This window comes from Variovorax sp. FW301-JW7 (assembly GCF_058788795.1).
In genome coordinates this window covers 115902-226737 of sequence record NZ_JBYTBC010000008.1, presented here as the reverse complement: position 1 = coordinate 226737, position 110836 = coordinate 115902, and the positions used below count along the sequence as shown (strand labels likewise).

Sequence of the window (110836 nt, the reverse complement as noted above, 5' to 3'; positions counted from 1 at the left end):
AGCTCATCATGGGCCTGTGCGACCGCGTCACCGTGCTCGACTACGGCAAGCAGATTGCCGAGGGCAACCCGGTCGAGGTACAGAAGAACGAAAAGGTGATCGAGGCCTACCTCGGCACCGGAGGACATTGAGATGAGCACCGCAGAAGCAACGATGGCACCCACGACGGCAGCGGCCGCCGCCAAGGCAGCGGGCAAGAACCTGCTCAAGGTCCGTGGCCTGAAGGTGGGCTACGGCGGCATCCAGGCCGTGAAGGGCGTGGACTTCGACGTCTTCGAGGGCGAGCTGGTCTCGCTCATCGGCTCCAACGGCGCCGGCAAGACCACCACCATGAAGGCCATCACCGGCACGCTGCCGGCCGGCGCGGGCGACATCGAGTTCCTGGGCCGCAGCATCAAGGGCCGCGGCGCCTGGGACCTGGTGGGCGAGGGCCTCGTGATGGTGCCGGAGGGCCGCGGCGTGTTCACGCGCATGACGATCACCGAGAACCTGCAGATCGGCGCCTACATCCGCAACGACAAGGCCGAGATCGCCAGCGACATGGAGCGCGTGTTCGTGACCTTCCCGCGCCTGCGCGAGCGCAAGGACCAACTGGCCGGCACGATGTCGGGCGGTGAACAGCAGATGCTGGCCATGGGCCGCGCGCTGATGGCGCGTCCGAAGGTGCTGCTGCTCGACGAACCCACCATGGGCCTGTCGCCCATCATGTGCGACAAGATCTTCGAGGTGGTGCAGACCGTGGCCGCGCAAGGCGTCACGATCCTGCTGGTGGAGCAGAACGCCAACCGCGCGCTGCAGCTGGCCGACCGTGGCTACGTGATGGAGTCGGGCCTCATCACGATGAACGGCGACGCCAAGGAACTGCTGCGCGATCCGCGCGTGCGCGCCGCCTACCTCGGCGAGTAAGCACCCGCCAGCGCCGACCGGCCAGCACCGCAGAACGCGGTGGCTGGCCGTTTTTCCGTCTATCCCATCATCGCGGCGGCGGCCTTGATCGCCTCGCGGATGCGCCCGTAGGTGCCGCAGCGGCACACGTTCTCGATGGCGTCGATGTCGGCGTCCGTCGGCGTGCGCGTGCGGCGCAGCAGGTCGACCGCCGCCATGATCTGGCCCGGCTGGCAGAAGCCGCACTGCGGCACATCGAGGTTCATCCAGGCCTGCTGCACCGGGTGCAGCGTGTTGCCGTTGGCCAGGCCCTCGATGGTCGTCACCTGGCGCCCGCGCACGTCGGACACGCGCACCGAGCAGGTCGTCACGGCCTTGCCGTCGACGTGGCAGGTGCAGGCCTTGCACACGTTGATGCCGCAGCCGTACTTCGGGCCGGTGATGCCGAGCTTGTCACGCAGCACCCACAGCAGCGCCAGGTCGTCGGGCGCCTCGACGTCGACGTTCTGGCCGTTCACCTTGAAAGATTGCACAGGCATGGTGGGTCTCCTCCTCAGGCGGGGATCGGAACGTTGACGGGCGTGGGCAGCTTGCCCGGCGGGATCGGCGTGAAGTCGACCGGAAAGTTCAGTGGGAAGCTGCGCGGCTTGATGCCGGTGGCGCGCCCATAGGCGTTGGCGATGGCGCCCGAGCTCGCCGACAGACCCACCTCGCCCAGGCCGCCGATGGCCTCGCCGCTGGCCGGCATGATGATGATCTTCACGTCCTTCGGGTAGTGCTTCATGCGCGAGAAGTGGTACTGCGAGTAGCTGCCTTCCAGCGGCAGGCCGTTCTGGATGTGCAGCCCCGCCGACAGCACCAGCGCGATCGATTCGCACAGGCCGCCCTGCAGCTGCGCCTCGATGCCCGAGGGGTTGATCGGCGTGCCCACGTCGATGGCGATGGTCGCGCGCACCACGCGGGCCTGCGCCGGTACGCGCGCGTCGATCTCGACGATGCAGGCCGTGAACGACTTCGACTCCTGGTGCACGGCCACGCCCTGCGCAAAGCCCGCCGGCATCGCCTTGCCCCACTGCGCGGCCTCGGCCACGGCCTTCAGCACTGCGCGGGCGCGCGGCAGGCGCAGGTACTCGAGCCGGAAGGCGACCGGGTCCTTGCGCGCCGCGCGGGCCATCTCGTCGACCAGGATCTCTTCCACCAGCCGCGCGGGCTGGATGTGCACCGAGCGGTAGGAGCAGGTGTTCATGTCCATCGGCACCGGCGTCAGCAGCTTGGTGGTGACGCCGAAGTTGTAGGGCGAGGTGACCATGGTCTTGAACATGACCTGCTCGATCGCGAAGTTGCCCACCGTCTGCGGGAAGGCATTGGGCAGCGCGATGGCGGCGGCCTCGAGCATGTTGCCGAAGCCGTGGCGCGTGTCCAGGCGCACGCTGGCGATGCGTTGCTCGAAGGCGATCACCTGGCCCAGCAGCATCGTGGCGCGCGCCTTCTGGTAGATCGGCGGGCGGATGCGTGTGTGGCGCATGTCGTCGGTGCGGTGGTACATCAGGCGGCAGGGGCGCCCCAGCGCCTTCGACACCTGGATCGCCTGCAGCACCGGGTCCCAGAACAGGCGCCGCCCGAAGGAGCCGCCCGAGGGCACCGCATGCACGACGACCTTGTTCAGCGGCAGGCCCAGCTCGGCGGCCACCGCCTGCTGGGTGACGATGGGGCTCTGCAGCCCGGCCCAGATCTCGGCGCGATCCGCTCGCACATCGGCAATCGCGCATTCGACTTCCATCGGGCAGTGCGCGGCCGGCGCGAACTCGAACTCGGCCTCGACCGTCAGCGCGCCCAGCGGCGGCAGCGCAAAGGGCAGCAGCGACGACTTCAGCTTGCGCATGATGGTGGCGTTCGACTCGCCGTCGAGCGGGCCCGCGGCCCAGGTCACGTCGAGCGCGTTCACCGCGGCCCAGGCCTGGCCGAAGGTTTCGGCCATCACCGCCACGCCGGGCGGCGTCGGCGTGATGCCGTTGGTGGCGGGAATCGGCACCACGCCGATCACGCCCGGCATTGCCATCACCGTGTTCATGTTGTTGATGCCGACGAACTTGCCGTTGATGGTCGGCGGGCGCCGCACCATCGTCGGCTTGGCATTGGGCACCGCCTGGTCGAGCGTGAACTTCTTGCGCCCGGTGACGATGTCCAGCGCGTCGAGCCGCGTCACGCGCTGGCCGACCACCGAGGGCGTCGAGCCCGAGAGCAGGCCGCCGAGGCCGCCCAGCACCGGCATGCCGGCGTGCATCGAGCGCACGCTCGACGAGCCGCCGGTGAGCTGGTTCCAGATCAGCTCGGGGCTCGCGTCGGCCGAGGTGACTTCGATGGCGCTCAGCGGCAGGCGCAGCTTGTCGGCCAGCATCATGGCGCTGGCCGTGGCGATGCCCTGGCCCACTTCGAGGCGCGGCAGCGCCAGGCGCACGCGGCCGTCGCCGGTGTTCGTCACCTTCACGAGCGGCATGGTCGGCAGCGAGGTCAGCGTGACCGCATCGCCGATGTCGATCAGGTCGGTGGTGTCGGGCGGGGTCATCGGCAGCAGCGCGGCGACTGCCGAGGCGGGCGCCGTGAGGGCGCCGAGCCCCGCGATGCCGGCCGCGGCCGATGCCAGCGGCGCGGCCGTGGCGTAGCCCAGCACGTCGCGCCGGCGCAGGCCGTGCGCATCCCCGTCGTCCGGCCCGCGCGCGGGGCGCGGGTCCTTGTTCGAACGCTTCATCGTTGTCTCCTTGTTGTTTGGCGAACGCGGATGACTGTGGCACCATCGCCGCGCCGAAGATGTCGTTGCAACGACATTTCTTACGGTCCCCCGCCGACCGGCGCCTGCGACGGATCGGCCGATGCGATGTCACGAGGGACGACAGCAGGAGGCGCGATGTCGAACGCGTTGGAGAACATGCTTCGCGAGAGCCTGTGGGCGCGCGCGCTCACGGACGACGAACTCGACCGCGTCGTCCAGGAGTCGCACGAGCGCGTGGTGCCGGCCGGCGGCTTCGTCGTGCGGCGCGGCGAACCGGCCGATCACTGGATCGGCGTGATCGACGGCCTCATGAAGATGTCGGTGTCGCTGCCCGACGGGCGCGTGTCCACCTTCACCGGCGTGACCGCCGGTGGCTGGGGCGGCGAAGGTTCGCTGCTCACCCCCGGATGCTGGCGCTACGACGGCGTGGCGCTGCGGCCCACGCGCGTGGCCTGCGTGCCGCGACAGAGTTTCGAGCGGCTGATGTCCACCAGCATCGACTTCAATCGGTTTCTGTTGTTACACATCAATGCGCGACTGAGCCTGTTCATCGGCCTCATGGAATTCGATCGACTGCTCGGCCCCGACGCGCGCGTGGCGCGTTGCCTGGCCAGCCTGTTCGACCCCATCCTCTATCCGCGCGCCACCCGCTTCGTGCGGCTGAGCCAGGACGAGATCGGCCTCTTGTCGGCCGTGTCGCGCCAGCGTGCCAACCGCGCGCTGCATGCGCTGCAGCGCGACGGCCTGTTGCGCATCGAACATGGCGGCGTGGAAGTGCTCGACCTCGCGGGCCTGCGCACCTACCAGAGCGGGGCGGCCGAAGCGGCGGCGGCCGTGGCTGCGGCCACCGACACGCAGGCCGCAGCGCCCCTGGACGACCTCGTCAGTCCACCTTCGCCCCGGTGGCCTTGACCACCTGCTCGTACTTGGCGAGTTCGCTCTTCATGAAGCTGCCGAACTGCTCGGACGAGTTGCCGACCGGCTCGGCCAGCATCGAGGCGAAGCGGGTCTTCGTTTCCGGTGCGTTCAGCGCGGCGACGAAGGCCTGATTCAGCTTCGCGACCACCTCGGGCGGCGTGCCGGCCGGCGCGACCAGGCCCCACCAGGTGTCGATCGAGAAGCCCTTGAGCGTGTCGGCCACGGGCGGCACGTCGGGCAGGGCGCTGCTGCGCTTGAGCGTCGTGACCGCGATCGCCTTCAGCTTGCCCGAGCGGATGTTCGGCGCAGCCGTGGCGAGGTTGTCGAAGTTGAAGTCGACCTGGCCCGACAGCAGCGCGAGCTGCGCCGGGTTGCCGCCGTTGTACGGAATGTGCACCGCGAAGATGCCCGCTTCCTTCTTGAACAGCTCGCCCGCCAGGTGGCCGGCGCTGCCGTTGCCGCCGCTGGCGTAGTTGAGCTTGGCCGGGTTGGCCTTGGCGTAGCGGATCAGGTCGGCCAGCGTGCGGATGTTCAGGCGGTTGGCCGTGTCGGCGTTCATCACCAGCACGTTGGGCACGCGCACCATCTGCGTGATCGGCGCGAAGTCGGTCGCGGCGTTGAACGGCATCTTGCTGTACAGCCACGGGTTCACCGCGTTCGTGGCCGTGGCCGCGATGCCGATCGTGAGGCCGTCGGCCGGCGCCTTGGCGACGAAGTCGGCGCCGATGTTGCCGCCCGCGCCGGGCTTGTTGTCGATGATGACCGGGCCGCCCAGCGTGTCCTTCACCTGCTCGGCCAGGATGCGCGCCGTGTTGTCGATCGGGCCGCCGGCCGCGTAGGGTACGACGAGGCGGATCGGGCGGTGTTGCTGGGCTGCGGCATGGCCGGCGGTGAGCACGGCGGCGCCGGCGATCAGGGTCAGGAGGAAGTGTCTCGTCTTCATGTTGTTCTGCGTCACGTCTGCGGAAAGGAAAGGGGAGCGCGAAGGCTCAGGGCAAGGCTTTGTCGGCTTCGGTGGTGAAGGCGTCGGCGAAGAACTCTTCTTCGGGCAGGCCCGCGAGCGCCACGTAGTCGCGCTTGGCCGAGTCGACCACGATCGGCGCGCCGCAGGCATACACCTGGTGGCCCGACAGGTCCGTGAAGTCTTCCAGCACCGCCTGGTGGACGAAGCCGGTGCGGCCGGTCCAGTTGTCTTCCGGCGTGGCGTTCGACACCACGGGCACGTAGCGCAGGTTCGGCATCGCGGCCAGCTGCTCGCGCAGCCAGGCGTCCATGTACAGGTCTTCGGGGCGGCGTCCGCCCCAGTAGATCGCGGCGGGCCGCTCGATGCCCTTGAACTGCATGTGCTCCAGCAGCGCCTTGATGGGCGCGAAGCCCGTGCCCGAGGCCAGCAGGATCATCGGCTTGTCGGAGTCCTCGCGCAGGAAGAAGCTGCCGAACGGGCCTTCGATGCGCAGAATCTCTTTTTCCTTCATCGCGCCGAAGACGTGGTCGGTGAACTTGCCGCCCGGCAGGTGGCGCAGGTGCAGCTCCAGGCCCGTGCCCGGCACGGCCACCGTGTGCGGCGCGTTGGCCATCGAGTAGCTGCGGCGCGCGCCGTCGCGCAGGATGAATTCGACGTACTGGCCCGCATAGAACTGCAGCGGCTCGCCGGCCGGCAGCTGCAGGCGCAGCATCATCACGTCGTGCGACTGGCGCGTGAGCGCCATCACGCGCACCGGCATCTTGCGGATCGGCAGCGCGCCGGCCTCGGTGACCTGGCGCGACTCGAGCACCACGTCGCTGGTCGGGTGGGCGCAGCAGGTCAGCACGTAGCCGGCCAGCTGTTCTTCGGCGCTCAGCGCCTTGCTCTGGTGCGGGCCGAGCGTGACCTCGCCCGACAGCTTCTTGCACTTGCAGGAGCCGCAGGCGCCGTCCTTGCAGCCGTAGGGGAGGCCGATGCCCTGGCGGATGCCTGCCGCGAGGATGGTTTCGTCGCCCTGGACCACGAAGTGGCGCCCGCTGGGTTCGACGGTGATGGAAAAGCCCGCTTCGTGCGGCGCTGTAGCAGTCATCGGTATTCTTCGGGGGTGAACTTTCCCGGCTGCGTGCGGCCGGGACAACTGAATTGAGACAGGAAACCCGGATTTTGCCTTCAATCAATAGTCCCTCCGGCGCACTGCCGGCCCGCTTCCGGCGCGAGCGCCTGCTGATCGTCGGCTGCGGCGACGTCGGCCAGCGCGTGGCGCGCAACCTGCGCGGGCGCATGCAGCTGGTCGCGCTCACGTCCTCGGCCGACCGCGTCGCGGCGCTGCGTGCGGCCGGCATCCGGCCGCTGGTGGGCAACCTGGACGACCGCGCCACCCTGCGCCGCCTGGCGGGCATCGCCACCCGCGTGGTGCACCTGGCGCCGCCCGCGCGCGAGGGCGGCGCGGCCTGGTGGCGCGACCAGCGCACCGTGTCGCTGGCGCAGGCGCTGCGGCTGCGCTCGCTGCCCTCGGCGCTGGTCTACGGCTCGACCAGCGGCGTGTACGGCGACTGCGGCGGCGCGCGCGTGAGCGAAACGCGCGGCGTGCGGCCCGACACCCCGCGCTCCCACCGGCGCGTCGATGCCGAGCGCGCCGTGCGCTGGTTCGGCCGCAGCACCGGCGTGCGCACCAGCATCCTGCGCATCCCGGGCATCTACGCGCCCGACCGCGAGAACGGCACCCCGCGCGGTCGCCTGGAACGCGGCACGCCCGTGCTGCGGCGCGAGGACGACGTCTACACCAGCCACATCCACGCCGACGACCTCGCACGCGCCTGCGTGGCGGCGCTGTTTCGCGGCAAGCCCCAGCGCGTGGTGCACGCGTCGGACGACACCGAGCTGCGCATGGGCGACTACTTCGACCTGGCCGCCGACCTCTACGGCATGCCCCGCCCGCCGCGCGTGGCGCGTGGCGAGGCCGAGCGCCAGCTGCCGCTGCAACTGCTGAGCTTCATGGGTGAATCGCGCCGGCTCGACAACACGCGGCTCAAGCGCGAGCTGCGGGTGCGGCTCGCGCATCCGACGGTGCACACCGGCCTGCAGCCTGCGCAAGCCTGAAAGGACGCACCCGTGAGCAAACAGAGCGTCCGCATCCCCGACGGCCATCCGACCTTCGGCTCGACCGCCGTCTTCGACACCTTCAAGTACGCGCCGGGCGTCAAGGCCGGCGGCCTGCTGTTCGTGGCAGGGCAGGTCGGCCTGCGTGCCGACGGCAGCGTGCCCGAGAGCGCCGCGGAACAGGCCGACTGGGCCTTCCGGCGGCTGGGCGTGGTGCTCGACAGCGCGGGGCTCGGCTTCGCCGACCTGGTGGAGATCGTGAGCTACCACGTCGACGTCGAGCGCGAGCTGGCGAGCTTTCGCGAGGTGAAGGACCGCTACATCACCGGGGATTTCCCGGCGTGGACCATCCTCGGCGTGGCCGCGCTAGCGCGGCCGACGCTGCGGGTGGAGATTCGTGCGGTGGCGGCGTTGAAGACTGCGCAAGCGGGCTGACACCGAAGCGGAAGCCCAGGGGCCGGGCGTACCATGGCAGGACAGGTTCCAGATCGAACCGATCGAAGCGAAGCGGACGAAACGAATGCCCCAAACGATTGAAGCGTTGCTTGCCGATCAAGGCGCACAGGCGGTCCTCGCCTACCTGAACGCGCGCGTGCCGCATCGGTACACCGGGATCTACAAGATCCGCTCCGACCTGGTCACGAGCCTCTACCTGCACGACAAGCAAGGCGAGCTGATCCCCGAGAACATCGCCATCGTGCCCTTCGAGGCGAGCATCTGTCCCTTTGTCCTGCGCGACGGGTGGTTCCGCACCGACGACTCGAGCGTGGACGAGCGCTTTGCCACGCATCCCGGGCGGGACTACACCATCAGCTACCACGGCGTTCCGCTGTTGAACCCCTCGGGCGCGGTCGCCGGCACCTTGTGCCACTTCAACTTCACGGCCGTGCCGCTGCCGGACGACGAGTTCGAGCTGCTGCACCAGGCCGCCGTGTCGCTGCAGGTGAAGCTCGCCGACGTGCTTGGCTAAGGGGGCGCTGTCCGGCCTGAAAGGCCCCGAGGCAAAGAAAAACCCGCTGCGCCGATGAAGCGAGCGGGTTTCTTGATGTGGGGTGAGACGGCGTCGTCTCGTGGTGCCGGGGCCGGAATCGCAGATCGGGCTGCAGGCCGCATGAATGCTGGCTCTTTTTAATCCGATACGGTGAGGTGCCGACAAAAGTGCCGACAAATCTCGGAGTGTCCTGGGTTGTTGCGCGAGAGAGACGCTATACCCGTCCGCGAATCGGGGCGGTGCGGTGAGACCGCGAGCACAGAGCCCCCGACCTGCCGGCCGCCCCATATCGCGGATCGATCCGTAGCCTTCGTCCTCGCAGACGAGGCGAGATGTCCCTACATCTCGTTTCCAGTTCCTCGCCGTTGTCGGCTTGTCTTCCCCACACGCGCTGTAGCTCCACCACTAGAAAAATTCTCAGGAATCTAGCGCTTTTGGATTTTTGGTTATTTTCTCTATCAACATCTTCGCATCTTCGACATCGGCCGTGGCGCCAAGAAAATAAATCACCTTATCCTGTAGTGAAAGACGTTTCCCAGAAGTCGACAACTCCGAAATTAGATGAACATGCCAAGAAAAAAGCAACGAAAAATAGATTAGCAACGCTACCGTTGCTTGCCGCTCATTTTTATGAAACAAAAATGTCCGCTGCCTATCTATATCCCATGACGCACCCTCCAAGACGAACTTATCGAAGATTGCAATTTCATCCTTCATTGGGACTGTTGAGTTATCAATTTGCAACAGCGTCCAGTCGCCCGAGACAATCCAATTAGACAGTCGATATGCAATCACATATAGTTCCACCGCATCTGAGGAAGGAGAATACTTTTCATAAATTAGCGCCTTGCCATCTGAATTAAGAGGGCAGAGATTATTCCAATCTCCAATCCTTATATTCAAAGGATTTAGGAGTTGCGCTGCTTCCGAAGAGGAAAGTATTTTCATAAATTCGATCAATTAAATTTCGGCCCGTATTCGCCACCCGGCCCATTGGGGTAAATTACTCCACAAAGCGGGCAAATCGTCGCCGGAATTAAGCTTGGCGGAATGCGCGGAGTAGGAATTTTGTGCATATCTCCCGCCTCACCAGGATTTCCATTTAAATCATAGCGCTGCCACCCTTTTTGGCCTGGCTGATTTGTTTTCCAATAGCCTTTGCTGCCTGGCGGCCCACCATTCGCCTCGTCGGGAACAAACTGACATTGAGCACGACCTCCGCCACCTTCCGGTTTTGGCCCTAAAAATTGGCCGGGCTTATTAGCATTGTGCGGGGTCCACGGGCCTCCAGGGACAATTCCGTTTGGATTCGGAATCTCAATCAAACCTAAAGGGTCGATGCCTCCCAAAGGATTCGCATCGACATATCCGAATCGATTCCACCCGCCATCCAGACCAATCGGGTCCGGCTGGCTATACCTCCCTGTCCTCGCGTCATAGCTCCTGAAGTAGTTGTAAAACAACCCCGACTCCTCATCCGCATACTGCCCCGGATACCGCAGGTTGAACTTCACCTCCGACACGCCCGTGGTGCCCGGATTCGGCGTCACATCCAAGTCGGCGAACCGGTTCCTCGCCGTCGTTGGCTTGTCTTCCCCGAACGCGCTGTAGCCCCATTGCCAGACCGCTTGCCCGCTCACATCGGTGAGCTTGCGCGGCGTGTTCAGGTGGTCGCTGTGCACGGCGTAGGTGGCACCGTTGATCACCGCCGCGATCGGCATCGGGCCGTTCGCTGTCGGCAGGTAGATGTACTGCGCCTGCCCGCCGCTGTTCGTGCCGCCACTGCCCACTTCGGCGATCAGCGTGCCTTGCTCGTCGTAGACATACGTGTAGCCCTGCTGCTCGGCCTGACTGGTCGCGGGGCTCCACAGCCGGGTGAAGAACGCGATCAGGCTTTGCATGAAGCCCGGATCGGCCTCATCGCCCTGGCTCGGGGGATACAGCGGCTCGGTCTTGAACACGCGCTGGCCCAGCGCGTTGTGCGCGTAGCGCGTGGTCGGGCTGATGTCAGTGGCGCCGGTGGTGGCGGCGGCCAGCCGGCCCTCGGCATCGTAGGCGTAGCTGCGCAAGCCGTCGGTCACAAGGTCGCCGTTGGCGTTGTAGCCGTAGACGACGCTGGTGTTGCTCGCGCCGTTGATGCTCTGAGTGAAGCCCGTCAACCGGTTGCTTGCGGCGCCGACTGTGTAAGTGCGGCTGGTGTTCGCGCCATTGAGGGTCCGGGTGCTGCTGCTTCGGTTGCCGTTGGCGTCGTAGCCGAAGCTGGCAGTGTTGCCCGTGGCATCGAAGCCGGTGATGCGACCGACCGGGCTGTAGCCGACGCTCCAGGCGACGTTGCCGTTCGCGACGGTCGTGTGCGTCGGGTCGGCGTCGCCGGGGCGGTACAGGTTCTGCGTGAGGCTGGTGATGCGGCCTGCCGCGTCGTACACGTAGCTGCTGAACTCGGTGCCGGTGAGCCGGCCCGCGGTGTCGTACACGCGGCTGGCGGCAACGGACGCGGGTGGTGCGGCGGCAAAGGCCCATTGCCACGCGGTGGGCTGGCCGAGCGGGTTCCATGCGATGCTGGTGACGAGCGGGCTGCCATTCCAGTTCAGGCCAGCGAGGCGGCCGGTGGCGTCGTACAGGTGGGTGAGCGTGGCGCCGTTGGGGTAGCCGATGCTGGCCAGCGTGCCGTTGGCGTTGTAGCCGTAGCTCACCTGCTGCACACCACCGTTTGCGAGGGTCTGCTTCTTGAGCGTGACGCGCCCGAAGGCGTCGCGGGTGTACTCGGTGGTGCCGCTGCGGTCGATGACCTCCGAGAGGTAGCCCTTGCTGCTGGCAGTGAGGTCGTAGCGCAGCGTGGTCGTCTTGCCGTCGGCGAAGACGAGGCTGGTCGGCCGGCCGAGCAGGTCGCGCGCAATGGTGGTGGCCTGCCCCATTGCGTCGGTGATCTGGCTGGGCAGGCCGAGGCTGTCGTACTGGGTGCTGGCGCCGCCCGTGTCGGCGCTGGACTCGGTGGTGGCGTTGCCTTGGGCGTCGCGGGTGTAGGCGGTGGCTACGCCCTTGAAGTCCTTGGCTTCTGTGACGGCGTCGAGGGCGTTGTACTTCAGCGTGGCCGTGGCATTGGTCGCGTCGGTCACCGCCTTGACGCGGCGCAGGCTGTCGAGGCCGTACTGCGTGCTCTGGTTGAGGCCGTTGGTCTCACTCACGAGTTCGCCGTTGACGTCGTAGCCGAAGGAGCTCGTCTGGTTCGGCCCCTCGGTCATGGCCAAGACGCGGTTGAGGTAGTTGACGGTGCGCACGACATTCCAGGCCACTGCGCCGGAGCTGTCCTTGATCTGCTCGGCGGTGCGGTTGCCCATGCCGTCGAGCGTGACACTGCCGCTCTCGCCGCGGTTGTTGCTCCAGCCAATGAGACGATGGGCGGGGTCGTAGCTATAGGTCAGCACCAGGCCGGTGGGCAGCGAAATCGTCTCTACGCTCCCGTAGGGCTTGTAGGTCAGCGTGGTGGTCTGCTGGCCGCCAACGGTCTGGGTCAGCAGCCGGTCGCGGGCGTCATAGGTGTAGGTGGTGACGAGACCATTGGGTTCGGTCTGGCTTGTGACGCGGTTGGCCAGGTCGTAGGCGTAGCTGGTGCCGTGGCCCAGAGCGTTAGTGCTGACGAGAACATTGCCTCGGAGGTCGTAGGTGTAGCTGGTGACGGCGCCATTGGGCTCAGTCGCTGTAGCGACCAACTGCTGGGCGTTGTAGGTCCATTGCCAGAGTTGGACCTTGTTCGTCGCAGTGTCGGTGAGGGTCTTCGACAGCACGTTGCCGAAAGCATCGTAGGTGTAGGCGGTTTTTTTGCGGCCCGATTCGGTGACTATTGAAGGGAGACTGAAGGTAGGGTGCCACTGGATGCCGGTACCCCGGGCCTCGGGGCTGTCAGATGCTTGGCCAACATAGGTCGGGAGGCGGCGGGCGACGTCCCAGTACCTACTGGTTACCGTGCCTTTGAAATCGCTTTCGGAAGTGACAAGACCGTTGGCATCCTGGATCCGGTACGCGGCGTCGTTGCCGCCGTTGGCAGCGGGCCGAGACCCGCCCGTCACAACCAACTGTCCCTTCGTCGAGCCGTAGCTGTAGGTGCGGACCGCACCTAGCGGATCGAACACCGTCGCCGTCCCTCCCCCGGGGTAGATGACTTGGTAGCGATTGACGGTGCCGGCCAACTGGGTGTCGATGGCACGGCCTTGCGAGTCATAACCAAAGGTGGCGAAACGCGCGCCCGTTTCGTCCAAGATGCCCGTCAAGGCCTGTGGGTACGTCGCATTTTCGTAGAGGTAGGTACGGGCCTTGGCATCGGGATAGGTCACCACGGAAAGCCGACCTGCGGCGTCGTAAGCGTAGGCGACGCTGCGCAAGTCGGGGGTGACGACCGACACGAGCAAGCCCGCGGCGTCGTAGTTCAGTGCCAGCGTGCGCCCGAAGGCGTTGGTAATCGTGGCCAGCTGGCCTGCGGCGTTGTAGGTGTAGGAGGTGAGCTGCCCATTGCGCTGCGTAAGCGTCTGCAGGTTCCCGTCCGCTGCAAACACCAACGTGGCATCGTCCGCGACACGCCGGTATGCCCAGGTGCCATTGACCGCCTGCACCAAACTGTCCGCACTGTTCGAAGTAGTCCAAGCCGACGAGCCCGCAGCCTTGTTGAATGCGCGCAGAGTTCCGTCGGCGTTGTTGATGGCGACGGCGACAGGATCGACCGCCGGGGCGAACCTCAGCGAGGTCGTGTGGTTGTGCGCCCACGCCTTGCTCAACGAGCCTGCCGGTCGACTTGTATCCGCGCCCCAAGTGCTTCGATACGTCCTCAGGAACGACAGTGCTGCCGGGCCGCCATCGGCGTAGTCGAGGTCCGAACGGTACTTCTCCGCCGTGGCAGGCAGGATGGGCGCGCCGAAGATCGCACCATCGCTCGCTCCCACCGCGTTGGTGTCGTTGAGGCACTGCTCTGGAGTCGCGCGCTTGCCGGTAATCGGATCGACCAGCGACGGATCGACGGGCGGTTCCGTCGCCTCCACTGAGCGTGTATAGATCGTGAGGTAAACATCACTATACGTAGTCCCGTTAGCGATGCTGTATCTCTCACGCGCGTTGCACCGCAGCCAGTAGCTGTCCGGCACAGAGCTCACATACGAAATATAGGCGTGATCGATCAATACAGTCGCGCCGACCACCCCAGCGCACGCTGCCGCAGGAGTGGACTGCCATCCACTTCCCTTGCCGCCCAGCCACCCGTTCCCATACACCTCATACTCCGTCACCTTCGCCGCGTATGACCACGAGGCGGCAAGGCAACTTGCGGCGACGATCAAGCGGAGAAGATGAGTGATGCTGCCACCAAGATTGCGGTCTTGACGAACGGGCGCAAGTGATGGGCCTCTATGCAGACCTCGATGCGAGCCATTTGAAGAAACCGAAGCTGCCGCCGGTGCATCGCAGCCTCGAGCAAGCAACGGTCTGAAGAGGTGTAGCTGGAAAATTTGTTCTGCGTAATTCTTCCCATTGCGCAGGATGCTCTGCGCATCCGCTCGAAGTTTTCTCATTGCGTCTCCCCCTCATGCTTTTTCGTTTGCGTAGCTGAGCACTGCGGGCCTGTTCTTGCCAATCCGCAGCGATCAGTTTTTGCACGGCCAATCACCCCCTCCGGTGAGGCGCACCGCGACGCAGTGCGATTCGTACAAGTTGTTTCAGATTAGCCGAAAGGCCATACGCGGACAACGACAGTTCAGCGTCGAGCCCAGCTACTCTGAAAAAGTGAGCGCCAAAGTACCCATTGATTGAAAAGAGTCGTTGTGCGCAAACGACCCCGCGGCCAGGCACCTTGATGCTTTGAGCGAGAGGGCGGGTCAGCTCGCGGGCGATAGTCACGCAGTGGCCCTCCCGTAGATCAGCGCCAATCAGGCACGAAGGAGCCTTCGAATGCCAAGAGCCAAGGGCAACGAGATCGAGCTGTTCGCCGCGGCTCTGCTGCGCTCCGTCGAGGAGATGAAGCGCGGCGAGCATGCGGTGGTGCACACGCCCGAGAAGATCGCAGGTGGAAAAGCGGAAGCTCTCGGTACAAGCGAATCGGGCTACCGCTCGGTCAAGCTGAAGAAGCACTGCGAACCCACCGGCGACACGCCGAATGCCGTGCACGCCAGGCGCCGCAAAGCGGATCTGCACCGACGGCGTGTAGTTCACCACCGATCAGGCCGGTCATAGGCTGCAACAGGTCGCCAGGATTGCCGCCGGCCGCCTACCTGCTTGGCCGGAAACTATGCAGCTATCGGCTTGATGTCCAGCAATCCTCTCTGCAGCACCCGCGTGCGGCGAGGCCTCGCCCGTGCCCAAGCACGCGTCGGCTCGCTCCCTCGATAGGCCATTGACGCGCCCGCACTTGCCTGAGGGCAATCGCAGCGGGTAGAGGCCGGCCGATACCGCTTGCATACACCCTTTGTGTTTTGTCTTGGCAAGGTGTGCCAGCACCATGCGAGGGCAGAAACTGATACGGCCTGAGATTGATAGCACAAGGATTTGTGCGAATGACACCCCCTTAGTGTTCGCTTCGAAGAGTCGTCGTCAGCAGACTGAGTCGCGTCCACCAAAGGAACCACAATGCTTCGCCTTTCCACTCCTCCCAACCACGTCCCCGCCTTCAAGAAATCGTCGATTGCGAAGGGCTTGGTTGAGTCCAATGCTGACGCACGCGCTGCTGACGTCGCCGGGCCCCGGCCCAAGGTCTACCAGGAGAACATCAAGCCTCGCTTTGATGATCTCCCCGATAGCGCCTTTGCCCGTCTGTCTCAGCTCGTGCAGAGCCCGAAGCGTCCCAACGCGCATGCGCCGCTGCCGTTTAGTGCGCCAACGCTCTGGCGCAAAGTCAAAAACCATACGTTCGTGCAACCGGTCCGGCTGTCCAAAGGGGTGACGGCTTTCAACGTCGGGGCCGTTCGCGCATGGATCGAGGCACAGATGACTGGCCAGTCCGTCTCAGAGTGAGGCATCAAGCATGAAGCCCATCCAGAAGAAAGGGCCGACTGTTGACGCAGTCGGCCCTCTCAAGAAGCAGCATTCGAACCACCAGTTTACAGAGATGAACTCGTGCTTGGAACCCCCGCACCACGCGATGGGCGTGGACCGCGGAGTCGAAGAGGCGCTGGTCACGATGACCAGCCTCGAGATCGCGCATCTCCTTGAGGTGCGCCACGACAACGTGAAGGTCACCATCGAGCGCCTCACCGCCCGAGGGGTGATGACACTCCCTGCATTGGAGGAAGTGTCGAACGCCGGCCCCGGCCCGAAGACGATTGAGGTCTACCGCGTGGGCAAGCGGGACAGTTATGTGGTGGTCGCGCAGATCTCGCCCGAGTTCACGGCGCGGGTGGTCGATCGCTGGCAGGAACTGGAGGCCCAGCGGGGCGTGCTGTCGCGCATGGACATCCTGCACATGGCGATCGATTCCGAGCAGCGTGCGCTCGACGCTGAGAAGCTCTCGTCCGAGCGCGCGTTCCTGATCGAGCAGCAAAAGCCGGCCATCGCCTTCGTCGAGCAGTATGTGAACTGCACTGGGAACAAGGGCGTGCGCGAGACGGCGAAGCTGCTGCGCGCGAACGAGCGCCAATTTATCGCGTGGATGATTGGCCGCGACATCATGTACCGCCTCGCTGGCAAGCTGACCGCGCACGCGCCGCACCTGAACGCCGGCCGCTTCGCAGTGCAGACCGACAAGGCCGCACGCAACGAGCACGTCTACAACGAATGCAAGTTCACTCCAAAGGGCGTCGCGTGGATCGCGGGCAAGTGGGCTAAGCACCAAGCCCCAGGCGGTGCCACTTGAGCAAGCCGATCCCTTACCCGGTCGACGTGCGCGCGAAGGGTTGGCGCTTCGAGCTGGACCACGAAAAGATCGAGCAGTCGGCCACGTGGGCACTCGCGCCGCCTGAGCTCCGCCCTTGGCTCCTGATGCTGTGGATGACCGCCTGGAAGCAGACGCCGTGCGGCACGCTCGACGATGACGACGCACTCATCGCAGCTCGCATCGGTATGCCGCTGAAGATCTTCCAGAAGCACCGGGGGACCTTGCGGCGCGGGTGGTGGTGCGCCGAGGACGGCCGGCTCTATCACGACACGATCACCCAGTTCGTGATCGACATGATGACTCGCCGCCGCAAGGAGTCCGACCGCAAGGCGCTGTCACGTGCGAAGACTCCCTTGGGCGTCCCGCCGTTGTCCCGGGGGACAAAGGCGGGACTCCACCCTGAATCCGACACCGGAACCGGAACCGGAACCTTTATTGACGAAACAGCCCCACCTCCCAGTCCTACGACCGGGGCGGTGGGGGGTGATCAGCAAAGCCCAACGAAGGCAGGGGAGGTCTGCCGCGCTATCAAGATGAAGAAGGTCGCCGACGTGAACCCTTCGAGCCCCGAGCTTCTCGCCCTCATCGCCAAGGGCGTGCCCGTCGAGACGTTCGAGGCCGCGGCCGAAATCTGCGCCAAGGCTGCTCCTCCCAAGGGCTTCGCCTACCTGCTCGGCATCGTGAAGCGCCAGCTCGGCGAGGCCGCGGCCATCGCTTCCGGCGTCGGCATGCCCGAGAAACCCTGGGACGATTCCCGCTCGTCCATCGAGGCGAAGGGCGAGGAGTCCGGCCTGGGCCGTTGGGACGAGAACGACATGAGCGTCAACCACGAAACCTTTCTTCAGTACACGGCTCGCGTGCGCCGTGCTGTCGAAGGCGTGCACGCATGACGCGCAGAGGTCATCAATCGCCAGAGAACCCGGACAACCTCTACCGAGGCGAGGTCCATCAGATCCAGTGAACCAGAGCATCAAGCCCCACATCTTGTTTGCCAACTACAGAATTTTTTAAAGAGCATCACCCGATGACCAATGCACCCCAGCCTTCCCCTCTCCCAGGGGAGTCACCCATGACGTTTGAACTGCTTAAGCGCGCGGTCGAAGTCGGCGGCGAGGCCGCTCTCATCCTCTTGTTCCGCTCGGAAGCGTCTACTGGCAAGGCGTTTGAAGAACGCATCCCGTTCAAGCCGGCGATCGACACCTTGGAATGCGACTTCGATCTTCTGTATGGCCGCGCCGATTTCGTCATCAGCCACGCCGACCACAGCATCACGGTGATCGTTGCCCGTGACGGGGCTCGCGGTCACGAACACGTCGCTGCGGGGATTGGCATGGCGTCGTTTCTCGCAGATCAGCTCGCCCTGGTGCAGCCGAGCGCAGAGATTCGTAAGGCGTTGCTCTGGGCCTCGACCGGGAACCCATTGCTCGACGTTGTGCTCGACTCCTCGTGCACGGCGGCCAACGTCATCTCGCTGTCCCGGTCGACGATGTCGATACACCTTGCCGTCGCCGAGAACTCTGTCAACCAGTACCTCTCAGGCGCCGCACATCGCACCGATGTGCACACGAACGCGAAGGGAGTGCATTGATATGGGCCGCACCACGATCGAACCTACGAAGACCGGCATCGGCTGGTCGGCCATGGATACGGAGGCTGCGTAATGGCTCGTCGCACAGACATCGATTGGACGACGATCGAGCGCGCCTACCGTCTTGGCAACCAGTCGAACAAGCAACTCGCCGTGGTGTTCAAGGTCGACGCCGCGAGCATTGGCCGCAAGGCCAAGAAGGATGGTTGGGTTCAGGACAAGCGCAAGGACGTGCAGTCTGTCACCGAGAGCGTTCTCATCCAGGCAACGGCCAATGCAATCCCGGACGGGACCAAAGCAACCCCCAAAGTCAATCCGAACGCAACCCCCACGCCGCTCCAGATCAAAGCAGCCGGGTTCGCCGCGGCAGACAAGGTCATGGGACACCGCTCCGGCCTCAAACGCCTCGCCGACCTGTGGAACAAGTTGGTAGGCGAGATTGAGCTCATGACAGACCAGGCAGAGATCCTTAAGGCCTTCGTGGCTGCTATCGACGAGAGCGGCCCGACCGAGTCCGGAGGTTGGTACACAGACAAGAAGGCAGCCATGATGCAGGCCATCCTTGGCTCGCCCGACCGCATCGACAGCCTGAAGAAGCTGGCCGAGATCGACGCCCGAATCCGCCGGGGCGAGCGCGAGGCATTCGGCATCGAAGGCGCTGGCTCCAACGGCGATGATCCGCTGACCTCGCTGCTGGCCAAAATCGGCCGCAGCGCCATGCCAGTCGTTCACGAAATTCCGTGCGATGAAGATGAGGTGGCCGCACCATGAGCGAAGCTAAGCACCCGGCAACAGACTGGCCGGCCATCGAGGCAGCCTTTCGTGCCGGCATCCAGTCGCTGCGCACGATCGCGGGCGAGCACGGCGTAGCCGAGTCCACTATTCGCAAACGCGCGAATAAGGAAGACTGGGCGCGCGACTTGGGCGCAAAGATCCAAGCCAAGGCCGACGCACTGGTGCGCAATGCCGCGGTGCGCAGCGAGGTGCGCACCAAAACGCGCATCCCGGAACACGCGATCGTCGACGCGAACGCGGGCGCCGTCTTCCACGTTCACATGAGCCAGCGCTCCGACATCCAGCGCTCCTTGAGTCTCTGCCTTAAGCTGCTTGGAGAGATCGAAGCGCAGACTGACAACGCCGAGCTCTTCGCTAAGCTTGGTGAGTTGATGGACGAGTCCAGCACAGACGCCGAGACCGGGCGTCAGCGCCGCGACCTGCTCAATGAGGCTTACAAAAAAGCACTCAGCACGGCGGGCCGCGTCGACTCGGCCAAGAAGCTTGCCGAGATGCTGGAGAAGGGCGTGCGCATGCAGCGCGAGGCCTTCGGGATCAAGTTGGATGACGGCGGCGGGCTCCCGCCTGCGACCGTTCTGTCGGATGCCGAGCGCGCAGCCCGCTTGGCCGCATTGATCTTCAAGGCGCGCGCGAAAAAGGAGACTGATGACGCGTGAGCGCGACGAGCTGACCGCGCTATCTCTAGGCACCGCGTCGGCGCGCATCAAGCCCGTGGCCAAGTCGCTCGAGCGCCAGGTGCGCTACGCCACGCCGGCTAACGAACCGGTGTTCGCGCAGCCGAAGGAGGGAGTGATTGAGCACGAGGGCTACAAGCGCCTGGTGCCAGCTGCCATGTGCGCGCTGCGGCATCGAGGGCTACATCCAGTTCTGCCATGCTGATGTGGGGAAGGGCATGGGCATCAAGACCGATTGCCGGTGCGGCTGGCTGGGTTGCGGGCCCCATGGGGACTCCATGGGCTGCCACTTTCTACTTGGGTCGACAGGACTGATCGGTCGAAAAGAGCGCCGCTGGCTTGAAGAGATTTATGGTGCGCAAACTCGTGCGGCCATCATCTCGCAGGGTCTCTGGCCGGACACGTTGGCCGCGTTGGAGGCCGCAAGGTGACCTACTTCTGTTTGCGCTCTGGCTCGTGGAACGCGATCCCGATTCGCTGGAGCCAAAGGAGAAACAAGCGCCCCGAAGACGTGATCTGGTACCTGCCGCTCGGGCGTATTTGTGCCAGATCTGCCGTAGCCAAGAGATGCAGGGCGGCAGTTGCTTCCCAGCTTTCGAAGCGGCCCATGATTTTCCCGGATTCAGGAATCGAAGCTTCGCCCCCCGAACGCATTAGGTTCAAGAGCAGTAAGGCGATTTCGTCAAGGTCGATCGACATAATCTGTTTGGCGACGCGGGGAGGCAGCCCGCTACCGCTCATATCCCCCACGCGCCATGGCCAGAGGATTGAGCGATCCAGAAACGACACGCCGTAGCTGTTACTGAGCGAAGGTAGCGTCGCATCTGATCTGCGAATGTTTAGTCGACGAGCGAGTTGTTCTGCAGTCAGCGTTGTGGCGTCCACTTCGGACGCAATGCTGAATGGGTCAAGATCAGGCGGCGCTTTTCCTTGATCGACCGAAAAGTCTGGGAGGCGAACTTCTCCGCCATTTCTGGCCGGAGCGGCGACTGGCGAGGGCGGCGCTGAGGGCACTCCTTGCAAAGGTTCCGTCGGGTTGCGGAGATTTTCAACCTCTTTCTGCAACGCTGTGACGATCTCGCGAAGCTGGCTCTTTTCCTTCTCCCAGGCCTGCCCACGATTGAACATTTCGTCCTGTATTGCGACTCTGTCCTCATGCGAAATAGGCGACCTCCCAAGGACGGTTAATTCCTCGCGCTTCGTGATGTTGGCTTGCTCGGCGTGGTGAATGGCGATACGACGCAGTATTGCTGGCATGAGGAAGATCCAAACCAAGGCAACAACAAGAGGCATTGCAACGCCGTTGACAACCCCCCATTGCCACGTCCCCACCCCGAGCTTGGTGTCAAGGTACTTCAGCTTCGCCTCGTAGCCACCGCCCCCGAATATCACGAGCAGGAACCGATAGTTCCAGATCACCCACGCGATCGCGAAGGCGCTCAGGAGTGGATTTCCGAGCCGGTCGCGGACCGTCTTCAGTATTCCCGAGAGAAATTCCTTCGCCTCATCCATTCTTGTTCTCCTCTTCGCCGGGATTCTATGGGGCGGGTGCCGTGGCCCCCCTTGAGCCCCGGAGCGGACATAGGTTTAATGAGCACCTCGCGGTGTTGTTCAGCCAGGTAGAGCGTCGGGTTCATACCCCGAATGTCGTTGAATCGAAGCCAACCATCGCAACCGAATACCCCCTGAATGGCTTCAGGCGCGACCATGGGTCGTTGCGCAACACTGCGGTCGAATTAGGGTTGGTCGCAGGTCGGAAGCGTAGGGGTGTCGCTGACGATGCAAGGGCCGCTCCTGGGGCTCTTGTGGCTCGTTCAAGGGCGTGTGGCGCCACGCATCAGCCTTTCGGTGCGATCTCGGTGACTTGAATGACCGATCCCTCTTCCCATTCCCATGAAAACCCAGAAGCCAACGATGCCGTCATCGTCCCGGCAGGGGCCCGTGAATTTCCGGTTCGAATCCATTTATTCGGATCAGTCTCTGGACCGAAGCCAGACAGATTCACGATGGAGATGCCTGGGATTATCTTGAAGGTGACGAGGATCTATATCGACAATGGCTGGGGCGTTACTAGGTGGGGTGGAAATGGCACGCGCATCCTCACAGTGGATGTGTGGCCAAGCGGATACCCCGGAGACTCCTACGACAAGTATGGCAATGCAGTCGTGATTCTTGATCACTAGGCGTCGCAAGCGGTGTGCATTGACCCCTCCCTTGCTCCCCCATACTCGGTCTTGATGCAATGAGCGCGCGGACTGACCTCCGCTGCTTGTTGTCTCCGTGGTTAGTTCTGGGAAGTTCGAGCCGCTTTCACCCAACGGCTAGTCCCCGGCGGGCTTTCATTGCCTCAGAAGAGGCCATCGTCGATTTCAAACGCCAAGAAGTCCCCCGAAGGCCAAGGCAGTGCCGACCCCCAAAAAAACCAGCCAAGACCTCGCTGCATCTCGAATCGCTCCAGTTATTCTGACGATAGTCGGCGCTGCACTCGGTATTGCGGGTTGCGCGACCCACGTCATTAATTGACAGGTGCTTTCACGGTGGGCCCTCGAAAACAACGGTGGCCAGAGTGGCAGCTGTGCCTATGGCGGCCAAGCTGACCTTTTCGCGCTTGATGCTCAGGAGCGTGTGCAGCGGTCTCGCCAGCTCGTAGGTATGCGACTTTGCGGCCGGCATGGAGTAGGCGCCCCATGGGGTGCGAGCTGGACGGCCGGCGCGGCGCCGGTCGTCGTGTTGGTCTTCTCAACCATGGCATATCTCATCTTCTGCCGCGTCGCGAAACGCTTGAAGGTCTTCGATGTTCAGGCTCCAACGAGCAGCCATGCGGCCCAGTGCGACATCAGACGAGAAACGGCCGACGATCAGGTGCGTGGGGCCGTCGTGATCTTGTTCAGATCCGGCTTCCCCTTCGTTCCAAAAACTCGCGCACCGTGCATCGTTAGGGCGCACCAAGATCGCCCGGGCGTCGGCGAAGGCGGGCATTTTCAACGCGGGCAAATGCGTCTTCGGCTTATCCATGGCTCACCTCCCGCAGCAGCTCGAGGGCGTCCATGGCCTGGGCAACTTTGCGGCGAGCCGCCGGCAGGTCGCCGCGACCGAAGTACAGCATCGCCAGCGTGAGCGCGTTGTGTGCGGCGCAGTGATGCTGCGTTGGGGTTGCGCGACTGGCGCGCGGGGATGCCCCTCTAGAGGGGAGAATATGGGTAGCCATGGTGTGCGTGTCCTTTCATGGGTTGCACGGATATGGTTAGAGCGGCTGCAGGGCTCCTACCCCCTGCGGCCGTTCGCCTTTGTGCCTCGAATGGTCCGCCCTCAAATTGAGGTTGGACCCGCCCGAGGCGCGGCAGTCATTCCTTTAGCGTCGGCTCCTTCGCCTTGTCGATGCGATCACGTACCCAGGGCGCACCGCCGAGGCGGTTGAGCTTGTCGCGCTGCGCGGTGGTCATTCGAGTGACCACCGGCACGGTCTGCGACTCTTCGCTGAGAGGCTTTCTGCCACTCCCGGGGCGTGCGCCGCCTCGCTTGGTTTCGTCTGTCATATCGAAAATGTATTCTTTTTTCAATATTTTCGCAAGCATCTGATGCGGGCGCAATGGTGTCCGGTCGCACCGGCATGACCATGATGCTCCGCTACCTCTCGCTGCGCGGCGAGGATCTCTCCAACCGCTTCGCCTAACCGAAGTCCACCAGCGTCGGGACCGGTGTGCGGCGCGACTTCCGGCCGGTAGGCTTCACGATGGCCACCGGAAGCGGCGTGCGGTTCTTCTTTGCCGTCTCCATCGCTTCGTTGTGCAGCGACTCAAGTAGTGCGCTCAACGGGAAGATCCACGAGCGGCCGTACTTCACCCCGGGCAGCCGGCCAGCGCGTGCGGCCTCTTCGACCGTCTTGACCTCGCAGTCGAGGTAGTTGGCCACCTCTTCAGAGGACATCATCGTTCTCGCCGAGGCAGGGGGCGCCAATTTGGACGACACCCCCTCTGGGATGCCTGCATTGGCACGCGGCGCCGGCGCAGCGGCGGTGGGCGCTTGGGCAACGGGCGCAGGCGCAGGCGTAGGCGTAGGCGTAGGCGTAGGCGTAGGCGCAGTGTCATAGATGTCGTTGAAGGTGACGACGTGGCCTCGCTCGGCGGCGAAGTCGATGAGGCGCCGTGCGCTGTTGGGCGGCATGGACTGCCTGTGCTCGTAGTGCCCGACGTTCCCCGGCGTGCAGCCGATGCCGGCGGCCAGTTCCTGCTGCGTGACGCCGAGACGCGCACGTAGGCGGCGAATGGGGTTCGTGGGCATCTGCTGGGGCATTCAGTCCTCGCTTGTACGGGATGAGCGGGCGCCAAGGCGGAACCGCTACAAGGCGGCAGAGCAGCTGCGTCCATACCGTGGAATCGGTGGATCTAAACGAAAAATCCCCTGCGGCTCAGTGGGTTGACTCGACTGTCCGAGATGATGGTCTCGACCCGACTTCAATCCGCTCCGCAGGGGAAGGTAACACTCTAGCTGAAAACATTGGCCCAGTTCGGTGAGCGCTACGCCGACGCAGTGAAGTAGCGCAGGTCAGTAGCCATTCTGCGGGTTCGATGGGGTCACGTCACCCCAGACCCGCTCAAGCTTCTGACGGGTCGCATGGAATGTCATCTTCTTGCCATTGAGGTTCAGTGCATAACAGCCTGGCGGGACGGCGAGGTGGACCGGCACCATAAGTTCGATGCTGCCATGTGACTCGGGCGCCACCCATTCGCGTAATCCGCCCGTGGCGGCGGTATTCAACGGCGTGGGCTCGAGGAGACGGCATGCGTGCCACGTGTCGTCCACTCTGATCACTGATTTCGATTTCATGCTGTTCCTCCGGTTGTAGGAGCGCTCACACCCTTAGTGTTCGCCTGCGTGGCGGATACCAGTTTGAATGCCGAAGGCATTTTCAGACGACACCGCAAAGGCATGTATGGCAACTATTCTCCCTGAGGACCAGAAGAAGAAACCGAACTCGTTCGGTGACGCTGCCGCGGCAGCTGCAGCACCCGGCTTGGGAATCCAGCAGGTCGGCAATGCCGGCACAGCAGCACCAGCAGCGACCTCTGCGCCGCAGTCAAATTTCGTAGCACCGCAGCCCGTGGGCCTTGGTGCGGTCCGGAAAAAACCGAACTCGTTCGGTGACGCTGCCGAGGTAGCTGCAGCCCCCGGCTTGGGAGTCCAGCAGGTCGGCAATGCCGGCGCCGCAGCACCAGCAGCGACCTCCGCGCCGCAGTCAAATTTTGTAGCACCGCAGCCCGTAGGCCTTGGTGCGGTCCGGGAAAAACCCAACTCATTCGGTGATGCGGCTGCCGTGGCGGCTGAGCCGCGGCTTGGTATTCAGCAGGTCGGGGGCGCCAGCATCCCCCCTCCGCTTCCGATGCTGACCGCGTCCTTGCCGCCGAGTTCACAGGCAGTGCAGCTCGCAGCGAATGAAGCAGCTTCGCCTGCTGCTGGCGCTGTCCCCAAGCCGCCCGTCGCCCCCCTCGATGCGCAAGCCGCTTCCGATCGTCAACAGATCGGAGGCTTTATCGGCGGCGCAGTGCGCGCCAACGACATCGCCGGGGCTGCGATCTTGGACGCTGGGATGGTGGTTCCGCGCTCCGCGCTCAAGCTCTACGACAACACGGTGGTGCGTGGTGTGCGCGCTGCGGGCATGAACATGGCGCCCACGAGCCCGCTGCTCGCGGTGCCCGGCGCCAACCCGGACTCGATGACGCCGATGCTGGACCGCCAGTTTTCGAAGGCGCCCGGCGTGGCCGCTGCTGGCGCGCCTCGCGCGGTTCAGGCGGATGTGCGCCGCGTGGACAACGCGCTCGCATCTCCTGCCGTTGGTGCAGCGGCTTCGGCCGTACCTGTTTCGCCGGCCGACGCGTCTGCCGGCGGTGCGGCGGCTGCCGGTCCCGTGGGTGCACAGCCTGGCGCCGTGGGTATGGCGCCCAGCACCGTCCCGTCCGGTGCCGTGCGCCGCGTGGGCAACTCCTACTCCGGCACCAACGTCTCGGGCGATGTCTCGATAAACGGGCGCGAGGCGGGGGGCGGTTCGATCTCGATGCTCAGCGCGAATTTCGTTGGTGGCGCGCCCGGCGTGGCGCGCGCTACGGAGACCCCCCAAGCGGATGTCGTGATCGCGGCGGCGCAGCAGCAGAGCCTGAACCAAGGCGCGGGGGTCATCGACCCAGAGCCGCTCGGCGCTTCGGCAGACGGGCGGCAGAAGTTCTTCGATGAGGCGAACCTGCGCACCGTCGCCGCCAAGAGCAGTTGGTCGCCGCGCGGCGGCTATCAGCGTGACCCGCTCGCGGTACGGGCAGCGCTGACGCCGATCGAGAACCGCCAGCGCCTTGCCGAGGGTGCCATGCGCGAAGCCGGCGACACGGCGCGCACCACCATGCGCGATGCCGGTGAGACCGCGCGGCTCGGCGTGCGCGAAGCGGGTGACGACCGCCGCGCCGCGGCCACGAACGCGCGCCTCGGAGTTCGCGATGCGATCGACCGCGACGAGTTCGGCCTGAAGAGGACGGCTGCCGAGTTCGACAACCGCGGCCGAGCCCGCCTCGAGGCCGCACAGCTCGAGCTCCAGAACGCGACCACGCCCGAAGCCATCCGCACCGCCACCCAGAAGGTGCTGGCGCTGGGCGGGAAGGAGCCCAACGCCAACCGCTACACGGTCATCCCTGGTGGCCAGAGCGCTGACGCAAACGGCGTTGTCACTCGTGACCCATCGGCCGTGCTGGACAACCAGACTGGGCAAATCGTTCAAGCGGGCGGTGTCGCGGCAGCACAGGCAGCCCCACCAGCGGCTGCGATTGCCATGCTCAAGGCCAACCCAGCGCTCGCCGCCCAGTTCGATCAGAAATACGGCGCCGGCGCATCTGCCCGCGCGCTCGGCCAACAGAAGTAAGCACCTATGCCCAATCCCTTCGATTAGTTCGACGCCTAGCCTGCGGTCTGGGTCGCCGGACCTCTACGTTGACAGGTGCAGCGACGTCAATAGGCTCAATGCGGCAACCCTTCCAGGCTTTGTCTTTACCCCGTCAGGCGCAGGTGACATAGCCAGGGCCGTAAGTTAGGCCACACCTTCGAAAACCGCTACGCTGGCGAGGGCCTTCGAGGCCGCCTGGCCCAACCAGCGACCCCGGGGCTGGCCGTTTCGATACCCGGAGGGATGGGGCTCAGCGCCGATTCTCGCCATAACGGCGGCGGCCAGATCCGTCCTGCGCCTTGATCGATACTGCAGGTTGTAAGGGGGTCGTTCGATGCCCCTAATTTCCCGCTGCAACCGCGGCGCCGACAGATCGGTGTCGCCCAGAATTCGAGTGCATGAACGCTGTAGAGATCGAAGAGGCCTTGTCGACCCTGGCCCTAGAACCGTTTGATGGCGCGGAGTTTTCGTTCGCCTTCCTGACAGCCTTTGGCAACAAAGAAACGACTATCAAGCGGCTGCGCAAGGGTGACACCAACGCCTCGGACGTGCCGGGCGGTGTGCTTCAGCGAAACAACATCCACATCGCAACCTGCGCGCCGGGCGCCGTCTATGCCACGCTCCAGGCCCTGCGGGCTAGCCCGAAGACTGCCCAGGCCAAAGCCAAGTTCCTTTTGGCGACCGATGGTCAGACCCTTCAATCCGAAGACTTGGCCAGTGGTGAGGTCTTCGCGTCCGAGTTCCCGCAGTTTGCTGACCACTTTGGCTTCTTTCTTCCGCTGGCTGGCATTTCCACGATCAAGGAGATTAAGGACAACCCAGTCGATGTCCGCGCGACCGGGCGCCTGAACAAGCTCTACGTCGAACTGCTGCAAAACAACAAGATCTGGTCCACCGACGAACGCCGGGCGGACATGAACCATTTCATGGCCCGCTTAGTGTTTTGCTTCTTCGCCGAGGATACTGACATTTTCCAAGGCGCCAGCTTGTTCACCCGAACCCTGGAGCAGATGACTGAGCGCGACGGATCGAACACCCACGACGTGCTCGAAACAATCTTCCGCGCCATGAACATCCCTAGGGACGAGCGCGCCGCGGCCAAGCTGCCGCGTTGGGCAGAGCCCTTCCCCTATGTCAACGGCGGGTTGTTCTCAGGCAGCACCGATGTGCCTCGGTTCACTCGCACCGCCCGCTCCTATCTGCTGCGGGCCGGTGAGTTGAACTGGAAGGAGATCAACCCCGACATTTTCGGATCGATGATTCAGGCGGTGGCCGATGATGAAGAGCGCGGCGCCCTGGGCATGCACTACACGAGCGTGCCCAATATCCTCAAGGTGCTCAACCCCTTGTTCCTCGACGACCTGCGTGCCCAATTGGAAGCGGCCGGGGACAACAAGGTGAAGCTGTTGAATCTGCGCAGACGCATGTCGCGCATTCGCGTATTCGACCCGGCATGCGGCAGCGGTAACTTCCTCGTCATCGCCTACAAGCAGATGCGCGCGATCGAGGCGGAGGTCAACAAGCGCCGAGGCGACGCCGATCTGCGAACCGAGATCCCGCTGACCAACTTCCGCGGCATTGAATTGCGCGATTTTCCCGCGGAGATCGCTCGGTTGGCGCTCATCATTGCGGAGTTTCAGTGCGACGTGCTTTACCGCGGCCAGAAGGAAGCGTTGGCGGAAGTCCTACCTCTGGATTCGCAAAACTGGATTACCTGCGACAACGCGCTGCGCTTGGACTGGTTGGCCATCTGTCCGCCTACCGGAACTGCTGTCAAGCTGGTCGGAGATGACCTGTTTAACACGCCGATTGATCAGGCTGAAATCGCCTTCGAGAACGAAGGTGGTGAAACCTACATCTGTGGAAATCCACCTTATGTGGGCGATAAGTTTCAGACCGATGAACAAAAGGCTGATCTGAAAGCCGTTCTTGGCCCCAAGAGTAAACACAAGGCAATGGACTACGTTGCTGGGTGGTTTTGGAAGGCATCTCAGTATATTGAGAAAGGGGGCTGTTTCGCCTTCGTTTCTACGAACTCAGTTTGCCAAGGCGTCCAAGTTCCGATCATCTGGCCTCAGATCTTTGGGAGGGGGCAGGAGATTTTCTTCGCGCACAAGGATTTTTATTGGTCTAACAATGCCAGCAGCAACGCGAATGTAATTTGCATTGTGGTCGGTGTTGCCAGGAAGTGGGCGGGACCAAGATATATCTACCGTGACTCACATCGACAGGCCGTAGAGAACATCAACGCCTATCTTGTGAATGGTCCGAACATCATTATTGAGAAGCACCCGGATTCGATCTCTGGACTTCCGGCCATGGTGGCCGGGAACATCCCGCGTGACCTTGGAAACTTCATGCTGACCATCGAGGAGAGGGCTTCATTGCTGCGTTCTTATCCAGAGGCGAAAGTCCTGGTGAAAAAAATTCTCGGATCCATGGAGTTCATCAACGGGATTGAGCGTTACTGTCTTTGGATTGAAGACAGGCATGTGGCTCTGGCGCAGTCGATCCCGTTCATTAAGAAGCGGCTAGATGCCGTTGTTGCCTACCGCGAGAGCGGAAGCGAACGCGGGAAGTTGGGGGTAACTACACCCCATAGATTTGAGAGAACCTTAACGGCCAATCAGACGGCGATCATCGTCCCTCGGGTGTCCTCTGAGCGACGGCTTTATATCCCCGTCGGCGTGCTGACGAGTGACATCATCATTTCGGATGCTGCGCAGGCCATCTATGACGCCCCGCTTTACGTCGTCTCGCTGATTTGCTCAAAGCTACATTTGGTGTGGGTTTCTTTGACGGCGGGTCGCATGAAATCCGATCTGAGATATTCGTCTGGGGTCTGCTACAACAGCTTTCCTGTGCCATTGTTGACAGAGCAGAACAAGGCTGATCTCACGAGGTGCGCGGAGGACATTCTTTTGGCCCGTGAAACGCACTACCCCAAGACAGTTGCAGATCTTTATGACCCTGAGAAGATGCCGGAGAACTTGTGCCGGGCGCACGACAGAAACGACGAAGTGCTGGAGAGAATTTTCATCGGCCGGCGCTTCCGGAACGATACCGAGCGGTTGGAAAAACTGTTCGACCTCTACACCAAAACGAAGGCCGACTTGGTCAATCCTATGAAGGTGAGTAAGGCGCGATGAGCATGGACAGCAACCCGACCAACCAGAACACCGTCCCGTCGGTTTCTATCGCCACGGCGCGCACAGGAGCGTCTAGCAAGGTCAACGCGTTGGGCATGCGCCCGATGCAAGAGCGTGCCTATGCCAAGCGCGGCGAGCAATACCTGCTCATCAAGTCGCCGCCGGCGTCGGGCAAGTCGCGGGCGCTGATGTTCATCGCCTTGGATAAAATTCGAAACCAGGGGTTGAAGCAGGCCATCATCGTCGTGCCCGAGCGCTCCATCGGCGGCAGCTTCGTCGACGAAAAGCTCATCGAGCACGGCTTCTGGGCCGACTGGACCGTGCGCCCCCAATGGAACCTGTGCAACGCGCCTGGTGACGACAACGGCAAAGTGGCGCCGTCCAAGGTGAAGGCCGTGGGCGCATTCCTGGCCAGCGACGACACGGTGCTGGTGTGCACGCACGCCACCTTCCGGTTCGCCGTGGACGAGTTTGGTATCGAGGCCTTCGACAGCCGGCTGATCGCCATCGACGAGTTCCACCACGTCAGCAGCAATCCAGACAACAAGCTGGGCAGCCAGTTGGGCCAGTTCATCGCCCGGAACCAGGGCCATGTCGTGGCCATGACTGGCTCTTACTTCCGCGGCGACGCTGTAGCGGTGTTGGTGCCAGAGGATGAAGCGCGGTTCGAGACGGTGTCCTACACCTACTACGAACAGCTCAATGGCTACACCTACTTGAAGTGGTTGGACATCGGCTACTTCTTCTACACGGGCCGGTATCTGGACGCCATCATGAAGGTGCTGGACCCATCTCAAAAAACCATTGTTCACATCCCGAACGTCAACGCCCGCGAAAGCTTGAAAGACAAGCACAAGGAAGTTGACGAGATTTTGGAAGCCTTGGGTGAGTGGAAAGGCCGAGATGAGACCACCGGTTTTCACCTGATCGAACTTAAGGACGGGCGGACCATCAAGGTGGCCGACTTGGTCGACGACAGCGACGCGTCCCGCCGCTCCAAGGTGCTGTCCGCATTGAAGGACCCCGCGCAGAAGAACAGTCGGGGAAACGTCGACATCATCATTGCCTTAGGGATGGCCAAAGAAGGGTTCGACTGGATCTGGTGCGAGCACGCCCTGACCATCGGCTACCGCAGTAGCCTAACCGAGATCGTGCAGATCATCGGTCGGGCCACCCGTGACGCGCCAGGCAAAGAGCGCTCGCGCTTCACCAACCTCATCGCCGAGCCGGCCGCTGACGAGGCGGTGGTGGTGGACGCGGTGAACGACACCTTGAAGGCGATTGCCGCCAGCCTGCTGATGGAGCAGGTGTTAGCGCCACGTTTTGAGTTCACGCCGAAGAATCAAGGCCCGAGGGATGGGTTCGACTACGGCGAAGGCGGCTACCAGGAGGATAGGTCCAACGTGGGCGTGAACGCCAAGACCGGCGAGGTCCACGTGGAGATCAACGGACTAGTCGTGCCCAAGTCCGCTGAAGCGGCGCGTATCTGCCGCGAGGACTTGAACGAGGTCATCACCGGGTTCATCCAGGACAAGACCGCCCTGGAGCGCGGTCTGTTCGACAAGGACAACACACTACCCGAAGAATTGACCCAGGTGCAGTTGGGCAAGATCGTGCGCGATCGTTATCCGAACTTAAGCGACGAAGATCAGGAGGCGGTGCGCCAGCACGCTATCGCCGTGCTCAACGTCACCCAGCAGGCCAAGCAGAAGTTGGCCGAAGCGGACGTCAAGGGTGAGCATGGCAACACCTCGCTCATCGACGGCGTGCGCAAGTTCGTCAATGTTCGGGATCTCGACATCGACCTCATCGACCGGATCAACCCATTCGACGCCGCCTACGCCGTGTTGGCTAAGGCGATGGACGAGAAGGTGCTTCGCCAGGTCCAAGCCAGTATCGCAGCCAAGCGCGTGGCCATTCCCCTCGACGAGGCCCGCGATTTGGCCAAGCGGGCGCTGCTGTTCAAGAACGAGCGGGGCCGGGCGCCAGACATCAATTCGGCCGACGCCTGGGAGCGCAAGATGGCGGAGGGCGTGGCCGCACTGGCGCGTCACTTGGCTCAACAGAAGGCCGCAGAGGCGCGGAGGGGCACGAATGGCTGACATGGAAGACGAAGACCTGCTGGCCGCATTGGGCGTCGAGGTCACGCCCCTCAAGACGGGCAGCCACACGCCCCAGGAAGAACGCCTCATCGCCGGATTTGAAGACATCCTGCGCTTCGTCGAGACCAATGGCCGGGCCCCGGGGCACGGCGAAGACCGAGAAATTTTCGAACGCCTCTACGCGGTGCGGCTGGACCGCCTGCGCATCCTCGCGTCCGTGCATCCGCTGCTTGCGCCCCTGGACACGCATCGCTTGCTGGCCGCGGCGCCGAGCCGGGCCACGCCCGAGGCGACAGAAGGGCTGGACGACGAAGCCCTGTTGGCCGAGCTGGGCCTAGCCAGCGCCGCTGGCGGCGATGACATCACCCAATTGCGCCACGTCCGTTCCTTCGAAGAGCGCAAGGCCGCCGACGACATCGCCAACCGCACAAAGTGCGAAGACTTTGAGCGCTTCCAGCCGTTGTTCGAGCGGGTGGAGAACGACCTCAAATCAGGGGGACGAAGGACGCTGCGATTCGGACGCGACGCCAGCGTGGCAGAGGGCAATTTTTTCATCCTGGGCGGGCAGATGGTTTACGTCGCCGAGATGGGGGAGGCGTTCCGCACGCCCAACGGCGAGCCCGACGCTCGCCTGCGCGTGATCTTTTCCAATGGGACCGAAAGCAACCTGTTGCAGCGCTCCCTCCAGCGGGCGCTCTATAAGGACGATACGGGCCGCCGCATCACCGATGCGGACGCTGGGCCCTTATTCGGCGACACAATGGAGCCGGACGACATCGTCCATGGCACCATCTACGTCCTTCGCAGTCTGTCCGACCACCCGTTCGTGGCCGAGCACCGTGAGTTAATCCACAAGATTGGCATCACCGGCGGCAAGGTCGAGACTCGCATCGCCAACGCCGCCACAGATGCGACCTACCTGCTGGCCAAGGTTGAGATCGTGGCCACCTATGTGCTGTCGAACCTCAACCGCACCCGCTTGGAGAACCTGTTTCACCGCATCTTCCAGGAGGCGCGGCTGGACCTGACGATCGAGGACCGGTTCGGCAACCCGGTCCAGCCGCGTGAGTGGTTCTTGGTCCCGCTCCATGTCATCGATGAGGCGGTGCGGCGTATTCAGGATGGGTCGATTACCGACTACGTCTATGCTCCGTCGCAGGCGGCGCTGGTGCGCTGCTAACCCGGAGGGGGATGGTCGGTCGCGCAGCTCCGCATTGCGCGTGATGAAAATTTTACGCCCGCCTGAGGCCTGATCAGCGACCATGGTTAGTGAAGGCGCGCAAGTGACTTTCTCAGGCCTCAATGCGAGACCGACAGCCAAACCGTAACTTGAATTACGAATCCCACGCCACGCCACGCCACGCCACGCCGCGCCGCGCCGCGCCGCGCCGCGCTCGGCAGCTTACGCGCCTGCATTCGGATTGGCCGCACCCTCTTGAAAAGATGCGGTCGCGGCCGTGATGAGCGTTGCCCCATTCACGACCTCCTTGCCGCTGGCGATCGCGGCCGCACTAAACAAGTCCAACGGCGGTTGAGGCGGCTCACAGATAGCCAACGCCTTTCCGCTCTTCGTCTTGACCAAGCCGTTCAGGCAGAGCAGATTGACTTGGTCAAACGTATGCAATTCATCGACGTCGTGCCACACCGCACTTGCCAGATGGATGGCGTCTTGTGGCTTCTTGAGCGGTGTGTGCTGTCTGAGCAGCCGACGGGCTTGAATCCCGATTCGGTGATCGATCTGGACCTCAAACACGAAGTCCTGCGCGATGAAGTCTTCGAACTCGATGTCTTTCGCTTCGGGCAGGCCTGTGGCGTCGCCTCCACACTGCTTTCGGAACACTTCGGCAAGGGTGAGGCTGGACGTCCAAATCTCGATCTCGCCGGCCCTGGCCAGGTTTAGAACGTGCTCACACTGGGGGTACCGCGCCGGCTCCTGCTTGATAAGTGCAAACCAGATACAAGCGTCCCAATAGACCTTCTTTTTTTCAGTCAAGCTTCCCCTCCCTGAAGCGCTCGAGATACTCCGTCACGCTCAGATCGCCGGTAAACGTCGGATCGCGCAGGCTCTCATTCGAGACCCGTGCCGGCTGGACGACATGAAGTGTGTTCGCGAATACTCTGGCCAAGTCGCCGCTGCGGTCGTAGACCAGTGAACCTTCGACAAGCACGCGGCGACCAGCCCACACGTCCTCGAAAGTTGTTTCGCGAGCGACCTCTTGCTGGTGCGCTTCGGTAACCGTGCACCAGACCTCAGCGCGGGTCTTGCGCTCACGAAGCTTGATCGCGGGCTGGTTGTAGAACGTGCCGACCTCAATCAATTCGCCCTCGATCGATCCGAGCTGCTGCTTCGATCTCGGGGCGGCCTCGATCGCGGCAGCTTCAATAGCTTGGGTGACAACCGGGAGGTCCGCCGGCGTGACTTCCACAAAGCCTTCGAGGGCATCGACCTCTGTGTCAACCTCGATACGCATAGCTTTCGGTACGGCCGGGCTGAAGGCGCGGCTCATCCGCTTCACTTCACGTGGCCCGCGCCAGGCGTCGGGCACGCGGCCACGCTTCAGCTCCGCAACGTTCCTGGCGAAGCGCGTCTTCTGTGTTCTGGCCAACTGGTCGATGCTGAAGTTGGGGGCTGGACGTACAGCGATGGCCTCGGCCACGATCGTCAGCGGGCTATTCATCGAAACGCTGACGAGCTTCCAGGCGATCGCGGCATCCGTTTCCTCGCCACTGTGGCCCAAAAGGTCGAACAGATCCAAGACGTGACCGAACACGTCTTGAACCTTTGAGCTTTGCTCGATTGGACCGGGATCAACTCTGATCACCACACGCTCGGCCAAGTCGTCTCCTCTGTAAGCTGTCGTAACACCGCTCAGCGGACTCTCCCACATAGGACAGCTTGTTGCAAGCCGAACTGTAGTCACCCTCTGGCCTTGAGGTGTGGGCCCGGGCTAGGCGTTAGGCAGCGACATGCTCGGATCAGCCGCCGGCAGCGGCACTGACTAGCCTGCACGGCAGGCTAATGTGCTAGTGACTTCAACAGCAATTGTCCCGGCTAGGTGACCGCGGTAGTGACCGTAGGTGCTCAAGCCGAGTAGATCCTTGCCGCCTGTGCTTCGAGAGTGCCGTGCTTGATTGAATGATTCAAAAAAACTTCATTTTTTGAATCATTTTTGAATCGATCGATGTGGGATGAAGTCCTTCAATATCAAAGGATCGCTATGCCTGCTCTTGATGAGCTTATTCGCCAAGCCAACGAACGCACGAGAGAAGAGACCGTCGTTGTTACGGTCCGAATCCCTCTGAACGCCCATGGCGAGATCGAGGAGCTGTCGGAGAAGCTCCAAACGTCGAAACAGGTGACTCTGCTAGGCCTTATTCAGGAGGGTCTCGAACAGGCTCGCATCAAGCTGGATCGCCCCGTCGAGGAGCCTGCACCCAGCGAGAAAGCCGGCAAGTTCTATCTCCTGAACACGAATAGGGCTCATGGCAACCGCGATCACGACTGGATGCTCGCAGGCGGCCGCGCCGCCGCCTTCTACAAGCCCTGGACCGAGAACATCGATCGAATCCGCAAGGGCGATGTTGTGTTCCTGTATTCGAATCGCGTCGGTATCGTCGGCTATGGGTACGGCACGGGGAAGGTCGAGACTTTGGACCACGGGGGGCAGCGGGATGCCTGCCACTATCAGGTGCTCGACAAGTTCAAACGGCTGGAGAAACCGATCTCCGCGGCGGAGCTCAAGAAGATCATCGAAGCGGACCTGGTCTTTTTCCAGACGATGGCACCGTTGCCCCGGTCCGAGAAGTTGATCGAGGCGGCGGACAAGAGTAGCGCGCTGAGTACCCGGTAAGCTATACCTAGTCGCTGTTGGTGTGCAAGGCCGCCACGGCAGCTCGCGCTTTAGCCGAGCCAGCGCCCGTGTCGTCGCACGCGGCAGCAGCAACTCCGCTCTAATGCGGTTTTGATCGGCGCAGTGGGCCGTACTTGCCGGCGCCGTTTTCTCGTGTATTTGCGCGAGGAGGCGCTGATGAAGATGCGAGCCGGATACGTCGGTCGCGACGAACAACCGGACCAGCGGCTCTGGAAAAACCTTGGCTATGGCGGCAAAACCGACAGCCACGAAACATGGCGGTATTGGCCGCAAGCCGGCACCGGGCCTTGGACCATCGCAGCGCCACTGGGAGCTCCTGAGTACTCACAAGATGGGCTACGCCTCTTCTACATGGGTGAGTTGGTATACGAGGCTAAGGAGGGCGGAAAGCCACTGGGAAGTCATGTGGAAAGCCCGCGTGCACTTTTATGGCGTCCTCGCTCGCAAGCTAGCGCGTGAGGTGCCAATGAGCGCGAAGTCCAAATAAGGATCGTCATGGACAACTTTGACGTCATCTTGACGGAGGCGACCGCCGCAGTAGATCTGAACTACTTTACGCTTGACATTGCAGGTGGCGAAGCTGTGTTTCGTGAGCGCGTCTACTGCTACGAGCTCTACCACCAGATGCGGTGCCGGTGGCCGACGAAGGACGAATGCAGGTTCCTGCTTTCCGGCGAGGTGGACAAGTCGGGGCACATGGTGATGCAACAACTCGGTGCCGACGGGACTAAACCCGACCTGCTCGTACACCGGCCGGGCTGCATGGAGGACAACTTCGCGATCATTGAGGTAAAGCACTCGACCGCGCTTGAAGGTATGCGCAAGGATTTGAAGACCCTTGACCTATTCGTGCGCAAGGCCGAGTACAAGCGTGCGATCTACCTGATCTATGGAGGGCTTGCTACCGAGAAGGCCGCGACGAAGATTGCTGCCGAGGCGAAAGAGCTGGGAATAACAACCGCAATAGAAGTCTGGTTTCAACGCGAATGCGGCAAGCCGGCGACCCTGTTCTCAACGCTGGCGTGAGCCTTGAGAGCACGAGATGTGACGGCACTGCACACGGCGCATTTTCGATGCGCCGCTGCGACAAGTTGGACATCGCAGCCCAACTCAGATCGCGAATGTGCTGCACAAAGCCCGTTGCCGTCTCAATGCCCCCGGCAGCACCTCTTGGGAGAAGGAGGCGCTGCGGCTTCCCGGACTGGTGTTCCATGAGCATCCGATGCCAGACTGCTGGAAGAAGTCGAACGACCGTGCATAGCCGCCTGGCTCGAAGTGCAAGCCCACGCGCCGACGGGACGCTCCTCCTGCTCGGCCGTGATGTAGGCTGCTGCGATGCGACTCCCTTTGATAGGTCTATCCCTGCTGTGCGCATCTGCTGCGACGCTTGGCGACACGCGCGAGGACGTTATGCGCTCCAGGTACTTGCGTGCCCAGTTCTGCATCGAGCGCGCCGTGGGCCAGCGCTGGCACGATCGCTACGGCGTCCAGGTCGCGATCAACCGCTGGGGTGCGAGCGAACTGACGCTGCGAGGTCTAGCGGCGGCGCCCGTGGAACTGCGGCGCGCTGATCAGCGATGCCGCGCCGAGAACGACTTGGCGGATGAGTCTCGACTTGCGGGCTGGCATCAGCCTACGCTGCCTTGAACTGCAGAATCTCGGCGCCCGCGACAAGCTTGTCGAGGTAGTCGGCCCAACGCTGCATCATTTCGCGGCGCGCCGGCAAGTGGGCGGTGCGGTTGTATGCCCGGCCATTCGGATCCTTCACGGTGTGCGCCAACTGGTGCTCGATCAGGTCGGGCCGCTCGCCCAGCACCTCGTCCATGATCGTGCGCGCCATCGCTCGAAAGCCGTGGGCGGTCATCACGTCAGACCCATACCCCATGCCGCGCAACGCGGCGTTGATGGTGTTCTCACTCATGCAGCGTTCGCCTGTGCGGATGCTGGGGAACACGTAGCGGCCATGTGCGGTGAGCGGCTGGATGGCCTTGAAGACATCGATGGCCTGGCGCGACAGCGGCACCAGGTGCTCCACCTTCATCTTCATCTTGGAGCCCGGGATGCGCCACTCCGCGGCCTCGAGGTCGATCTCCGCCCATTCAGCCGCGCGCAGCTCGCCGGGGCGCAGAAACACCAGGGGCGAGAGCTTTAGCGCGGCAGAGGTCGCCGGGTGGCCGGTGTAGCCTCGGATCGCCCGCATGAGCTGGCCGGCTTCCTTGGGCTCAGTGATCGCTGCATAGTGGGCCTTCTCAACCGAAGCCAGCGCACCTCGCAGATCGGCCGTCACATCGCGTTCAGCAAGTCCCGTCGCCACAGCGAAGCGCAGCACCTGAGAACAGACCTGGACGACGCGGTGGGCGCTCTCGTGGATACCGCGCGCCTCCATGCGCCGGGCTACCTTGTCCAGCACATCCTTCGCCTTGAGGTCTGCCACGGGGTCGCGGCCGATGAAGGGGAAAACGTCCTTGGTGAGCCAAGTTTCGATCTTCTCGTGGGTGCTGAGGCCGCGCTTGCTCGCGGTTTTTGCCAGCCAGTCCCGGGCGACCACTTCGAAGGTGTTTCTAGCGGCGGCAATCTTGGCCGCCTTTTCCTCGCGCTTGGCCACGCTCGGGTTGATGCCGTCGGCGAGCTGTTCACGCGCCTTCTCGCGCCGCTGGCGAGCCTTGGCCAGGGAGACCTCGGGGTAGACGCCGAGTGCCAGGGTTTGGGGCTTGCCGTCGATCCGGAAATCCAGTCGCCAGTACTTGCCCGACGCTTTCACTCGGAGATACATCCCGCCGCCGTCGGCATACCGCTCGCCGACCGCCGAGCCCTTGTGTTTCACCTGCTTCACGAACGTGTCTGTCAGCGCCATTCCGGCCCCCTCGATGTGTCGGTACCTCGATTCCGGCATTTTTGTCGGTACCTACAGAAGTACCGACAAAGTGCCGACATGGGATGCTATGGGCTGAGACGGGTTGAGGCAAAGAAAAACCCGCTTCGCCTATGAAGTGAGCGGGTTTTGATGTTGGGTGAGACGGTGTGATGTTGTCTCGTGGTGCCCGGGGCCGGAATCGAACCGGCACACCTTTCGGTGGGGGATTTTGAGTCCCCTGCGTCTACCAATTTCACCACCCGGGCACATCCGGAAGGAAGCCCAAAATTATGGCACAGTGGCTGGCATGAATTATCCGACGATCGAAGACGCCATCGGCAAGACCCCCCTGGTTGCCCTGCAACGCATCCATGCCGCGGAAAACGCCAAGCGCGGCAACGTGATCCTGGGCAAGCTCGAAGGCAACAACCCGGCGGGCTCGGTCAAGGACCGGCCGGCGCTGTCGATGATCAAGCGGGCCGAGGAGCGCGGTGAAATCAAGCCCGGCGACACGCTGATCGAGGCCACCTCGGGCAACACCGGCATCGCACTGGCGATGGCCGCGGCCATCAAGGGCTACCGCATGGTGCTGATCATGCCGGAGGACCTCTCGGTGGAACGCGCCCAGACCATGAAGGCCTTCGGCGCCGAGCTGGTGCTCACGCCCAAGAGCGGCGGCATGGAATACGCGCGCGACCTGGCCGAGCAGATGGTCGCCCAGGGCAAGGGCCGCGTGCTCGACCAGTTCGCCAACCCCGACAACCCGCGCATCCACTACGAGACCACCGGCCCCGAGATCTGGACCGACACGCACGGCAAGATCACGCACTTCGTGAGCGCCATGGGCACCACGGGCACCATCACCGGCGTCTCGCGCTACCTGAAGGAAAAGAACCCGGCGGTGCGCATCGTCGGTGCGCAGCCGGCCGAAGGCTCGCGCATTCCGGGCATCCGCAAGTGGCCGGTCGAGTACCTGCCGAAGATCTACGACCCGAGCCGCGTCGACGAAGAAATCAGCGTGAGCCAGGACGATGCCGAGGAAATGTGCCGGCGCCTGGCGCGCGAAGAGGGCATCTTCGGCGGCATCTCGGCGGCCGGCGCGCTGTGGGCGGCCATCGAGGTGTCGAAGAAGGTCGAGAACGCCACCATCGTGTTCGTGGTCTGCGACCGCGGCGACCGCTACCTGTCGACGGGCGTCTTCCCCGCCTGATCCCTTCACACTGCGGCGGCGCCCACCGGGCGCCGCACGCCCGAGAAAAAGAACAGAGACTCCCCATGCCCCACCCCAAGTTCTGCCAGGCCTGCGCCACCCCGCTCGAATGGATCGCGTTGATGGAAGACGGCGGTCCCAAGGAGCGCCTGCGCTGCCCCAACTGCGGCCACACGCACTGGAACAACCCCACGCCCGTGCTGGCGGCCATCGTCGAGTACCGCGGCCAGGTGCTGCTGGCGCGCAATGCGGCCTGGCCGGGCAAGATGTTCGCGCTCATCACCGGCTTCATGGAGGCCGGCGAGACGCCCGAGGAGGGCATCGCGCGCGAGGTCAAGGAAGAGACCAACCTGGACGTCAGCGCCGCCAAGCTCGTCGGCGCCTACGACTTCCAGCGCATGAACCAGATCATCATCGCGTACCACGTGGTGGCCGACGGCGAGGTGAAGCTCTCGCCCGAGCTGGTGGACTACCGCCTCTACGACCTGCCCGACCTGCGGTGCTGGCCCGCCGGCACCGGCTATGCGCTGGCCGACTGGCTGCGCACGCGCGGCCACGAGCCGGTGTTCTTCACCGCGGCGGAAAACGAAGAGCGTCGCCGCGGCCTGAACCTGCCGCCGGAGCCTGGCAATGCAAGTTGACCGCGAAATCGACACACGCGGCCTCAACTGCCCGCTGCCGATCCTGAAGGCGAAGAAATCGCTCAACGACATGGCGAGCGGCCAGCTGCTGAAGGTGGTCTCGACCGACCCGGGCTCGGTGCGCGACTTCCAGGCCTTTGCGCGCCAGACCGGCAACGAACTGGTGGCGCAGGAGACCGTGGGCAGCGACTTCATCCACGTGCTGAAGCGACGCTGACGCCAGCGTCCGACAAAAGGAAAGGGGCCTCACGGCCCCTTTTCGTTGGTGCTTCCGAGCGCCCTCAGAGCTTCAGGCTCTTGAGGTACTCGCGGAACTGCGCGCCCACTTCGGGGTGCGCCAGCGCCAGCTCCACCGACGCCTGCAGGAAGCCTTCCTTGCTGCCGCAGTCGTAGCGGATGCCCTTGTACGAGTAGGCGTAGACCGATTCCTTCTTCATCAGCGCGGCGATGCCGTCGGTCAGCTGGATCTCGCCGCCCGCGCCCTTGGGCTGGTTGCGGATCTCGTCGAACACGCCGGGCGTGAGGATGTAGCGGCCGGCCACACCCAGGCGCGAGGGCGCGTCTTCGGGCTTGGGCTTCTCGACCATGCGGTTGACCTTCACGAGGCTGTCTTCCACGGTCTCGCCGGCCACGATGCCGTAGCGCTTGACGTGTTCCAGCGGCACTTCCTGCACGGCCAGCACCGAGGCACCCAGGCGTGCGAAGACTTCGGTCATCTGCGCCAGCACCGGCTGGCCATCGACGGGGCCGACCATCAGGTCGTCGGCCAGCAGCACGGCGAAGGGCTCGTTGCCCACCAGGTGCTCGGCGCACAGCACGGCGTGGCCCAGGCCCAGCATGCGCGGCTGGCGCACGTAGGAGCAGGTCATGTCGTCGGGCGACACCGAACGGGCGATTTCGAGCAGCGCATGCTTGCCGCTGGCTTCGAGCTGGCTTTCGAGCTCGTAGGCGGTGTCGTAGTGGTCCTCGATCGCGCGCTTGTTGCGCCCGGTCACAAAAATCATGTCGCGGATGCCCGCGGCATAGGCTTCTTCGACGGCGTACTGGATCAGCGGCTTGTCGACGACCGGCAGCATTTCCTTCGGCTGGGCCTTGGTGGCCGGCAGAAAGCGGGTGCCGAAGCCTGCAACAGGGAATACGGCCTTGCGGATGCGCGTCGGGGAAGAAGTGGACATGGGCAGTTCAGTGTCGTTTCAAAGAGGAAAGAAGAGGGTTGGGAGAGGATGCAGCGCAAAGCCTGCATTCGCATCCTAAGCCCCCACCCTGGCCTCGTCTGTCAGCCGAGGCGCACAAGCTGGCCGCGCAGGCGCTCCAGCGTGGCGGTGAAATCGGCCAGGCGCGTGCGCTCCTGTTCGATCACGGCGGGCGGCGCCTTGGCCACGAAGGCCTCGTTGCCGAGCTTGCCGTGCACCTTGGCGATCTCGCCCTCGATGCGTGCAATTTCCTTGCCGATGCGCAGCTTCTCGGCCGCCTTGTCGATCTCCATGTGCAGGCACAGGCGCGTCGTGCCCACCACCGCCACGGGCGCGGCTTCGGCGGCGGCCTGCCACGAGGCCTCGTCGTCGAATACCTTCACTTCCTTGAGTTTGGCCAGCGCCTGCAGCACCGGGGCCGCGTCGCGCAGGAAGGCCGCGCCTTCGGCGTCGTCGGCCACCGCGTACAGCGGCAGGCGCGTGGCGGGCGACACGTTCATCTCGCCGCGCAGCGTGCGGCAGGCGTCGACCAGTGCCTTCAGGCGCGCCACGTGCGCCTCGGCGGCCTCGTCGATCTTCTCCGGCTGGCTCTGCGGGTAGGCCGCGATCATGATCGACGCGCCTTCACGGCCCGCGACCTTCGACACCTTCTGCCACAGCTCTTCGGTGATGAACGGGATGATCGGGTGCGCCAGGCGCAGCAGCGCCTCGAGCACGCGGATCAGCGTGCGGCGCGTGGCGCGCTTTTGCGCGTCGCCGCCGGTCTGGATCTGCACCTTGGCGATCTCGAGGTACCAGTCGCAGAACTCGTCCCAGGCGAACTGGTAGATCGCGTTGGCCACGTTGTCCAGGCGGTATTCCTCGAAGCCCTTGGCCACTTCGGCCTCGACGCGCTGCAGCTGCGAGACGATCCAGAAATCGGCGCGGCTGAACTTCAGGTAGCCATGCGCCTTGCCGCCGACCTGGCAGTCTTCCTTGCTGTGCTCCAGCAGGCCGCAGTCCTGGCCTTCGCAGTTCATCAGCACGAAGCGCGTGGCGTTCCACAGCTTGTTGCAGAAGTTGCGATAGCCCTCGCAGCGCTTCGAGTCGAAGTTGATGCTGCGGCCCAGCGATGCCAGCGAAGCGAAGGTGAAGCGCAGCGCATCGGCGCCGAAGGCTGGAATGCCCTCCGGGAATTCCTTCTGCGTGTTCTTGCGCACCGCCGGTGCGGTCTCGGGCTTGCGCAGGCCTTGGGTGCGCTTGTCGAGCAGCGCGGGCAGCTCGATGCCGTCGATCAGGTCGACCGGGTCGAGCACGTTGCCTTCGGACTTGCTCATCTTCTTGCCCTGCGCGTCGCGCACCAGGCCGTGGATGTACACGTCCTTGAACGGCACCGTGCCCATGAAGTGCTTGGTCATCATGATCATCCGGGCGACCCAGAAGAAGATGATGTCGTAGCCCGTCACGAGCACGGTCGAGGGCAGGTACAGCGCCAGGTCCTGCGTCTTCTCGGGCCAGCCCAGCGAAGAGAAGGGCACCAGCGCCGACGAGTACCAGGTGTCGAGCACGTCTTCGTCGCGCGTGAGCGTCTTGCCCGGTGCCTTGGCCTGCGCCTCGGCTTCGGTCTCGGCCACGTACACCTTGCCGTCTTCGTCGTACCAGGCGGGAATCTGGTGGCCCCACCAGAGCTGGCGCGAAATGGTCCAGTCCTGGATGTTCTCCATCCAGTGGTTGTAGGTGTTGACCCAGTTCTCGGGCACGAAGCGCACTTCGCCCGACTTCACGACGTCGATGGCCTTCTGCGCGATCGACTGGCCGTCGGCGCCGGGGCGCGTCATGGCCACGTACCACTGGTCGGTGAGCATGGGCTCGACCACGGCGCCCGAGCGCGCGCAGCGCGGCACCATCAGGCGGTGCTTCTTCACCTCGACCAGCAGGCCCAGCGCCTCCAGGTCGGCCACGATGGCCTTGCGCGCCACGAAGCGGTCCAGGCCGCGGTACTTTTCGGGCGCGTTGTCGTTGATGGTCGCGTCCAGCGTCAGGATGCCGATCACCTCGAGCTTGTGGCGCTGGCCGACGGCGTAGTCGTTGTAGTCGTGCGCGGGCGTCACCTTGACCACGCCGGTGCCGAATTCCTTGTCGACGTAGTCGTCGGCAATGATCGGAATCAGCCGGTCCACCAGCGGCAGCTTCACGCGCTGGCCGATCAGGTGCTTGTAGCGCTCGTCTTCGGGGTGGACCATCACGGCCGTGTCGCCGAGCATGGTCTCGGGGCGCGTGGTGGCCACCGTGAGCGTGCCGCTGCCGTCTTCCAGCGGGTAGGCGATGTGCCAGAGCGAGCCGTCTTCTTCCTCGCTCTCGACTTCCAGGTCGCTCACCGAGGTCTTGAGCACCGGGTCCCAGTTGCCCAGGCGCTTGCCGCGGTAGATCAGGCCTTCTTCATACAGCTTCACGAAGGTGTGCGTGACCACCTTCGAGAGGTCGTCGTCCATCGTGAAGTACTCGCGGCTCCAGTCGACCGTGTCGCCCATGCGGCGCATCTGCTCGGTGATGGTGCTGCCCGACTTTTCCTTCCATTCCCACACGCGCGCCACGAAGTTCTTGCGGCCCAGGTCGTGGCGGCTGACCTTCTGCTCCTGCAGCTGGCGCTCCACCACGATCTGGGTGGCGATGCCCGCGTGGTCGGTGCCCGGCACCCACAGCGTGTTGGCGCCCTTCATGCGGTGGTAGCGCGTGAGGCTGTCCATGATCGTCTGGTTGAACGCATGGCCCATGTGCAGCGTGCCCGTCACGTTGGGCGGCGGCAGCTGGATCGCGAACGACTCGGCGCCTTCCTTGGGCTGCTGCGTGCCGCGGAAGCCCGCCTTGGCGTAGCCGCGCTGCTCCCATTCCGGGCCCCAGTGCGCCTCGATGGCGGCGGGTTCGAACGATTTGGACAGGCTCTCGAGGCCGGGCTGGGAGGTAGGTTCGCTCATGGGGAATGCAAAACGGCACCCTCGGGTGCCGTTGGTGACAGGGTGGGATTGCCCGGGATTTTACCGGGGCGGCTCGGGGAAACCCCAGCCCCACATAATCGACTGATGCTGTTCCTGCTTTCCCCCGCGAAGTCGCTCGACTACGACACCCCCGTCCCCTCCGAAACCCCCGCCACCCAGCCCCATTTCGAAGCCCCGCGCGGCCCCTCGGTCGAACTCATCAAGCTCTTGCGCGAGAAGTCGCCCCAGGACATCGCCGAGCTGATGCACCTGTCGGACAAGCTCTCGGCCCTCAACGTGGCCCGCTACGCCGCCTGGTCGTCCAAGAGCACCGACAAGAACGCCCGCCAGGCCGCCTTCGCCTTCGACGGCGACGTCTACGGCGGCTTCGACGCCCGCAGCCTCACGCCCGCCCAGCTCGCCTGGGCGCAGGACCACGTGGGCATCCTCAGCGGCCTGTACGGCCTGCTGCGCCCGCTGGACCGCCTGCAGCCCTATCGGCTCGAAATGGGCACCGCGCTGGCCAACCGCCACGGCAAGGACCTGTACGCCTTCTGGGGCTCGCGCATCGCCGAGCACCTGAACGAGCGCCTGGCGGCCGACCGCACGCCGGTCGTCGTCAACGTCGCCTCGCAGGAGTACTTCAAGTCGGTCGACCAGAAGGTGCTCAAGGCCCGCGTGGTCGAATGCGTGTTCCAGGAGTGGAAGGGCGACAAGTACAAGATCGTGAGCTTCTTCGCCAAGCGCGCCCGCGGCCTGCTGGCGCGCTGGGCCGTGCTGCATCAAGCGGCCACGCCCAAGGCGCTGGAAAAATTCGACCTCGAGGGTTATGGTTTCGACGCTCAAGCGTCGACAGCCGAAAGGCTGGTGTTCAGAAGAAAGCTAGCATGACCCCCAGGCTGCGCGCACTTCGTGTCGCTTCGCCAACCCCCTTCCAGGGGGCAACACCAGCGGCCCGGCAAAGCCGGTTCCGCGGTGTTTCTGGCGAAGAACTGCGTGGAGTCATGTGTTGCGGGTCTCATTGCAGAGTGGAGGAGCACTGACATGTCCCAAGCGATCAGTCCGGAATTGCGCGAATGGCTGGTGGCCCAGCTCGCGGCCGGCCATTCGGTGCCCGCGTTGCGCATGTCGATGCGGGCGGCCGGCTGGCAGGATGCCGCCACCGACCTGGCGCTGGCCCAGCTCGAGGCCGGCTTCCCCGATGTCGCGGCGGCCCTGGCGCCGGCCCGCACCGAGATGCCCGGCCCCGACCTGGACGGCGCGCCGCTGTACATCGAGGCCGGCGACCGCCGCGTGCAGGTGCTGCAGACCGTGCGGCATCCGCGCGTCGTGGTGTTCGGCAACCTGCTGTCGGTCGATGAATGCGAAGGCCTGATCGCCGCCGCGCGCGTGCGGCTGGCCCGCTCGCTCACCGTCGAGACCCGCACCGGCGGCGAGGTGCTCAACGTCGATCGCACCAGCGACGGCATGTTCTTCGAGCGCGGCGAGAACGAGATCGTCGCGCGCCTCGAGCAGCGCCTGGCCATGCTGCTGCGCTGGCCGCTCGAGTACGGCGAGGGCCTGCAGATCCTGCGCTACGCGCCCGGCGCGCAGTACCGCCCGCACTACGACTACTTCGACCCGCACGAGCCCGGCACGCCCACCATCCTCAAGCGCGGCGGCCAGCGCGTGGCCACGCTCGTGATGTACCTGCAGGAGCCTGAGCAGGGCGGCGCCACCACCTTCCCCGACATCGGGCTCGAAGTGGCCCCGGTGCGCGGCACCGGCGTGTTCTTCAGCTACGACCGGCCCGACCCCGCCACCCGCACGCTGCACGGCGGCGCGCCGGTGCTCGCGGGCGAGAAGTGGGTCGCCACCAAGTGGCTGCGCGAACGCGAGTTCAAGTAAAAAGAAAAACAAGGACCCGATGAAAGTCACCGCCAACGGCCTGCAGATCGAAGTCGACGACACCGGCGGCGAAGGGCGCCCCGTCATCCTGCTGATCATGGGGCTGGGCATGCAGCTGGTCGCTTGGCCCGACGCGTTCGTGCAGCAGCTGGTCGATGCGGGCTTTCGCGTGGTTCGCCACGACAACCGCGACATCGGCCTGAGCCAGGGCTTCGATCACCTGGGCACCGGCAACCTCGTGTGGGAAACCATCCGCCACCGCATCGGCCTGAAGGTGCGCAGCGCCTACACGCTGCAGGACATGGCGCTCGATTCGCTCGGCGTGCTCGACGCGCTGGGCATCAAGAAGGCCCACATCGTCGGCGCCTCGATGGGCGGCATGATCGCCCAGCGCATCGCCGCCACCGCGCCCGAACGCACCGCCAGCCTCGTGAGCATCATGAGCTCCAGCGGTGCGCGCGGCCTGCCGGGCCCGCGCCGCGAGGTCGGGGCCATGCTCATGCGGCGCCCGCGCAGCCACGACGAGGCCGCGCTGGTCGCGCACAGCATCAAGCTGCTGCGGCTCATCCAGAGCCCGGCCTACCCGCAAACCGACGAGCAACTGGCCGCGCGCCTTACCTTCAGCATGCGCCGCGCCTACCACCCGGCCGGCCTGATGCGCCAGATGCTCGCCATCGGCGCCGACGACGACCGCCCGCAGGTGCTGGCGCGCATCCAGCGCCCGACGCTGGTGCTGCACGGCGACGCCGACGCGCTCGTGCCCATCGCCTGCGGCCGCGATTCGGCGCAGCGCATTCCGGGTGCGACCTTCATCGCCGTGCCCGGCATGGGCCACGACCTGCCGCCCGAGGTCTGCACGATCCTCGCCCACCACATCGCTCCGTTCGCACACGCGGCGGATGCCGGAACCGCCCCATGAGCCACGACCCGACCAACCCCAACGCCAACACCCCCGAGCAGTCGCAGCTCGGCCGCGCCTCGGCCTACGCCGACAAGTACGACCCGAGCCTGCTGTTCCCCATCGCACGCACCACGCAGCGCGAAGCCATGGGCATCCAGGCCGGCGCCTTGCCCTTCTTCGGCGCCGACCTCTGGACCGCCTTCGAGCTCAGCTGGCTGAACCCGCGCGGCAAGCCGCAGGTGGCCATCGCGCACTTCACCATTCCCTGCGAAACGCCCAACATCATCGAGAGCAAGTCGTTCAAGCTGTACCTCAACAGCTTCAACAACAGCACCTTCGCCAGCATCGATGCGGTGCGCGAGCACCTGCGCACCGACCTCGCCGAAGCCGCATGGCGCGGCAGCGACCAGTCGGCCGGCATCGGCGTGAAACTGCTCACGCCCGACCTCTTCGACCGCGAACCGGTGCACGAGATCGACGGCCTGGACCTCGACCGCCTCGACATCGAATGCACGCACTACCAGCCCGCGCCCGAGCTGCTGAGCAGCGACACGACGCAGGTGCACGTGAACGAAACCCTCACCAGCCGGCTTCTGAAGAGCAACTGCCTCGTCACCGGCCAGCCCGACTGGGGCAGCGTGCAGATCCGCTACAGCGGCCCGCCCATCGACCAGGCCGGCCTGCTGGCGTACATCGTGAGCTTTCGCAACCACAACGAGTTCCACGAACCCTGCGCCGAGCGCATGTTCACGGACATCTGGCGCCAATGCCAGCCGACCAAGCTCGCGGTGTATGCGCGCTACACGCGGCGCGGCGGGCTGGACATCAACCCGTTTCGCACGAGCTGGCCGCAGACGCTGCCGGCGAACATCCGCACGGCGCGGCAGTAACGGCCACCCGCAGGCGGTCGCGCGCAGCCGCGGCTTAAGCCCCTCTTCGGAATTCCTGAACTCGCAGGCCGCCCCCTGTGGCATTCTGAAATTCCCCCGCGAACTCGCGGGCGAACGAACATCCGAAGCAGAGGCAAGACACATGGTTGAAGGCAAAGTGGTCGTCGTCACCGGCGCGGGCGGCGGCATCGGGCGCGACATCGCGCTCGCGATGGCGCGGCACGGCGCGAAGGTGGTGGTCAACGACATCGGCGCGGGGCTCGACGGCGCCGGCGGCAGTGCCGGGCCGGCGCAGCAGGTGGTCGAGGAGATTCGCGCGGCGGGTGGACAGGCGGCGCCCAACACCGACAGCGTGGCCGATGCCGCCAGTGCGGGGCGCATCGTGGAATGCGCGGTCGACAGCTTCGGGCGCATCGATGTGGTGGTCAACAACGCGGGCATCCTGCGCGACCGGTTCTTTCACAAGATGTCGGTCGACGAGTGGGACGCGGTGATCAAGGTGCACCTGTACGGCGCCTACTTCGTGAGCCGCGCGGCCGCGACGCACTTCAAGGAACAGAATTCGGGCGCGCTGGTGCACATGACCTCCACCTCGGGCCTGATCGGCAACTTCGGCCAGGCCAACTACGCGGCGGCCAAGCTCGGCATCGCGGCGCTGTCGAAGTCCATCGCGCTGGACATGCTCAAGTTCAACGTGCGCTCCAACTGCATCGCGCCCTTCGCCTGGAGCCGCATGATCGGCGCGATTCCTACCGACACCGACGAGCAGCGCGCCCGCGTCGACAAGATCAAGCAGATGACGCCCGCCAAGGTGGCGCCGCTCGCGGTGTACCTGGCGAGTGACGCGGCGGCGGCCGTGAACGGCCAGATCTTCTCGGTGCGCAACAACGAGATCTCGCTCATCAGCCAGCCGCGCCCGGTGCGCTCCATCCACCGCTCGGAAGGCTGGACGCCCGAGAGCATCGCCGAGCACGCCATGCCCGCGATGCGCGCCAGTTTCTTCCCGCTGGACCGCTCGGCCGACGTGTTCAGCTGGGACCCGGTCTGAAGACATGAGGGCATGAGGACAAACCCGCAAGCGGCTGCAGGCGACGCCGTTCGCCGGACAATGCGCGTTCCTCCCGCTTCCTTCGTGCCCGCCCGGTGAACCTGCACTTCGACCTGTTCGACCTGAAACTGTTCGTCTACGTGGCGGACGCGCGCAGCCTCACGCGCGGCGCCGAGAAGGCCTGCATCTCGCTGGCCGCCGCGTCCACGCGCATCAAGCAGATGGAAGAGGCGGTGGGCGGCAAGCTGCTGCACCGCAGTGCGCAGGGCGTGAGCCTCACGGCCGCGGGGCAGGCGGTGCTGTACCACGCCAAGCGCGTGATGCAGCAGATGGAGCACCTGCGCTGCGACATGCAGGACTTCGGCAAGGGCATCAAGGGCCATGTGCGCGTGTTCGCCAACACCACCTCGATCACCGAGTACCTGCCGCAAAAACTTGCGGGCTTTCTCACGCAGCACCCGGCCGTGCAGGTCGACCTGCGCGAGTACCTGAGCGAAGAAATCGTGCGCGCCGTGGCCGACGGCGAGGCCGACATCGGCATCCTCGCGGGCGACGTGCACACCGGCGAGTTCGATGCGCGCCCGTTCGGGCGCAACCACCTCGTGCTGGTCGTGCCGGCCACGCACCACCTCGCGGGCGCGCCCTCGGTGGCCTTTGTCGACACGCTCGACGAGCAGCATGTGGGCCTGCACCACGGCAGCGCCATCCATCGCTTCCTGCAGCGTCGCGCCGAGCTGGCGGGGCGTGGCTTCAACCCGCGCATCCAGGTGAGCAGCTTCGAGGCCATCTGCCTGATGATCGAAGCCGGCGTGGGCGTCGGCGTGCTGCCGTCGTCGTCGGCGCAGCGACTGTCGATGGCGATGCGGATCGCCACGGTGCCCTTGAGCGACGCATGGGCCGAACGCGAACTCAAGCTCATCGCGCGCGACCGCGAGCAACTGCCGGCGTCGGCGCGCGAACTGTTCGACCACCTCGTGGCGCCCTGAGAAGGGGTGAACGAAGCCGCATGTCCGCCGACCTGAAATCGCTGCGCCTGTTCGTGGCCGTGTCCGACCACGGCAGCATCAGTGAAGGCGCCAAGCGCTGCCACATTGCGCTGGCCGCTGCGAGCAAGCGCATCTCCGATCTTGAAGCCCGCGCCCGGTTGCCGCTCCTGGTGCGCCATGCGCGCGGCGTCACGCTCACCTCGGCCGGCCATGGGCTGCTCCTGCACGCGCGCGCCGTGCTCTCGGCCATGGACCGGCTCGGCGCCGAGCTCGACGATTTCCAGAACGGCGTGGCGGGCGTGGTCAGCATCACGGCCAACGCCTCGACCATCGCGCAGTTCTTGCCGGCGCAGATCGGCTCGTTCCTGCGCCTGCATCCGGTGCTCAAGATCGACCTGCAGGAACGCGCCAGCACCGAGGTGGTGAAGGCCGTGCAGGCCGGCCTGGCCGACATCGGCGTGATCGAGGGTCAGACGCCCGCCGACGGCCTCGAATGCCTGCCCTACCGCACCGACGAGCTGGCCGTGGTGGTCGCGCGCGACCACCCGCTGGCGCGCCGCAAGCGCATCGATGTGGCCGAGGTGCTGCGCCACGACCATATCGTGGTGCGCGAAGGCACGGCGCTGCACCGCGTGCTGCTGGCCGCCGCGCTCGAGGCCCAGGTGCCGCTCAAGGTGCGCATGCAGGTGGGCAGCTTCGACATGGTCTGCCGCATGGTGGAGCAGGGCGTGGGCATCGGCGTGCTGCCCTATGCGGCCATCCTGCCGCAGCTGCAGATCCTCAAGCTGCGCTGCCTCAAGCTCGACGCGCCCTGGGCGCTGCGCCGTCACCTGCTGTGCGTGCGCCGCCAGCAGGAGCTCACGGCCGCCGCGCGCTCGGTGCTCGAACACCTCGGCCGCCCCGACTGATCCGGGACGCTCGGACGGCGAGCCTTCGCGTCGCGCGAAGGCTCGAACTCGCCAAAAACGAATTGTTCTCCTGCGGCCCTCGCGCAAAGATGCGGGCACACCAAAGGAGACACCCTTGAAGATCATCCGCGTCAGCGCCACGCCGCTGAACATCCCCGTGACCATCGACGTGGTCGGCCTGAACAAGCAGACCTCGCTGTCGCTGTGCCTCACCGAGATCGAGACCGACACCGGCCTCGTCGGCCACGGCATGACGGCCATCACCGAAGAAGAAATCATTGCCGCCGCCGTGCGCGAAGTGGCCGGCCCCGCGCTGATCGGCGAAGACCCGATGGCCACCGAGCGCCTGTGGGAGAAGCTCTACTGGCTGCTCTCGCCGCGCGGCCAGACCGGCTACGCGAGCCACACCATCGCCGCGCTCGACATCGCGCTGTGGGACCTGAAGGGCAAGGCGCTGGGCCAGCCGCTGTGGCGCCTGTTCGGCGGCGCGCGCGCCAAGGTGCCGGTGTACGCCACCTTCGGCTTCGGCTTCTTCGAGCGCGACCAGCTCGCCGCCGCCGCCAAGCTGTGGGTGTCGCAGGGCTTCCAGCGCCTGAAGATGACTGTCGGCAACCACGCGCTGGCGCGCCGCGACGAGCCGCGCCCGCTCGACGAGGTCATTGCCGAAGACGTGCGCCGCGTGGCCGCCGTGCGCGAGGCCGTGGGCCCCGACGTCAAGCTGTACGTCGATGCCAACTGCGGCCTCGACCTGTTCCACGCCACCGAACTCGCGCACCGCATCGAGCCCTACGGCATCAGCTTCTTCGAGGAGCCGCTCACGCAGAACGACGTGCGCCAGATGGCCCAGCTGCGCGCGCGCACGCGCATTCCGCTGGCCTGCGGGCAGAACGAGGGCCTGGCCTTCCGCTTTCGCGACCTGCTGGTGAATCAGGCGGCCGACGTGCTGCAGCCCAACGTGACCATCTCGGGCGGCTACTCGCAGTGCCTGAAGATCGCGGGCATGGCCGCGGCCTTCAACGTGCCCATCGACAACGGCGGCGCCTGGCCCTTCCACAACATGCACCTGCATGCGGGCGTGTCCAACGGCGGGCTGGTCGAGTACCACTACGTCGCGGTGCAGATGCTCAAGCAGATCTTCGACGGCCTGCCCGTGCCCGACCAGGGCTGGCTCACGCTGCCCGAGGCGCCGGGCCTGGGCTTCACGCCCAATGCCGAGCGCGTGCGCGAGCTCGCGAAGCTGCCGACCTCGCACGGGAAAGGCAAGGCCTGAGCGCCACCCGACGACACTTCCGACCACGACCAGGCCGCGCAGACGGCCGGCGCATCCCGACCACCACGGAGACAAGATGAACGACAGAAGAAGAGATGCCATGCGGCCCTCGCGCCGGCATGCCCTGCAGGCCACCCTGGCCCTGGCCGGCCTGCTGGCCGCCGCACCCGCCGCGTGGGCGCAGAAGTTTCCCGACAAGCCCATCCGCATCGTCGTCGGCTACTCGGCCGGCGGCGGTGTCGACGCGGTCGCGCGCATGCTCAGCGCGCGCCTGCCTGCGGTGCTGGGCCAGCAGGTGCTGGTCGAAAACCGCACCGGCGCCACCGGCCTCATCGCGGCCGACCTTGTCGCCAAGGCGCCGCCCGACGGCTACACGCTGATGATGGGCGACAGCGCCTTGCTCATCGCCAAGCTGCTGCAGCCGAAGATTCCGATCGATCCGCTGACCAGCTTCAAGCCCGTGGCCGGTGCCTTCGTGTCGCCGCTGATGATCGTCGCGGGCAATGACTTTCCCGCGAAGACGCCCGCCGAACTCGTCAAGGAACTCAAGGCGCACCCGGGCCGCTACTCCTACGCGTCGTCGGGCGTCGGTACCGTGCAGCACCTGGGCTTCGAGATGCTCAAGCAATCCACCGGCGCGTTCGTGGTGCATGTGCCCTACCGCGGCGCGGCGCAGATCGTGCCCGACGTGGTCGGCGGCCAGGTGCCGCTGGGCGTGGTGAGCGCTACCGCTGCCATGGCGCAGTCGAAGGCCGGCAAGCTGCGCGCGTTGGCGCTGCTGAACAACGCGAAGCTCGAAGGCGCCGAAAGCGTGGCGCCACTGGCTGAGGCGCTGCCGGGCTTCGACGTGGCGCCGCGCATCTTCCTGCTCGCGCCGGCGGGCACGCCCAACGACGTGGTCGACAAGCTCTCGGCCGCCGTGAAGACCGTGCTCGACATGCCCGAGACGGGCACGGCCGCCGCCGCGCAAGGCACGCTGCGCGCCTACGCCACGCCGGCCCAGCTGGGCAGGGACATGGCAGAAGAAACGACGCGATGGAAACGCATCATCACGGACCAACGCATCGTGGCGGAGGGGAACTGAGGTGACACAACAGCCCCATCTCGGCCTCATCGTTCCGCCCGCAGCCGGCGCCGTGCCGGTCGACGGCCCGCTGCTCTACGGCGACCGCATCCGTTTCAGCGCCAAGGGCCTGGGCCTCGGCGAAATCTCCACGCGTGGCTACACCGAGGTGATCGACTCGGTCATCGGCAAGGCGCTGGCGCTGAAGGAAGAGGGCGCGAGCGCCGTCTCCCTCATGGGCACTTCGCTGAGCTTCTTTCGCGGCGTCGCCTTCACGCGCCAGTTGCAGCGCGAGATGGAACAGGCCACGGGCCTGCCCTGCACGACGATGAGCGACGCCATCCTCGCGGGCCTGCGTCACCTCAAGGTGCGGCGCGTGGCCGTCGCCACCGCTTACATCGACGAAGTCAACACGCAGCTGCGCACCTACCTCGAACAGAGCGACTTCGAACCGCTGGCGCTTGAAGGCCTGGCCATCTCCGACGTGCAGGCCGTGGGCCAGGTGTCGACCGAGGTGCTGGTCGACCTGTGCCTGAAGGTGTTCGAGGAGCAGCCCGGCGCCGACGGCCTCCTCATCTCGTGCGGCGGCCTCGTCACGCTCGATGCGGTGCGCGAGGTCGAGGCGCGCCTGCGGGTGCCCGTGGTGTCCAGCTCGCCCGCGGGCTTCTGGGACCTCGTGCGCACCGCCGGGCTCGATGCGCGCTCGCCGGGGCAGGGCCTGCTGTTCGCCTGAACGGCCTCAGCCGAGCCAGCGGCCCACGCGGGCCGTGCCGGCGAGCTGCCAGACACGTTCGCACAGCGCCTTCGCTTCGTCAGCCGTCGCGCCTTCGCCGTAGTGCGCCAGGCGCTGCATCTTGTCCTCGATCTCGGCGCGGCTCAGGCTGTTGCCGGGGTCGCCCTTGGGCTCGTCGACGCGGCCGGCCAATGTGCGGCCGTCGGCGGTGTGCACGCTGACCTTGCCGATCCAGCGCGCGGGGTAGGCGGTGTCGACCTCGTCGTCGAGCGCCATCGTCACCTTCTCGCGGAAGGCCGAGACCTCGGGCGAGAGAAAGTCGCGGTCGAACTCGCCCAGGCCCGCACGGCCGTGCACGGCGATGAGGCCCAGCACCGTGCCCATCGAGAACTTGCCCTGGTGCACCGTGGCGGGCACCGTCACGCGGCCCAGCACGTCGATGGCGCCCTGGTGCACGTGGGTCGTGACCCGGGACACGTCGGCCGGTTGGAGCTGGTTCTGTTCCATCACCTTCAGCAGCGCGTCGGCGGCCGGGTGCGTGTGGCGGCAGGAGGCGTGGTACTTGAACGAGGTTTCGGCCAGCGTCCAGCGCGTGCCCAGGCCGTCGGTGAGCTTGGCCGGATCGGCGTCGCTCGACATGCCCACGCCCAGCCCCTGCGCACCTTCGAGGATCTTGGCCGCGCCCGTGAAGCCGTCCTGCGCAAGGTAGGCCGACATCAGCCCGCTGGCCGCCGCGTGCGCGCAGTGCAGCTGTTTCGAGTCGGCCGCGTCGCGCAAAAATTCCCACACGCCGGCCGACTGCGTGCCGGCCGAGCCGAAGGCATGCAGCATCTGCTGCGGCGACAGTTCGAGCAGGCGGCCCACCGCCGCGGCCGCCGCGAGCGTGCCCGCCGTCGCCGTGGTGTGGAAGGTGCGGTAGTGCGACCGGCCCAGGAACTCGCCGACGCGGATGCCCACCTCGTAGCCCGCGACCACGGCCGTCAGCAGCTGCTCGCCGCTGGCGCCGAGGCTTTGTGCCACCGCCAGTGCGGGTGCGATGACCACCGCGGCGGGGTGGAACACCGAGCCGTTGTGCACGTCGTCCTGCTCCACGTAGTGCGAGGCCGCCGCGTTGACCATCGCCGCGAACAGCGGCGAGCTGGTGCGCCGCGAAGTGAGGATTTCGCTCGGGCCTTCAGCGGGGCCCATCATCTGCGCGAAGCGCTCGATGCTGCGCACGGGCCGCGCCGTGCGCGCCGCGAGCACGGAGCCGAGCCAGTCGAGCATCAGGTCCTCGGTGCGGCGCAGCACGGGCGCGGGAATGTCGGCAAACTTCAGCTCGGCCGCGAAGGTCGCGAGCACCTTGCTGGGGTGGTCGATGGCGTTCATGTGCAGTCCTTCAGAACGAGCGGGGCAGGCCGAGCATGTGCTCCGCCACGTAGCTCAAGATCAGATTCGTCGAGATCGGCGCCACCTGGTACAGCCGCGTCTCGCGGAACTTGCGCTCGATGTCGTATTCGCACGCAAAGCCGAAGCCGCCGTGGAACTGCAGGCAGGCGTTGGCCGCCTCCCAGCTCGCCTTGGCCGCGAGGTACTTCGCCATGTTGGCCTGCGCGCCGCAGGGCTGGCGCGCGTCGAACAGGCGGCAGGCCTCGTAGCGCATCAGGTTCGCGGCCTCGGTCTCGATGAAGGCTTCGGCAATCGGGAACTGCACGCCCTGGTTCTGCCCGATGGGGCGGCCGAACACCACGCGGTCCTTTGTGTAGGCCGTGACCTTGTCGATGAACCAGTAGCCGTCGCCGATGCACTCGGCTGCGATCAGCGTGCGCTCGGCGTTCAGGCCGTCGAGGATGTACTTGAAGCCCTGGCCTTCCTCGCCGATCAGGTTCTCCGCCGGGATCTCGAGGTTCTCGAAGAACAGCTCGTTGGTCTCGTGGTTCACCATGTTGAGGATGGGGCGCACCGTCATGCCTTTGCCGATGGCCTCGCGCAGGTCGACGATGAAGATCGACATGCCTTCCGACTTCTTCTTCACGTCCGCCAGCGGCGTGGTGCGCGCCAGCAGGATCATCAGGTCCGAATGCTGGATGCGCGAGATCCACACCTTCTGCCCATTGATGACGTAGCGGTCGCCCTTCTTCACGGCCGTGGTCTTGATCTTCGTGGTGTCGGTGCCGGTGGTCGGCTCGGTCACGCCCATCGACTGCAGGCGCAGCTCGCCGCTGGCGATCTTCGGCAGGTACTGGCGCTTCTGCGCTTCGCTGCCGTGGCGCAGCAGCGTGCCCATGTTGTACATCTGGCCGTGGCAGGCGCCCGAGTTGCCGCCGCAGCGGTTGATCTCTTCCATGATCACCGAGGCTTCGGTCAGGCCCAGGCCCGAGCCGCCGTACTCCTGCGGGATCAGGGCGGCCATCCAGCCGGCCTTCGTGAGCGCGTCGACGAACTCGGCGGGGTAGCCGCGCGCCTCGTCGACCTTGCGGAAGTACTCGTTGGGAAACTGCGCGCACAGGTCGCGCACGGCGTCGCGGATGTCGGGGAAACGGTTGTCGGTAGCGATCATCATGTGCTTCAGTCCTGGCGGGGGCCGCCCGCTTCTTTTTCGACGCGTTGCCAGATCTCGATGGCCATCGGGTCGTCGATCTCCTCGAGGATGTGGCCCACGAGGCCGATGGCGCGCGCCATCACGCCGAAGCCGCGGATGATCTTCCACGGAAAGCCGAACTCGGCCGCAATCGCGCCGATGGCGCCCGTGGCGTTGATCGGCAGCGACTTGCCCGACACGCGCTCGGCCTCTTCCTGCACGGCCTGCATCAGCGCGACGTAGTGGCTGGAGAGCCCGTTCTCGGCCGCGATCTGGAACAGGCGTGGCGTGCGCGGGTCGATCGGCTTGTGCAGCGGATGGCCCAGGCCCGGCACGATGATCTTGCGCGCGCGGTGGTCGGCCACGATGTCCTTGGCCATGTCGGCCAGCGGACGGCTCGGCTTCTCGCCGAAGGGAATGGCCTCGTACAGCATCTTCGCGGCGCCCTCGGTGCTGCCCACGAACACCGTGCCCAGCCCGCACAGGCCGGCGGCCACGGCGGCCTGCAGGGCCTCGGGCGCGCCGGCGTAGGTGAGCCGCGCGGCCAGTGCGCTGGGCGTCACGCCGTGCTCCACCAGCGTGACGACGATGGCGTTGAAGGTCACGGACTCCTGCGGCGTCGGGATGCGGCCCGTCAGCTCCAGGAAGGCCATGTCGCCCAGGTTGAGGTGGCCGAGGATTTCCGAGGGCAGGTCGCGCCCGCGCACGGTGATCTTGTCGGGCGTGCTGTGGCCGAGGTCGGTGTGCAGGGATTTCTTGATCTTTGTCATGGCCGCAAATCTATCCCCGCGCGCGCCCGCAGGCGCTCAGTGATTGCGAAACCCTCCCTTCCGCAATCGCGAATGCCCGCCGGCGGGGTCTTCGGGCACGCTGCGACTCGTCATTGCAACGGAAAAGAAAAGGCAGACAGCGCGATGGATTCCGACTCACTCCTGGCCGTGCGCGAAGCGGCGCTCGACTACTTCACCCGCAGCGGCGCCACCGCGCGACGCCGCGCCCGCACCGAGCAGCCGCAGGCCGACGAGGCGGAAGGCTGGGGCGAGATCGCCGCGCTCGGCTGGCCCGGCATGCTGGCGCCCGAAGCGGCCGGCGGCCTCGCGCTGGGGCTCGACGGCGCCGCGGAAATCCTGCGCGCGGCCGGCGAACACGCGGCGCCCGAGCCGTTGCTGGCGGTGGCGGGCCTGAGCGCGCTGCTGCTGGCGCGGCTCGACACGCCCGCGGCGCGTGCCCTGCTGGCCGAGCTGGTGGCGGGCTGCAGCCTGCCCGCGCTGGCCTGGCAGGAAAGCGCGGGCGACCTCAGCGCCGTGCCGTTGGCCTGCGGCTGCGAGGCGCGCGCGGGTCAGGGGAGCGGCGTGCTGCTGCAAGGCGACAAGCTCATGGTGCTGCCCGGCACCGCCGCCAGCGGCTGGCTGGTGTCGGCGCGCGGCGCGGACGACACCGTGCTGCTGTGGGTGCCGCGCGGCACAGAGGGCGTGAGCGAGACGATCGTGCCGCTGGTCGATGGCAGCCAGGCAGCCAACCTTCGCTTCGAAGAGGTCGTGCTGCCGGCCGACGCCGTGCTGGCCAGCGGGCCGGCCGCGCAGGAGGCGCTGCGCCAGGCGCTCGCCGCGGGGCAGATCCTGCAGGCCGCGGAGCTGCTCGGCGCAGGGCAGGCGATGCTGGCGCAGACGCTGGCCTACCTGCGCACCCGCTCGCAGTTCGGCAAGGCCATCGGCAGCTTCCAGGCGCTGCAGCACCGCAGCGTCGACATGTTCATCCACCTCGAGGTGGCGCAGGCCACGCTGAACGAGGTGCTCGCGCTGGCAAGCGACGGCACCTTGCCTTCTGACCGGCTCGAAGCCGAGGCCAGCCGCGTCAATGCGCGTTGCACGGCTGCCGCGCTGCAGGCGTCGCGCGCGGCGGTGCAGCTGCACGGGGCCATCGGCTACACGCAGGAGTGCGACCTGAGCCTGTTCTACAAGCGCGTGCTGTGCCTGTCGGCGTGGCTGGGCAATGCCACGGCGCACCAGCGCCGGCATGCCGCGCTGACTGGCGAAGCTGAAGCTACTGCGAGCAGTGCCGTGGCCTGGAACGGCGAGTTCCTCGCGCGCACCACCGACTGGTCCGCCATGCCCGAGGCCGAGTTCCGCCGCATGGTGCGCGGCTTCTTGCAGCAGCGCTATCCGGCGCATCTGCGCTACCTGTCGCACCGCGCGCGCTGGAGCGAGGTTCGCGAGTGGTACCTCACGCTCTCGGCGCAGGGCTGGATCGCGCCGGCCTGGCCGCAGTCGCACGGCGGCATGGGCCTGCCGGCGGACAAGCTCATCGCCTGGATCGAGGAGCTGGAGCAGCACGGCGTGGCGCGCGCGCCCGACCAGGGCATCGTGATGATCGGCCCGCTGCTGATCCAGCACGGCACGCCCGAACAGCAGCAGCGCTTTTTGCCGCGCATCCTGAGCGGCGAGCACGTGTGGTGCCAGGGCTATTCGGAGCCCAATGCCGGCTCCGACCTGGCCGGCCTGCGCACCGAGGCGGTGGCGGGGCGCGACGCGCAGGGCGATCACTTCGTCGTCAACGGCCAGAAGATCTGGACCACGCTCGCGCAGGATGCCAACCACATCTTCATGCTCGTGCGCACCGACAAGGGCGCGCGCAAGCAGGAGGGCATCAGCTTCCTGCTGTGCGACCTGCGCACGCCGGGCGTCACGGTGCGACCGATCCACACGCTCGCGGGCGAGCCCGAGTTCTGCGAGGTGTTCTTCGACAACGTGCGCGTGCCGGCCGACCAGCTCGTGGGCCGGCTGCACGGCGGCTGGACCATCGCGAAGGCGCTGCTGGGCTTCGAGCGCATCTTCCTGGGCAGCCCCAAGCAGTCGCAGTACGCGCTGGGCCAGCTGGCGCGGCTCGGGCAGGCACGACGGCTGTTTGCCGACCCGGTGTTCGCACAGCGCTTCGCGGCGCTGCGGCTCGACGTGCTCGACCTGTCGGCCGCCTACACGGGCTTTGCCGACATCGTGCGCGCGGGCAAGCCGCTGCCGGCCTCGGTGTCGCTGCTGAAGATCTGGGCCAGCGAGACCTACCACCGCATCGGTGCGCTGCTGGTCGAGGCCGGCGAAGAGCAGGGCGCGGTCGCGGGCGACCAGGTGCTCGACGGCCAGAGCTTCAACGTGCTCTCGCCGCTCATCGGCTCCACCGCCGCCATGATCTACGGCGGCACGAACGAGATCCAGCGCAACATCCTCGCGCGACAGGTCTTGGACCTGCCGGCCTGAGCGATGTGAGCCGCCAAAGACATACACAACTGGAGACAACGCTCATGCAATCCCTCGACCTCTTTTCGCGCCGCCAGCTCATGGCCGCGCTGGCGGGCGGCGCGGCGCTGGCCGCACTGCCGCACCGCGCCTTCGCGCAGCAGCCGCTGCCGCCGCTCATCAAGCTGGTGGTGGGCTATTCCGCCGGCGGGCCGGTCGACGGCGCTGCGCGCCTGCTCGCGCCCGCGCTGGGCCAGGAGCTGGGCACGCAGGTGATCGTCGACAACCGGCCCGGCGCCGCCGGTTCGCTCGGCGGCAACGCCGTGGCCAAGGCGCCGCCCGATGGCGCGATGCTGTTCTTCGGCGCGAGCCCGACCATCACCATCAACCCGAACGTGCAGCGCAGCATGCCCTTCGACCCGATGAAGGACCTCACGCCGCTGGCGCCGCTGGTCGACTACACCAACGTGCTGGTGGTCAACAACGACCTGCCGGTGCGCAGCGTGGGCGAGCTGCTGGCCTATGCCAAGGCCAAGCCCGGCAAGCTGTTCTACGGCTCGGCGGGCGTGGGCGCGTCGAACCACCTGAGCGGCGCGCTGCTCGAGAAGATGAGCGGCGTGCAGCTCACGCACGTGCCCTACAAGGGCAGCGCCCCGGCGCTGGCCGACGTGATGGCCGGCACCGTGCCGATGATGTTCGACATCATCGCCACCTCGCGGCCCTTCATCCAGTCGGGCAAGCTGCGCGCGCTGGCCGTCACCTCGCGCCAGCGCAACCGCATGCTGCCCGACGTGCCGACCATGATCGAGTCGGGCGTGCCCGGCTACGACGTGGGCGGCTGGTTCGGCCTGTACGGCCCGGCGCGCATGGACCCGGCGCTGGTGGCGCGCGTGAACGCCGCGGCGCAGAAGATGCTGGCGCGCGAAGACATCGCGCACCGCCTTCGCGAGCAGGGCTACGAGGTCTGGGCGGGCGCGCCGGAGGTGCTGGCGACCAAGGGCGTGTCGGACCGCAAGCTGTGGGCCAGCGCCTCCAAGGGCATCGAGGCGGAATAGCCGATGCAGCCCCGCATTCATCACCTGCTCGAAGACCGCGCGGCCCGCAGGCCGGACGCGGTGTTCCTCCACGAACCCGATGGCACCACCACCTATGGCGCACTGCAGGCCATGGTCGAGACCGCCGCGAACGACCTGCTCGCCGCCGGCGTGCGGCCGACCGACCGCGTGCTGCTGGTGGCCGAGAACTGCGCCGCCCACATCGCGCTGCTGCTGGCCTGCAGCCGCGTGGGGGCGTGGTCGTGCGGCGTCAACGCGCGCATGTCGCCGGGCGAGATCGCGGCCATTGCCGAGCGCGCCGACGCGCGGCTGTGTGGCTTCACCACCGACGCGTCCGACGCGGCGCGCACGCACGCGCAGCGCGCGTCGGCCGTGCCGGCCACGCTGCCCGGCGTGATGTTCACCGCCGCGCGTGACGACGCCCGACCCGAGCCCGACCCGGCACTGGCCGATGCCGCCGCGATCATCTTCACGTCAGGCACTTCGGGCACGCCCAAGGGCGTGATGGTGTCGCACCGCGGGCTGCTGCACTTCGGCCGCGTGTCGGCGGCGGTGCGCGCGCTCGACACGCACGACCGCGTCTACGCCTTCCTGCCCATGACCCACATCTTCGGCATCGGCACCGTGCTGATGGCCGCGCTCACGGGCGGGGCCGCGCTGGTGCTGCGCGCCAGCTTCTCGCCGGCCGACATGCTCGAGGCGCTGGCGCACGGGCAGGTGTCGAACCTGCTCGGGCCGCCGACCATGTACGCGCGGCTGCTGGCGCACATCGAGGCGCAGCAGCTGGCGCCGCGCTTTCCGCAGCTGCGCTACGTCTACACCGGCTCCGCGCCGCTCGACCCGGCGCTCAAGCAGCGCGTGGAACGGCTGTTCGGCCAGCCGCTGCACTACGGCTACGGCCTGTCGGAGTACGCGGGCTCGGTGTTCCTCACGCGCACCGAGGCGCCGCGCGCCGACACCTCGGCCGGCTATGTGGTCGAGGGTGGTGAGGGGCGCATCGTCACGGCCGAGGGCGCCGAAGCCGCCATCGGCGACACCGGCGAGATCTGGCTGCGCGGCCCGGGCCTGATGCTGGGCTACTTCCGCGACGCGGCCGCCACCGCGCAGGTGATGCGCCCGGGCGGCTGGTACGCCACCGGCGACCTCGGCCGCTTCGACGCCGACGGCGCGCTGTTCGTGGTGGGGCGGCTGAAGGAAATGATCATCCGCTCGGGCTTCAACGTGTACCCGGCCGAGGTCGAGGCGGTGATCGGCCGTTTCGCGGGCGTGCACCTGTGCGCCGTGGTCGGCGTGCCCGAGGCCGACGGCAACGAGCAGATCGTCGCCTTCGTCGAGCTGAACCCTGGCGCGTCGCTCGACGAGGCGGCGCTGCGCGCCCACCTGGCCGAGCACCTGTCGCCCTACAAGCGGCCGGCGCGCATCGAGGTGATCGACGCGATGCCGACCACCGCCAACGGCAAGCTGCTCAAGCGGGAACTGCAGGCACAGGCCCGGCAGCCCTGAGATCTGCAGGAAGGTCGCCGATGACGCTGCGGCGCCCCTTCTGCGTGTCCATGTACTCGCGCATGCGGGCGATGCGGCCCTCGCGCAGCGCGAGGATGAAGCAGTAGTCGTTGTCGTAGTGCCGGCCGTTGGCGAGCGTGGCCCGCAGGCGCATCTCCAGCACCACGGTGTCGCCGTCGCAGAGCAGGTGGGTGAAGTCCACCGACACGTCGGCCACGAACAGCTTCGGAAACTCCTCGACCAGGAAGCGCACGATCGTGTCCGGCCCGATCATGTGGTCGGTGAAGCCCAGGGCCACGCCGGTGGCGTTGTCCTTGGGCGCCAGCCATTCGGCGTCGTCGGTGAAGGCGGCGCGCACGCGCTGCGGGTCGCGGCTGGCGAAGGCCTTCCAGGCGTCGACGACGGCGCGCTTGTTCTGCTCGGGGGTCATAGGGTGTGCGGGGATGAAGTGAAGGAGCGGTGACGATAGGTGCGCGGCGTGGCGCCGGCCCGCTGCTTCCGGACCTTTCCATCCGGCGCCGTTCGGACGTAGGCTGCCTCCTACACGCGGCGGCCGAGGCCGGGGCCGATACTTGGGGGCCTCTTCTCCCGTTCGATCCAGAAAGTCCGCCGTGACCGTGCCTCCCTTCATTTCCCGCACCGCCTGCCGTGTCCACCCGGCAACTCCCTTCGCGGGCGGGCGGGCATGAAGGCCGCACCCAGCGCCCGCAGCTGGATCGCGGCCGGCGTGCGGCACGAGCTGCTCACGCGCGCCTTGCCGGCCCTTCGGCACGACATGACGGCGCCGGTCTCGGTGATCCGCATGGCGGTGCTGATGCTCAAGCGCCAGGTGGCGACCGACCCCGTCGACCCCGCCGCCTGCGAAGAGCGGGTGAACCTCATCGACAACCAGGTCTCCGAGCTGGTGGGCGCGATCCGCTCGCTGCGCGACTGGGAACTGGCTACCACCGACGACGGCATCACGCGCGGCGCGCTGGTGGCGCAATGCATGACGCTGATGCGCTCGGCCTTCGACCTGCACGGCGTGGCGCTCGAGGTCGACGACGCGCTCGCACCGCAGGAAGACGAACCGCGCCGGCCCAACGCTGCCGCGCAGCGCTACCTGGTCCTCGGCGCACTGGGCTACCTGCACGACGGCGTGGCCGAGGCCGGCGCCATCCGCATCGAAGCCGACGGTGCCGACGGGCTGCGCCTGAGCGCGGGGCCGCGCGAGGCGGGCGGTGCGTCCGCCGTGCTCGATGCACACCGCGCGCCGCGCGCGCTGGCCATCGATGCCGTCGCGCTGCAGAACCTGGCCGAAGACATGGGCTACGCCGTGGCCATCACGCCCGACAGCGTGCGCTTCGCGCTGGCGGCCCCTGCGGGGTGAGCGGGCCGGCGGGCACGATGGTTGCTGGCACCGGAGCCTGAGCTTCCTTTTTTCTTTTTCTCCTCTTTCGCGAGTTTCCCCATGACGCTGTCTTCTCTCTCCCGCGCCTCTTCCTGCGGCCGCTGGCTGTCGCTCGGCGCCGTCGCGCTGCTGGCCACGGCCTGCGCCTCCACCGACCCGCGCGCGCCGTCGGCCACGGCCGCGGTGCCGCCCGTCAAGGTGAAGGTGTTCGTCGCCGCCATGTTCGAGATCGGCCAGAACACCGGCGACCGCGCCGGCGAGTTCCAGCACTGGTACGAGCGCTACTGGAAGGGCGCCAAGCCGATGGCCGTGCCGGGCGCGCTGCAGCCCGTGTACTGCAACACCGACGGCGTGTGCGGCGCGGTGCTGGGCATGGGGAAGGTCAACTCCTCGTCGTCGATGCAGGCCATCCTGCTGAACCCGCAGCTCGATTTCTCGCAGGCCTACTACGTGATCTCCGGCGTGGCCGGCACGCCGCCGCAGCGCGGCACCATCGGCGAGGTGAGCTGGGCCACCTGGCTCGTCGACTACGACCTCGGCCACCGCTGGGCACCCGAAGAGAACAAGCCCGGCGAACCCACCTTCATGCCGCGCAAGGGCTACGAGGAGTACCGCCGCTTCAAGCTCAACCCCGACCTCGTCGGCTGGGCCATGAAGCTGTCGGCCGACACGCCGCTCAAGGATTCGGAATCGGCCCGCAAGTACCGCCTGCGCTACCCCGACGCCGCCGCGCGCCGCGCGCCCTTCGTGGGCACCGGCACGCACATGACGGGCGACACCTTCTTCCACGGCCCCGGCATGTCCAAGCAGGCGCAGTACATCGCCAAGCTGTATGGCGCCGACGACTACGTGATCACCGAAATGGAAGCCGCCGCCATCACCCTCGTGATCCAGCGCACCCACGGCACCGACCGCGTGATGAGCCTGCGCGGCGCGGTCAACTTCGACCAGGGCCATCCGAAGGAAAGCACGCTGCAGCACCTGGACCCGGCGCCGGGCGAGACGGCGGGCGGCTTTGCCGAGACGGTGGAGAACATCGCGCTGGTGGGCACGCGCGTGGTCGATCACATCGTGAAGAACTGGCCCACCTGGTCGGCGGGCGTGCCCAAGCCCTGAAGATCGTCAGGGCTGCAGCACGGGCTGCAGATGCCACGTCACGTTGAAGTCGAAGGGCGTCCAGCGGCTCACCGTGACGCCTGCCTGGCGCAGGCCGCGGCCGGTCCAGGTGTTGCAGGTCTCGAACAGGTGGTAGCTGCCCTGGGCTTCATAGAAGGCATCGTCGTTCGCGTAGTGCGCGCCCGCGATCTGCGTGGCGCGGCCTGAGGGCAGCGTGGCGCGCACATGGGCCACGAGCTGCGCGTACTGCGCCTGCGAGAGCGGCAGCTTGTAGGCGCCGCGCCGCAGCTGCGTGCGCTGCAGGTAGGTCACGTGCAGCAGCGAGCGGTTGCCGCCCGACAGCGCCCCGAAGGCGCGCGCGGCCGTCAGGTCGCCCCAGGTCGGCGTGTGCAGGTAGAACTCGCGGTCGCCCCAGCCGATGGCGACGAACTCGGCATCGGGCGGCGGCGCCTTGAAGTCGGACGGCGGAAAAAGCTGCAGCCAGTCGATGGTGGCCGAGCGGACCGGAAACACCAGGTCGGTGTGCACGCCGTTGCTCAGCACCCAGGCCTCGACGGTCGCAGGCTCGGCCGGTGGTTTCGCGTTGGCCGGCAGGAAGACCAGCGCGCAAGCCACGGCCACATACAGCGTGATCGCGAGCAGCAGCCCCAGCAGGGTGAAGGCGATGCGTCGCAGCCAGCGTCGGATCATGGAGGTGTCAGAAGAGCGAGGCTGTGGTCGCCGCCGGCGCCGCGCTGCGAGCGTTGCCAGCGGGCGCCAGCGCCTCCGGGCTGCCGGCCTTGGCCAGCGCGCCCACGCGCACGCCCAAGAGGCGCAGCGGCCGCTCCAGCGGCACGCGCTTCAAGCACTGGCCGCCGACCTGGCGGATGGTCTTGCCGTCGTCGGTGAAGCGGTCGATGGTCTGGTCGCGCGTGGCGATCTTGAAGTCATCGTAGCGCAGCTTGATGCCGATGGTCTTGCCCACGTAGCCCTTGCGTTGCAGGTCTTCGGCCAGCTTCTCGCACAGGTGCGTGAAGATCGCGCCCAGCTCGGCGCGGTCGCGCACCGCGTGCAGGTCGCGCTCGAAGGTGGTCTCGCGGCTCATCGACACGGGCTCGCTCTCGGTCACCACGGGGCGGTTGTCGCGGCCCCAGGCCACCTCGTGCATCCACGCGCCGGTGGCCTTGCCGAAGGTGTCGATGAGCCAGCCGCGCTCGCGCGCCGCCAGCTGGCCCACGGTCTCGATGCCGAAGCGCTTGAGCTTTTCGTCGGCCTTCGGACCGATGCCGTTCACCTTGCGGCAGGGCAGGGGCCAGATGCGGCTTTCGAGGTCGTGCTCGTAGACCACCGAGATGCCGTTGGGCTTCTCGAACTCGCTGGCCATTTTTGCGATGAGCTTGTTGGGCGCCACGCCGATCGAGCAGGTCAGGCCCGTGGCGTCGAAGATGGCTTTCTGGATCAGCCGCGCCAGCGAGCGCCCGCCGTCGCGCTGGCCGCCGGGCACGTCGGTGAAGTCGATGTACACCTCGTCCACGCCGCGGTCTTCCATGAGCGGCGCGACCTCCAGGATCACCTGCTTGAAGGTGCGCGAGAAGCGCCGGTACTCGTCGAAATCGACCGGCAGGATCAGCGCCTGCGGGCACAGCTTGGCGGCTTTCATGAGCCCCATGGCCGAGCCGATGCCGAACTGGCGCGCGGGGTAGGTGGCGGTGGTGATCACGCCGCGCCCCGTGTAGTCCTTCAGGCGCGGAAAGGCCTCGATGGGAATGTCGGCCAGCGTGGCGCCCTCGGGCAGCTCGCGGATCGCCTCGTCGACGCGGCGCCGGCCGCCGCCGATGACCACCGGCAGACCCTTGAGCTGCGGGTAGCGCAACAGCTCGACGGACGCGTAGAACGCGTCCATGTCGAGGTGGGCAATGCGGCGGATCGGAGGGGCCGGGGGCGGCACGGGCTGGGAACTCACGGTGACGATTGTCTCGCTCTCGGCGCATGTTCGTCTGCGCCTGTGTCGCGTGCAAGAATGCGGCGGAAATTCAGTCCCCCGAGAGGGACGACGAGGGCGCACCGGCGCGCGCAGCGCGCCGGATGCAGATGGACAACGGCCAGCCGGCCCGACACTTTTTTCCTCACGACCCACGATGCGCTTCGAACTGATCGACCACCTCACCACGGTCTATTTCGGCCAGGACGCCGACCTTCTTTTCGGCGACACCGGCGCCGAGATCATGGCCTCGTACCGCGAATCGAGCACGGAGGCCGAATTGGCCGCGCTGCGTGCCGAGATTGCCGATTACATCGGCTCGCACGACGACCTGGAGGCGGCGTTCGCGCGCGACTTCTCGCGCGGCTACGTGCCCGAAGATTTCGGCACGTCGGCGAAACAGTTTCTCGACAGCGTGCGGGCCGCTGTGCAGTAGCAGGTCGTCAGCGCGATTCGACCGTCACCAAGAGCGGCGAGTCGAACATCGCCACCGGCGAGATCACCGGCTCGTCCATCGGCACGGTGTCGCCATAGCGCTCGCGCATCTTGGCGCGCACGGCGGGGTCGCCGAGGTTGAAGCTGCGGATCTTCTGCAGCTCGCCGATGCGCACGCCCAGTGCGCGGTCGTAGAGCTTCCACACCAGTTCCGAGCAGTAGATGCGCGAATCCGACCATTCGAAGGTCAGGTCGTACGGGCGGCCCGCGAAGTCCGAGGTGCGTGCATGCAGGCGCGCCACGGCGCCGGGCGTGAGCCGCGTGTCGGCGTCGCGCAGCCGCTTCACCACGTAGTGGCCGCCGTTGCCGCGCGCGGTCCATTGCGCCAGCGGCGTGTAGCGCACCGTCGAGACCGCCTCGAACACGTAGGGTTTGCCCTCCCGCAGCAGCACGATGCCCATGTGGCTGTAGCGCGAGCCCGTGGCGCGCTGCACGGCCAGGCTTTGCGCCGATCGCGAGGTGTGGAAGATGATGTCGCCGTCTTTCAGCGGGGTGGCCGCGTGGGCCGCGCCGGCTGTCAGAAGGGCAAGAAGGGCAGACAGCAACGGATAAAGGGCTTTCGACATGCAGGGCATTTTGCGGGATGCCGCTTGCGCCCCGCGGCATGCCGGTGCCATGATCCGCGCCATATGCAAACCGTCGCCTCCATCCTCTGGCGCAGGCTCGATGCACCGGGCCACGATGCCTGTCGTCTCGAACGCAACGCCTCGGCCTGGCAGCTCGACGGCGCGGCGGTGTTCCGCACCGAAGGCGGGCGCATCGCGCAACTGCACTACCGCGTGCGTTGCGACCTGCTCTGGCACACGCAATGGGGCACCGTGCGCGGCTGGCTCGGCGAGTCGGCCATCGACCTGTCGATCACGCGCGACGCGCGCGGCCACTGGAAGCTCAACGACGAAGCCGTGTCCGACATGTCGCACTGCGTCGACCTCGACCTGGGCTTCACGCCCGCCACCAACCTGCTGCAACTGCGCCGCCTGAACCTTGCGCCCGGTGAGAGTGCCGATGCGCCGGCGGCCTGGGTCGACATCGAAGACGGCGGGCTCAGCGAGCTGATGCAGCGCTACGAGCGGCGCGGCGAGGGCACGTACGCGTACGAGGCCAAGCGCTTCGACTACGCGGAGGTGCTGGGCGTCACGGCGGAAGGGTTCGTGAGCGACTATCCGCGGCTCTGGCGCGCGGAGGACTGACCCGTTGTCGGGAGTTGTCGGGCGCTGCGCCTGAACGCAGCGGCATGGGCTTTTTGAGTTTCGTCTTCAACGCAGCCACCGTGCTGCTGCTGATGGTCGGCGTCGTGATCGTCGGCGTCGTCCTGCTGCGGGTCTTCGGGGCGCTGGAGCGGCGGATGGACTCTCGCGCGGCCGGGCGTTTCTTCAAGTTCACAGGCTACTTCACGCTGGCGACCTGCGTTGTTGCGCTGGTGGGCGGGTTCGTTCTCTACGTGACGCGCGCGCCGGACAAGGCGGAACTCGAGCGAGGCATGGCCAAGCTCTTCACCTACCCGTCCAACCGCATCCGCATCGATCTGAACGATGTCAGCGACGCTCAGCGCCAGGAACTGGTGCGCGTGCTGCAGCCGCTGCTGAAGAGCACGTCGCGCGAGTTTCACCAACGCGTGACCACGCGCCGCGGCGGCTACGACGTCGAGGCGACGCTGCCGAGCTACTACCGCCTGACCGCCGATCGCCTGGAGATCGCCACGGGCGAAAGCTTCGGCAATGGCAGGACGATGCCCGTGCTGTTCCCACAAGTGCTGGCGCATGCAGCCAACGCCACCACCGTGCCGGCGCTGCCTGCCGCGATCGACGCTCAGATCGTAGGGAGCGACCCAGCGCCGGTCCCGCTGTCTCTGGTGTCGAAGACCGCCGAGCTGATGGTGCTCACGCGCCAGACGCTGCAGGGCACGCAGCCCTTGCCCGCGCCCTGCCTGATGGCGATCCAGGCGCAGGTGCCCACCGATCACTTCGAGTGGCTCTTCGACGCCGGCCGGCACGGCCTGGGCAAGGACGTGCGCCTGCAGGTGAACGCTGTGCCTGGCGTGCTGCCGGCCGGCACGTACGAACTGCGCCAGCTGACGCTGCTGGGCTCCGAGCGCCGGCGCGTGCTCTGGGAACGCGCCGCCGCCCAAGGGCATGTCGCCGTGCAGCTGGGCCTGGCGCCCGTCGGCCTGCGCGAGAGCCCCGGCTGCGAGGTCCGCCTGCTCAAGCAACTCGACCGTGCATGGACGGTGACGGCGTTGCGCAACGTGTCGCCAGCGCTGGCCACGGCGGTGAAGCAGGTCGACATCGAACAGCGCCCGTCGCGTTTCAGCCCCTGGTACGCGGGCTTCGGCTGGGTGGCCGCGCAGCCCTAGTCGAACTGCGCCCGCGCCCCCGCCACCAGCGCGCGGTTGCGCCGCCGGTCTGCTGCAATCTCCTGCGCGAAGTCCTCGATGCTCCCACCGGCCGGCAGGTTGTAGGCCTCGCGCAGGCGCGCACGCAGCGGGTCGCCTTGCAGCAGGCGGTTGATCTCGCCGTTGAGGCGCTGCACCACCGCCGCCGGCGTGCGCGCGGGCGCGAAGATGCCGAAGAGCGAATCGCGGTTCGCCTTCTCGTAGCCCAGCTCCGCAAGCGTGGGCACGGCGGGCAGCGCCTCGATGCGCGCAGGCGCGCCGACCGCCAGCGCCTGCAGCCGGCTGCCCTCGATGTACTGCAGCTGCTGCGCCGCGACGTTGGTCGACAGCACCTCGAACTGCCCGCCCAGCGCGTCGTTGAGCTGCGGGCCGCCGCCCTGGTAGGGGATGTGCGTGATGTCGGTGCGGCTTTGCAGGCGCACCTGCGCGAGCACCATGTGGCCGATGGTGGCCACGCCCGAGGTGGCCCAGCGCACCGCGCCGGGCTGGCGGCGCGCCAGCGCGATCAGTTCTGCAAAGCCGCGGCCCGCGAAGGCCGGCGTGCCCACGACCAGCACCGGCGTGCGCATCACGCTGGCCACGGGCGCGAAGGCGCGCAGCGGGTCGTAGGGCGCACGCGCGAGCAGCGGGTGCAGGGTGAGCGGGCTGATGGCCGAAAAGGCCAGCGTGTGGCCGTCGGGCGTGGCGCGTGCGAGTGTGTCCATGCCCAGGCTGCCGCCCGCGCCGGCGCGGTGTTCGATGAGCACCGGCACGCCCAGCGACTGCGCCAGCGGCTCGGCCAGCGCGCGCGCCATGCCGTCGCTCACGCCGCCCGGCGGGTAGACGACGATCAGGCGCACGGGGCGGCTGGGCCAGGGCGACGAAGCTGCGTGCGACAGATGCGGCAACGCGCACGCAGCCGCGAAGCCGATGCGTTGCAGGAAATGGCGGCGCAGCAGCGGCAGGGTCATGCGACGGGCTTCCCCTCGGCCAGCCCGCGCAGCAGCGCCGCAAAGTGCCGTGCCGGCAGGTTGTCTTCGTCGGCGCGCGACACCAGCGTGAGCGGCGCATCGAGCTGGCCGCCGTCGGCCAGCCGCGTGTAGGCGATGGCGTGCGCGTGCACGCCGGTCATCGAGGTCGGCACCACCGACAGGCCGACGCCCGCGGCCACGAGGGTCAGGTTGGTCATCATGCGATCGACTTCGGCCACCACGCGCGGGCGCAGGCCCTGCGCGTGGCACAGCGCGAGCAGCTCGGCATAGAGGCCGGGCGCGCCCGGGCGGCGCACGAGGATGATGCCTTCTTCGCAGAGTTTCGACAGCGGCAGCGGCTTCGCGGGCTTGTTGCCGTTGGCAGGCGGCGCGAAGCGGTGATCGCTCGGCATCGCGACCCACACGGGCTCGCGCAGCAGCGTCTCGAACACCAGCCCCTCGGGTCGCGCCACCGGCACGCGCAGCAGGCCGCAGTGCAGCCGGCCCGCGGCCAGCGCCTCGGTGAGCTCGGCGGCGTTGTCTTCGCGCAGCTGCAGCTCCACGCCGGGGTGCGCGCGGCGGAATGCGCGCAGCGCCTCGGGCATGAAGCGGTGCGCCGCGGCCGAGCTGGTGAAGCCGACCGCCAGCGTGCCGGTCTGGCCCTGGGCCACGCGCGCCATGCGCTGCTTCATGGCCTCCACGTCCTGCAGCATGCGCAGCGCCTCGGCCTGGAACAGCCGGCCGGCGTCGGTGAGCGCCACGCCGCGCGGATGGCGCTTGAACAGCAGCACGCCCAGCTCGCGCTCCAGCGCCTTGATCTGCAGGCTCAGCGGCGGCTGCTGGATGCCCAGCTGCTCGGCGGCGCGCGTCATGTGGCCGGTGCCGGCCACGGCCACGAAGTACCTCAGGGCGCGTATATCCATATGTTTTTTGTATTGAATAGGCCTTGTTATTTTATTTGACCCTAGGTCACACGGAATCTATCGTCCGGCCGCCCCTTCAAACAAGCCGCCCGCCGAGGCTGCATGCCGGAGACAAATCCATGCGCACACCGCGCCCCGCCTCGAAGTTTCGTGTCGTCGTTGCGCTGATCGGCGCGTCGTTGGTCATGGCCGCCTGCGGTGGCGGCAGCGGGGGAGGAGGAAGCCCCGGCTTCTTCCTGCCGACCCCGCCGCCCGCCAGCGGCGACACCCCGCCGGCCGAGGAGCCGCCCGGCACAGTGCCCCCGCCCGTGCTGCCCGTCGTGGCCTGCGCCGACCTCGCCGGCAAAAGCCTGCCTGCCGCGCTCATCAGCCTGCCCACGCAGGGCGCCACCGTCACCAGCGCCACGCCCGTGGCCGCCGGCGACGCGGGCAACACGCTGGGCGATTACTGCCGCGTGCGCGGCACCATCGCGCCGGTGGACCCGGCCTCGCAGCTCATCCACTTCGCGGTCAACCTGCCCGAACAGTGGAACCAGAAGACCATCCACTTCGGCGGCGGTGGCTTCGACGGCGTGCTCATCGACGGCACCGAGGTCATCCGCTTCGGCCCCGCCGGCAAGCCCGCGCCGCTGGCGCTGGGCTACGCCACCTATGGCGACGACTCGGGCCACCAGTCGAGCAGCATCACCGACGGCAAGTTCGCGGCCAACGACGAGCAACTGGCCAACTACGGCGGCCAGTCGCTCAAGAAGACGCGCGACGTGGCGCAGGCGCTGGTGTTTGCGCGCTATGCCGTGAAGCCCAGGCACGCCTACTTTCTCGGCACCTCGACCGGCGGGCGCGACGCGCTGAGCTACATCCAGCGCTGGCCGCAGGACTACGACGGCGTGATCGCCAACGAGCCCGCGCTCAACTACACCGGCACGCGCCTGTCGAACGTGGCGGTGGGCCGCGCGCTGTACAACGACGGCGGCAAGGGCTGGCTCAACCTGACGGAAACGCTGCTGGTGCAGAAGGCCGCGATGCAGGCCTGCGACAAGCTCGACGGCGCGATCGACAACATCGTGAGCAACGTGGAGAGCTGCCGCCAGCTCAACACGCAGATCCTCGCGTCGCTGCGTTGCCCCAACGGCGCCGACACGGCGGACACCTGCCTGTCGGACGCGCAGATCGACACGGTGCACGCCATCGAATCGCCGCTGGAGTTCACGAGCTACTCGCTCGCCAACGGCGTGAAGCGCGCGGGCGGCTACAACCTCCTCGAAGGCGCGCTGGTGGCCGGCCCGTACACCACGCGCGACCTCGGCACGCGCAAGGCGCCGGGCAACCCCGCCACCTCGGCTGACGCCAACATGTACGTCACGGGCGACCAGTGGGTGAAGTTCTTCGTCACGCGCGATGCGGGTTTCAACACGCTCACCTTCGATCCGCAGAACCCCGGCACGTACGCGGCGCGCGTGGCCGAGGTGTCGAAGCTCACCGACGCGACCGATCCGAACCTCGCGCCCTTCTTCGCGCGCGGCGGCAAGCTGCTCATGTTGCACGGCCTGGCCGACGAGGTGATCAGCCCCAACTCGACCATCGACTACTACCGGCAGCTCGTCGCCACGCTGGGCCAGGCCGCGGTCACGCAGAGCGTGCGCTTCTACACCGTGCCCGGCATGGGCCACGGCACCGGCAGCTTCATTCCCAACTGGGACTCGCTCGCGGCGCTCGAAGGCTGGGTCGAGGCCGGCCTCGCGCCCGCCACGCCCGTGGCGGTGGACGCCGTGGCCGGCAGCTACGGCCGCACGCGCCCGCTGTGCCAGTTTCCGTCGTGGCCCAGGTACCGCGGCAGCGGCAGCCTCGATGCGGCCGTCAACTACAGCTGCGTGACCGAGGTCGGCGACCCGCTCGCCTGCCCGAACCTGCCGGCGAGCGCGACGCGCTACAAAGGCGGCAACAGCTTCGGCGAGGAACTGCAGGTGCAGATCGACCCGGCCACCATGGCCTACACCGTGACCATCGACGCGAGCCACGCACCCACGCGGGTCGGCATGCAGCGCAGCGGCTCGCTCGTGTCGCAGGGCAGCTGCAGCTATGCGAGCGGCGAGAGCGGGGCGGTGTTCAGCTTCGGCGCCGGCGGCGTGCTGCTGGGCGGCGTGAACCCGCCGAGCGGCAGCGGCTTCTCGCCGCTGGTGGCGTTCCAGAACACCTTCCAGAATGTGTCGCCGTCGACGGACTTCCGCTCGGTCTCGCTGATCTTCAATGCGGCCGGCGTGGAGCAGCTCGGCGCGGGCACCACGGCGGCGTTCTCGTCGGCGGGGCGGCTGCGCAATGCGGGCACCTTCCAGTTCTGCCGCAGCCCTGCGTCGAACAGCTTCATGACCTACGACCAGACCTGCAAGAACACCGAGAAGGGCTACCTGAGCTACAGCACGGTGCGCGGTGCCTTCGACATGTACACGACCTCGACCTCGTCGAGTGGCACCGCCGAGACCGAGGGGGGCACGCTCACCGGCTCGGTGGTGATCGGGCTGGTCAACGGCGTGTCGACGCCGCTGTACCTGCGCCGCGTGGCCACCGCCGTGCCGGCGACCGACACCAGCAGCGGCGCGGCCACCGTCATCCAGCCGGGCCTGCGTCTGCTGGCGGTGCAGCAGACGCTGATGCCCGGCGCGGCCGATGGCAGCTACGCCATGGCCAGCGTGAAGGGCGAGGGCCGCGAGGTCACCGTGGTCGGCACGGCCTTCAACCTCGGCGGCGCGGCCACCACGCTGGGCTACGACACGCCGGTGCTCGGCGTGGCGCAGGCCGGCGCCGGCCGGCCGGGCCACCTCATCTTCAACAGCGGCGTCGTGGCCTTCGTCACCACCGATGGGGGGAACGCGACGCTGGACCTCGGAGTACGCCATTGAAAAAATACCTCTCGCAACTTGCCGCCGTCGCTTGGCTGGGGGCGGCGCCGCTGCTGTCCGCGCACGCGGCCCCCGCCATCGCGCCGAAGCCCACGGCCTGCCCGTCGCCCGTGCCCGAGACCGCGCGCTGCTACACCGGTGAAGACGGTGCGGGGTCGTTCTACTGGATCGCCATTCCCAAAGACTGGCAGCGCGGCGTGCTCGTGATGCACGCGCACGGCGGCCCCGAGACCGGCGCGCCCAAGCTCGCGCGCAGCGAGGAAGACCTCAAGCGCTGGGCCGTCACCGTGAAGGCCGGCTATGCCTGGGCCGGCTCCACCTACCGGCGCGGCGGCTACGGCGTGACCATGGCGGCCGAAGACACCGAGCGGCTGCGCCAGATCGTCGTGCGCCACTTCGGCCAGCCCCAGCGCACGCTGCTGCATGGGCAGAGCTACGGCGCGGGCGTAGCGGCGAAGGCGGCCGAACTCTATGCGCCTATGGGCGATGCGAAGTCGCCGTACGACGGCCTGCTGCTCACCAGCGGCGTGCTCGGCGGCGGCAACAGCGCCTACGACTTCCGGCTCGACCTGCGCGTGGTGTACCAGTACGTCTGCCGCAACCATCCGAAGCCCGACGAGCCGCAGTACCCGCTGTGGATGGGCCTGCCGATGGACGCGAAGCTCACGCGCGCCGACCTCGCCGCGCGCGTCAAGGACTGCACCGGCGTCGGCACACCGGCCGCGCAGCGCACGCCCGAGCAGGCGGCGCGGCTGAAGACGATCCTGTCGGTCGTGAAGATTCCCGAGCGCTCGCTCGTCGGCCACCTGAACTGGGCGACGTGGCTGTTCCAGGACCTCGTGCAGCAGCGCCTGAAGGGCCGCAACCCCTTCGGCAACATCGGCGTGGTCTACAGCGGCTCGGCCGACGATGCGGCGCTCAACGCCGGCGTGCTGCGCTACGCGGCCGACCCGCAGGCCCAGGGCGCGCTCGCGGCCGACAGCCAGCCCACCGGCCGCACCTCGCTGCCCACCGTGGGCCTGCATGCCATCGACGACCCCACGGCGTTCGTCGAACTCGAGAGCGCCTACCGCCGCATCCGCGACGCGGCCGGCACCGGCGGACACCTGGTGCAGAGCTTCAGCGCCGAGCGCGAGCACAGCTACCTCAGCGACTCGGAATACCCCGCGCTCTTCGGCGCGCTGCTCGACTGGATCGACAAGGGCGAGAAGCCCACGCCGCAGAGCCTGGCGCAGCGCTGCGTGGCGCTCATGCCGCGCTACGACACCGACGGCAAGAACGGCTGTCACATCCAGCCGGAGTGGCAACCGCCCACTCTCGAAAGCCGCGTGCCCTCGCGCGCCCCCTGAATTTCTTTCTTGACCTTGACGGAGACCTTCATGAAAAAACTGTTCGCCCTCGCGGCGATGGCCCTGGCGGTGTGCGCCCACGCGCAAGACTTCCCCGCGGGCAAGCCCGTGACCATCGTCGTGCCCTTCGCGGCCGGCGGCCCGACCGATCGCGTCGCGCGCGACCTCGCCGAGGCGCTGCGCAAGCCGCTGGGCGGCGCCAGCGTCATCATCGACAACGTGCCCGGCGCGGGCAGCTCCATCGGCGCGGCCAAGGTGGCGCGCGCCAACCCCGACGGCTACACGCTGCTGCTCAACCACATCGCGATGGCGACCGTGCCGACGCTGGTGCGCAACGTGCCGTTCAAGGTCGAGACCGACTTCGAGTACCTGGGCATCGTCAACGACGTGCCCATGACGCTCATCGCCAAGCCCAGCCTGCCGGCCACCAACTACAAGGAACTGACCGCCTGGATCGCCGCCAACAAGGGCAAGATCAACCTGGGCAACGCAGGCATCGGCTCGGCCTCGCACCTGTGCGGTTTGCTCTACCAGAGCGCCACGAAGACCGAGATGACGCCCGTGCCCTACAAGGGCACGGCACCCGCCATCACCGACCTGATCGGCGGCCAGATCGACCTCCTGTGCGACCAGAGCACCAACACCTCGCCGCAGATCGAAGCGAAGAAGGTCAAGGCCTATGCAGTGACCACGCCCAAACGCCTGACCACGCCGCTCTTGAAAGACCTGCCCACGCTCGACGAGGCCGGCCTGAAGAACTTCCAGGTGACGATCTGGCACGGCCTGTACGCGCCCAAGGGCACGCCCGCGCCGGTGCTCAAGAAGATCAGCGACGCGCTGAAGGCGGCACTGAAGGACGCCGACTTCATCAAGCGCGAGGAAGCACTCGGCGCCGTGGTCGCCACCGACGGGCGCATCGAGCCCGAGGGCCACAAGAAGTTCGTGGCGGCGGAGATTGCGAAGTGGAGCCCGATCATCAAGGCGGCGGGGGTGTACGCGGACTGAGGTTGTCGGCCGCGCGCATCGCGCTCAGAGCCCGTGGATGGCAACGGTGGCCCAGAAGGCGGCCCATACGCCGATCAGCCCCAGCAGCGCCATGACGGTGACGTAGGCAATGAAGTACGTCACTCGCCTTGCGATGCTGGGGGTGGCTGGAACCTGCCACCAGTAGATCAACCCTGCCCACAAGAGCAGGGCGCAGGCGATTAGGGCTACACCGGTCCCCGTCAATGTCAGGGCCTGGCGTCGCGCCAGGCCGGTGAGAAGGACGTTGAGGACCGGGATCGAAACGGCCCACGTGAGCACGCTCAGCATGAATCGGATCGCCATGCCTGCTGTGTTGGCTGAGTTCTGTGCTGTCATTTTTTCTCTCCCTGTCGGACCGTTGAGGCCTCCTCAAAATCATAGGGAGCGCTGTCTCATGCACGCGCAGTAGGTCACGCGGGAATCAGTAATGACCGTGACGCAAGTAGCTTGTGAGCCGCTGCAATCGCAAACCGATCGCGAGCCCTCACCCCAACCGCATCGACAACTCCACGTCACCGCCGAACGGCACCGACAGGTACCCGCTGTCAGGCGAGCGCACGCGCGCCAGGTACTCCGGGCTGTGGTCGGCGTTGTCCGCCACGATCAGCGCACCTGGCCGCAGGCGCGGTTCGACCAGCGCCAGCACGTCGGGGTAGAGCGCCTTCGCGCCGTCGAGCAGCAACAGGTCGATGGAGGCTGGCAGGTCGACCGCCAGCGTCTGCAGCGCATCGCCTTCGCGGATCTCGACCAGGTCGGCCACGCCGCCTTCGGCCAGGTGCGCGCGGGCCCTGGCGACCTTCGAGGGTTCGAACTCGCTGCCGATCAGGCGGCCGCCGCCGTTGTCGCGCAGCGCCGCGGCCATGTACAGGGTGGACAGACCGAAGGAGGTGCCGAACTCCACGATGTGGCGCGCGTTCGTGCTGCGCACCAGCTGGTACAGCAGCACGCCGGTCTCGCGCGACACGGGCAGCCACACATCCTTGAGCCGGCTGTAGAGCGCGATGTACTCGGTCTTGCTGTGCATCAGCCGGTGGCGTTCCTCCGGACTGACGTCGGCGATGGCCGGGCTGGTGGCCGCGCTGGCCTCCTGGAACAGGCGGTCCAGCAAGGGCGCGAGGGGTGCGGTGGTCAAGGTGGTCACGGGGTTCTTTCGTGTGAAAAGCAGATGGGAAATACTATGAAGAACCCTTCATGTTTTCCATTCGCGTTTCGCCACGCTCCCATGACCGACCGCCGAAGTCCCTCGATCTCCTCTCGCAGACAGCCCAAGCAGGCACGCTCGGCCGACCTTTTGGGGGCCATTCTTGAGGCAGCCCTTCAGGTTTTGGCGAAAGAGGGCGTGCGCCGCTTCACGACGACGCGCGTGGCCGAGCGCGCGGGCGTGAGCGTGGGGTCGGTGTACCAGTACTTCCCGAACAAGGCGTCGATCCTGTTCCGCTTGCAGAGCGATGAATGGCGGCAGACCACGGAGTTGATGCGCGGCATCCTCGGGGACACGCAACGTCCCACACTGGAGCGCCTGCGCCTGCTGACACATGCGTTCGTGCGCTCCGAATGCGAGGAGGCCGACGTGCGAACGGCGCTCGACGACGCCGCGCCGTTCTACCGCGACGCACCCGAGGCGCAAGAAGTGCGCGCCGCCGGCGACGAGATCGTCCGCGTGTTCATGCAGGAGGCGCTGCCGGCGGCTTCTGATGCCACGCGTGCGATGGCAGGCGACCTGATCGTGGCGACGCTCAGCGCCGTGGGGAAAGAATTCTCGGAGCGCCCTCGCACCGACGCCGAGATCGAGGCCTGGGCGGGCGCGATGGCCGACATGTTCTGCGTCTACATGGAAAGCCTGGCCTCGCGCTGAACCGGCCGCGAGGCGCTTCGTGCATCAATGGTCGTGATGCAGATAACTCGCCTGCCTCGGCAACCGCAAGCTCACCAGGAACGCGATCACCATCATCGCGCTCACGTACCAGAAGAACGCCGACTCGTGGCCCAGTGACTTGAGCCCCAGCGCCACGTACTCGGCCGATCCGCCGAAGATCGCATTCGCCACCGCATAAGCCAGCCCGACGCCCAGCGCGCGCACCTCGGGCGGGAACATCTCGGCCTTCACGATGCCGCTGATCGAGGTGTAGAAGCTCACGATGGCCAGCGCCGCGATGATCAGCACGAAGGCCAGCACCGGGCTCGTCGTGTGCTGCAGTGCCGTGAGGATCGGCACGGTGGCCAGCGCGCCCAGGCCGCCGAACAGCAGCATGTTGTTGCGCCGGCCGATGCGGTCCGACAGCGCGCCGAACAGCGGCTGCATGCACATGTAGACGAAGAGCGCGCCCGTCATCACGTAGCTCGCCGTCTTGATCGGCAGGTGCACGGTGTTCACCAGGTACTTCTGCATGTAGGTGGTGAAGGTGTAGAAGATCAGCGAGCCGCCGGCCGTGTAGCCCAGCACGGTGAGGAAGGCCGGCGTGTGGTGCTTGAAGAGCCCGGCCATGCTGCCGGCCTCCTTGTTGGCCTTGGCCTCGGCGCTTTGGGTTTCATGCAGCGTGCGGCGCAGCAGCAGCGCGACGACTGCAGCAATGGCGCCGATCACGAAGGGAATGCGCCAGCCCCAGGCCTTGAGCTCGGCCTCGGTGAGCAGCTGTTCGAGCACCACGATGACCAGCACCGCGAGCAGCTGTCCGCCGATGAGCGTGACGTACTGGAACGACGAGAAGAAGCCGCGCTGCCCGCGCAGCGCCACCTCGCTCATGTAGGTGGCGGTGGTGCCGTATTCGCCGCCCACCGACAGGCCCTGGAACAGGCGGCACACCAGCAGCAGGAAGGGCGCCCAGGCACCGATCTGCGCATAGGTCGGCAGGCAGGCGATGACGAGCGAGCCGGCGCACATCATGGTCACCGAGATCAGCATCGAGGTCTTGCGCCCGAGCCGGTCGGCCACGCGGCCGAAGAGCCAGCCGCCGATGGGCCGCATCAGGAAGCCGGCCGCGAACACGCCGGCGGTGTTCAGCAGCTGTGCGGTGGGGTCCGACTTGGGGAAGAAGGCCGGCGCGAAATACAGCGCCGAGAAGGCATACACGTAGAAGTCGAACCACTCGACCAGGTTGCCGGAAGAGGCCGCCATGATCGCGAAGACGCGGTGGCGTTTTTCTTCGGCCGTGTAGTGAGGGAGGGACGAAGAAGAGGCCGCGAGGCCTCCCTGTGTCGAGGTGACTGCGCTCATGGTGTGCCTTCTGTGGCCCCGGGGGACCTGTTGTTGTGGCTCAACCATTCTGCGCCGCCCTGCGGGGGCGGCGTGTCAGCCGACGCCGCATCGGCCTGCCCCCGACGGGGTCTTCAGGCGCCTGTCAGAACGTCCCCGGCAACAGGATGTCCGACTTCACATCGTCGATCTGCGTGCGACCGCAGAAGGCCATCGTGATGTCCAGTTCCTTGTGGATGATCTGCAGCGCGCGCGTCACGCCTTCCTGGCCGTAGGCGCCCAGGCCGTACAAAAAGCTGCGACCGATCAGCGTGCCGCGCGCGCCGAGCGCGCGGGCCTTGAGCACGTCCTGGCCGCTGCGCACGCCGCCGTCCATCCACACCTCGATCTGGCTGCCCACGGCGTCGGCAATGGCCGGCAGGGCGGCGATGGAGGAGGGGGCGCCGTCGAGCTGGCGCCCGCCGTGGTTGGAGACGATGAGCGCGTCGGCGCCGCTGGCCACGGCCAGGCGCGCGTCTTCTTCGTCCATGATGCCCTTGAGGATCAGCTTGCCGCCCCAGCGCTTCTTGATCCATTCGACGTCGGCCCAGCTCAGGGCCGGGTCGAACTGCTCGGCGGTCCACGACGACAGCGACGACAGGTCTTTCACGCCCTTGGCATGGCCGGCGATGTTGCCGAAGGTGCGGCGCTTGGTGCCCAGCATGCCCATGCACCAGCGCGGCTTGGTCGCCAGGTTGATGAGGTTCTTGATCGTGGGCTTGGGCGGCGTGGACAGGCCGTTCTTGATGTCCTTGTGGCGCTGCCCGAGGATCTGCAGGTCGAGCGTGAGCTGCAGCGCCGACACGTTGGCGGCCTTGGCGCGGTCGATCAGGCGCTCGATGAAGTCGCGGTCCTTCATCACGTACAGCTGGAACCAGAAGGGATGCCGGTCGGTGTTCTCGGCGATGTCTTCCAGCGAGCAGATGCTCATGGTCGAGAGCGTGAACGGAATGCCGAAGGCCTTGGCCGCGCGCGCGCCCAGGATTTCGCCGTCGGCGTGCTGCATGCCGGTCAGGCCCGTGGGCGCGATGGCCACGGGCATGGCGACCTCCTGGCCGATCATGGTGGTGCGGGTGGAGCGGCCTTCCATGTTCACGGCCACGCGCTGGCGCAGCTTGATCTTCTGGAAATCGCTCTCGTTGGCGCGGTAGGTGCCCTCGGTCCAGGCGCCGGAGTCGGCGTAGTCGTAGAACATCTTCGGCACGCGCCGCTGGGCGATCGCCCGCAGGTCTTCGATGCAGGTGATCTTGGAAAGGTCGGGCACGGGGGAGTCTCCTGGCTGGTGTTATCGGGGGCGCGGCGCGCTGCAGCCCATGCGGGCCACGGCAGCGCCGGGGGTCGAGTCTGCAGGGGAAACGCGCCGGCGACCTGAAAAAAGCCCACACCCCGGCTGAAAATTATTCAGCCCGGCTCGCGCAGCGCCTGGCGCAGCCATTCGACGAAGGTGGCGCATTCCCAGCGTTCCATGGTGCCGGGGCGCCAGCACAGGAAGTAGGCGTTGGGCGAGGGCGCGCTGTGCGGCGACAGGCGCACCAGCCGGCCGTTGTCCAGCCAGGCGCGGCCCAGCCGCAGGTGCATGAGCACCACGCCGAAGTCTTCGGCGGCGGCATCGAGCGCCAGGCCCAGGTCGTTGAACTGGTGGCCCACGGCCGGCTCGGGCAGGCCGATGCCGCAGGCCTTGAACCAGATGCGCCACGACTCCAGCGGCGTGCGCAGCATCTGCACGCGCGCCACCTCGGCATCGGTCGAGAAGTACTGCTCGAAGGGCCCGTGGCGTTCCAGGTAGGCCGGGCTGCACACCGGCGAGACGTCGTCGGCCAGCAGCTGGCAGAACTCGCGGTCGTGGAACGGGCCGGTGCCGAAGCGCAGCTCGATGTCGGCGTCTTCGGCCGTGAAGTTGCGCACCGGCATGGTCACCTGCAGCATCAGCTCGATGGTCGGGTAGGCGTCGCGAAACTCGGCCAGCCGGGGCAGCAGCATCTGGCGCGAGAAGGTGGGCGTGACCGCCACGCGCAGCCGCCGCACCTGCGACGCGGGCTCGCGCCCCGGCACCTGCTGCAGCGCGGCAATGGCCTCGCGCACGCGCGCCAGGTAGGCCACGCCGTCGGCGCTCAGGCCGAAGTCGTTGCCCGTGAAGAGCTTGAGCTCGAGCTGCGTCTCGAGCTGGCGGATGCGGTGGCTCACGGCGCTGGGCGTCACGCTGAGCTCTTCGGCCGCCACGTTCACGCTGCGCAGCCGCGCGACGGCCTCGAAGGCCTGCAGGCCCTGGGTCGAGGGGAGTCGCGTCGATGCCATGTGTTTTTTTGGAAGGGAGTGAGCGATGCGATGTTATCGAAGGGCGACCAGCGCATCGAGCAGCCGCCGCAGGTCGTCGACCGCCTCGCGCGCCAGGGCCGCATCGCCCATCTGCGCCTTGACGATGGCGCCGTCGACGCCGAGCGCTGCCGCCTGCGCAACGGCCATGCGCTGCAGGCCGTCGGGCAGCAGGCCGGCGATCACCTCGACCATCTCGCGCTTGTGCTCGCGCGCGATGTCGGCGGCGCCGGCCACGCTGGCCCCCACTTCCACCACCGAGTTGATGAAGGCACAGCCCCGAAACAGCGGGTCGGCGAACCACTCGGCCATCACGTCGGCCAGCACCGGAAGCGCCTGTCCCTGCGCGATGCGTTGCTGCGCATCGCGCCGGCCCAGCGCATCGACGAACCAGGCCATCCACACGCCGTGCCGGTGGTCGAGAAAGGCACGCACCAGGTCGTCCTTCGACGGAAAGTGCCGGTAGAAGGTGACCTTGGTGACGCCCGACGCGGCGATCACGCGGTCGATGCCGGTGGCGCGGATGCCGTCGGCATAGAAGAGCTCGTGCGCCGTGAGCAGGATGCGCTCGCGCGCGGGCAGTGCAGAGATGTCCATGCGGCGATTGTAGGCATGTAGACAGGTCTGTCTACTCATGGCACATTGCGGGCCTTCATCACTTCATTCTTTGACTGAAAGACCGCCATGGAATCCCGCCCGCCGCTGCCGCCCTTCACCCTCGAATCCGCCCTCCAGAAAGTCCAGGCCGCCGAAGACGCCTGGAACTCGCGCGACCCCGCGCGCGTGAGCCTGGCCTACACGCCCGACACCGAATGGCGCAACCGCGCCGACTTCGTCAATGGCCGCGAACAGGTGGTCGAGTTCCTGTCGCGCAAGTGGGAGCGCGAGCACGACTACCGCCTGAAGAAGCAGCTGTGGGCCTTCATGGACAACCGCATCGCGGTGCGCTTCGAGTACGAATGGCACGACGCCGCGGGCCAGTGGTTCCGCAGCCATGGCAACGAGAACTGGGAGTTTGCGCAGAACGGGTTGATGCAAAGGCGCTACGCGAGCATCAACGACCAGCCCATTGCGGAATCGGAGCGCAAGTTCCGCTGGGAGCGCTGAAGCGGTTTTGCTCCTTCCCCCGCTGGGGGAAGGTTGGGATGGGGGCAGGCCTTCGAACAGGCGCCATGTTTTTTCGGAGGCCGCGTGCCCCCACCCCAGCCCTCCCCCAGTGGGGGAGGGAGCAAGTCAGCTGGGCATGTCTGTTGCTAGTCCTGTTGCATCCGTTTCAACCCAGGAGCCAAGCCACATGAACCGCAACGACGTCACCGAGAAGATCATCACCGTGAAGGTGTCCAAGGGCATCCAGTGGGCCGACGTGGCCAAGAAGGTCGGCCTGTCGAAGGAGTGGACCACCGCCGCCTGCCTCGGCCAGATGACGCTCGACGACAAGCAGGCCAAGGCCGTCGGCAAGATCTTCGGCCTCACGCCCGAGGAGCAGAAGTGGCTCCAGGTCGTGCCCTACAAGGGTTCGCTGCCCACGCCCGTGCCCACCGACCCGCTGATCTACCGCTGGTACGAGGTGGTGAGCGTGTACGGCACCACCATCAAGGAACTTATCCATGAAGAGTTCGGCGACGGCATCATGAGCGCCATCGACTTCAGCATGGACATCCAGCGCCAGCCCGACCCGAAGGGCGACCGCGTCAACGTGGTGCTGTCGGGCAAGTTCCTGCCGTACAAGAGCTACTGACGTTCGGCTTTCAGTACACCGGTGCCGCCGGCTTCGGCCGCGGCGTCGGGGCCGGGCGCCAGCCGGGGCCCGCCATGCCGTAGCGCGCGCCCTCGATGGCACCCGCAATGGCACGCGCCACGCCGTCGACCGGTGTCGTCAGCCGCCGCCGCGTGCGCATGCGCTCGAAGGCGTAGCTGTCGGCGATGCGCTCGGCCAGCGGGTCGGCGGCTTCGGCCACGTCGGGGCTCACCAGCGAGACGTGCACACGCCCCGCGTGTTCCCGCCGCAGCCCTTCGGAAATCGCCTGCACCGCGTACTGAGTGCCGTGGTAGACGGCCGAGTCGGGCGTGGCGCCGCCCATGGCCACCGGCGCCACGTTGACGATGTGGCCCCAGCCCTGCTCCTGCATCGTGGGCAGCACCGCCGCCACGCCCAGCAGCATGCCGCGCAGGTTGACGTCGATCATCAGCTCCCACTCCTCGATCTTGCGCTGCCACAACGGCGACAGCGGCATCACGCCGGCGGCGTTCACCAGCACGTCGATGCGGTCGTGCGTGTCGAGGGCGAACTCGGCAAAGGCCTCCATGTCGGGCCGGTGCGTCACGTCCAGCCGCCGGAAGCTCGCCGAGCCGCCGGTGGCATTGATCTCGGCCGCGAGCGCCGCGAGCCGTTCGGTGCGGCGCGCGCCGAGCACCACATGGGCGCCGCGCCGCGCGAGCCGCCGCGCCGTCGCCTCGCCGATGCCGCTGCTGGCGCCGGTGACGAGAACCACTGTGTCCTGGATTGCACTCATACAAAACTCCTCATGCGGGTCGATGCGCCACGGCGCGAAGGGTGCGCCGGGCATGGGGATGAGTCTCGGGGTGAAGGGGCCTGAGGCGGTATCCGGATCGAACGAGGTTTTTGCCTGATCCTGCGAAATGCAGAAAAAGGCGGGCCGTGCATGTGGCCGTGTCAGGCGCGCCGGCCCAGCCGATTCCCCAACGCCAGCAGCCCCCATCCCGCCATCCCGAAGGTCAGCGCGATGCCCGCCGCATAGACGGCCACGCCGCCGTAGCCGCCCACGTTGGCGGGGTTGAGGAAGGGATAGGGGTACCAGCCGGTGTGGCTGCCGCGCAGCAGCGTGTAGGCCAGGTAGGCCATCGGAAAGACCAGCGTCCACAGCAGCTGCCGGCCGCCGAGCCGCGTGCGCGGCGGCTGCAGCAGCCAGTCGAGCAGCACGACGCAGGGCATCACGTAGTGCAGCAGCGTGTTGATCCACGGCCGCAGCGCGCCGAGGTCGACGTCGCGCAGCAGCAGCGAGAAGACGATGCCGACCACCACCATGTTCACGGCCGAGGTGGCGCGCAGCCCTTCGTCAGGCCCCGTGGACGCCGGCTGCCAGAGGCGGCGCGCGCCGAGCACCAGCACGATCGCCGCGAACAGGTTCGAGAGGTTGGTGAAGAAGCTGAAGAAGTTGACGACGTTGAAGCCCATGCGCACATGGATCGTCAGCTGCCAGCCGATCGCCACCAGGGTCAGCAGGCCGAAGAAGAGGCGCAGGGCGGTCCAGATCACGCGATGCTGCCCTCGGCTCAGGGCTTGCAGTTGCCGCCCATGGACACCGAGCCGTCCTTGCACTCGGTGAGCATCGGTTCGCCGCGCGGTGCGGGGGCCGAGGTGGATGCAGGGGTCGGCGAGGCCGCGCCGCCTTCGCGCTGGTAGACGATCTTCTTGGTGCCCAGGTCGCAGCTGCCCACCACCTGGCCGCTCGCCGTGGCGGCGGCATCGACGGTGACGACGCTGAAGTTCGTCACGCCCGATGCGGCGATCTTGGCCTCGATCTCGGCGCGCAGCGTGTCGCAGTTGTTCTGGGCGTGGGCGCCGCCGGCGGCCACGAGCAGGGTCGAGGCGGCAGCAGCAGTCACAAGCAGACGGAGTTTCATGAGGGGCCTGCCTTTCTTTTCTCTTGCAGTGGAGCGGGGGCGGGGGAATCGGCGTCTAGTTTCGCGCTGCGCGGCGGCAGACGCAAAGACAAACGCAAAAAACAAACGGCCTGCCGCGCGAGCGACAGGCCGTTGGTGTGGGGGCTTCCGGGTCAGTGCAGACCCGGAAGACGCAGGCGCAGCGGGATCAGGCCGCCGGTGCCAGCGCCGCGTTCAGCGTGGCGCTCGGGCGCATCACGGCTTCGTACTTCTTCGGGTCGGCCAGGTAGTAGCCGCCGATGTCCACGGCCTTGCCTTGCACGGCCGCGAGTTCGTCGACGATCTTCTTCTCGTTGGCGGTGAGCGTCTCGGCCAGCTTCTTGAACTTGGCCTGCAGGTCCTTGTCCTCGGTCTGCGCGGCGAGTTCCTGGGCCCAGTACATGGCCAGGTAGAACTGGCTGCCGCGGTTGTCCAGCTGACCGGTCTTGGGCGACGGGTTCTTGTTGTTGTCCAGCAGCTGGCCGGTGGCGGCGTCAAGCGTCTTGGCCAGGATCTTGGCTTGCGCGTTGCCGGTCTTCAGGCCCAGGTCTTCCAGGCTCACGGCCAGCGCGAGGAATTCGCCGAGCGAATCCCAGCGCAGGTGGTTCTCTTCCACCAGTTGCTGCACATGCTTGGGGGCCGAGCCGCCCGCGCCGGTCTCGTACATGCCGCCGCCGGCCATCAGGGGCACGATCGACAGCATCTTGGCCGAGGTACCCAGTTCCATGATGGGGAACAGGTCGGTCAGGTAGTCGCGCAGGATGTTGCCGGTGGCGCTGATGGTGTCCAGGCCGCGCACGACGCGCTCCAGCGTGTAGCGCATGGCGCGCACCTGGCTCATGATCTGGATGTCCAGGCCCGTGGTGTCATGCTCGTGCAGGTACATCTTGACCTTGGTGATCAGCTGCGCCTCGTGCGGACGGTAGGCGTCGAGCCAGAACACGACCGGCATGCCGGAGTTGCGTGCGCGGTTGACGGCCAGCTTCACCCAGTCGCGGATGGCGGCGTCCTTGACCTGGCACATGCGCCAGATGTCGCCTTGCTCCACGTCTTCGCTCATCAGCACTTCGCCGGTGTCCAGGTCGGTGATGTTGGCCACGCCGTCTTCGGGGATCTCGAAGGTCTTGTCGTGCGAGCCGTACTCTTCGGCCTTCTGGGCCATGAGGCCGACGTTGGGCACGGTGCCCATGGTCTTGGGGTCGAAGGCGCCGTGCCACTTGCAGAAGTTGATGATCTCCTGGTAGATGCGGGCGAAGGTCGATTCGGGCATCACGGCCTTGACGTCCTTCAGGCGGCCGTCGGCGCCCCACATCTTGCCGCCGTTGCGGATCATGGCGGGCATCGAGGCGTCCACGATCACGTCGTTGGGCGAGTGGAAGTTGGTGATGCCCTTGGCCGAGTCGACCATGGCCAGCTCGGGGCGGCCTTCATGGCAGGCGTGCAGGTCGCGCTTGATCTCGTCCTGCGTGCTCTGGGGCAGCGTGGCGATCTTGTTGTACAGGTCGACCATGCCGTTGTTGACGTTGATGCCCAGCTCGTCGAACAGCTTGCCGTGTTTCTCGAAGGCTTCCTTGTAGAAGATCTTCACGCAGTGGCCGAACACGATGGGGTGCGAGACCTTCATCATGGTGGCCTTCACGTGCAGCGAGAACATGACGCCGGTCTTGTGCGCGTCTTCGATCTCCTTTTCATAGAAGGCCAGCAGGGCCTTCTTGCTCATGAACATGGAGTCGATGACTTCGCGGTCGAGCAGGGCGACCTTGGACTTGAGCACGATGGTCTTGCCGCTCTTGGTCAGCAGTTCCATCTTGACGTTGCGCGCGCGGTCCAGGGTCATGGACTTTTCGCCGTGATAGAAGTCGCCGCCGTGCATGTGCGAGACGTGCGAGCGCGAGGCCTGGCTCCAGTCGGCCATGCTGTGCGGGTTCTTGCGGGCGTATTCCTTCACGGCGCGGGGGGCGCGGCGGTCGGAGTTGCCTTCGCGCAGCACGGGGTTCACGGCGCTGCCGGTGCACTTGTTGTAGCGCGTGCGGATGTCCTTGTCCTCGTCCGAGGTCGGGTTCTCCGGGTAGTCGGGGATCTTGTAGCCCTTGCCCTGCAGTTCCTTGATGGCCGACTTGAGCTGGGCGACCGAGGCGCTGATGTTGGGCAGCTTGATGATGTTGGCGTCGGGCTGCAGCGTGAGCTTGCCCAGTTCGGCCAGGTTGTCAGGCACCTTCTGGTCGTCGCTCAGGAATTCGGGGAACTCGCCCAGGATGCGGGCGGCCACCGAGATGTCGCTCGTCGCCACGTTGATGCCGGCCGGAGCCGTGAAGGCGCGCACGATGGGCAGGAAGGCGTAGGTCGCCAGCAGGGGCGCCTCGTCGGTGAGGGTGTAGACGATGGTGGGTTGCTTCGTGCTCATGCGCTTGCTTCCGTAGGTTCTGGGTTGTCGAGAGGGCTGAAATTTCATTGGGCGAAATGGACTTTCGCCGGAGCCCCCCATTGTCGCCCGGTCGGGCCGGGGCGCGGCCGGAGAAACCCCGATGACCCCTCTGCCAGGGCTTCCCGCGATGGCTACCATTGCGCCCCATGAAAAAGCTGCCTCTTGCCGGGATCGTCGGTCTTCTCGCGGCGCTGCCGGCCGGCCCCCTGCTCGCCGCGCCCGCGGCGCAGGTCTTCGTGGCCGTCAAGGCGCCCGAGGCCATCGACGCCATGTGGCGCGCCCACCTGTGCGCCTTGCTGCCCCAGCCCTGCGATGCGCAGGCGCTGAAGCTGCACCGCCCGCGCGACGGCGGCGCGCCCGACGGCTACCTGCTCACCTCGGAAAAGCCCCTGGCCATGGCGCGTCTGAAGCGCGATGCTGGCGCCGACACCTGGCAGCTCGCGCAGCTGCACGATTTCTCGACCTACGTGGCCTCGCAGCAGCGCGACCGCCCCAGCGACCACCCCGAGTTGCACCTGGCCCTCGCGCCGGTGCTCTACCCGCTGGCGGAAGGCCGTTGGGCCGTGGCCGTGACCCAGCGCGAATCGGAAAGCTATTCGGGCGGCGGCGCGTCCTATGTGACGGCCGACTTCGTGCCGCTGGACACGCCGCCCGGGCAGCGCGCCAAGGCCGCGCGCGAGGGCGTCCCGTACTGGTGCTCGCGGTCGATCCGCGCCTGCTTCAGCGAGAAGGAATACAAGACCTCGAAGCACTGCCACGACGAAAGCCGCGGCAGCCTGCGCATCGCCTACGATGCGCCGGCGAAGGCCGGCGGTCCCTATGCGTGGCGCTACACCTGGCTGCAGAGCGAGTGGCCGGCGCACACGGGGCCGGCCGGCAACAAGCGCACCAGCGTCGACTTCACGGACGACAGCGCGCAGAAGCCGACCGCCTGCGACGGCGGGCTGCAGTAGGCAGGCAGCAGACAGCGGCTCAGTGGCGCGGCACCGTCACCGCGCCCACGTGCAGCGTGCGCCCTGCGCCCAGCCCCGCCATGACCAGCACCACGCCCAGGCCGACGAACAGCCAGGCCGAGGCGCGGAAGCTGCCGGTCCAGCCGTGCAGCAGCCCGGCCAGCAGCGGCCCGAAGGCCGCCACCATGTAGCCCACGCCCTGCGCCATGCCCGACAGGTGCGCGGCAATGTGCGAATCGGGCGAGCGCAGCACGATCATCGTGAGCGCCAGCGCGAAGGTGCCGCCCTGCGAAATGCCCAGCACCACGGCCCAGGTCCACATGCCGCCGGGGGCGTCCAGCGGCGCGAACAGCATGGCCAGCATGGCCGCCACCGTCATCGCCGACAGCACCACCGCCAGCGCGCGCTGGTTGCGCAGCTTCACGGCCAGCGCCGGCACCACGAGGCAGGTCACGACCTGCGTCATGACCGACAGCGACACCACGTAGCCGGCCATTTCGCCGCTGAGCCCGCGCTCGCGCAGGATCGGCGCCAGCCAGCCCATCACGATGTACGCCAGGGCCGACTGCAGCCCCATGAAGAAGGTCACCTGCCAGGCCAGCCGGTCGCGCCACAGGCCGCGCACGGTGAAGCCCGACTCGCTGGCCACCGGCTTGAGCGGCAGCGCCTGCGGTGCCCAGATGAACGTGACCAGCGCGGCCGGCACGGCCCACATGGCGAGCGCCAGCGTCCAGCCGCCGCCCAGCGCGTGCTCCAGCGGCACCGTCAGGCCCGCGGCGCTGGCGGCGCCGCCGCACACGGCCATGGTGTACAGGCCCATCATCAGCGCGGCCTGCTTGGCGAAGTCGCGCTTCACCAGGCCCGAGAGCAGCACGTTCGACACCGCGATGCCGCTGCCCGCGATGGCCGAGGCCAGGAACAGCAGCGGGATGTTGCCGGTGCCGCGCAGCAGCGTGCCCACGCCGATCAGCACCATGCAGCCCAGCAGCGTGCGCTCGGTGCCGAAGCGGCGCCCGAGCCAGGGCGCCATCGGCGCGAACACGCCCAGGCAGACGATCGGCAGCGTGGTCAGCAGGCTGGCCGCGGTGGCCGACAGGCCGGTGGCGCGGATGATTTCCGGCAGCACCACCGACAGGCTGGCGAACACCGGCCGCAGGTTGAAGGCGATGAGCACCACCGTCAGGCCCAGCAGCAGCCGGCGGCCCCGGCTGGGGGTGGGCGTGGGGCGCGGCGCGGGCAGGCTGTCGACTTCGGCGTCGATCAGCAGTTCTTCGGCGCCCGATGGGCCCGCCTGGGTGCGCGCAGCGGTGGCGGCACCCGTGGGCAAGGTCATGGCGCTCATGCGGTGCCCAGTGCGAGCGCGTTGAGCGTCGGCGCCATCAGCTCGCGCACGGCGGCGGCGGCGCGCTCGGGGTCGCGGCTGGCGATGCCTTCGACGATGGCGCGGTGCGCCGCCTCGTCGGGCTCGGGCAGGCTGGCGCTCAGCGTGCTGGCGATGGTTTCCTTGATGTAGCCGGTGATGAAGCGGCAGGTCTCGACCAGCGCCAGGTTGCCCGACACGTCGACGATGGCCAGGTGGAAGGCCAGGTCGCGCTCGATGAAGGCCGCGCCGTTGTCGGCCATGTCGGGCTGGCCGCGCTTGTCGAGCAGGGCGTGCAACCGGCGCAGGTCTTTCGCGGTGTGGCGCACGGCGGCGAGCCGGGCGGCCTCGACCTCGAGCGCGCGGCGCACCTCGAACTGGTCGCGCAGGCTGGCCAGGCGCAGCTTCTGCAGGCTGGCCGAGGGGTCGAAGCCCGATCGCACGTAGGTGCCCGAACCCTGCTGCACCTCGAGCAGGCCGCGCGAGACCAGCGTCTTCACCGCTTCGCGCACCGTGCCGCGGCTCACGCCCAGCAGTTGCGCCAGCTGGGGCTCGATGGGAATGCGAGAACCGATGGGCCAGCGGCCCGAGGCGATCTCGGTGCGGATGCTGTTCGCGGCGGCGTCGGCCAGGGAGGTGCGAGGAGGTTGGACGAGCATGGGATCAGGCCGGCTTATTCATTGAATGATTGGATGAATTTAACCATTGTTAAAAAGACGCGGTCAACGGGAGGGGCATGAGCGGCTCGCCGGGAGGGCCGGCCGCCCGCTTTCGCCCGCTCTACCAGCTGCCCGAGGCGCCGCCGCCGCTGCTCGAACCGCCGCTGTCCGAGGAGGAGGATGAAGAGGAGGACGAGGACGACGAACTGCTGCTGCTCCAGCCGCTGTCGTCGTCGTCGCCGCTGCCCGACTCCATGACGCCGGGCGGCAGGAAGCCGATCAGCATCGAGAAGAACGCCGCCAGCGCGATGGGAATCCACGAGGTGTCCGGCACCGGGCCGGGCGAGGTGATGTGGAACACGTAGCCGCAGATGCCCGCCACGATGACCAGCCGGATGAGGAAGCTGACCATGCTGCGCTGGAAGGTGTTGACCATGCAGCGCACGATGACCACCGCGAACAGCGTCACGCCGCCGATGCACAGCGCCCACAGGAAGCCCCACCAGAAGCGGTCGGCGCCGACCGTCCACGCGATGGCGACCAGCGACGCGATCACGAGCACGAAGCCGCCCATGAAGATGGCTGCCGTGCGCGACATGCCGCAGAGAAAGCCCAGGCCGTAGCCGAAGATCGCCGGCATCGCCAGCACCAGCGCGATGGCCGGGTTCAGCAGCGCCGCGCCCGCCGCCAGCGGGCCGGCCCCGAGCAGGCCGAGCACCAGGCGCAGGTCGCGCGGGGCAGGGCGCGCACGCGCCGGTGCGGGCTCGATCGCCGCCAGCGCGTCGGCCCAGGGTTCGGGGCGCGTGCTGCCTTTGCGCTTGCCCTTGCGTTTTTTCTCCTCGGCGCGCCGCGAGGCCGAGCTGCCGCGCGGCGCGTCGCGCGGGACGCCCCGGCCGTGCCAGATGCCCAGGCCCAGGCCCCACAGCACCACGCCCATCAGGCCCCAGCCCTCGGGCGTGACGTGGCCGCCGCGCGTCAGGCTGGTGACTTTCTCGTCGTCGGGCGCGGGGGCGCGGTCCACGACGATCTGCTGCGACTCGGGCGCGATGACGCCCACCTCGCCGTCGAGCAGCCGCGCGAGCGCGCCCACGGCGGCCTGTACGCCGCCGGCGAAGTCGCCCTCGCGAAAACGCGGCGCCATCTCGCGGTCGATGATGCGGGCCGCCTGGATGTCGGTCACCGTGCCTTCGAGCCCGGTGCCGACCTCGATGCGCATGCGCCGGTCCTTCTGCGCCACGAGCAGCAGGATGCCGTCGTCGGCGTCGCTGCGGCCCAGCCGCCATTTGGCGAAGACGCGCGTGGCGTAGGCCTCGATGGTGTCTTCGCCCGTGGTCGGCACGATGAGCACGGCGAGCTGGGCCTGGGTGCGGCTCTGGATGTCGGCGATCTGCGCGCGCAGCGCCTCGGCCTCGCCGGGCGGCAGCGCCTGCGCGAGGTCGACCACGCGCGAACTCATCGGCGGCACCGGCACGGGCTTGGCCTGCGCGGCACGCGGGCCGGCGAGGCCCAGCACGAGCAGCAAGGCGAGGCACAGCGACAGCCAGCGGGGCATCGGCAACGGCGCGCTCATCGGCGCGAGCCCTTCGCCGCGACCACGCCCGCACCACGCACTTCCACCCGGCGCTGGTCGACCACCTTGCCGCTGGCGTCCACCAGCTCGATCAGGTGCCGCCCCGGCCATGGCAGCCACTGCGCGCTGTTGCCGCGCGCGTGGAACTTGCCGTCGATACGCCACTGCACGCCGCGCCCTTCGGCTTCGAAGCGCACGCGCTGGCGCTGCGGCGGAATGTCGGGGTCGAGCGCGAGGATCGTGCCGTCGGACGGCGCCGTGATGCGCGCCGAGGCGGCGTCGCTCGCCATGCCGGTGTCGAGCGCGAACAGCGGCTGCTCGGTGCCCTGCAAGAACCATTCGCTGCGCGCCGCTTCGAGCGGGCTGCCGTCGGCGCCGGGGCCGAAGCTCACGCGCGCCTCGACCAGCCCGGCGGGCGGCGCGGGCGCGCGGCTGGGTTCGCGCGCGTGCAGGAAGCGCATCACCTCGGCCCACACGGGCGCGGCGCCGCTGGTGCCGCTCACGTCCCACATCGACGCGCCGCTGGCGTTGCCGACCCACACGCCGACCGTGTAGCGCTGCGACCAGCCCACGGCCCAGTTGTCGCGCATGTCCTTGCTGGTGCCGGTCTTCACGGCGGTCCAGAAGCGGGTCGAGAGGATGCTGTCCAGCCCGAAGGTGCGCGTGCGCGCGTTCGGGTCCGAAAGGATGTCGCTGACGATGAAGGCGGCGCGCGGGTCGAGCTGTGGCGCAGCTTCTGCAGGCTTCGTCTTGTTGGCCGGGGCAGGGCGTGGCGTGAGCGTGGTCGCCCCGAAGCGTCCGCCGTTGGCCATCATGCGGTAGGCATTGGCCAGCGACAGCAGCGACACCTCGGCGCTGCCCAGCGCCAGGCTGTAGCCGTAGTAGTCGCCGCTCTCGCGCAACGGCAGGCCGGCGGCGCGCAGCTCGCGCGCAAAGGCCTCGGGCGACACCATCACCAGCGTGCGCACGGCCGGCACGTTGAGCGAGGCGGCCAGCGCGGTGCGCGCCGACACCGGGCCCTTGAAGCGGCGGTCGTAGTTCTGCGGAATGTAGAGGCCGCTCGCGGTGCTGATCTGCGCCGACGAGTCCTCGATCAGCGAGGCCGCCGTGATGCGCTTCTCGGCGAGGGCCTGCGCGTACAGCAGCGGCTTGAGCGTGGAGCCGGGCTGGCGCAGCGCGGTCACACCGTCCACCTCGGCGGCCTGGCTCAGCGGGCCCGAGGAGCCGACCCAGGCCAGCACCTCGCCGCTCGTGTTGTCGAGCACCACGAGCGCGCCGTCTTCGACGTGGCGCCCGCGCAGCTCGCGCAGGTGGCGCTGCAGGCTGTCGAGCGCGTAGCGCTGCAGCGGCGCGCGCAGCGTGGTGCGGACGCTGGCGGGGGCGGTGGCCTTTTCATCCGCGGCATCACGCAGCTCGCGCAGCACCCGCCGCGCGGCATGCGGCGCGATGCCTTCGTTGGGTTCGAACGCGCGCCGCTGCACCACCGCGCTGGTGAACATGTCGAGCGCTTCGCAGTCGGCCTTCGCGCCGGGCTCCATCACGCGCAGCACCTCGCAGGCGCGCTGCGCCACCAGCGCGGGGCGGGCGTTGGGCGCGCGCACCAGCGCGGCGGCCACGGCGGCCTCGCGCGCGTCGAGCCCGCTCGGGGCCTTGCTGAAGAGCGTGCGCGAGAGCGCGTCGATGCCGACGATCTCGCCGCGGAAGGGCACCGTGTTCAGGTAGGCCTCGAGGATCTGGTCCTTGCGCCAGCGGCGCTCCAGCTGCGTGGCGGCCACGGTCTGGCCGATCTTCTGCGTGAAGCTGCGCCCGCCCGCCGCGCGGCGCAGGTCGTCGTCGAGCAGGCCCGCCAGCTGCATGGTGATGGTCGAGGCGCCGCGCGTGCGCGTGTTCCACAGGTTGCCCCAGGCGGCGGCCGAGGCGGCGCGCCAGTCGACACCGCTGTGTTCGTAGAAGCGCTTGTCCTCGCTCAGCAGCATGGCCGCGCGCAGCGCGGGCGACACGTCGGCCAGCGCGGTCCACTGGCCGCGCCGCACCGTGGGGTCGGTGCGCACGCGCTGCAGCAGCTCGCCCTGGCGGTCGAGCACGGCGGTTTCGGAGGAGCGGAAGTCGCGCTTCACTTCTTCGAAGCTGGCCAGCGCCCAGGCCGAGGGTGCGGCGGCTGCCGTCAGCAGGACCACGGCCAGAGTGCGCCGGGCGGTGGAAGAAAACGAGAACGCAAGAGGCATCGCAGCAGACGGGGCCGCGGGGCGGCAGGCAAAGCGGAGACGGCCCATTCTCCGCCATGCCTTCCGGGACGCGTCAGGTGCCCACGTACGCAGCGAGATGCTGTCCTGTGAGCGTGGCGCGTTGGGCGACCAGGTCGGCCGGCGTGCCCTCGAAGACCACGCGCCCGCCGTCATGGCCTGCGCCGGGGCCCAGGTCGATGATCCAGTCGGCATGCGCCATCACCGCCTGGTGGTGCTCGATGACGATGACCGACTTGCCCGCATCCACCAGCCGGTCGAGCAGGGCCAGCAGCTGCGCCACGTCGGCCAGGTGCAGGCCGGTGGTCGGCTCGTCGAGCACGTACACGCCGTCTTTCTCGGCCATGTGCGTGGCCAGCTTGAGCCGCTGGCGCTCGCCGCCCGACAGCGTGGTGAGCGGCTGGCCCAGGCTCAGGTAGCCCAGGCCCACGTCGGCCAGGCGCTCCAGGATGGCGTGCGCGGCCGGCGTGCGCGCCGGGCCTTCGCCGAAGAAGGCCGCGGCCTCGGTCACCGGCATCGCGAGCACCTCGCTGATGTCGCGTCCGCCGAAGCGGTGTTCGAGCACCGAGGCGTGGAAGCGCTTGCCCTCGCACTCTTCGCAAATGGTGGCCACGCCGGCCATCATCGCCAGGTCGGTGTAGATCACGCCCGCGCCGTTGCAGGTGGGGCAGGCGCCCTCGGAGTTGGCGCTGAACAGGGCAGGCTTCACGCCGTTGGCCTTGGCGAAGGCGTTGCGGATCGGGTCGAGCAGGCCGGTGTAGGTGGCCGGGTTGCTGCGCCGCGAGCCGCGGATGGCGCCCTGGTCGACCGCCACCACGCCCGCGCCGGCCGGGATCGAGCCGTGCACCAGCGAGCTCTTGCCCGAGCCCGCCACGCCGGTCACGACCACCAGCACGCCCAGCGGAATGTCGACATCGACATTGCGCAGGTTGTGCGCCTTGGCACCGCGGATCGGCAGCGCGCCGGTGGGCTGGCGCAGCTTCTTCTTGAGCGCGGCCCGGTCGTCCAGGTGCCGGCCCGTGAGCGTGCCGCTGGTGCGCAGCGCTGCCACGCTGCCCTCGAAGCAGACCGTGCCGCCCGCCGATCCCGCGCCGGGGCCGAGGTCGACGACGTGGTCGGCGATGGCGATGGCCTCGGGCTTGTGCTCCACCACCAGCACCGTGTTGCCCTTGTCGCGCAGCCGCAGCAGCAGCTCGTTCATGCGCTGGATGTCGTGCGGGTGCAGGCCGATGGTCGGTTCGTCGAAGACGTAGGTCACGTCGGTGAGCGAGGAGCCCAGGTGGCGGATCATCTTCACGCGCTGCGCCTCGCCGCCCGAGAGCGTGCCCGAGGGGCGGTCGAGGCTGAGGTAGCCGAGGCCGATCTCGACGAAGGAGTCGAGCGTGTGCGCCAGCTTGGCCAGCAGCGGCGCCACCGAAGGCTCGTTCAGGCCGCCGACCCACGCGGCGAGGTCGCTGATCTGCATCGCGCAGGCCTCGGCGATGTTGAGCTTCTTGATGCGCGACGAACGCGCCGCTTCGCTCAGCCGCGTGCCTTCGCACTCGGGGCAGGTGGTGAAGGTCACGGCGCGTTCGACGAAGGCGCGGATGTGCGGCTGCATCGCCTCGACGTCCTTGGCCAGGAACGACTTCTGCACCTGCGGAATGAGGCCCTGGTAGGTGAGGTTGATGCCGTCGATCTTGATCTTGGTCGGCTCCTTGTGGAGCAGGGCGTCGAGCTCCTTCTTGGTGAACTTGCGGATCGGCTTGTCGGGGTCGAAGAAGCCGCAGCCGTTGAAGATGCGCCCGTACCAGCCTTCCATGCTGAAGCCCGGGATGGTGAGCGCGCCTTCGTTGAGCGACTTGCTGTCGTCGTAGAAGGCGCTCAGGTCGAAGTCGGTGACCGCGCCCCGCCCCTCGCAGCGCGGGCACATGCCGCCGGTGCGGCTGAAGGTCTGCTTCACCGTCTTGCTGGCGCCGCGCTCCACCGTGATGGCGCCGGTGGCCTTCACCGAAGGCACGTTGAAGGCGAAGGCGCTGGGCGAGCCGATGTGCGGCTTGCCCAGGCGGCTGAAGAGAATGCGCAGCATCGCGTTGGCGTCGGTCGCGGTGCCGACGGTGGAGCGCGGGTCGCCGCCCATGCGCTCCTGGTCCACGATGATCGCGGTGGTCAGGCCGTCGAGCACGTCGACCTCGGGCCGCGCCAGCGTCGGCATGAAGCCCTGCACGAAGGCGCTGTAGGTCTCGTTGATGAGCCGCTGCGACTCGGCCGCGATGGTGCCGAACACCAGCGAACTCTTGCCCGAGCCCGAGACGCCCGTGAACACCGTGAGCCGCCGCTTGGGCAGCTCGACGCTGATGTCCTTCAGGTTGTTCACGCGCGCACCCTGCACGCGGATGAGGTCGTGGTGGTCGGCGGCGTGCCTGTTCTGCGTGCTTTTCGCGTCCTTCTTCGGGGCCTTGCTGCTCATCGGGTCTTTCTCTGGAAGGGACACGGGGCCGCCACGGCGGCGGCGCCCGTGCAGGAGGTCAGGGGGCTGCGGCGCCGGAGGCCGGCTCAGCGCGTCTGCTGGATGCGGATCAGGTTGCCCGCCGGGTCGCGCACCGCGCAGTCGCGCACGCCGTAGGGCTGGTCGGTGGGCTCCTGCACGATCTCGGTGTTGCGGCCCTGCAGCCGCTCGAAAGTGCCCTCGAGGTCGGGCGTGGCCAGCAGCAGCGAGGCGAAAGTGCCCTTGGCCATCATCTCGGCGATGGTGCGGCGCTCGTCGTCGGTGAGCCCGGGCGTGGCGGCCGGCGGGTACAGCACGATGGAGGTGGCGGGCTGGCCGGCCGGGCCGACCGTGATCCAGTGCATGCCGCCATAGGCGACGTCGTTGCGCACCTCGAAGCCCAGGGTGTCGCGGTAGAAGGCCAGCGAGGCCTGCGGGTCGGTGTGCGGGAGAAAGCTCGAGTGGATGCTGAGATTCATGATGGCGAGGGTCCGTGGTTGTGTCGGGCCGTCATGCTAGGTGCGAGGCGGGGTTTCGCGCTTCTCGATTCCTGATCGGGCGCGTCACTTGTTTGGCCACGCACGCCGGCATGCCCGCCGTCGCCTGCGCCGCCTCGCGCCGGTAGACGCCGGGCGACACGCCCACCAGCTCGGTGAAGCGCGTGGTGAAGGTGCCCAGCGAGGCGCAGCCGACCTCGAAGCAGACCTCGGTCACGCTCAGGTCGCCGCGGCGCAGCAGCGCCATCGCGCGCTCGATGCGCCGCGTCATCAGGTAGGCGTAGGGCGACTCGCCATAGGCCAGGCGGAACTGGCGGCTGAGGTGCCCGGCCGACATGTTCGCGTCGCGCGCGAGCGCTTCCACGTCCAGCGGCTGCGCGTGCTCGCGGTCGATGCGGTCGCGCACGCGGCGCAGCCGTGCGAGGTCGGGCAGAGAGGGCTGGGGCTGCGTGGTGGTCATCGGCGGGATCGTGCCACGTCGCTACGGCGTGCTCAAGCGCAGGCAAAGGTTCCACATCCGGTAACGAACTTCACACAAGCGCCCGCATCTGGACACCCGATGCGCACGCGGCGGGGCTTCAATACGGTACGGGCTCGCAGCAGGCGCGCCCGACCGTACAGCCCCACCCAAGGAGAACTCCGCATGACGAAAACACTCGCGCTTCTGCTGGCCGCCTCGGCCATCCTGGCTGGTTGCGTGGTCGCCCCCTACGACCGGGGCCCGCCCCCGCGCGGCCACGGCTACGACCGCGACCGCGACGGCGTACCCAACCGCTACGACCGTGACCGCGACAACGACGGCGTGCCCAATCGCTACGACCGCCGGCCGAACAACCCCTACCGCTACTGACACCGGGGCCGAGGGCCCTCAAAGAAAAAGACCGCGAGGCGCGCAGCCCCGCGGTCTTTTTTCTTTCTTGTGCGTGTGTGGATGTGATCAGGCGGCGCGGCGCGCCATCAGCGCCCACAGGCCGGCCGCGCTCAGCAGCGAGCCGCCCGCCAGGTGGAAGCGCCGCTGCGCGCGCGGCGAGGCGAGCAGCCGACCGGCCGAGCTGGCGAACACCGCGTAGAGCGTGGCATTGAGCGTGGCCAGCGCCACGAAGGTCAGCGCCAGCACCCACATCTGATGCGACACGTCGGCGCCCGGGCGGATGAACTGCGGCAGGAAGGCCACGAAGAACACGATGCCCTTGGGGTTCAACGCCGTCACCAGGTAGGTGTTGGCGAACAGGCGCCAGCGCGAGGCGGGCGCGGCCGGCGCGGCGGTCTCGGTGGACGAGATGCCCGCGCGCAGCAGCTTGATGCCCAGGTACAGCAGGTACAGGCCACCGACCCACTTCACCACCGTGAACCAGAAGGCCGAGGTGGCCAGCAGCGCGCCCAGGCCCAGCAGCGACACCACCAGCGCGGTCGAATCGCCCAGCGCCACGGCGGCCACCAGCGGCACGTTGGCGCGGCGGCCGTGCGACATCGAATAGCTGATCACCGTGAGGATGGTCGGCCCCGGAATGATCAGCAGCAGCGCGGATGCGGCGACGAAGGCGAGCCAGAGTTCGATGGGCATGGGGATGGATGCTCCTGGTGGTGTGGGAAGGGCGGTGCGCCGTTCAGCGCGGGAAGGAAGTTTTTTTCATGCGTCCGAGGTCGAAGCAGGTGCGCCGAAACGCAGCGCAGACCGCGCCTTGGCACGCTCGGCCTCGATGGCCCGGTCGCGCGGCTCGGCCGTGGTGACCAGCGAGTCGATCAGCCGCGCGGCCGTGGCGGCCACCTCGTCCACGGCGCGCTCGAACGCTTGCTCGTTGGCGCGCGAGGGCACGCTGAAGCCGCTGAGCTTGCGCACGAACTGCAGGGCGGCGGCGCGGATTTCCTGCTCGGTGGCCGGGGGCTCGAAGTTGTAGAGGGTCTTGATGCTGCGGCACATGGCGAATGCTCCGGTCGGGCGCGGCGCAGAGGCCGCGCGGCCAGTCTAGCGAAATCGCGTTTTCTTGCGCAGCACCCGCCGGGCAAAGGCTACTTCAGGCTCAGGACACCCAGCCCCAGCCCGATCACCCCCAGCACGAAGCTCACGAGGCTGAGCTGCAGCGGGATGCGGTAGGCGGGATCGGGGTGGTCCCAGTGCGCGCGCAGCACCTCCAGCGCGGTGGCCCGGCGGATCTCCATCGCGCAGCCGTGAAAGCCCTGCATGTTGATGCTGCTCTTGGGAATCTGCAGCGCGAGCCGGGTCTCGTAGTCGATCTCGATGCCGTCTTCGGGAAAGCCCGGGTCGCGGCCGATGCCCCGGATCATGCGGCAACAGCGCTTGCCGGCGTTCGTCTTCAGCACCACCCAGGCGTTGCGCCCGCCCAGCGGTGCCAGCCGCTGGTTGTGCACGCGGATCAGCGAGAAAGCCTCGTAGTCCGCCGGGTTGGTGAACGAGCGTTGTTGCGTGACGTGCAGTCCTGTGACCATGATTTCCTCCCTCTGTGAATGAACGCCGGTGCGCCCGCCGGAGAGCCCGTGCAGGCGTCGGTTTCGACGTTAATTCAGAAGCCGGGAGGCGCCCATCGGCGTTGCCATGGAGAGAACGATTCAATCGTCAACAATGGTGAAGCAGACGGGCGATCCGGTCGCGCGCCTGACTGGGCTCAGTCGCCGGCGTAGAAGAACTCTTCGCGCACGATCTTGCCGTCCTTGACGGTGTACAGCGCCATCTCTTCCATCGTGAAGCGCTGGCCCGTGGGCTTCACGGTCACGTCGAAGCGAAAGCCGACGATGAAGCGGTCGTCGTGCGGCCAGGGGCCGGCCACCTGGAACGAATGCACCTCGTGGTTGGCCACCCACCATTCGCCCTTGGCGCGGATCGCCGACAGGCCCACCGATTCGCGCGACTGGCCGGGCGGCGCGCTGGCCTCGACGCTGACGGCCTCGGGCGCGTAGAGCGCCTGGGCGTCGTCGTTTTTCCCTGCTTTGCACAGCGCCACGAGCTTGGCGGCGATTTCCTGGGTGTTCATGCGTTTCTCCAGTGAGTTGGGGGGATGACGGGAGGCGCAGTGTAGGCCCGCGCACCGCGCGGCGTCGACAGGCGTTTAACCCACTGGCCCGTTGAGCGCGCGCAGGCTGTCGACACCCTCCGGCGAGAGCCACAGCAGCGTGTTCAGGTAGGTCTCGATGCGGTCGATCAGCGCGCTGCGCGGGCCCTCGCGCCATTCGGTGGAGCCGTAGAACGCCGCCTGTTCGGCCTCCAGCGCCTCGCGGCTCGCGTAGGCGCGCACGAGGTGGTAGCTCTCTTCCTCGTGGTCCGACCGGCCGTAGCCGACCACGTCCATGCCCTTGCTGCGCAGCATGGGCACCGCGCGCTCATGCATCGCGCGGTGGAAGTCGTCGAGGGTGCCGGGCTTGAGGCGGTAGGTGCGGATTTCGAGCAGGCGCTTCATGGGAATGGACGGCAGGGTTCATGCAGGAACGCGCGGTGCGTCGACGTCGTGCAGTCGCGCGCTGAAGTCGTACTTGTAGCTGCAGTCGCCGGCATAGGCCAGCGCGATCTTCACAGCGTCCGCGACCACCCGCGTGCCGCCTACCCCTGCATGGCGGTGTTCCAGCGGCGTTGCATCTCCTGCGGGCTGACTTCTTCGAGGCGCGAGGCCACATGCCAGCGGTGCCCGAACGGGTCGAGCAGCATGCCCGACCTGTCGCCGAAGAACTCGTCCTTGGCGGCGCGCATGACCGTGGCACCGGCTTCCTCGGCCAGGGCCAGCGTGGCATCGACGTCCGCGACGTACAGGTGGATCGACACCGGCGTGCCGCCCACGCGCGCCGGGCCCAGCGCGCCGAAGTCGGGGTACTCGTCGGCCAGCAGCAGCTTGGCATCGCCGATGCGCAGTTCGGCATGCCCGACCTTGCCGCCGGGCTCCGTGAGCCGGAACAGCTCTTCGGCGCCGAACACGCGGCGGTAGAAATCGATCGCGCCGGATGCGTCGGCAACAATGAGGTAGGGCGCCAGGCACTGCGCCGGAACGGGAAGAAAAGTACGCATGGGCAGGGTGTCCTTGTGGGTCTAGAATTTAATTACGTTACGCATCGTTCCATAAATGAAACCTGTTGTCAAAGAGACGCCGGAAGTTGCCGCGCCTGCGGCCGCCCGCGGTCGGCCGCGCAACCTGCAATTGCGCCAGGCCGTGCTCGACGCGGCACGCGAACTGCTGTCGCAGGTCGGGCCGTCGGGCGTGACGATGGAGGCGGTGGCGGCGAAGGCGGGCGTCGGCAAGCCGACGGTCTACCGGTGGTGGCCGAACCGGCACGCGGTGACCATGGATGCGCTGATGGCCTCGACCGCGCCGGAAAAAAAGAAGCCGCCGCGCGCCGCGACTTCCGCGCTGCATGCGCTGTCGCAGCAGCTGGACACAGTGGTGCGCACGCTGTCGTCGCACATGGGGCGCAACATCACGACCATCATCGCGGCCGCGGACCCCGACACCGAGTTGTCGAAGGCCTTTCGCAATCACTTCATCCTGTCGCGCCGCGACGAAGGGCGGGTGCTGTTGCAGCAAGCGGCCGAGGCGGGTGAGATCCGGCCGGATGCCGACCTCGAGATCGTGCTCGACCAGATTTACGGGCCGTTGTTCTTCAGGCTGCTGATGGGGCACGCGCCGCTCGACGCGGGCTTTGTCGAAGGGCTGATCGGCAGCCTGCTTGTCGGGCTTGGCACGAGCCCCGCGAGCGGCAAGCGCAAGCCCGCGGCGCCTGGCGCCGCCACGCGTGCGTCACGGAGCAAGGCGGCCTGAGTCGGAGTTCACGGGGGCGGCGGACGGCGGGTGCCGAAGACGTACTGCGCGACCCATTCCGCCTGTTCCGATGTATCGGGCATGTCGACGCCCCGAGAGCGGCTCAGCAGGCGGAAGATGTTCTGGCCCGGAACGCCGAGCCCGTGCAGCAGGCTGCCCGCGATGAGGCCCGTGCGACCGATGCCTGCGCGGCAGTGGATGGCGATGGCCTTTCCGCTCGCCAGTTCGGCGCCCAGTTCGGCAATGAAGGCCACCGCGTCCCGCTGCGATGCCGGTAGACCTCGGTCCGGAATCGGGAAATGCCGGAACACGATGCCATGTTCGGCGCAGAGCGCAGGCTCTTCCTGCAGCTCGAGCGCCCTGATTTCCTGCGCCTCGAGCAAGGAGACTACGATGTCCAGCGAGGCACGCTGCCAGGCCGCCACCTCCTCGCGCAGCTGGTCGCCGCCGCGCGGGCGTGCCATCAGGCCCAGCCGATGCGGCTGTATGTCGCGGACCCAGTGGATGGTGGTCTCGAACATGGTCTGCGGACCTTACAGCCGATCGATCAGCCGCATCGCCCTCAGGTGAAAACAATCGCCGTCTTGTGCGCAATGCTCAAGCGAGCCGATTCGTACAGCAGCAGCCACGATTCGATTTCCCGGTAGAGGCCTTCGTCCTCTCCCATGCTGTCGGCGATCCGCGCCGCTTCCTCGTCCGACAGCTCGCCATCCGAAAGCGTGATGCCGAGGGCAGGGGCGACCAGCACCAGTTCCTCGAGCAGGCGGTACGACGAGCCGAGCATGCCGCCGGGCAGGTCGGTCTCGTCTTCCCCGGCAAAGATCACGTCCTCGAAGTCGACCGGCAGGTAGAAGCCTTCCGCGTCGGAGTGGCACAGCAGGTGGCTTTCGAACATGTGGGCCACGTCTTCGAGCGTCTCGTCTTCCGTGGGGTCGGTGTCTTCCGGCAGCGGTGTGGCCATCCAGCCGGGCGTCGTCACGCGGTGCGCGTAGGCGCGGCGCAGGTAGTGGATGAACGAGTAGGGCAGCCCGTCGAGCGGTGCGCGGGATTCGAGCGGCGGCAAGGTGCGAGGCTCGACGTGCGGCGGCAGGCCGGCTTCGGCGAGCTTGCGGTTCGCGGCGGCGAAATCTGCCTCGAAGTGTTCGACGCTCTCGGGATCGTTCTCGATCAGGTCGGCGAGGATGCCGACGCAAATGGCCAGGCCCATGGGGTTCTCCAGGTGGTGGGTTCGCCGCGATGGTGACGAGGACCGGTGAAGGCGGGATGACGGCCCGCCTTCACCGTTGCTGCCCCTTTACTTCGCCGCCTCCACTTTCACCCGCGCATTCGGCGTCTCGCCGAACATCTCGGGTGCGTACATCGCTTCCACGCGGCTGGGCGGCAGCGCGAAGTCGCCGACGTTGTTCAGGCGCACGGTGTACTCCAGCTTCATCACGCCCTTGGCCATGTACGCGTAGTAGCTGCGGAAGGCCTCGAAGCTGCGTTCCTCGAACGCCGGCAAGGAACCGCTCCTCTTCTCGCCCTGTGCGGCGATCTCCGAGTCGCGGCCCAGGCCGCTGCCCAGGATGCTGGCGCCGCCCGGGATCGGGTCGCTGATCACGACCCAGGTCATGTCGGTGCTGGCGTTGACCTCGATGTTCACGCGCAGCACGTCGCCGCGCGTGTACTTGCCGGCCACGGCCTGCTCGACCGGCGTGATGGTCTTCTTGAGCGCGTAGCCCGCCGCGAACGGCGCCTTCAGCTGCACGGCGGCCAGCGACTGCAGCGTGAACCACGGCTTGCCAGTGCCTTGCTGCGTCACCAGCAGCGTGTCGCGCACGGGCGCACCCGTGGGCGATGCGGACCAGGGCAGGAACATGGTGTTGTTGCGCAGGTTGCCCGGCGAGGCGGGCGCGCCGAATAGGGTGGTCTGGTTCGGGGCGCCGGTCGGGTCGCTGGCCTTCACGCGCTCCACCTTGCTCCAGTCGACCTGCGCCTTCACCGCGCCCAGCGTGGCGGCGGTGACGCCGGCCACCGGCGTGCTCTCGAACACCTTGCTGAACTTCTCCAGCGCCAGCCCGCCCCACAGGTTGGCGGTGGTGGTGTGCCAGGCGCCGTTCTGCTGGCGGCCGATGAAGCCGTTGGCGAGCTTGCCGATGTCGTCCTTCCAGGCCGGGTCGTCCATCACCGTGAGCAGCAGGCGCGCGGTGTTGACGTCGCCGTTGGTCATGAGCCACCACCAGTAGTCGTCCTGCTCGGTGCTGAAGATGAGTTTGGTGCCCTGGTAGGACAGGCGTGCCTTCAGCACGTTGTTGGCTTCGTCCAGGCGCTGCTGGCGCTGCGGCACGTCGTTCACGCGCTTCAAGATGTTGAGCCAGTCGATCACCGCGCTGGTGGGCCACTGGTTCGGCGCGATGGTGATGCTGCCGAGCATGCTGCCCTTGGCCTTGCCGTAGCGCGAGAGCGCTTCGAGCGCGGCGAGCTTGCGCACGTCCAGGTCCTTGCGCGGGCTCCAGAAGTCGCGCGTGACGCGGCCTTCGACGAACGCGATCAGGCCCGATTCCATCGGTGCGCGCGCGTCGTCGGCGAGCGCGAAGGCCGGGTTGAGCTGTGCCGCTTCATGCGTGGCCGCGAGCAGGTACGACGTGAGGATGTCGCTGCCGCGGTTGGCTTCGCCGTCGCGCGGCGGGAAGTAGTTGGCGAGGCCGTCGCTGTCCAGGTAGGTCGGCAACGTGGCCAGCACGCCCTGCCACATCTTCGGGTCGCGCAGGCCAACCGACTTGCTGGTCTTCTGTTCGAGGCAGCTGAAGGGGTAGTTCGCGAACCAGTCGCGCACGCCCGGCAGGCCTTCGGCCAGCTTGGGTTGCAGCGACAACTTCAGGCCGCCGCGGCCGGGCAGGGCGTCGGCGGGCGGCGCCACGTCGAGCGTGAACGGTCCGTCGATCTGCACCAGCGTGGCCTGCTGCACCGTGAGCGGCACGGCGGGCACGATGCGCTGGCGCACCTTGAGTGCGTCGCGCGCGCCGCCGACCGTGTCCTTGGCCTCGATCTCCCACAGGATGGCTTCGGCGCGCGTCTGCGCGAGCTGCGCGGGCGCGGTCACGTTCCAGGCCACTTCACGCGATTCGCCGGCCGGAATGTCCACGGTCTGCGTTTCGAGCGTGAGCAGCGTGGCGCGCGGCGTGGCTTCCACCTTCATCGGCTTCTGCGTGGTGTTGCGCAAGGTGATCTGCGCGCGGAACTGGTCGTCCTCGCGCACCAGCGGCGGCAGGCCGCTGATGATCTGCAAATCCTGCGTGGCCTGGATGCTGGCCTGGCCGGTGCCGAACAGGCTGGTGCCCGCGTCGGCCACGGCCACGATCTTGAAGGTGGTGAGCGCGTCGTTCAGCGGCACCGTCACCACGGCCTGGCCGTTGGCGTCGAGCACGATCTTGGGGTTCCACACGAGCAGGGTGTCGAGCAGTTCGCGCGTCTGGCCCTTGCCGCCGCCGCCGCCCGCGGGCACGGCCTTGCGACCGTAGTGGCGCCGGCCGACGATTTCCATCTGCGCGGTGGAGGTGCTCACGCCCCAGCTGCGTCGCTGCAGCATCGCGTTGAGCAGGTTCCAGCTGTCGTTGGGCATGAGCTCCAGCAGGGCCTGGTCGACCGCGGCCAGCGCCACTTCGGCGCCGGCGGCCGGCTTGCCGTCGGGCAGCTTGGCGGTGATGGTGACCTGCGCCTTGCTGCGGATCGGGTAGCTGGACTTGTCGCTGGTGACGGTCACGTCGAGCTGGTGCGCGCGCGTGCCGACGCGGATCTCGGCCATGCCCAGGCGGTAGGCAGGCTTGCTCAGGTCGACCATGGCCGTGGGCGCGACGTATTCCTTGCCCTCGTACCAGAAGGCGGTCCACCATTCGCGCGGTGCCTTGAAGCCCCAGGTGAAGAAGCTGTACCACGGCACTTCGCGCAGTCGCCCGCGCAGCGCGAGCACGCTGATGTAGGCGTTCGGGCCCCACTCGGGCTTGACCTGCAGGCTGACCGTCGGGTCCTTGCCGTCGAGCTGCACCACGTGCGTCTCGATGATGCCTTCGCGTTCCACGGCCACCAGTGCGGTCGCAAAGCGGAACGGGCTGCGCACCTGGAATTTGGCGACTTCGCCGGGCTGGTAGCTCTTCTTTTCGGGCAGCACGTCGATGCGGTCGTTGTCTTCGCCGCCGAACCACAGTTCGCCCTGCTTGGTCACGTAGACCGAACTCACGGCGCTGGCGCTGCGGCCCTCGCTGTCGGTGGCGCTGGCCACCAGCTCGACCTCGCCGGCTTCCTTCAGCTCCGACTCGCACAGCAGCAGGCCGCGCGAGTCGCTCTTGCCGGAGCAGACGGTGCCGATGTCCTTGGTCTCGGTCTTGTTGTCGTAGGTGTAGAAGCCGCCCACCATGCGTTTGCGGCTGGTGGTGGTGATGCGCGCCACGGCGCGCACGTTGAGCGTCACGCCGGCCTGGGGCTTGCCCGTGAGGTCGAGCGCGAGTGCCTGGAACTTGAGCTTCTGGCTGGTCGAGACCCAGCCCTCGGTCTTGATGCCGGCGATGACCGACGCGGGCCACAGCGTCTGCGTGCTGCGGATGGTCTGCACCTCGCCGTTCGGGTCGGCATACGTGGCTTCGAGCAGCAGCTCGCGCGCTGCCTTCACCTTGGGCACCTTGTCGATCGTGACCTTGCCGGCACCGTCCTTGTTCAGCGTGAGCGGCAGCTTGTCGGCGATCACGCGGGTGTCGTTCACGCTGTTGAGCTCTTCCTCGCCGGCGCCCGTGTCGGCGGCGGTGGCGGCTTCGCTGCCGTCGCCCGAAGCGCGCGGCGGGTTGAAGCTGAAGGCGTCGTAGTCGGAAAAGCTCAGGCTCTTGCCGCGCACCATGGCCGACACGCGCACCGGCAGGTTGGCGGCGCCGCCGCCGGCCACGTAATTGATCTGCACATCGGTGGGCACGCTCGTGGCGGCCACCAGCGGTTTCTTCTCGGTGGGCGCGATGCGGCCTTCGAGCACCGGCAGGCGGAACTCCTCGACGCGGAACATGCCGGTCGAGAAGGTGCGGTTGATGCCTTCGTCGCTGGTGCCGTCGCCGGTGCGCAGCTCGACCTGGTACACGCCGAGCTTGGCGGCCGGCGGAATGGCCAGGCTGTTCTCGGCGCTCAGGCCGCCGGTGGCGGTCTTGCGCCAGGCCAGCGGCTGGGTGAAGCGCTGGCCGCTGCCCATGTGGGTGATGACCAGCGTGTCGGGCCGGTCTGCCGGCAGGCCGAAGCCCTTGCTGGTCTGCGTGCGCAGCAGGCTCTTCATCGACACGGTTTCACCGGCGCGCAGCAGCGTGCGGTCGAAGATGGTGTGGGCGATGCCGTCGGGACGCACGTCCAGGCTGGTGGGCACGTTGAAGCGCCAGGGTTCGATGCCGCGCTGCCAGTCGCTCCAGGTGAAGGCGAGGTCTTCCACGCCCTTGTCGTCCTTGGCGCGCGCGCTCACGAACCAGGCGCTGGTCTCGTACTCGTTCGGGCCGTTGCAGCTCGGTGCGTCGGGCGACACGCCGTTGAGCATCACGATGCCGCTGGCGTCGGTGGTGCCGGTGGCCACGGCCTTGCCGTCGCAGCTGGACACGCGCACCTCGGCGCCCGCCACCACCTTGCCCTTGTCAAGCGTGGTGACCCAGGCCATCGAGTTCTCGCGGCCCAGCTTGAAGTGCACGGCCAGGTTGGTGGCCAGCGCGGTGGTGCGCACGTACATCGTGCGGCCGGCTTTGTAGCGCTCGTCGAGCAGGGCTTCGCCGAGTTTCTGCGAGGCGATCTCGAGCACGTGGAAGCCCGGCGTCAGCGGGATGCCGATGACTTCGAAGGGGCGCGGGTCGCCGCTCTCGGCCTTGGGCATGTCCAGCGCCTTCACGCCCGGCTGGCCGCCGAGCAGCGACAGCATGCGGGTCTGCACGTGCGAGCGCTCGTTCTTGTCGATCACCGGGGGCAGGGCGCCCTTCACGTCGCGGCGTGCGTCGTCGCGGCTGACGGAGTAGCTGTCGTAGCGGCGCACCTTGCGGTACCACGCGATGATCTCGGCGTCGGTCTTGGGGTTGAGGTCGCTCACCTTGCCGGGCGTGAGCGCCTGCACCATCAGCTGCGGCTCCACGCGACGCACCGTGACCGGCATCATGGCCGGGGTGTCGGGCTCGGCCAGCCGCTCGATCACGCCGAAGGGCGAGGCCGCGAACTTGGCCAGCGGCGGCATCGCGCCGGTCGCCACCTTCAACGGAAAGCTGCCGGGCGTGCCCAGCGGGCGGCCCGAGGCGTCCTGGAAGCCGGAGGGCAGCTCGATGCTGAACTGCGCGCTCTCGGCCAGCGGCGGGCCGAAGCTCGCGCTGCTGACCACGTCGTCGTCGTTCTGCGTGCCGCCGTCGTTCTCCAGCTTGGCCTTGATCGTCTTGCCGTCGCCCTTGAGCTCGATCTGCGAGGCCACCTTGCGCGTCACGGGCGCGTTGAACTGCAGCTGCATCGGGCGCAGCGGCAGGCAGGCGGCCTGCGCGTTCTCGCGCTCGCAGCTGAACGACACCGCGAAGGGCTCGCGCACCTGGTAGTCGAAACGGCGTTCCGTGGCGTTGGCCACACCCGACGGCGTGGCCACGCCCTTGCCGTAGACGACCTGCACCTTGGTGCCCGGCGTGAGCGTGCGGTTGCACTGCATCGTGATGAAACGCAGCGGGTCCTTGGCGGCTGCTTTCTCAAGGTGGAAGGCCTTGAGCAGTCCGGTGCGGGCCTCGCCCTCGAGCAGCTTGGCCGGGATGCGTTCGCCGACGCCGTCGGCCGCGCACCAGACGTTCTGGCGCACGCTCTCGATCGTGGCCGCGCCGTTGAGCTCGAGCAGGAACATCTGCTGTTCGTCGATGCGCTCGAAGGTGCTCGGCAACTGGTTGCGCACGAACGGGCCGCCGCTATTGAATTGATAGCGCTCAGGACCGGTCAGCTCGCCGCCGCCGGCCGGCTTGAAGGTGGGAATGCGGGTGACCGAGCAGCGCACGCCGGGCGGCAGGTCGTTCTCGAAGTCGTAGACCCAGGCCTTGGCGTCGGTCCAGCGGCCGGTGCCCTTGCCGGCCTGCGCGTCGGAGCAGCTCACGGTGAGCGGCGCGGGCGCCTTGGGGTCGCCGAAGTTGACCGCCGCCTGATCGAATTTGGCGACGACCTGGCGCACGCGCGCCACTTCGCCCTGCGGGGTCAGGCTGGTGATCTGAAGTGCATGGCCCGGGCCTGCCGCGAGGGTGCCGGCGGCCAGTAGCAATGTCGGAATGAAACGGTTCACGGAATTCTCCACCTTGAGGCAGCGCGCAGCGTAGCCGATTTGCATGGCGCGCCGGGAGTGCCAAGCGTCATAGGCCGTGCGTGTTTGGCGCGCGCGTTCTGTTGACGTACGCCGGTCTTCTTACAATCGCTGACGTCGTGCGTGCGCTGCGCAGACCGCCACCAAGACCTCGCCGCCGACCGAATGAAACGCTACTGGGAAATAGACGCCTTGCGCGGGCTGATGCTCGTGCTGATGACCGTCACCCACCTGCCCACGCGGCTGACCGATCCACTGGGTCAGCCTTTCGGCTTCGTGTCGGCCGCCGAGGGCTTCGTGTTGCTGTCGGCCTTCGTGGCGGGGTTGGTCTACAGCCGCATCGGCCACGTGCGCGGGGTCGACTCGATGCGCCAGGCCTTCTGGCGGCGCGTGCTCAAGGTCTACCTGTGCCAGGCGGCGATCCTGCTGTT

At 67.1% G+C, this 110836-nt stretch carries 102 protein-coding genes and 2 tRNA genes (2 of these 104 only partly in view); 52 read left to right on the top strand and 52 right to left on the bottom strand.

All coding sequences use genetic code 11. The features are described from left to right. Both AC3WQM_RS22175 and AC3WQM_RS22170 read left to right on the top strand, forming a co-directional pair. Positions 1-131, top strand: the end of a protein-coding gene (locus tag AC3WQM_RS22175) for an ABC transporter ATP-binding protein (protein WP_307587043.1). Its footprint begins 643 nt before the window's first position; the window shows 131 of its 774 coding nt (coding positions 644-774); its start codon lies off the left edge, out of view; the stop codon is at positions 129-131. Position 132: 1 nt separating this feature from the next. Continuing rightward, positions 133-906, top strand: a complete 774-nt coding sequence (locus tag AC3WQM_RS22170; protein WP_370877941.1) for an ABC transporter ATP-binding protein — start codon at positions 133-135, stop codon at positions 904-906. Positions 907-965: 59 nt separating this feature from the next. On the opposite strand, the gene AC3WQM_RS22165 is transcribed toward AC3WQM_RS22170, so the two are convergent. Together AC3WQM_RS22165 and AC3WQM_RS22160 are read right to left on the bottom strand one after the other, a co-directional pair. Next, positions 966-1424: a (2Fe-2S)-binding protein gene (locus AC3WQM_RS22165; RefSeq protein WP_056572291.1), complete on the bottom strand. Its 459-nt coding sequence runs from the start codon at positions 1422-1424 to the stop codon at positions 966-968. A 14-nt stretch (positions 1425-1438) separates the two neighbouring features. Beyond that, entirely contained in the window at positions 1439-3634 is a 2196-nt protein-coding gene (locus tag AC3WQM_RS22160) for a xanthine dehydrogenase family protein molybdopterin-binding subunit (protein WP_492681728.1), read from the bottom strand. 156 nt (positions 3635-3790) lie between these two features. Here AC3WQM_RS22160 and AC3WQM_RS22155 point away from each other — a divergent pair, with 156 nt between their 5' ends. Continuing rightward, positions 3791-4567 (top strand): Crp/Fnr family transcriptional regulator, encoded by a 777-nt coding sequence (locus AC3WQM_RS22155; RefSeq protein ID WP_492681726.1) that lies wholly within the window; start codon positions 3791-3793, stop codon positions 4565-4567. On the opposite strand, the gene AC3WQM_RS22150 is transcribed toward AC3WQM_RS22155, so the two are convergent. Next, positions 4539-5516: a Bug family tripartite tricarboxylate transporter substrate binding protein gene (locus AC3WQM_RS22150; RefSeq protein WP_492681724.1), complete on the bottom strand. Its 978-nt coding sequence runs from the start codon at positions 5514-5516 to the stop codon at positions 4539-4541. The two genes, AC3WQM_RS22155 and AC3WQM_RS22150, sit on opposite strands and share 29 nt — an antisense overlap. A 46-nt stretch (positions 5517-5562) precedes the next feature. Further along, positions 5563-6627, bottom strand: a complete 1065-nt coding sequence (locus tag AC3WQM_RS22145; RefSeq protein WP_159275545.1) for a CDP-6-deoxy-delta-3,4-glucoseen reductase — start codon at positions 6625-6627, stop codon at positions 5563-5565. Positions 6628-6701: 74 nt separating this feature from the next. Here AC3WQM_RS22145 and AC3WQM_RS22140 point away from each other — a divergent pair, with 74 nt between their 5' ends. From AC3WQM_RS22140 to AC3WQM_RS22130, 3 genes are all read left to right on the top strand, one after another. Further along, a complete protein-coding gene (locus tag AC3WQM_RS22140) occupies positions 6702-7637 on the top strand; it encodes an NAD-dependent epimerase/dehydratase family protein (RefSeq protein WP_492681722.1) in 936 nt (311 codons plus the stop codon). Positions 7638-7649: 12 nt separating this feature from the next. Then, on the top strand, positions 7650-8072 hold the full coding sequence (locus AC3WQM_RS22135) for a RidA family protein (RefSeq protein ID WP_492681720.1): 423 nt from the start codon (positions 7650-7652) through the stop codon (positions 8070-8072). Positions 8073-8157: 85 nt separating this feature from the next. Next, complete coding sequence (locus AC3WQM_RS22130) at positions 8158-8607, top strand: hypothetical protein (RefSeq protein ID WP_492681718.1); 450 nt, start codon at positions 8158-8160, stop codon at positions 8605-8607. A 438-nt stretch (positions 8608-9045) separates the two neighbouring features. Here AC3WQM_RS22130 and AC3WQM_RS22125 read toward each other — a convergent pair whose 3' ends face one another. Continuing rightward, positions 9046-9576, bottom strand: coding sequence for a hypothetical protein (locus tag AC3WQM_RS22125; protein WP_492681716.1), 531 nt, complete (start codon positions 9574-9576; stop codon positions 9046-9048). 8 nt (positions 9577-9584) lie between these two features. Then, positions 9585-14183: an RHS repeat-associated core domain-containing protein gene (locus AC3WQM_RS22120; protein ID WP_492681714.1), complete on the bottom strand. Its 4599-nt coding sequence runs from the start codon at positions 14181-14183 to the stop codon at positions 9585-9587. A 376-nt stretch (positions 14184-14559) separates the two neighbouring features. On the opposite strand from AC3WQM_RS22120, the gene AC3WQM_RS22115 reads away from it, so the two are divergent. The 8 genes from AC3WQM_RS22115 (at position 14560) to AC3WQM_RS22080 (ending at position 19739) form a co-directional block, all read left to right on the top strand. Further along, positions 14560-14841, top strand: coding sequence for a hypothetical protein (locus AC3WQM_RS22115; protein WP_492681712.1), 282 nt, complete (start codon positions 14560-14562; stop codon positions 14839-14841). Positions 14842-15234: 393 nt separating this feature from the next. Then, positions 15235-15618 carry a helix-turn-helix transcriptional regulator gene (locus tag AC3WQM_RS22110; protein WP_492681710.1) on the top strand — a complete coding sequence of 128 codons (384 nt, stop codon included), beginning with the start codon at positions 15235-15237 and terminating at the stop codon, positions 15616-15618. 10 nt (positions 15619-15628) lie between these two features. Next, positions 15629-16456: a phage antirepressor KilAC domain-containing protein gene (locus tag AC3WQM_RS22105; protein WP_492681708.1), complete on the top strand. Its 828-nt coding sequence runs from the start codon at positions 15629-15631 to the stop codon at positions 16454-16456. Then, positions 16453-17367, top strand: coding sequence for a hypothetical protein (locus tag AC3WQM_RS22100; protein WP_492681706.1), 915 nt, complete (start codon positions 16453-16455; stop codon positions 17365-17367). The genes AC3WQM_RS22105 and AC3WQM_RS22100 overlap by 4 nt, the downstream gene beginning before the upstream one ends. Positions 17368-17546: 179 nt before the next feature. Beyond that, complete coding sequence (locus tag AC3WQM_RS22095; RefSeq protein WP_492681704.1) at positions 17547-18065, top strand: hypothetical protein; 519 nt, start codon at positions 17547-17549, stop codon at positions 18063-18065. Between the two features lie 72 nt (positions 18066-18137). After that, positions 18138-18836, top strand: a complete 699-nt coding sequence (locus tag AC3WQM_RS22090; protein WP_492681702.1) for a hypothetical protein — start codon at positions 18138-18140, stop codon at positions 18834-18836. Next, positions 18833-19516 carry a hypothetical protein gene (locus tag AC3WQM_RS22085; protein WP_492681700.1) on the top strand — a complete coding sequence of 228 codons (684 nt, stop codon included), beginning with the start codon at positions 18833-18835 and terminating at the stop codon, positions 19514-19516. The genes AC3WQM_RS22090 and AC3WQM_RS22085 overlap by 4 nt, the downstream gene beginning before the upstream one ends. Next, a complete protein-coding gene (locus AC3WQM_RS22080) occupies positions 19506-19739 on the top strand; it encodes a hypothetical protein (protein WP_492681698.1) in 234 nt (77 codons plus the stop codon). Before AC3WQM_RS22085 ends, AC3WQM_RS22080 begins: the two co-directional genes overlap by 11 nt. Positions 19740-19966: 227 nt before the next feature. Here AC3WQM_RS22080 and AC3WQM_RS22075 read toward each other — a convergent pair whose 3' ends face one another. Further along, positions 19967-21046 carry a hypothetical protein gene (locus AC3WQM_RS22075; protein ID WP_492681696.1) on the bottom strand — a complete coding sequence of 360 codons (1080 nt, stop codon included), beginning with the start codon at positions 21044-21046 and terminating at the stop codon, positions 19967-19969. Between the two features lie 88 nt (positions 21047-21134). Here AC3WQM_RS22075 and AC3WQM_RS22070 point away from each other — a divergent pair. Beyond that, a tRNA-Met gene (locus AC3WQM_RS22070) sits at positions 21135-21208 on the top strand. Positions 21209-22273: 1065 nt separating this feature from the next. Here AC3WQM_RS22070 and AC3WQM_RS22065 read toward each other — a convergent pair. The 4 genes from AC3WQM_RS22065 to AC3WQM_RS22050 all read right to left on the bottom strand — a co-directional run bounded on the left by AC3WQM_RS22065 (position 22274) and on the right by AC3WQM_RS22050 (position 24361). After that, positions 22274-22549, bottom strand: coding sequence for a hypothetical protein (locus AC3WQM_RS22065; RefSeq protein ID WP_492681694.1), 276 nt, complete (start codon positions 22547-22549; stop codon positions 22274-22276). Positions 22550-22878: 329 nt separating this feature from the next. Beyond that, the gene (locus AC3WQM_RS22060) at positions 22879-23109 is read right to left on the bottom strand and encodes a hypothetical protein (RefSeq protein WP_492681692.1); all 231 of its coding nucleotides are present in this window, start codon (positions 23107-23109) and stop codon (positions 22879-22881) included. Between the two features lie 94 nt (positions 23110-23203). Next, on the bottom strand, positions 23204-23827 hold the full coding sequence (locus AC3WQM_RS22055) for a helix-turn-helix domain-containing protein (RefSeq protein ID WP_492681690.1): 624 nt from the start codon (positions 23825-23827) through the stop codon (positions 23204-23206). A gap of 252 nt (positions 23828-24079) precedes the next feature. Beyond that, the gene (locus AC3WQM_RS22050) at positions 24080-24361 is read right to left on the bottom strand and encodes a hypothetical protein (RefSeq protein ID WP_492681688.1); all 282 of its coding nucleotides are present in this window, start codon (positions 24359-24361) and stop codon (positions 24080-24082) included. A 553-nt stretch (positions 24362-24914) separates the two neighbouring features. Here AC3WQM_RS22050 and AC3WQM_RS22045 point away from each other — a divergent pair. The 4 genes from AC3WQM_RS22045 to AC3WQM_RS22030 all read left to right on the top strand — a co-directional run bounded on the left by AC3WQM_RS22045 (position 24915) and on the right by AC3WQM_RS22030 (position 32887). Then, complete coding sequence (locus tag AC3WQM_RS22045) at positions 24915-26435, top strand: hypothetical protein (RefSeq protein ID WP_492681686.1); 1521 nt, start codon at positions 24915-24917, stop codon at positions 26433-26435. Between the two features lie 419 nt (positions 26436-26854). After that, a complete protein-coding gene (locus tag AC3WQM_RS22040; RefSeq protein WP_492681684.1) occupies positions 26855-29605 on the top strand; it encodes a class I SAM-dependent DNA methyltransferase in 2751 nt (916 codons plus the stop codon). Next, positions 29602-31707, top strand: coding sequence for a DEAD/DEAH box helicase (locus AC3WQM_RS22035; protein ID WP_492681682.1), 2106 nt, complete (start codon positions 29602-29604; stop codon positions 31705-31707). Before AC3WQM_RS22040 ends, AC3WQM_RS22035 begins: the two co-directional genes overlap by 4 nt. Next, complete coding sequence (locus AC3WQM_RS22030) at positions 31700-32887, top strand: GIY-YIG nuclease family protein (protein ID WP_492681680.1); 1188 nt, start codon at positions 31700-31702, stop codon at positions 32885-32887. Before AC3WQM_RS22035 ends, AC3WQM_RS22030 begins: the two co-directional genes overlap by 8 nt. Positions 32888-33109: 222 nt before the next feature. Here AC3WQM_RS22030 and AC3WQM_RS22025 read toward each other — a convergent pair whose 3' ends face one another. Both AC3WQM_RS22025 and AC3WQM_RS22020 read right to left on the bottom strand, forming a co-directional pair. Further along, positions 33110-33700, bottom strand: coding sequence for a type II toxin-antitoxin system VapC family toxin (locus AC3WQM_RS22025; protein WP_492681678.1), 591 nt, complete (start codon positions 33698-33700; stop codon positions 33110-33112). Next, positions 33693-34544 carry a hypothetical protein gene (locus AC3WQM_RS22020; protein WP_492681676.1) on the bottom strand — a complete coding sequence of 284 codons (852 nt, stop codon included), beginning with the start codon at positions 34542-34544 and terminating at the stop codon, positions 33693-33695. Before AC3WQM_RS22020 ends, AC3WQM_RS22025 begins: the two co-directional genes overlap by 8 nt. 381 nt (positions 34545-34925) lie before the next feature. Here AC3WQM_RS22020 and AC3WQM_RS22015 point away from each other — a divergent pair, with 381 nt between their 5' ends. Together AC3WQM_RS22015 and AC3WQM_RS22010 are read left to right on the top strand one after the other, a co-directional pair. Then, the gene (locus AC3WQM_RS22015) at positions 34926-35558 is read left to right on the top strand and encodes a hypothetical protein (protein WP_492681674.1); all 633 of its coding nucleotides are present in this window, start codon (positions 34926-34928) and stop codon (positions 35556-35558) included. 516 nt (positions 35559-36074) lie between these two features. Beyond that, positions 36075-36605 (top strand): hypothetical protein, encoded by a 531-nt coding sequence (locus AC3WQM_RS22010; RefSeq protein ID WP_492681672.1) that lies wholly within the window; start codon positions 36075-36077, stop codon positions 36603-36605. Between the two features lie 607 nt (positions 36606-37212). Here AC3WQM_RS22010 and AC3WQM_RS22005 read toward each other — a convergent pair. Both AC3WQM_RS22005 and AC3WQM_RS22000 read right to left on the bottom strand, forming a co-directional pair. Continuing rightward, on the bottom strand, positions 37213-38433 hold the full coding sequence (locus AC3WQM_RS22005; RefSeq protein ID WP_492681670.1) for a tyrosine-type recombinase/integrase: 1221 nt from the start codon (positions 38431-38433) through the stop codon (positions 37213-37215). A 181-nt stretch (positions 38434-38614) separates the two neighbouring features. Then, positions 38615-38699, bottom strand: a tRNA-Leu gene (locus tag AC3WQM_RS22000). 41 nt (positions 38700-38740) lie between these two features. On the opposite strand from AC3WQM_RS22000, the gene cysM reads away from it, so the two are divergent. The 3 genes from cysM to AC3WQM_RS21985 all read left to right on the top strand — a co-directional run bounded on the left by cysM (position 38741) and on the right by AC3WQM_RS21985 (position 40501). After that, positions 38741-39643 carry a cysteine synthase CysM gene (cysM, locus tag AC3WQM_RS21995; protein ID WP_095746540.1) on the top strand — a complete coding sequence of 301 codons (903 nt, stop codon included), beginning with the start codon at positions 38741-38743 and terminating at the stop codon, positions 39641-39643. Positions 39644-39708: 65 nt separating this feature from the next. Then, a complete protein-coding gene (locus AC3WQM_RS21990) occupies positions 39709-40284 on the top strand; it encodes an NUDIX domain-containing protein (RefSeq protein WP_056572274.1) in 576 nt (191 codons plus the stop codon). After that, the gene (locus tag AC3WQM_RS21985) at positions 40274-40501 is read left to right on the top strand and encodes a sulfurtransferase TusA family protein (RefSeq protein WP_056572272.1); all 228 of its coding nucleotides are present in this window, start codon (positions 40274-40276) and stop codon (positions 40499-40501) included. Before AC3WQM_RS21990 ends, AC3WQM_RS21985 begins: the two co-directional genes overlap by 11 nt. Before the next feature lie 64 nt (positions 40502-40565). Here the strand turns inward: AC3WQM_RS21985 and galU are convergent, their stop codons facing one another. Both galU and AC3WQM_RS21975 read right to left on the bottom strand, forming a co-directional pair. Continuing rightward, positions 40566-41459 carry a UTP--glucose-1-phosphate uridylyltransferase GalU gene (gene galU, locus AC3WQM_RS21980; RefSeq protein WP_492681668.1) on the bottom strand — a complete coding sequence of 298 codons (894 nt, stop codon included), beginning with the start codon at positions 41457-41459 and terminating at the stop codon, positions 40566-40568. Positions 41460-41560: 101 nt separating this feature from the next. After that, on the bottom strand, positions 41561-44431 hold the full coding sequence (locus tag AC3WQM_RS21975; RefSeq protein WP_492681666.1) for a valine--tRNA ligase: 2871 nt from the start codon (positions 44429-44431) through the stop codon (positions 41561-41563). 105 nt (positions 44432-44536) lie between these two features. Between AC3WQM_RS21975 and yaaA the strand changes: the two genes are divergently transcribed. From yaaA to AC3WQM_RS21925, 10 genes are all read left to right on the top strand, one after another. Then, positions 44537-45322, top strand: a complete 786-nt coding sequence (yaaA, locus tag AC3WQM_RS21970; RefSeq protein WP_492681664.1) for a peroxide stress protein YaaA — start codon at positions 44537-44539, stop codon at positions 45320-45322. Between the two features lie 153 nt (positions 45323-45475). Next, positions 45476-46318, top strand: coding sequence for a 2OG-Fe(II) oxygenase (locus tag AC3WQM_RS21965; protein WP_492681662.1), 843 nt, complete (start codon positions 45476-45478; stop codon positions 46316-46318). A 19-nt stretch (positions 46319-46337) separates the two neighbouring features. Next, complete coding sequence (locus AC3WQM_RS21960; RefSeq protein ID WP_492681660.1) at positions 46338-47237, top strand: alpha/beta fold hydrolase; 900 nt, start codon at positions 46338-46340, stop codon at positions 47235-47237. Beyond that, positions 47234-48109, top strand: coding sequence for an NADPH-dependent 7-cyano-7-deazaguanine reductase QueF (gene queF, locus AC3WQM_RS21955; RefSeq protein ID WP_492681658.1), 876 nt, complete (start codon positions 47234-47236; stop codon positions 48107-48109). The genes AC3WQM_RS21960 and queF overlap by 4 nt, the downstream gene beginning before the upstream one ends. 142 nt (positions 48110-48251) lie before the next feature. Next, positions 48252-49157 carry an SDR family NAD(P)-dependent oxidoreductase gene (locus tag AC3WQM_RS21950; RefSeq protein WP_492681656.1) on the top strand — a complete coding sequence of 302 codons (906 nt, stop codon included), beginning with the start codon at positions 48252-48254 and terminating at the stop codon, positions 49155-49157. A gap of 95 nt (positions 49158-49252) precedes the next feature. Next, positions 49253-50143: a LysR family transcriptional regulator gene (locus tag AC3WQM_RS21945; protein ID WP_489057864.1), complete on the top strand. Its 891-nt coding sequence runs from the start codon at positions 49253-49255 to the stop codon at positions 50141-50143. 20 nt (positions 50144-50163) lie between these two features. Continuing rightward, positions 50164-51051: a LysR family transcriptional regulator gene (locus tag AC3WQM_RS21940; protein ID WP_099795466.1), complete on the top strand. Its 888-nt coding sequence runs from the start codon at positions 50164-50166 to the stop codon at positions 51049-51051. 115 nt (positions 51052-51166) lie between these two features. After that, entirely contained in the window at positions 51167-52321 is a 1155-nt protein-coding gene (locus tag AC3WQM_RS21935; RefSeq protein WP_070062161.1) for a mandelate racemase/muconate lactonizing enzyme family protein, read from the top strand. 100 nt (positions 52322-52421) lie between these two features. Then, complete coding sequence (locus AC3WQM_RS21930) at positions 52422-53405, top strand: Bug family tripartite tricarboxylate transporter substrate binding protein (RefSeq protein ID WP_492681654.1); 984 nt, start codon at positions 52422-52424, stop codon at positions 53403-53405. Position 53406: 1 nt separating this feature from the next. Continuing rightward, the gene (locus AC3WQM_RS21925) at positions 53407-54117 is read left to right on the top strand and encodes an arylmalonate decarboxylase (RefSeq protein WP_492681652.1); all 711 of its coding nucleotides are present in this window, start codon (positions 53407-53409) and stop codon (positions 54115-54117) included. Positions 54118-54123: 6 nt separating this feature from the next. Here AC3WQM_RS21925 and AC3WQM_RS21920 read toward each other — a convergent pair whose 3' ends face one another. From AC3WQM_RS21920 to AC3WQM_RS21910, 3 genes are read right to left on the bottom strand one after another with little or no spacing between them, the layout of a single operon-like run. Then, positions 54124-55485: an MmgE/PrpD family protein gene (locus AC3WQM_RS21920; RefSeq protein ID WP_492681650.1), complete on the bottom strand. Its 1362-nt coding sequence runs from the start codon at positions 55483-55485 to the stop codon at positions 54124-54126. A gap of 10 nt (positions 55486-55495) precedes the next feature. Continuing rightward, positions 55496-56659 carry an acyl-CoA dehydrogenase family protein gene (locus AC3WQM_RS21915; RefSeq protein WP_492681648.1) on the bottom strand — a complete coding sequence of 388 codons (1164 nt, stop codon included), beginning with the start codon at positions 56657-56659 and terminating at the stop codon, positions 55496-55498. A 5-nt stretch (positions 56660-56664) separates the two neighbouring features. Beyond that, positions 56665-57447 carry a citryl-CoA lyase gene (locus tag AC3WQM_RS21910; RefSeq protein ID WP_062479773.1) on the bottom strand — a complete coding sequence of 261 codons (783 nt, stop codon included), beginning with the start codon at positions 57445-57447 and terminating at the stop codon, positions 56665-56667. 144 nt (positions 57448-57591) lie between these two features. Here AC3WQM_RS21910 and AC3WQM_RS21905 point away from each other — a divergent pair, with 144 nt between their 5' ends. From AC3WQM_RS21905 to AC3WQM_RS21895, 3 genes are read left to right on the top strand one after another with little or no spacing between them, the layout of a single operon-like run. Continuing rightward, the gene (locus AC3WQM_RS21905; RefSeq protein WP_492681646.1) at positions 57592-59928 is read left to right on the top strand and encodes an acyl-CoA dehydrogenase family protein; all 2337 of its coding nucleotides are present in this window, start codon (positions 57592-57594) and stop codon (positions 59926-59928) included. A gap of 44 nt (positions 59929-59972) precedes the next feature. Next, positions 59973-60962, top strand: coding sequence for a Bug family tripartite tricarboxylate transporter substrate binding protein (locus AC3WQM_RS21900; protein WP_492681644.1), 990 nt, complete (start codon positions 59973-59975; stop codon positions 60960-60962). Between the two features lie 3 nt (positions 60963-60965). Next, the gene (locus AC3WQM_RS21895) at positions 60966-62465 is read left to right on the top strand and encodes a class I adenylate-forming enzyme family protein (protein ID WP_492681642.1); all 1500 of its coding nucleotides are present in this window, start codon (positions 60966-60968) and stop codon (positions 62463-62465) included. Here AC3WQM_RS21895 and AC3WQM_RS21890 read toward each other — a convergent pair. Next, the gene (locus tag AC3WQM_RS21890; protein ID WP_492681640.1) at positions 62428-62895 is read right to left on the bottom strand and encodes a nuclear transport factor 2 family protein; all 468 of its coding nucleotides are present in this window, start codon (positions 62893-62895) and stop codon (positions 62428-62430) included. The two genes, AC3WQM_RS21895 and AC3WQM_RS21890, sit on opposite strands and share 38 nt — an antisense overlap. A 255-nt stretch (positions 62896-63150) precedes the next feature. On the opposite strand from AC3WQM_RS21890, the gene AC3WQM_RS21885 reads away from it, so the two are divergent. Beyond that, complete coding sequence (locus tag AC3WQM_RS21885; protein WP_492681638.1) at positions 63151-63834, top strand: hypothetical protein; 684 nt, start codon at positions 63151-63153, stop codon at positions 63832-63834. 81 nt (positions 63835-63915) lie between these two features. Then, the gene (locus tag AC3WQM_RS21880) at positions 63916-64971 is read left to right on the top strand and encodes a purine-nucleoside phosphorylase (RefSeq protein WP_492681636.1); all 1056 of its coding nucleotides are present in this window, start codon (positions 63916-63918) and stop codon (positions 64969-64971) included. Between the two features lie 6 nt (positions 64972-64977). On the opposite strand, the gene AC3WQM_RS21875 is transcribed toward AC3WQM_RS21880, so the two are convergent. Together AC3WQM_RS21875 and dinB are read right to left on the bottom strand one after the other, a co-directional pair. Continuing rightward, positions 64978-65661, bottom strand: coding sequence for a TIGR02117 family protein (locus AC3WQM_RS21875; protein WP_492681634.1), 684 nt, complete (start codon positions 65659-65661; stop codon positions 64978-64980). Between the two features lie 7 nt (positions 65662-65668). Beyond that, the gene (gene dinB / locus AC3WQM_RS21870; RefSeq protein WP_492681888.1) at positions 65669-66853 is read right to left on the bottom strand and encodes a DNA polymerase IV; all 1185 of its coding nucleotides are present in this window, start codon (positions 66851-66853) and stop codon (positions 65669-65671) included. A 235-nt stretch (positions 66854-67088) separates the two neighbouring features. On the opposite strand from dinB, the gene AC3WQM_RS21865 reads away from it, so the two are divergent. Continuing rightward, complete coding sequence (locus tag AC3WQM_RS21865; protein WP_099795479.1) at positions 67089-67367, top strand: contact-dependent growth inhibition system immunity protein; 279 nt, start codon at positions 67089-67091, stop codon at positions 67365-67367. A gap of 7 nt (positions 67368-67374) precedes the next feature. Here the strand turns inward: AC3WQM_RS21865 and AC3WQM_RS21860 are convergent, their stop codons facing one another. Continuing rightward, on the bottom strand, positions 67375-67992 hold the full coding sequence (locus AC3WQM_RS21860) for a YiiX family permuted papain-like enzyme (protein ID WP_492681632.1): 618 nt from the start codon (positions 67990-67992) through the stop codon (positions 67375-67377). A gap of 63 nt (positions 67993-68055) precedes the next feature. Between AC3WQM_RS21860 and AC3WQM_RS21855 the strand changes: the two genes are divergently transcribed. Next, entirely contained in the window at positions 68056-68616 is a 561-nt protein-coding gene (locus tag AC3WQM_RS21855) for a putative glycolipid-binding domain-containing protein (protein ID WP_492681630.1), read from the top strand. Between the two features lie 44 nt (positions 68617-68660). Further along, on the top strand, positions 68661-69779 hold the full coding sequence (locus AC3WQM_RS21850; RefSeq protein WP_492681628.1) for a hypothetical protein: 1119 nt from the start codon (positions 68661-68663) through the stop codon (positions 69777-69779). Here AC3WQM_RS21850 and AC3WQM_RS21845 read toward each other — a convergent pair. Both AC3WQM_RS21845 and AC3WQM_RS21840 read right to left on the bottom strand, forming a co-directional pair. Further along, complete coding sequence (locus AC3WQM_RS21845) at positions 69776-70768, bottom strand: Bug family tripartite tricarboxylate transporter substrate binding protein (RefSeq protein ID WP_492681626.1); 993 nt, start codon at positions 70766-70768, stop codon at positions 69776-69778. The two genes, AC3WQM_RS21850 and AC3WQM_RS21845, sit on opposite strands and share 4 nt — an antisense overlap. After that, positions 70765-71691, bottom strand: coding sequence for a LysR substrate-binding domain-containing protein (locus AC3WQM_RS21840; RefSeq protein WP_492681624.1), 927 nt, complete (start codon positions 71689-71691; stop codon positions 70765-70767). Before AC3WQM_RS21840 ends, AC3WQM_RS21845 begins: the two co-directional genes overlap by 4 nt. Positions 71692-71810: 119 nt before the next feature. Between AC3WQM_RS21840 and AC3WQM_RS21835 the strand changes: the two genes are divergently transcribed. The 3 genes from AC3WQM_RS21835 to AC3WQM_RS21825 are packed head-to-tail and all read left to right on the top strand — an operon-like array spanning position 71811 to position 76942. After that, positions 71811-74588: a tannase/feruloyl esterase family alpha/beta hydrolase gene (locus tag AC3WQM_RS21835; RefSeq protein ID WP_492681622.1), complete on the top strand. Its 2778-nt coding sequence runs from the start codon at positions 71811-71813 to the stop codon at positions 74586-74588. Further along, positions 74585-75937 (top strand): alpha/beta hydrolase family protein, encoded by a 1353-nt coding sequence (locus AC3WQM_RS21830; RefSeq protein ID WP_492681620.1) that lies wholly within the window; start codon positions 74585-74587, stop codon positions 75935-75937. The genes AC3WQM_RS21835 and AC3WQM_RS21830 overlap by 4 nt, the downstream gene beginning before the upstream one ends. A 30-nt stretch (positions 75938-75967) precedes the next feature. Further along, the gene (locus AC3WQM_RS21825) at positions 75968-76942 is read left to right on the top strand and encodes a tripartite tricarboxylate transporter substrate-binding protein (RefSeq protein WP_062478011.1); all 975 of its coding nucleotides are present in this window, start codon (positions 75968-75970) and stop codon (positions 76940-76942) included. A gap of 24 nt (positions 76943-76966) precedes the next feature. Here AC3WQM_RS21825 and AC3WQM_RS21820 read toward each other — a convergent pair whose 3' ends face one another. Further along, on the bottom strand, positions 76967-77299 hold the full coding sequence (locus AC3WQM_RS21820) for a hypothetical protein (RefSeq protein ID WP_492681618.1): 333 nt from the start codon (positions 77297-77299) through the stop codon (positions 76967-76969). 148 nt (positions 77300-77447) lie between these two features. Then, complete coding sequence (locus AC3WQM_RS21815) at positions 77448-78104, bottom strand: O-methyltransferase (RefSeq protein WP_492681616.1); 657 nt, start codon at positions 78102-78104, stop codon at positions 77448-77450. Between the two features lie 81 nt (positions 78105-78185). On the opposite strand from AC3WQM_RS21815, the gene AC3WQM_RS21810 reads away from it, so the two are divergent. Then, positions 78186-78818, top strand: a complete 633-nt coding sequence (locus AC3WQM_RS21810) for a TetR/AcrR family transcriptional regulator (protein ID WP_492681614.1) — start codon at positions 78186-78188, stop codon at positions 78816-78818. Positions 78819-78842: 24 nt separating this feature from the next. Here the strand turns inward: AC3WQM_RS21810 and AC3WQM_RS21805 are convergent, their stop codons facing one another. The 4 genes from AC3WQM_RS21805 to AC3WQM_RS21790 all read right to left on the bottom strand — a co-directional run bounded on the left by AC3WQM_RS21805 (position 78843) and on the right by AC3WQM_RS21790 (position 83105). Continuing rightward, positions 78843-80177 carry an MFS family transporter gene (locus AC3WQM_RS21805; RefSeq protein ID WP_492681612.1) on the bottom strand — a complete coding sequence of 445 codons (1335 nt, stop codon included), beginning with the start codon at positions 80175-80177 and terminating at the stop codon, positions 78843-78845. Positions 80178-80301: 124 nt separating this feature from the next. Then, positions 80302-81459: an alpha-hydroxy acid oxidase gene (locus AC3WQM_RS21800; protein WP_062478017.1), complete on the bottom strand. Its 1158-nt coding sequence runs from the start codon at positions 81457-81459 to the stop codon at positions 80302-80304. 137 nt (positions 81460-81596) lie between these two features. Continuing rightward, on the bottom strand, positions 81597-82490 hold the full coding sequence (locus AC3WQM_RS21795; RefSeq protein ID WP_492681610.1) for a LysR substrate-binding domain-containing protein: 894 nt from the start codon (positions 82488-82490) through the stop codon (positions 81597-81599). 33 nt (positions 82491-82523) lie between these two features. After that, entirely contained in the window at positions 82524-83105 is a 582-nt protein-coding gene (locus AC3WQM_RS21790) for a TetR/AcrR family transcriptional regulator (RefSeq protein WP_492681608.1), read from the bottom strand. 87 nt (positions 83106-83192) lie between these two features. Here AC3WQM_RS21790 and AC3WQM_RS21785 point away from each other — a divergent pair, with 87 nt between their 5' ends. Both AC3WQM_RS21785 and cynS read left to right on the top strand, forming a co-directional pair. Continuing rightward, entirely contained in the window at positions 83193-83615 is a 423-nt protein-coding gene (locus tag AC3WQM_RS21785) for a nuclear transport factor 2 family protein (RefSeq protein WP_369629855.1), read from the top strand. A 187-nt stretch (positions 83616-83802) separates the two neighbouring features. Then, entirely contained in the window at positions 83803-84246 is a 444-nt protein-coding gene (cynS, locus tag AC3WQM_RS21780) for a cyanase (protein WP_070062189.1), read from the top strand. Between the two features lie 10 nt (positions 84247-84256). Here cynS and AC3WQM_RS21775 read toward each other — a convergent pair whose 3' ends face one another. From AC3WQM_RS21775 to AC3WQM_RS21760, 4 genes are all read right to left on the bottom strand, one after another. Next, on the bottom strand, positions 84257-85021 hold the full coding sequence (locus tag AC3WQM_RS21775; protein ID WP_062478031.1) for an SDR family oxidoreductase: 765 nt from the start codon (positions 85019-85021) through the stop codon (positions 84257-84259). Positions 85022-85182: 161 nt separating this feature from the next. Further along, a complete protein-coding gene (locus AC3WQM_RS21770) occupies positions 85183-85785 on the bottom strand; it encodes a Pr6Pr family membrane protein (RefSeq protein WP_492681606.1) in 603 nt (200 codons plus the stop codon). A gap of 17 nt (positions 85786-85802) precedes the next feature. Next, complete coding sequence (locus tag AC3WQM_RS21765; RefSeq protein ID WP_492681604.1) at positions 85803-86153, bottom strand: DUF1161 domain-containing protein; 351 nt, start codon at positions 86151-86153, stop codon at positions 85803-85805. Positions 86154-86340: 187 nt separating this feature from the next. After that, on the bottom strand, positions 86341-88575 hold the full coding sequence (locus tag AC3WQM_RS21760) for an NADP-dependent isocitrate dehydrogenase (protein WP_492681602.1): 2235 nt from the start codon (positions 88573-88575) through the stop codon (positions 86341-86343). Positions 88576-88742: 167 nt separating this feature from the next. Here AC3WQM_RS21760 and AC3WQM_RS21755 point away from each other — a divergent pair, with 167 nt between their 5' ends. After that, positions 88743-89549 carry a hypothetical protein gene (locus AC3WQM_RS21755; protein ID WP_492681601.1) on the top strand — a complete coding sequence of 269 codons (807 nt, stop codon included), beginning with the start codon at positions 88743-88745 and terminating at the stop codon, positions 89547-89549. Between the two features lie 19 nt (positions 89550-89568). On the opposite strand, the gene AC3WQM_RS21750 is transcribed toward AC3WQM_RS21755, so the two are convergent. The 7 genes from AC3WQM_RS21750 to AC3WQM_RS21720 all read right to left on the bottom strand — a co-directional run bounded on the left by AC3WQM_RS21750 (position 89569) and on the right by AC3WQM_RS21720 (position 98805). Further along, positions 89569-90882, bottom strand: a complete 1314-nt coding sequence (locus tag AC3WQM_RS21750) for a CynX/NimT family MFS transporter (protein ID WP_492681886.1) — start codon at positions 90880-90882, stop codon at positions 89569-89571. A 5-nt stretch (positions 90883-90887) separates the two neighbouring features. Further along, complete coding sequence (locus AC3WQM_RS21745; protein WP_489057900.1) at positions 90888-91568, bottom strand: FadR/GntR family transcriptional regulator; 681 nt, start codon at positions 91566-91568, stop codon at positions 90888-90890. Between the two features lie 121 nt (positions 91569-91689). Then, on the bottom strand, positions 91690-93138 hold the full coding sequence (locus AC3WQM_RS21740; RefSeq protein WP_492681600.1) for a TPM domain-containing protein: 1449 nt from the start codon (positions 93136-93138) through the stop codon (positions 91690-91692). Next, positions 93135-95363: a penicillin-binding protein 1C gene (gene pbpC, locus AC3WQM_RS21735; RefSeq protein ID WP_492681598.1), complete on the bottom strand. Its 2229-nt coding sequence runs from the start codon at positions 95361-95363 to the stop codon at positions 93135-93137. Before pbpC ends, AC3WQM_RS21740 begins: the two co-directional genes overlap by 4 nt. 73 nt (positions 95364-95436) lie before the next feature. Then, positions 95437-97830, bottom strand: coding sequence for an ATP-binding cassette domain-containing protein (locus tag AC3WQM_RS21730; protein ID WP_492681596.1), 2394 nt, complete (start codon positions 97828-97830; stop codon positions 95437-95439). Positions 97831-97916: 86 nt separating this feature from the next. Further along, positions 97917-98327, bottom strand: a complete 411-nt coding sequence (locus tag AC3WQM_RS21725; protein ID WP_492681595.1) for a VOC family protein — start codon at positions 98325-98327, stop codon at positions 97917-97919. Between the two features lie 31 nt (positions 98328-98358). Further along, positions 98359-98805, bottom strand: a complete 447-nt coding sequence (locus AC3WQM_RS21720; RefSeq protein WP_492681593.1) for a helix-turn-helix transcriptional regulator — start codon at positions 98803-98805, stop codon at positions 98359-98361. A gap of 183 nt (positions 98806-98988) precedes the next feature. Between AC3WQM_RS21720 and AC3WQM_RS21715 the strand changes: the two genes are divergently transcribed. Further along, complete coding sequence (locus AC3WQM_RS21715) at positions 98989-99195, top strand: hypothetical protein (protein ID WP_062474353.1); 207 nt, start codon at positions 98989-98991, stop codon at positions 99193-99195. Between the two features lie 87 nt (positions 99196-99282). On the opposite strand, the gene AC3WQM_RS21710 is transcribed toward AC3WQM_RS21715, so the two are convergent. The 6 genes from AC3WQM_RS21710 to AC3WQM_RS21685 all read right to left on the bottom strand — a co-directional run bounded on the left by AC3WQM_RS21710 (position 99283) and on the right by AC3WQM_RS21685 (position 102357). Continuing rightward, positions 99283-99909: a LysE family translocator gene (locus AC3WQM_RS21710; RefSeq protein ID WP_139702390.1), complete on the bottom strand. Its 627-nt coding sequence runs from the start codon at positions 99907-99909 to the stop codon at positions 99283-99285. A gap of 66 nt (positions 99910-99975) precedes the next feature. Further along, positions 99976-100266 carry a DUF2277 domain-containing protein gene (locus tag AC3WQM_RS21705; RefSeq protein WP_159275593.1) on the bottom strand — a complete coding sequence of 97 codons (291 nt, stop codon included), beginning with the start codon at positions 100264-100266 and terminating at the stop codon, positions 99976-99978. An 89-nt stretch (positions 100267-100355) separates the two neighbouring features. Further along, positions 100356-100793 carry a hypothetical protein gene (locus AC3WQM_RS21700; RefSeq protein ID WP_307694858.1) on the bottom strand — a complete coding sequence of 146 codons (438 nt, stop codon included), beginning with the start codon at positions 100791-100793 and terminating at the stop codon, positions 100356-100358. A 176-nt stretch (positions 100794-100969) separates the two neighbouring features. After that, positions 100970-101335 carry a SnoaL-like domain-containing protein gene (locus tag AC3WQM_RS21695; protein ID WP_492681591.1) on the bottom strand — a complete coding sequence of 122 codons (366 nt, stop codon included), beginning with the start codon at positions 101333-101335 and terminating at the stop codon, positions 100970-100972. Between the two features lie 75 nt (positions 101336-101410). Then, positions 101411-101758 (bottom strand): NIPSNAP family protein, encoded by a 348-nt coding sequence (locus tag AC3WQM_RS21690; RefSeq protein ID WP_492681589.1) that lies wholly within the window; start codon positions 101756-101758, stop codon positions 101411-101413. Between the two features lie 140 nt (positions 101759-101898). After that, positions 101899-102357: a VOC family protein gene (locus AC3WQM_RS21685; protein ID WP_492681587.1), complete on the bottom strand. Its 459-nt coding sequence runs from the start codon at positions 102355-102357 to the stop codon at positions 101899-101901. A 55-nt stretch (positions 102358-102412) separates the two neighbouring features. On the opposite strand from AC3WQM_RS21685, the gene AC3WQM_RS21680 reads away from it, so the two are divergent. Then, a complete protein-coding gene (locus tag AC3WQM_RS21680; RefSeq protein ID WP_492681585.1) occupies positions 102413-103105 on the top strand; it encodes a TetR/AcrR family transcriptional regulator in 693 nt (230 codons plus the stop codon). Positions 103106-103113: 8 nt separating this feature from the next. On the opposite strand, the gene AC3WQM_RS21675 is transcribed toward AC3WQM_RS21680, so the two are convergent. The 3 genes from AC3WQM_RS21675 to AC3WQM_RS21665 form a co-directional block, all read right to left on the bottom strand. Next, the gene (locus AC3WQM_RS21675) at positions 103114-103626 is read right to left on the bottom strand and encodes a phosphatase domain-containing putative toxin (RefSeq protein ID WP_492681583.1); all 513 of its coding nucleotides are present in this window, start codon (positions 103624-103626) and stop codon (positions 103114-103116) included. A gap of 41 nt (positions 103627-103667) precedes the next feature. Beyond that, on the bottom strand, positions 103668-104312 hold the full coding sequence (locus tag AC3WQM_RS21670) for a putative DNA-mimic protein (RefSeq protein WP_492681581.1): 645 nt from the start codon (positions 104310-104312) through the stop codon (positions 103668-103670). A gap of 87 nt (positions 104313-104399) precedes the next feature. Next, positions 104400-110387 carry an alpha-2-macroglobulin family protein gene (locus AC3WQM_RS21665; protein ID WP_492681579.1) on the bottom strand — a complete coding sequence of 1996 codons (5988 nt, stop codon included), beginning with the start codon at positions 110385-110387 and terminating at the stop codon, positions 104400-104402. Between the two features lie 183 nt (positions 110388-110570). On the opposite strand from AC3WQM_RS21665, the gene opgC reads away from it, so the two are divergent. Further along, a protein-coding gene (gene opgC, locus AC3WQM_RS21660; RefSeq protein ID WP_492681577.1) for an OpgC domain-containing protein crosses the window boundary here: on the top strand, positions 110571-110836 show its beginning. The gene runs 877 nt beyond the window's last position; 266 of the gene's 1143 nt are visible here — the first part of the coding sequence; it begins with the start codon at positions 110571-110573; the stop codon falls past the right edge of the window.

What these genes read in the sequence shown, in the direction of transcription:
- AC3WQM_RS22170 (WP_370877941.1), top strand. Translation starts at nt 133, where the DNA reads ATGAGCACCGCAGAAGCAACGATGGCACCCACGACGGCAGCGGCCGCC.
- AC3WQM_RS22165 (WP_056572291.1), bottom strand. Translation starts at nt 1,424, where the DNA reads ATGCCTGTGCAATCTTTCAAGGTGAACGGCCAGAACGTCGACGTCGAG.
- AC3WQM_RS22160 (WP_492681728.1), bottom strand. Translation starts at nt 3,634, where the DNA reads ATGAAGCGTTCGAACAAGGACCCGCGCCCCGCGCGCGGGCCGGACGAC.
- AC3WQM_RS22155 (WP_492681726.1), top strand. Translation starts at nt 3,791, where the DNA reads ATGTCGAACGCGTTGGAGAACATGCTTCGCGAGAGCCTGTGGGCGCGC.
- AC3WQM_RS22150 (WP_492681724.1), bottom strand. Translation starts at nt 5,516, where the DNA reads ATGAAGACGAGACACTTCCTCCTGACCCTGATCGCCGGCGCCGCCGTG.
- AC3WQM_RS22145 (WP_159275545.1), bottom strand. Translation starts at nt 6,627, where the DNA reads ATGACTGCTACAGCGCCGCACGAAGCGGGCTTTTCCATCACCGTCGAA.
- AC3WQM_RS22130 (WP_492681718.1), top strand. Translation starts at nt 8,158, where the DNA reads ATGCCCCAAACGATTGAAGCGTTGCTTGCCGATCAAGGCGCACAGGCG.
- AC3WQM_RS22125 (WP_492681716.1), bottom strand. Translation starts at nt 9,576, where the DNA reads ATGAAAATACTTTCCTCTTCGGAAGCAGCGCAACTCCTAAATCCTTTG.
- AC3WQM_RS22120 (WP_492681714.1), bottom strand. Translation starts at nt 14,183, where the DNA reads ATGAGAAAACTTCGAGCGGATGCGCAGAGCATCCTGCGCAATGGGAAG.
- AC3WQM_RS22115 (WP_492681712.1), top strand. Translation starts at nt 14,560, where the DNA reads ATGCCAAGAGCCAAGGGCAACGAGATCGAGCTGTTCGCCGCGGCTCTG.
- AC3WQM_RS22110 (WP_492681710.1), top strand. Translation starts at nt 15,235, where the DNA reads ATGCTTCGCCTTTCCACTCCTCCCAACCACGTCCCCGCCTTCAAGAAA.
- AC3WQM_RS22105 (WP_492681708.1), top strand. Translation starts at nt 15,629, where the DNA reads ATGAAGCCCATCCAGAAGAAAGGGCCGACTGTTGACGCAGTCGGCCCT.
- AC3WQM_RS22095 (WP_492681704.1), top strand. Translation starts at nt 17,547, where the DNA reads ATGACGTTTGAACTGCTTAAGCGCGCGGTCGAAGTCGGCGGCGAGGCC.
- AC3WQM_RS22090 (WP_492681702.1), top strand. Translation starts at nt 18,138, where the DNA reads ATGGCTCGTCGCACAGACATCGATTGGACGACGATCGAGCGCGCCTAC.
- AC3WQM_RS22085 (WP_492681700.1), top strand. Translation starts at nt 18,833, where the DNA reads ATGAGCGAAGCTAAGCACCCGGCAACAGACTGGCCGGCCATCGAGGCA.
- AC3WQM_RS22080 (WP_492681698.1), top strand. Translation starts at nt 19,506, where the DNA reads ATGACGCGTGAGCGCGACGAGCTGACCGCGCTATCTCTAGGCACCGCG.
- AC3WQM_RS22075 (WP_492681696.1), bottom strand. Translation starts at nt 21,046, where the DNA reads ATGGATGAGGCGAAGGAATTTCTCTCGGGAATACTGAAGACGGTCCGC.
- AC3WQM_RS22065 (WP_492681694.1), bottom strand. Translation starts at nt 22,549, where the DNA reads ATGGATAAGCCGAAGACGCATTTGCCCGCGTTGAAAATGCCCGCCTTC.
- AC3WQM_RS22060 (WP_492681692.1), bottom strand. Translation starts at nt 23,109, where the DNA reads ATGCTTGCGAAAATATTGAAAAAAGAATACATTTTCGATATGACAGAC.
- AC3WQM_RS22055 (WP_492681690.1), bottom strand. Translation starts at nt 23,827, where the DNA reads ATGCCCCAGCAGATGCCCACGAACCCCATTCGCCGCCTACGTGCGCGT.
- AC3WQM_RS22050 (WP_492681688.1), bottom strand. Translation starts at nt 24,361, where the DNA reads ATGAAATCGAAATCAGTGATCAGAGTGGACGACACGTGGCACGCATGC.
- AC3WQM_RS22045 (WP_492681686.1), top strand. Translation starts at nt 24,915, where the DNA reads ATGCTGACCGCGTCCTTGCCGCCGAGTTCACAGGCAGTGCAGCTCGCA.
- AC3WQM_RS22040 (WP_492681684.1), top strand. Translation starts at nt 26,855, where the DNA reads ATGAACGCTGTAGAGATCGAAGAGGCCTTGTCGACCCTGGCCCTAGAA.
- AC3WQM_RS22035 (WP_492681682.1), top strand. Translation starts at nt 29,602, where the DNA reads ATGAGCATGGACAGCAACCCGACCAACCAGAACACCGTCCCGTCGGTT.
- AC3WQM_RS22030 (WP_492681680.1), top strand. Translation starts at nt 31,700, where the DNA reads ATGGCTGACATGGAAGACGAAGACCTGCTGGCCGCATTGGGCGTCGAG.
- AC3WQM_RS22015 (WP_492681674.1), top strand. Translation starts at nt 34,926, where the DNA reads ATGCCTGCTCTTGATGAGCTTATTCGCCAAGCCAACGAACGCACGAGA.
- AC3WQM_RS22010 (WP_492681672.1), top strand. Translation starts at nt 36,075, where the DNA reads ATGGACAACTTTGACGTCATCTTGACGGAGGCGACCGCCGCAGTAGAT.
- AC3WQM_RS22005 (WP_492681670.1), bottom strand. Translation starts at nt 38,433, where the DNA reads ATGGCGCTGACAGACACGTTCGTGAAGCAGGTGAAACACAAGGGCTCG.
- cysM (WP_095746540.1), top strand. Translation starts at nt 38,741, where the DNA reads ATGAATTATCCGACGATCGAAGACGCCATCGGCAAGACCCCCCTGGTT.
- AC3WQM_RS21990 (WP_056572274.1), top strand. Translation starts at nt 39,709, where the DNA reads ATGCCCCACCCCAAGTTCTGCCAGGCCTGCGCCACCCCGCTCGAATGG.
- AC3WQM_RS21985 (WP_056572272.1), top strand. Translation starts at nt 40,274, where the DNA reads ATGCAAGTTGACCGCGAAATCGACACACGCGGCCTCAACTGCCCGCTG.
- galU (WP_492681668.1), bottom strand. Translation starts at nt 41,459, where the DNA reads ATGTCCACTTCTTCCCCGACGCGCATCCGCAAGGCCGTATTCCCTGTT.
- AC3WQM_RS21975 (WP_492681666.1), bottom strand. Translation starts at nt 44,431, where the DNA reads ATGAGCGAACCTACCTCCCAGCCCGGCCTCGAGAGCCTGTCCAAATCG.
- yaaA (WP_492681664.1), top strand. Translation starts at nt 44,537, where the DNA reads ATGCTGTTCCTGCTTTCCCCCGCGAAGTCGCTCGACTACGACACCCCC.
- AC3WQM_RS21965 (WP_492681662.1), top strand. Translation starts at nt 45,476, where the DNA reads ATGTCCCAAGCGATCAGTCCGGAATTGCGCGAATGGCTGGTGGCCCAG.
- AC3WQM_RS21960 (WP_492681660.1), top strand. Translation starts at nt 46,338, where the DNA reads ATGAAAGTCACCGCCAACGGCCTGCAGATCGAAGTCGACGACACCGGC.
- queF (WP_492681658.1), top strand. Translation starts at nt 47,234, where the DNA reads ATGAGCCACGACCCGACCAACCCCAACGCCAACACCCCCGAGCAGTCG.
- AC3WQM_RS21950 (WP_492681656.1), top strand. Translation starts at nt 48,252, where the DNA reads ATGGTTGAAGGCAAAGTGGTCGTCGTCACCGGCGCGGGCGGCGGCATC.
- AC3WQM_RS21940 (WP_099795466.1), top strand. Translation starts at nt 50,164, where the DNA reads ATGTCCGCCGACCTGAAATCGCTGCGCCTGTTCGTGGCCGTGTCCGAC.
- AC3WQM_RS21930 (WP_492681654.1), top strand. Translation starts at nt 52,422, where the DNA reads ATGCGGCCCTCGCGCCGGCATGCCCTGCAGGCCACCCTGGCCCTGGCC.
- AC3WQM_RS21920 (WP_492681650.1), bottom strand. Translation starts at nt 55,485, where the DNA reads ATGAACGCCATCGACCACCCCAGCAAGGTGCTCGCGACCTTCGCGGCC.
- AC3WQM_RS21915 (WP_492681648.1), bottom strand. Translation starts at nt 56,659, where the DNA reads ATGATGATCGCTACCGACAACCGTTTCCCCGACATCCGCGACGCCGTG.
- AC3WQM_RS21910 (WP_062479773.1), bottom strand. Translation starts at nt 57,447, where the DNA reads ATGACAAAGATCAAGAAATCCCTGCACACCGACCTCGGCCACAGCACG.
- AC3WQM_RS21905 (WP_492681646.1), top strand. Translation starts at nt 57,592, where the DNA reads ATGGATTCCGACTCACTCCTGGCCGTGCGCGAAGCGGCGCTCGACTAC.
- AC3WQM_RS21900 (WP_492681644.1), top strand. Translation starts at nt 59,973, where the DNA reads ATGCAATCCCTCGACCTCTTTTCGCGCCGCCAGCTCATGGCCGCGCTG.
- AC3WQM_RS21895 (WP_492681642.1), top strand. Translation starts at nt 60,966, where the DNA reads ATGCAGCCCCGCATTCATCACCTGCTCGAAGACCGCGCGGCCCGCAGG.
- AC3WQM_RS21890 (WP_492681640.1), bottom strand. Translation starts at nt 62,895, where the DNA reads ATGACCCCCGAGCAGAACAAGCGCGCCGTCGTCGACGCCTGGAAGGCC.
- AC3WQM_RS21885 (WP_492681638.1), top strand. Translation starts at nt 63,151, where the DNA reads ATGAAGGCCGCACCCAGCGCCCGCAGCTGGATCGCGGCCGGCGTGCGG.
- AC3WQM_RS21880 (WP_492681636.1), top strand. Translation starts at nt 63,916, where the DNA reads ATGACGCTGTCTTCTCTCTCCCGCGCCTCTTCCTGCGGCCGCTGGCTG.
- AC3WQM_RS21875 (WP_492681634.1), bottom strand. Translation starts at nt 65,661, where the DNA reads ATGATCCGACGCTGGCTGCGACGCATCGCCTTCACCCTGCTGGGGCTG.
- dinB (WP_492681888.1), bottom strand. Translation starts at nt 66,853, where the DNA reads ATGGACGCGTTCTACGCGTCCGTCGAGCTGTTGCGCTACCCGCAGCTC.
- AC3WQM_RS21865 (WP_099795479.1), top strand. Translation starts at nt 67,089, where the DNA reads ATGCGCTTCGAACTGATCGACCACCTCACCACGGTCTATTTCGGCCAG.
- AC3WQM_RS21860 (WP_492681632.1), bottom strand. Translation starts at nt 67,992, where the DNA reads ATGTCGAAAGCCCTTTATCCGTTGCTGTCTGCCCTTCTTGCCCTTCTG.
- AC3WQM_RS21855 (WP_492681630.1), top strand. Translation starts at nt 68,056, where the DNA reads ATGCAAACCGTCGCCTCCATCCTCTGGCGCAGGCTCGATGCACCGGGC.
- AC3WQM_RS21850 (WP_492681628.1), top strand. Translation starts at nt 68,661, where the DNA reads ATGGGCTTTTTGAGTTTCGTCTTCAACGCAGCCACCGTGCTGCTGCTG.
- AC3WQM_RS21845 (WP_492681626.1), bottom strand. Translation starts at nt 70,768, where the DNA reads ATGACCCTGCCGCTGCTGCGCCGCCATTTCCTGCAACGCATCGGCTTC.
- AC3WQM_RS21840 (WP_492681624.1), bottom strand. Translation starts at nt 71,691, where the DNA reads ATGGATATACGCGCCCTGAGGTACTTCGTGGCCGTGGCCGGCACCGGC.
- AC3WQM_RS21835 (WP_492681622.1), top strand. Translation starts at nt 71,811, where the DNA reads ATGCGCACACCGCGCCCCGCCTCGAAGTTTCGTGTCGTCGTTGCGCTG.
- AC3WQM_RS21825 (WP_062478011.1), top strand. Translation starts at nt 75,968, where the DNA reads ATGAAAAAACTGTTCGCCCTCGCGGCGATGGCCCTGGCGGTGTGCGCC.
- AC3WQM_RS21820 (WP_492681618.1), bottom strand. Translation starts at nt 77,299, where the DNA reads ATGACAGCACAGAACTCAGCCAACACAGCAGGCATGGCGATCCGATTC.
- AC3WQM_RS21810 (WP_492681614.1), top strand. Translation starts at nt 78,186, where the DNA reads ATGACCGACCGCCGAAGTCCCTCGATCTCCTCTCGCAGACAGCCCAAG.
- AC3WQM_RS21805 (WP_492681612.1), bottom strand. Translation starts at nt 80,177, where the DNA reads ATGAGCGCAGTCACCTCGACACAGGGAGGCCTCGCGGCCTCTTCTTCG.
- AC3WQM_RS21795 (WP_492681610.1), bottom strand. Translation starts at nt 82,490, where the DNA reads ATGGCATCGACGCGACTCCCCTCGACCCAGGGCCTGCAGGCCTTCGAG.
- AC3WQM_RS21790 (WP_492681608.1), bottom strand. Translation starts at nt 83,105, where the DNA reads ATGGACATCTCTGCACTGCCCGCGCGCGAGCGCATCCTGCTCACGGCG.
- AC3WQM_RS21785 (WP_369629855.1), top strand. Translation starts at nt 83,193, where the DNA reads ATGGAATCCCGCCCGCCGCTGCCGCCCTTCACCCTCGAATCCGCCCTC.
- cynS (WP_070062189.1), top strand. Translation starts at nt 83,803, where the DNA reads ATGAACCGCAACGACGTCACCGAGAAGATCATCACCGTGAAGGTGTCC.
- AC3WQM_RS21775 (WP_062478031.1), bottom strand. Translation starts at nt 85,021, where the DNA reads ATGAGTGCAATCCAGGACACAGTGGTTCTCGTCACCGGCGCCAGCAGC.
- AC3WQM_RS21765 (WP_492681604.1), bottom strand. Translation starts at nt 86,153, where the DNA reads ATGAAACTCCGTCTGCTTGTGACTGCTGCTGCCGCCTCGACCCTGCTC.
- AC3WQM_RS21760 (WP_492681602.1), bottom strand. Translation starts at nt 88,575, where the DNA reads ATGAGCACGAAGCAACCCACCATCGTCTACACCCTCACCGACGAGGCG.
- AC3WQM_RS21755 (WP_492681601.1), top strand. Translation starts at nt 88,743, where the DNA reads ATGAAAAAGCTGCCTCTTGCCGGGATCGTCGGTCTTCTCGCGGCGCTG.
- AC3WQM_RS21750 (WP_492681886.1), bottom strand. Translation starts at nt 90,882, where the DNA reads ATGACCTTGCCCACGGGTGCCGCCACCGCTGCGCGCACCCAGGCGGGC.
- AC3WQM_RS21745 (WP_489057900.1), bottom strand. Translation starts at nt 91,568, where the DNA reads ATGCTCGTCCAACCTCCTCGCACCTCCCTGGCCGACGCCGCCGCGAAC.
- AC3WQM_RS21740 (WP_492681600.1), bottom strand. Translation starts at nt 93,138, where the DNA reads ATGAGCGCGCCGTTGCCGATGCCCCGCTGGCTGTCGCTGTGCCTCGCC.
- pbpC (WP_492681598.1), bottom strand. Translation starts at nt 95,363, where the DNA reads ATGCCTCTTGCGTTCTCGTTTTCTTCCACCGCCCGGCGCACTCTGGCC.
- AC3WQM_RS21730 (WP_492681596.1), bottom strand. Translation starts at nt 97,830, where the DNA reads ATGAGCAGCAAGGCCCCGAAGAAGGACGCGAAAAGCACGCAGAACAGG.
- AC3WQM_RS21725 (WP_492681595.1), bottom strand. Translation starts at nt 98,327, where the DNA reads ATGAATCTCAGCATCCACTCGAGCTTTCTCCCGCACACCGACCCGCAG.
- AC3WQM_RS21720 (WP_492681593.1), bottom strand. Translation starts at nt 98,805, where the DNA reads ATGACCACCACGCAGCCCCAGCCCTCTCTGCCCGACCTCGCACGGCTG.
- AC3WQM_RS21715 (WP_062474353.1), top strand. Translation starts at nt 98,989, where the DNA reads ATGACGAAAACACTCGCGCTTCTGCTGGCCGCCTCGGCCATCCTGGCT.
- AC3WQM_RS21710 (WP_139702390.1), bottom strand. Translation starts at nt 99,909, where the DNA reads ATGCCCATCGAACTCTGGCTCGCCTTCGTCGCCGCATCCGCGCTGCTG.
- AC3WQM_RS21705 (WP_159275593.1), bottom strand. Translation starts at nt 100,266, where the DNA reads ATGTGCCGCAGCATCAAGACCCTCTACAACTTCGAGCCCCCGGCCACC.
- AC3WQM_RS21700 (WP_307694858.1), bottom strand. Translation starts at nt 100,793, where the DNA reads ATGGTCACAGGACTGCACGTCACGCAACAACGCTCGTTCACCAACCCG.
- AC3WQM_RS21695 (WP_492681591.1), bottom strand. Translation starts at nt 101,335, where the DNA reads ATGAACACCCAGGAAATCGCCGCCAAGCTCGTGGCGCTGTGCAAAGCA.
- AC3WQM_RS21690 (WP_492681589.1), bottom strand. Translation starts at nt 101,758, where the DNA reads ATGAAGCGCCTGCTCGAAATCCGCACCTACCGCCTCAAGCCCGGCACC.
- AC3WQM_RS21685 (WP_492681587.1), bottom strand. Translation starts at nt 102,357, where the DNA reads ATGCGTACTTTTCTTCCCGTTCCGGCGCAGTGCCTGGCGCCCTACCTC.
- AC3WQM_RS21680 (WP_492681585.1), top strand. Translation starts at nt 102,413, where the DNA reads ATGAAACCTGTTGTCAAAGAGACGCCGGAAGTTGCCGCGCCTGCGGCC.
- AC3WQM_RS21675 (WP_492681583.1), bottom strand. Translation starts at nt 103,626, where the DNA reads ATGTTCGAGACCACCATCCACTGGGTCCGCGACATACAGCCGCATCGG.
- AC3WQM_RS21670 (WP_492681581.1), bottom strand. Translation starts at nt 104,312, where the DNA reads ATGGGCCTGGCCATTTGCGTCGGCATCCTCGCCGACCTGATCGAGAAC.